89 protein-coding genes are annotated in these 101,672 nt (G+C 47.8%); 45 read left to right on the forward strand and 44 right to left on the reverse strand.

Annotation, left to right across the window (positions count from 1 at the left end; all coding sequences use genetic code 11):
* Positions 1-392: 392 nt before the first annotated feature.
* Complete coding sequence (locus tag QZ367_RS09695) at positions 393-1,112, forward strand: TerC family protein (RefSeq protein WP_291940155.1); 720 nt, start codon at positions 393-395, stop codon at positions 1,110-1,112.
* Between the two features lie 173 nt (positions 1,113-1,285).
* Positions 1,286-2,596, forward strand: coding sequence for a hypothetical protein (locus tag QZ367_RS09700; RefSeq protein WP_291940156.1), 1,311 nt, complete (start codon positions 1,286-1,288; stop codon positions 2,594-2,596).
* 395 nt (positions 2,597-2,991) lie between these two features.
* Here QZ367_RS09700 and QZ367_RS09705 read toward each other — a convergent pair whose 3' ends face one another.
* From QZ367_RS09705 to QZ367_RS09715, 3 genes are all read right to left on the reverse strand, one after another.
* Positions 2,992-4,020 (reverse strand): DUF3137 domain-containing protein, encoded by a 1,029-nt coding sequence (locus QZ367_RS09705; protein ID WP_291940158.1) that lies wholly within the window; start codon positions 4,018-4,020, stop codon positions 2,992-2,994.
* Positions 4,021-4,398: 378 nt separating this feature from the next.
* On the reverse strand, positions 4,399-4,959 hold the full coding sequence (locus QZ367_RS09710; protein WP_177389396.1) for a Fe-S-containing hydro-lyase: 561 nt from the start codon (positions 4,957-4,959) through the stop codon (positions 4,399-4,401).
* Between the two features lie 10 nt (positions 4,960-4,969).
* Positions 4,970-5,815 (reverse strand): fumarate hydratase, encoded by an 846-nt coding sequence (locus QZ367_RS09715; protein ID WP_291940162.1) that lies wholly within the window; start codon positions 5,813-5,815, stop codon positions 4,970-4,972.
* Positions 5,816-6,014: 199 nt separating this feature from the next.
* Here QZ367_RS09715 and QZ367_RS09720 point away from each other — a divergent pair, with 199 nt between their 5' ends.
* From QZ367_RS09720 to QZ367_RS09730, 3 genes are all read left to right on the forward strand, one after another.
* Complete coding sequence (locus QZ367_RS09720) at positions 6,015-6,572, forward strand: NapC/NirT family cytochrome c (RefSeq protein ID WP_291940163.1); 558 nt, start codon at positions 6,015-6,017, stop codon at positions 6,570-6,572.
* 10 nt (positions 6,573-6,582) lie between these two features.
* Positions 6,583-7,983, forward strand: coding sequence for a multiheme c-type cytochrome (locus tag QZ367_RS09725; protein WP_291940164.1), 1,401 nt, complete (start codon positions 6,583-6,585; stop codon positions 7,981-7,983).
* A 280-nt stretch (positions 7,984-8,263) separates the two neighbouring features.
* On the forward strand, positions 8,264-8,680 hold the full coding sequence (locus QZ367_RS09730; protein ID WP_291940165.1) for a hypothetical protein: 417 nt from the start codon (positions 8,264-8,266) through the stop codon (positions 8,678-8,680).
* Positions 8,681-9,929: 1,249 nt separating this feature from the next.
* On the opposite strand, the gene QZ367_RS09735 is transcribed toward QZ367_RS09730, so the two are convergent.
* Together QZ367_RS09735 and QZ367_RS09740 are read right to left on the reverse strand one after the other, a co-directional pair.
* Positions 9,930-10,148, reverse strand: a complete 219-nt coding sequence (locus QZ367_RS09735) for a hypothetical protein (RefSeq protein WP_291940167.1) — start codon at positions 10,146-10,148, stop codon at positions 9,930-9,932.
* 180 nt (positions 10,149-10,328) lie between these two features.
* On the reverse strand, positions 10,329-11,225 hold the full coding sequence (locus QZ367_RS09740) for a tetratricopeptide repeat protein (protein WP_291940168.1): 897 nt from the start codon (positions 11,223-11,225) through the stop codon (positions 10,329-10,331).
* A 398-nt stretch (positions 11,226-11,623) separates the two neighbouring features.
* On the opposite strand from QZ367_RS09740, the gene QZ367_RS09745 reads away from it, so the two are divergent.
* The 14 genes from QZ367_RS09745 (at position 11,624) to QZ367_RS09810 (ending at position 26,556) form a co-directional block, all read left to right on the forward strand.
* Positions 11,624-12,313, forward strand: coding sequence for a response regulator transcription factor (locus QZ367_RS09745; protein WP_291940170.1), 690 nt, complete (start codon positions 11,624-11,626; stop codon positions 12,311-12,313).
* Positions 12,303-13,721, forward strand: a complete 1,419-nt coding sequence (locus QZ367_RS09750) for a DUF3365 domain-containing protein (RefSeq protein ID WP_291940172.1) — start codon at positions 12,303-12,305, stop codon at positions 13,719-13,721. The genes QZ367_RS09745 and QZ367_RS09750 overlap by 11 nt, the downstream gene beginning before the upstream one ends.
* 104 nt (positions 13,722-13,825) lie before the next feature.
* Complete coding sequence (locus QZ367_RS09755; RefSeq protein ID WP_291940175.1) at positions 13,826-15,901, forward strand: cytochrome C; 2,076 nt, start codon at positions 13,826-13,828, stop codon at positions 15,899-15,901.
* A gap of 51 nt (positions 15,902-15,952) precedes the next feature.
* Positions 15,953-16,726: an FKBP-type peptidyl-prolyl cis-trans isomerase N-terminal domain-containing protein gene (locus QZ367_RS09760; protein ID WP_291940177.1), complete on the forward strand. Its 774-nt coding sequence runs from the start codon at positions 15,953-15,955 to the stop codon at positions 16,724-16,726.
* Between the two features lie 28 nt (positions 16,727-16,754).
* Positions 16,755-17,462 (forward strand): 4Fe-4S dicluster domain-containing protein, encoded by a 708-nt coding sequence (locus tag QZ367_RS09765; protein ID WP_291940179.1) that lies wholly within the window; start codon positions 16,755-16,757, stop codon positions 17,460-17,462.
* A gap of 1 nt (position 17,463) precedes the next feature.
* Complete coding sequence (gene nrfD, locus QZ367_RS09770) at positions 17,464-18,435, forward strand: NrfD/PsrC family molybdoenzyme membrane anchor subunit (RefSeq protein ID WP_291940181.1); 972 nt, start codon at positions 17,464-17,466, stop codon at positions 18,433-18,435.
* Positions 18,436-18,450: 15 nt separating this feature from the next.
* Positions 18,451-21,141, forward strand: a complete 2,691-nt coding sequence (gene ccsA, locus QZ367_RS09775; protein ID WP_291940183.1) for a cytochrome c biogenesis protein CcsA — start codon at positions 18,451-18,453, stop codon at positions 21,139-21,141.
* A gap of 10 nt (positions 21,142-21,151) precedes the next feature.
* A complete protein-coding gene (locus QZ367_RS09780; RefSeq protein ID WP_291940185.1) occupies positions 21,152-21,985 on the forward strand; it encodes a tetratricopeptide repeat protein in 834 nt (277 codons plus the stop codon).
* 32 nt (positions 21,986-22,017) lie between these two features.
* Positions 22,018-23,142 carry a nitrous oxide reductase accessory protein NosL gene (locus QZ367_RS09785; protein WP_291940187.1) on the forward strand — a complete coding sequence of 375 codons (1,125 nt, stop codon included), beginning with the start codon at positions 22,018-22,020 and terminating at the stop codon, positions 23,140-23,142.
* Positions 23,139-23,327 carry a hypothetical protein gene (locus tag QZ367_RS09790; protein ID WP_291940189.1) on the forward strand — a complete coding sequence of 63 codons (189 nt, stop codon included), beginning with the start codon at positions 23,139-23,141 and terminating at the stop codon, positions 23,325-23,327. The genes QZ367_RS09785 and QZ367_RS09790 overlap by 4 nt, the downstream gene beginning before the upstream one ends.
* Positions 23,317-24,426, forward strand: coding sequence for an FtsX-like permease family protein (locus QZ367_RS09795; protein WP_291940191.1), 1,110 nt, complete (start codon positions 23,317-23,319; stop codon positions 24,424-24,426). Before QZ367_RS09790 ends, QZ367_RS09795 begins: the two co-directional genes overlap by 11 nt.
* Positions 24,423-25,100, forward strand: a complete 678-nt coding sequence (locus tag QZ367_RS09800; RefSeq protein WP_291940193.1) for an ABC transporter ATP-binding protein — start codon at positions 24,423-24,425, stop codon at positions 25,098-25,100. The genes QZ367_RS09795 and QZ367_RS09800 overlap by 4 nt, the downstream gene beginning before the upstream one ends.
* The gene (locus tag QZ367_RS09805; protein WP_291940195.1) at positions 25,097-26,050 is read left to right on the forward strand and encodes a hypothetical protein; all 954 of its coding nucleotides are present in this window, start codon (positions 25,097-25,099) and stop codon (positions 26,048-26,050) included. Before QZ367_RS09800 ends, QZ367_RS09805 begins: the two co-directional genes overlap by 4 nt.
* The gene (locus QZ367_RS09810; RefSeq protein ID WP_005870878.1) at positions 26,047-26,556 is read left to right on the forward strand and encodes a hypothetical protein; all 510 of its coding nucleotides are present in this window, start codon (positions 26,047-26,049) and stop codon (positions 26,554-26,556) included. The genes QZ367_RS09805 and QZ367_RS09810 overlap by 4 nt, the downstream gene beginning before the upstream one ends.
* Positions 26,557-27,171: 615 nt before the next feature.
* Here QZ367_RS09810 and QZ367_RS09815 read toward each other — a convergent pair.
* Together QZ367_RS09815 and QZ367_RS09820 are read right to left on the reverse strand one after the other, a co-directional pair.
* Entirely contained in the window at positions 27,172-28,989 is a 1,818-nt protein-coding gene (locus tag QZ367_RS09815; protein ID WP_291940198.1) for an autotransporter outer membrane beta-barrel domain-containing protein, read from the reverse strand.
* A 50-nt stretch (positions 28,990-29,039) separates the two neighbouring features.
* Entirely contained in the window at positions 29,040-30,482 is a 1,443-nt protein-coding gene (locus QZ367_RS09820; protein ID WP_291940200.1) for a S8 family peptidase, read from the reverse strand.
* A gap of 241 nt (positions 30,483-30,723) precedes the next feature.
* Between QZ367_RS09820 and QZ367_RS09825 the strand changes: the two genes are divergently transcribed.
* On the forward strand, positions 30,724-31,545 hold the full coding sequence (locus QZ367_RS09825) for a DUF364 domain-containing protein (RefSeq protein WP_291940202.1): 822 nt from the start codon (positions 30,724-30,726) through the stop codon (positions 31,543-31,545).
* A 60-nt stretch (positions 31,546-31,605) separates the two neighbouring features.
* The gene (locus tag QZ367_RS09830; RefSeq protein WP_291940204.1) at positions 31,606-32,178 is read left to right on the forward strand and encodes an alpha/beta hydrolase; all 573 of its coding nucleotides are present in this window, start codon (positions 31,606-31,608) and stop codon (positions 32,176-32,178) included.
* A gap of 454 nt (positions 32,179-32,632) precedes the next feature.
* On the opposite strand, the gene QZ367_RS09835 is transcribed toward QZ367_RS09830, so the two are convergent.
* From QZ367_RS09835 to QZ367_RS09935, 21 genes are all read right to left on the reverse strand, one after another.
* The gene (locus tag QZ367_RS09835) at positions 32,633-32,971 is read right to left on the reverse strand and encodes a hypothetical protein (RefSeq protein ID WP_291940205.1); all 339 of its coding nucleotides are present in this window, start codon (positions 32,969-32,971) and stop codon (positions 32,633-32,635) included.
* 179 nt (positions 32,972-33,150) lie between these two features.
* A complete protein-coding gene (locus QZ367_RS09840) occupies positions 33,151-33,912 on the reverse strand; it encodes a hypothetical protein (protein ID WP_291940207.1) in 762 nt (253 codons plus the stop codon).
* On the reverse strand, positions 33,909-34,058 hold the full coding sequence (locus tag QZ367_RS09845; RefSeq protein ID WP_291940209.1) for a hypothetical protein: 150 nt from the start codon (positions 34,056-34,058) through the stop codon (positions 33,909-33,911). Before QZ367_RS09845 ends, QZ367_RS09840 begins: the two co-directional genes overlap by 4 nt.
* A 49-nt stretch (positions 34,059-34,107) precedes the next feature.
* Positions 34,108-34,935: a hypothetical protein gene (locus QZ367_RS09850; RefSeq protein ID WP_291940211.1), complete on the reverse strand. Its 828-nt coding sequence runs from the start codon at positions 34,933-34,935 to the stop codon at positions 34,108-34,110.
* A complete protein-coding gene (locus QZ367_RS09855; RefSeq protein ID WP_291940212.1) occupies positions 34,916-35,092 on the reverse strand; it encodes a hypothetical protein in 177 nt (58 codons plus the stop codon). The genes QZ367_RS09850 and QZ367_RS09855 overlap by 20 nt, the downstream gene beginning before the upstream one ends.
* A gap of 230 nt (positions 35,093-35,322) precedes the next feature.
* The gene (locus QZ367_RS09860) at positions 35,323-36,759 is read right to left on the reverse strand and encodes a DUF4139 domain-containing protein (RefSeq protein ID WP_291940214.1); all 1,437 of its coding nucleotides are present in this window, start codon (positions 36,757-36,759) and stop codon (positions 35,323-35,325) included.
* Positions 36,760-37,163: 404 nt separating this feature from the next.
* Entirely contained in the window at positions 37,164-37,940 is a 777-nt protein-coding gene (locus QZ367_RS09865; RefSeq protein WP_291940216.1) for an ABC transporter ATP-binding protein, read from the reverse strand.
* Positions 37,933-38,925 (reverse strand): iron ABC transporter permease, encoded by a 993-nt coding sequence (locus QZ367_RS09870; RefSeq protein ID WP_005870856.1) that lies wholly within the window; start codon positions 38,923-38,925, stop codon positions 37,933-37,935. The genes QZ367_RS09865 and QZ367_RS09870 overlap by 8 nt, the downstream gene beginning before the upstream one ends.
* A gap of 861 nt (positions 38,926-39,786) precedes the next feature.
* Positions 39,787-42,507, reverse strand: coding sequence for a carbon monoxide dehydrogenase (locus tag QZ367_RS09875; RefSeq protein WP_291940219.1), 2,721 nt, complete (start codon positions 42,505-42,507; stop codon positions 39,787-39,789).
* Positions 42,508-42,723: 216 nt separating this feature from the next.
* Positions 42,724-43,422, reverse strand: a complete 699-nt coding sequence (locus QZ367_RS09880; RefSeq protein ID WP_291940221.1) for a nitrous oxide reductase accessory protein NosL — start codon at positions 43,420-43,422, stop codon at positions 42,724-42,726.
* A complete protein-coding gene (locus QZ367_RS09885) occupies positions 43,419-44,246 on the reverse strand; it encodes an ABC transporter permease subunit (protein ID WP_291940222.1) in 828 nt (275 codons plus the stop codon). Before QZ367_RS09885 ends, QZ367_RS09880 begins: the two co-directional genes overlap by 4 nt.
* A gap of 666 nt (positions 44,247-44,912) precedes the next feature.
* Positions 44,913-45,593, reverse strand: a complete 681-nt coding sequence (locus QZ367_RS09890; protein WP_291940224.1) for a hypothetical protein — start codon at positions 45,591-45,593, stop codon at positions 44,913-44,915.
* On the reverse strand, positions 45,577-46,215 hold the full coding sequence (locus QZ367_RS09895) for an ABC transporter ATP-binding protein (protein ID WP_291940226.1): 639 nt from the start codon (positions 46,213-46,215) through the stop codon (positions 45,577-45,579). The genes QZ367_RS09890 and QZ367_RS09895 overlap by 17 nt, the downstream gene beginning before the upstream one ends.
* 8 nt (positions 46,216-46,223) lie before the next feature.
* Complete coding sequence (locus tag QZ367_RS09900) at positions 46,224-47,126, reverse strand: NapH/MauN family ferredoxin-type protein (protein WP_291940228.1); 903 nt, start codon at positions 47,124-47,126, stop codon at positions 46,224-46,226.
* 3 nt (positions 47,127-47,129) lie between these two features.
* The gene (locus tag QZ367_RS09905; RefSeq protein WP_291940230.1) at positions 47,130-47,576 is read right to left on the reverse strand and encodes a cytochrome C; all 447 of its coding nucleotides are present in this window, start codon (positions 47,574-47,576) and stop codon (positions 47,130-47,132) included.
* Positions 47,573-48,205 (reverse strand): hypothetical protein, encoded by a 633-nt coding sequence (locus QZ367_RS09910; protein ID WP_291940232.1) that lies wholly within the window; start codon positions 48,203-48,205, stop codon positions 47,573-47,575. Before QZ367_RS09910 ends, QZ367_RS09905 begins: the two co-directional genes overlap by 4 nt.
* Complete coding sequence (locus tag QZ367_RS09915) at positions 48,202-49,017, reverse strand: 4Fe-4S dicluster domain-containing protein (protein ID WP_291940234.1); 816 nt, start codon at positions 49,015-49,017, stop codon at positions 48,202-48,204. The genes QZ367_RS09910 and QZ367_RS09915 overlap by 4 nt, the downstream gene beginning before the upstream one ends.
* The gene (locus tag QZ367_RS09920; protein WP_291940235.1) at positions 49,014-50,219 is read right to left on the reverse strand and encodes a nitrous oxide reductase family maturation protein NosD; all 1,206 of its coding nucleotides are present in this window, start codon (positions 50,217-50,219) and stop codon (positions 49,014-49,016) included. The genes QZ367_RS09915 and QZ367_RS09920 overlap by 4 nt, the downstream gene beginning before the upstream one ends.
* Positions 50,216-50,992, reverse strand: a complete 777-nt coding sequence (locus tag QZ367_RS09925) for a cytochrome C (protein ID WP_291940237.1) — start codon at positions 50,990-50,992, stop codon at positions 50,216-50,218. The genes QZ367_RS09920 and QZ367_RS09925 overlap by 4 nt, the downstream gene beginning before the upstream one ends.
* Positions 50,993-51,034: 42 nt before the next feature.
* Positions 51,035-53,626: a Sec-dependent nitrous-oxide reductase gene (gene nosZ / locus QZ367_RS09930; protein WP_177389184.1), complete on the reverse strand. Its 2,592-nt coding sequence runs from the start codon at positions 53,624-53,626 to the stop codon at positions 51,035-51,037.
* A gap of 12 nt (positions 53,627-53,638) precedes the next feature.
* A complete protein-coding gene (locus tag QZ367_RS09935) occupies positions 53,639-54,796 on the reverse strand; it encodes a hypothetical protein (protein WP_291940240.1) in 1,158 nt (385 codons plus the stop codon).
* A gap of 298 nt (positions 54,797-55,094) precedes the next feature.
* On the opposite strand from QZ367_RS09935, the gene QZ367_RS09940 reads away from it, so the two are divergent.
* From QZ367_RS09940 to ttdB, 8 genes are all read left to right on the forward strand, one after another.
* Positions 55,095-56,762: an anaerobic C4-dicarboxylate transporter gene (locus QZ367_RS09940; RefSeq protein WP_291940242.1), complete on the forward strand. Its 1,668-nt coding sequence runs from the start codon at positions 55,095-55,097 to the stop codon at positions 56,760-56,762.
* A gap of 209 nt (positions 56,763-56,971) precedes the next feature.
* Complete coding sequence (larA, locus tag QZ367_RS09945; protein ID WP_291940244.1) at positions 56,972-58,222, forward strand: nickel-dependent lactate racemase; 1,251 nt, start codon at positions 56,972-56,974, stop codon at positions 58,220-58,222.
* Between the two features lie 2 nt (positions 58,223-58,224).
* Entirely contained in the window at positions 58,225-59,472 is a 1,248-nt protein-coding gene (gene larC / locus QZ367_RS09950; RefSeq protein WP_291940246.1) for a nickel pincer cofactor biosynthesis protein LarC, read from the forward strand.
* A complete protein-coding gene (gene larE / locus QZ367_RS09955) occupies positions 59,444-60,226 on the forward strand; it encodes an ATP-dependent sacrificial sulfur transferase LarE (RefSeq protein ID WP_291940248.1) in 783 nt (260 codons plus the stop codon). Before larC ends, larE begins: the two co-directional genes overlap by 29 nt.
* Positions 60,213-60,959, forward strand: coding sequence for a nickel pincer cofactor biosynthesis protein LarB (gene larB / locus QZ367_RS09960; protein ID WP_291940310.1), 747 nt, complete (start codon positions 60,213-60,215; stop codon positions 60,957-60,959). The genes larE and larB overlap by 14 nt, the downstream gene beginning before the upstream one ends.
* 53 nt (positions 60,960-61,012) lie before the next feature.
* Complete coding sequence (locus QZ367_RS09965; protein WP_291940250.1) at positions 61,013-61,450, forward strand: DUF2809 domain-containing protein; 438 nt, start codon at positions 61,013-61,015, stop codon at positions 61,448-61,450.
* Between the two features lie 13 nt (positions 61,451-61,463).
* Positions 61,464-62,363 carry a L(+)-tartrate dehydratase subunit alpha gene (gene ttdA / locus QZ367_RS09970; protein ID WP_291940252.1) on the forward strand — a complete coding sequence of 300 codons (900 nt, stop codon included), beginning with the start codon at positions 61,464-61,466 and terminating at the stop codon, positions 62,361-62,363.
* Complete coding sequence (gene ttdB / locus QZ367_RS09975) at positions 62,360-62,971, forward strand: L(+)-tartrate dehydratase subunit beta (RefSeq protein WP_291940253.1); 612 nt, start codon at positions 62,360-62,362, stop codon at positions 62,969-62,971. Before ttdA ends, ttdB begins: the two co-directional genes overlap by 4 nt.
* Positions 62,972-63,081: 110 nt before the next feature.
* Here the strand turns inward: ttdB and QZ367_RS09980 are convergent, their stop codons facing one another.
* Positions 63,082-64,356, reverse strand: a complete 1,275-nt coding sequence (locus tag QZ367_RS09980) for a citrate transporter (protein WP_291940255.1) — start codon at positions 64,354-64,356, stop codon at positions 63,082-63,084.
* Between the two features lie 137 nt (positions 64,357-64,493).
* Between QZ367_RS09980 and QZ367_RS09985 the strand changes: the two genes are divergently transcribed.
* Positions 64,494-65,471 (forward strand): asparaginase, encoded by a 978-nt coding sequence (locus QZ367_RS09985; protein WP_291940256.1) that lies wholly within the window; start codon positions 64,494-64,496, stop codon positions 65,469-65,471.
* 62 nt (positions 65,472-65,533) lie between these two features.
* Positions 65,534-66,193, forward strand: coding sequence for a GntR family transcriptional regulator (locus tag QZ367_RS09990; RefSeq protein ID WP_005870820.1), 660 nt, complete (start codon positions 65,534-65,536; stop codon positions 66,191-66,193).
* 415 nt (positions 66,194-66,608) lie between these two features.
* On the opposite strand, the gene QZ367_RS09995 is transcribed toward QZ367_RS09990, so the two are convergent.
* On the reverse strand, positions 66,609-67,778 hold the full coding sequence (locus QZ367_RS09995; protein ID WP_291940259.1) for a sugar transporter: 1,170 nt from the start codon (positions 67,776-67,778) through the stop codon (positions 66,609-66,611).
* 766 nt (positions 67,779-68,544) lie between these two features.
* Between QZ367_RS09995 and nifJ the strand changes: the two genes are divergently transcribed.
* From nifJ to QZ367_RS10025, 6 genes are all read left to right on the forward strand, one after another.
* Complete coding sequence (nifJ, locus tag QZ367_RS10000; RefSeq protein WP_291940261.1) at positions 68,545-72,126, forward strand: pyruvate:ferredoxin (flavodoxin) oxidoreductase; 3,582 nt, start codon at positions 68,545-68,547, stop codon at positions 72,124-72,126.
* 110 nt (positions 72,127-72,236) lie between these two features.
* Positions 72,237-72,929 carry an aspartate/glutamate racemase family protein gene (locus QZ367_RS10005; protein ID WP_291940263.1) on the forward strand — a complete coding sequence of 231 codons (693 nt, stop codon included), beginning with the start codon at positions 72,237-72,239 and terminating at the stop codon, positions 72,927-72,929.
* 118 nt (positions 72,930-73,047) lie between these two features.
* Positions 73,048-73,371 (forward strand): DUF2325 domain-containing protein, encoded by a 324-nt coding sequence (locus QZ367_RS10010; RefSeq protein WP_005870807.1) that lies wholly within the window; start codon positions 73,048-73,050, stop codon positions 73,369-73,371.
* Positions 73,358-74,599, forward strand: a complete 1,242-nt coding sequence (locus QZ367_RS10015; protein ID WP_291940265.1) for a hypothetical protein — start codon at positions 73,358-73,360, stop codon at positions 74,597-74,599. Before QZ367_RS10010 ends, QZ367_RS10015 begins: the two co-directional genes overlap by 14 nt.
* 11 nt (positions 74,600-74,610) lie before the next feature.
* Positions 74,611-75,102 carry a flavodoxin FldA gene (fldA, locus tag QZ367_RS10020; RefSeq protein WP_177389208.1) on the forward strand — a complete coding sequence of 164 codons (492 nt, stop codon included), beginning with the start codon at positions 74,611-74,613 and terminating at the stop codon, positions 75,100-75,102.
* Between the two features lie 299 nt (positions 75,103-75,401).
* A complete protein-coding gene (locus tag QZ367_RS10025) occupies positions 75,402-76,178 on the forward strand; it encodes a hypothetical protein (protein ID WP_291940268.1) in 777 nt (258 codons plus the stop codon).
* A 658-nt stretch (positions 76,179-76,836) separates the two neighbouring features.
* Here QZ367_RS10025 and QZ367_RS10030 read toward each other — a convergent pair.
* Positions 76,837-80,280, reverse strand: coding sequence for an acyl-[ACP]--phospholipid O-acyltransferase (locus tag QZ367_RS10030; protein ID WP_291940270.1), 3,444 nt, complete (start codon positions 80,278-80,280; stop codon positions 76,837-76,839).
* A 97-nt stretch (positions 80,281-80,377) separates the two neighbouring features.
* Here QZ367_RS10030 and QZ367_RS10035 point away from each other — a divergent pair, with 97 nt between their 5' ends.
* Entirely contained in the window at positions 80,378-80,905 is a 528-nt protein-coding gene (locus QZ367_RS10035; RefSeq protein ID WP_291940272.1) for a hypothetical protein, read from the forward strand.
* Positions 80,906-81,375: 470 nt separating this feature from the next.
* Here the strand turns inward: QZ367_RS10035 and QZ367_RS10040 are convergent, their stop codons facing one another.
* The 3 genes from QZ367_RS10040 to ciaB all read right to left on the reverse strand — a co-directional run bounded on the left by QZ367_RS10040 (position 81,376) and on the right by ciaB (position 85,862).
* Positions 81,376-82,026 carry a hypothetical protein gene (locus tag QZ367_RS10040; RefSeq protein WP_291940274.1) on the reverse strand — a complete coding sequence of 217 codons (651 nt, stop codon included), beginning with the start codon at positions 82,024-82,026 and terminating at the stop codon, positions 81,376-81,378.
* Positions 82,027-82,664: 638 nt separating this feature from the next.
* Positions 82,665-83,348 (reverse strand): hypothetical protein, encoded by a 684-nt coding sequence (locus QZ367_RS10045; RefSeq protein WP_291940276.1) that lies wholly within the window; start codon positions 83,346-83,348, stop codon positions 82,665-82,667.
* 699 nt (positions 83,349-84,047) lie between these two features.
* Entirely contained in the window at positions 84,048-85,862 is a 1,815-nt protein-coding gene (ciaB, locus tag QZ367_RS10050) for an invasion protein CiaB (protein WP_291940278.1), read from the reverse strand.
* Positions 85,863-86,046: 184 nt separating this feature from the next.
* Here ciaB and QZ367_RS10055 point away from each other — a divergent pair, with 184 nt between their 5' ends.
* On the forward strand, positions 86,047-86,466 hold the full coding sequence (locus tag QZ367_RS10055) for an acyl-CoA thioesterase (protein WP_291940280.1): 420 nt from the start codon (positions 86,047-86,049) through the stop codon (positions 86,464-86,466).
* Between the two features lie 253 nt (positions 86,467-86,719).
* Here QZ367_RS10055 and QZ367_RS10060 read toward each other — a convergent pair whose 3' ends face one another.
* The 3 genes from QZ367_RS10060 to QZ367_RS10070 all read right to left on the reverse strand — a co-directional run bounded on the left by QZ367_RS10060 (position 86,720) and on the right by QZ367_RS10070 (position 88,844).
* The gene (locus QZ367_RS10060) at positions 86,720-86,923 is read right to left on the reverse strand and encodes a hypothetical protein (RefSeq protein WP_005869903.1); all 204 of its coding nucleotides are present in this window, start codon (positions 86,921-86,923) and stop codon (positions 86,720-86,722) included.
* Between the two features lie 73 nt (positions 86,924-86,996).
* Positions 86,997-87,737: an EI24 domain-containing protein gene (locus QZ367_RS10065; protein WP_291940312.1), complete on the reverse strand. Its 741-nt coding sequence runs from the start codon at positions 87,735-87,737 to the stop codon at positions 86,997-86,999.
* 417 nt (positions 87,738-88,154) lie between these two features.
* Positions 88,155-88,844, reverse strand: a complete 690-nt coding sequence (locus QZ367_RS10070; RefSeq protein WP_291940283.1) for a dUTP diphosphatase — start codon at positions 88,842-88,844, stop codon at positions 88,155-88,157.
* An 80-nt stretch (positions 88,845-88,924) separates the two neighbouring features.
* Here QZ367_RS10070 and QZ367_RS10075 point away from each other — a divergent pair, with 80 nt between their 5' ends.
* Entirely contained in the window at positions 88,925-89,338 is a 414-nt protein-coding gene (locus QZ367_RS10075; protein ID WP_291940285.1) for a hypothetical protein, read from the forward strand.
* Positions 89,339-89,659: 321 nt separating this feature from the next.
* On the opposite strand, the gene QZ367_RS10080 is transcribed toward QZ367_RS10075, so the two are convergent.
* Entirely contained in the window at positions 89,660-89,869 is a 210-nt protein-coding gene (locus QZ367_RS10080; protein ID WP_050346352.1) for a 4-oxalocrotonate tautomerase family protein, read from the reverse strand.
* 106 nt (positions 89,870-89,975) lie between these two features.
* Between QZ367_RS10080 and luxS the strand changes: the two genes are divergently transcribed.
* The 3 genes from luxS (at position 89,976) to QZ367_RS10095 (ending at position 93,027) form a co-directional block, all read left to right on the forward strand.
* The gene (gene luxS / locus QZ367_RS10085; protein ID WP_291940289.1) at positions 89,976-90,479 is read left to right on the forward strand and encodes an S-ribosylhomocysteine lyase; all 504 of its coding nucleotides are present in this window, start codon (positions 89,976-89,978) and stop codon (positions 90,477-90,479) included.
* Between the two features lie 588 nt (positions 90,480-91,067).
* On the forward strand, positions 91,068-91,406 hold the full coding sequence (locus tag QZ367_RS10090; RefSeq protein ID WP_291940291.1) for a cupin domain-containing protein: 339 nt from the start codon (positions 91,068-91,070) through the stop codon (positions 91,404-91,406).
* 163 nt (positions 91,407-91,569) lie between these two features.
* The gene (locus tag QZ367_RS10095) at positions 91,570-93,027 is read left to right on the forward strand and encodes a DKNYY domain-containing protein (RefSeq protein WP_291940293.1); all 1,458 of its coding nucleotides are present in this window, start codon (positions 91,570-91,572) and stop codon (positions 93,025-93,027) included.
* A 1,181-nt stretch (positions 93,028-94,208) separates the two neighbouring features.
* Here the strand turns inward: QZ367_RS10095 and mnmA are convergent.
* The 6 genes from mnmA to aroQ form a co-directional block, all read right to left on the reverse strand.
* Entirely contained in the window at positions 94,209-95,240 is a 1,032-nt protein-coding gene (gene mnmA, locus QZ367_RS10100) for a tRNA 2-thiouridine(34) synthase MnmA (RefSeq protein ID WP_291940295.1), read from the reverse strand.
* On the reverse strand, positions 95,237-95,842 hold the full coding sequence (locus QZ367_RS10105) for a TIGR00730 family Rossman fold protein (protein ID WP_291940297.1): 606 nt from the start codon (positions 95,840-95,842) through the stop codon (positions 95,237-95,239). The genes mnmA and QZ367_RS10105 overlap by 4 nt, the downstream gene beginning before the upstream one ends.
* A 115-nt stretch (positions 95,843-95,957) precedes the next feature.
* Positions 95,958-97,157: a P-loop NTPase gene (locus tag QZ367_RS10110; RefSeq protein WP_291940299.1), complete on the reverse strand. Its 1,200-nt coding sequence runs from the start codon at positions 97,155-97,157 to the stop codon at positions 95,958-95,960.
* Positions 97,139-97,669, reverse strand: coding sequence for a 2-amino-4-hydroxy-6-hydroxymethyldihydropteridine diphosphokinase (gene folK, locus QZ367_RS10115; protein WP_291940301.1), 531 nt, complete (start codon positions 97,667-97,669; stop codon positions 97,139-97,141). Before folK ends, QZ367_RS10110 begins: the two co-directional genes overlap by 19 nt.
* A 17-nt stretch (positions 97,670-97,686) precedes the next feature.
* Entirely contained in the window at positions 97,687-98,712 is a 1,026-nt protein-coding gene (locus QZ367_RS10120) for a M24 family metallopeptidase (RefSeq protein WP_291940302.1), read from the reverse strand.
* A 13-nt stretch (positions 98,713-98,725) separates the two neighbouring features.
* On the reverse strand, positions 98,726-99,193 hold the full coding sequence (gene aroQ, locus QZ367_RS10125; protein WP_291940304.1) for a type II 3-dehydroquinate dehydratase: 468 nt from the start codon (positions 99,191-99,193) through the stop codon (positions 98,726-98,728).
* A gap of 172 nt (positions 99,194-99,365) precedes the next feature.
* Here aroQ and QZ367_RS10130 point away from each other — a divergent pair, with 172 nt between their 5' ends.
* Both QZ367_RS10130 and sppA read left to right on the forward strand, forming a co-directional pair.
* Positions 99,366-100,583, forward strand: coding sequence for a metal-dependent hydrolase (locus QZ367_RS10130; RefSeq protein WP_291940306.1), 1,218 nt, complete (start codon positions 99,366-99,368; stop codon positions 100,581-100,583).
* Entirely contained in the window at positions 100,571-101,443 is an 873-nt protein-coding gene (gene sppA / locus QZ367_RS10135) for a signal peptide peptidase SppA (RefSeq protein ID WP_291940308.1), read from the forward strand. Before QZ367_RS10130 ends, sppA begins: the two co-directional genes overlap by 13 nt.
* The last annotated feature ends 229 nt before the right edge of the window (positions 101,444-101,672 follow it).

The following is a 101,672-nucleotide window of genomic DNA, read 5'->3' on the forward strand; positions in this document are numbered from 1 at the left end:
CCCCCTCCCCCCAAAAACAACCCCCCCCCGGCGGACCCTAAGCACATTTTTCCCCTTTACCCCCTTAAAGTGAATTTTTTAAAAAAAAACCCCCCCCCCCCCCCCCCCCCCCCCGCTTAAAAACGGGTAAATTTATAGCCTAAATTTTAAAATTTCGCCGCAAAAATTTCGCTCTCTTAATCCACGAAATTCCGTGCGCCGCAATTTTGCCGCGCATGCGGCGCTTTGCGCCTTTTAGCGAAATAATCTTGCGGTAAAATTCCAAGATAGCCCGTCCGCATCGCATCGCCGAAATTCCCCGCGCAGTTTTTACGCGCAAAGGCGGTAAAATTTAGAAATTTTAACCAAACTTTCGCTATCATCACGGCTTAAATTTCACCCAAAGGAAACCGATGTTTGAATGGATCGCCTCACCTGAGGCATGGATCAGCCTGGCGACGCTCACGGGGCTTGAGATCGTGCTTGGCATCGACAATATCATCTTTATTGCGATTTTGTGCGGCCGCCTGCCTGAGGCGCAGCGCGGACGCGCCCGTATAATGGGGCTTGCGCTTGCGATGTTCACGCGCATACTGCTACTTCTTAGCTTAAGCTGGATCATGGGGCTAACTAAGCCGCTATTTAGCGTGCTTGCGCGCGATTTTAGCGGACGCGATCTCGTGCTGATCGGCGGTGGATTGTTTCTGCTCGTCAAATCCACGCTCGAGATCCACTCCAGCGCCACTGGCGAGGCACACGAGCATAGCGCTAGCGGCGGCAAGGCGAGCTTCGGCGGCACGCTCGTGCAGATCGCCGTTTTGGACATCATCTTTTCGCTCGACAGCGTCATCACCGCCGTGGGCATGGCGCAGCACCTGCCCGTGATGATCCTCGCAGTCGTCATCGCCGTGGGCGTGATGATGCTCGCTAGCGGCGCGATCGCGCGCTTCGTGGACGCAAACCCGACGATCAAAATTTTAGCACTTGCGTTTTTGATCCTAGTGGGCGTCTCGCTGATCGCCGACGGGCTGGGCTTTCACATACCTAAGGGCTACATCTACTTTTCGATGGCGTTTTCGCTGCTTGTTGAGCTCATCAATATCCAGATCCGCAAAAAATCCGCCGCGAAATAGGCGGAACGGAATTTTGCGAGATCTCAAAGGCGCGCATGGGCTTTGCTAAATTTCTTTCACCGTAGCAGATCAAACTTGCTCGCGGCACGGTCAGGGATTTCAAGCTAGAGCCCGCGGCTGCAGACACGACGAAATTTAGCTTTACGCTGGAGGGCTTGCGCTTTGCGGGAATTTTGGACTTAAGGCGCGACGGACTCTATCTGCCGATATGCGAGGACGACGAGCTGGCGGTGATATATGAGGCTTCGAGTTTAAATTCCAGCCGCGAGGCTTTGAGGGGCTTAAATTCCCGCCGCAGCGCTTTAAACGGCGCCGATTTAAGCGGTGAAAATTCCGCAGAGCGCCCTAACTGCGAAGTTTCAAGTAGCGGAAATTCCACCGCCGCAAATTCAAACCGCGACGCATATAGCGATACGGCGGCAAGTGCGCGCCAAAATTCTGTGGTATCTGATTTATCGGATAAAGATCGCAGCGGTATAAATTCCGCCGCTTTAGGTTTTATCCGCAAAGATTTAAGCGGCTCCCTCTCTTTAAATTCTACCCGCGAGGAGCACGGCGCTTTGGCAAACTCCGCCGCTTCCGTCCTTCCGCTAGATTTCGTTAATCTAAGCCTAGGCGCGCAGCGCTGGAAGGACGCCGGCAGCACGGCACTCGCCATGATATTCGCAGCCTTCGGCGTAACGCTAGCTGCGATGAGTATCTACTGCATAATCTTCATCTTTGATGCAAGGGCTCCTGTGGGGGCGATAGCCCTGCCCGTCCTTGTGCCTTTTGCGTATTGCAGCTTCAAGTTTATGCGAAGAGACTGGCGCGCCGCGAAGTTCGGACGCATATTTGCGGCTCTCGCGCACTCCAAAGAGCCCAAGCGAAGCGGCGAAGCGAGCGGCTACGCCAGCGGCATGCGCGTGCTGCAAAGCGGCGACGTTTATTATTTTGGCTTCGCGCTGGACGGAGTATATTTATCGGGCGATAGTAAGCTGCAGATCGTTTCCGGCGCGCTACGTTCGGATCAAAATTTAGCGGAGCTCGCAGATGGCGAAAATTCTGCGGAATTTAAGAATTTAAACGCAGAAAATTCTACGAGCGTTGAGAATTTTGCGAAATCAACGAATTCTGCAAGCTCTGTAAATTCTGCCAACGCAGCAAATTCTATAAATTCCGCCAGCTCCGCCGAAGCCGCGGCATCCGCCAAGGCGAAGGACGCTTCGCAGAGCTTTGAGCTGCAAAACGGCGATATTCTCCGCGCCCGCTACAAGGACTACCGCGTAAGCGGACTGTGGAACCAAAGCCGCGGCATGAAGCTCGGCGATACGCGCAGCGGACTTCGGCGCGTGATAGATTTTATCGCGAGCGTGGCGCTACAAATAGGTCTGCGTCTAGGCGGCGCGCTCGTGCTGACGTGGCTCGGCGATCACATCGGCGGCTCCTTCGGCAACGCCCTAAGCTTCATCGGATTTTTGCTGCTGCTTAGCCTTATGCTTTGAAAGGCGAATTTCAAACGGCAGCCTCGCGGAATTTTGCAACTTCAAGGAATTTCAAATTTCGCAATTTCGCAGAATTCTACAGCGAGCGGATTTGGATTTTAAATTTTAAGGCTTTTGGGTTGTAAATTTAAAAGCGTAGAATTTCAAGGCGCGGAATTTTAATTTCAGAATTTTAAATTTTGCGGCGCAGAATTCCGTAGCATGGATTAAAATTTTAAATTTCAAAACGCGCGGGATTTTAAGGCGCGTAAAATTCCAAAGCTCGAAATCCAAAAGCGGAAATTTAAAATTTTAAATTTCAAGGCGCGCAGAGCTGTAGCATGTGGAGCTGCGGCGCGGCGTGTGAAGTTATAGTGCGCGAGGCTGTGACACGCAAAGCTGCGGCGAGCCACCCGCTAGCTCCAAATTCTTTCGTTTAGTTTTAGGTTTTTTACGATCGCTAAAAAGTGCGAAAGCTCGCGCTTGAGCTGCGCGGCGGGGTCGCGGCGTAGCACGCTTTCGTCGATGTCCGGCTCGAAATTATCGCAGCCCGTATTTACGAAAATGTAAATTTTGCTATCTAAAAAGCTAAGACTGACGGGCGCGGCCACGGCGCCTGCGAAGTGCAAGAGTCTCCGCATAAAGGCGGGCGTTAGAATATACATCGCGCCCGCCGCGTCCGCGGAATACACGGCGAAGGCGGCGTTAAACTCCGCATCGTCCATATCGATCTTTTTTAGCCCGCCTGTGTTCGGCGCGCCGGCGCGAGCGGGAAAAACCAGGGTTTTGACGCTTATGCGTTTGTTAAATTCCGCGTAGAAAAAGGTGCCGAGGATTTCGCTTTCTGAAAATCTATTAAATAAGCTCACGTCACAAAATGCGAACTTCACGCCGTCATAAACGCCTGAGACCCTGTCGTTGCCGCCTTTGAATTTATCTAGTCGAAAAAAGAGCCCCGAGAGCTTAAGCTTGGCGGGATCGATACTGCCTCCAATATCGTATCGATAGCCGAACGCCTTGAAATAAGGCATTAGATAGTGCTCTTTAAAAGCGCACTGAAATTTTACCGAATAATCTTGTTTAAAGCCTCTAAACAATACGAATAAGCTCGAAGCAGCCAAGATTAAAGTTATAATCGCGAGTAAGATATATTTGGAAATCGTGGGGCGATTTTGTAAATCGTTTAGAAATAGGCTCATAACAAAAAGGCAGGCAGCGTAGATTATCTTAGCTTTTATGGAGCCTTCATCGCACAAAACGGCTACTATAAGAACAACCGCGAATAATCCGATAAGAGACAACAAATCTGCCATCTCTCCTCCGTCGCGTAGCTTGTATAACAAAAACGCGCCGTAAAATAGCATGCACGCCGCCGCGAAGATCGTATTTCTTTTCGCCTTATACAAAAGCCCCAGCCTGATCTGCTCCAGCTCGCTTGCGCTCATTTTGCCCCTTTTAAATTTAAGATGGATTATGACGCTTGCGGGCTTTAAATTTGCTTACGAACGGCGACGAAATTTTAAAATTTAGACTTGGATAAATTTGCGATTAAATTTTAGTGGCGGATTGTTAAATGGAGCAAAGACGGAATTCCGGTATAAATTTAAGCGGCGCAAAATTTTAAAATTCCGCGCCGTAAGAGAGATAAAATTTTACGGGCGCGCTTTAAATTCGCTATAAAATTTCACTGCGCCGAGCCGTAAAATTTCGCGAAATAGACGCCGCAGGTTATGCCGCAAAATTTACGAGCGCCTGAGCGAATGCCGCGAAATTTACGGACGCCCGCGCTGCAAAAAGCGCCGCGCGGACGCCGCTAGCAAAATTTAAATTTTTCTATAAGGCGCCTGTCCGACTTCGTAGAAGTTGTTGCCCTCGCTGTCGATCGCTACGATAGCCGGAAAATCCTCTACGGTAAGTCGCGCAACCGCCTCGGGGCCGAGCTCGGGATAGGCCAATACTTCATATTTTTTGATACTTTGGCTGATTAGCGCGCCCGCTCCGCCGATAGCGACCATATAGACGCAGCCTGATTTTTTCATCGCCTCGACGACGGCGTCGCTGCGGTAGCCCTTGCCGATCATGCCGTTGATGCCCACTTCGTTTATCATCGTCGGAGTATATTTATCCATTCGTCCGCTAGTCGTAGGTCCTGCAGCACCGATTGCCTGACCCGGTTTGGCGGGGGTCGGTCCCAGATAATATATAGTCTCGCCAGCTAAGCTTACGGGTAGTTTCTCGCCGCGAGCGAGAGTTTCGGTTAGAGCCTTGTGCGCGGCATCGCGGGCTGCGATGATGGTGCCGCTGATTAGGACGTTATCGCCCGCCTTTAGGCTTTTTACTACGCTTTTATCGAAAGGTGCGGTAATTCTTTTAACTTCTGACATGATTTCCTCCTTATAGTTCGGCGTCGGCATGGCGAGCCGCGTGGCAGTTGATATTAACGGCGACCGGAAGCCCTGCTATGTGGGTCGGATACCACTCTACATTTACTTTAACGGCGGTATTTATGCCGCCCAAACCCTGCGGACCGACGCCCGTAGCGCGCGCCATCTCCAGCAGCTCATCCTCTAGCTTGGCGTAGCGCTCGTCGGGATTTCTGCTGTCGATCGAGCGAACCGCGGCTTGCTTGGCTAAAAGCGCCGCCTTATCCATTGTGCCGCCGATACCGACGCCTACGACCATAGGAGGGCAAGCGTTAGGGCCTGCGTATTTGACCGCCTCTAAAAATACCTTTTTTACCCCCTCGATACCATCTGCGGGAACGAGCATTTTTAGTACCGATTTGTTTTCGCTGCCAAAGCCCTTAGGGGCTACTTTAATCTTAAGCTTGTCGCCGGGGACGATGCGGGTATTGATGACCGCGGGGGTATTGTTTGTGGTGTTTTTACGCTCAAAAAGCGGCTCTGCGACCACGGATTTGCGCAGATAGCCGCCTACGTATCCGTCCGCGACGCCTGCGTTGATAGCGTCCTCCAGATATCCGCCCTCGATATGTACGTCCTGACCGAGTTCGACAAAAACCACCGTCATACCGGTATCTTGGCAGATCGGCGCGACCTCTTTCGCCGCCAAATCGGCATTTTGCAAGAGCTTGCCTAAGATATCTTTGCCGATGGGCGAAGTCTCGTTCTCGCGCGCTTTCTCAAATGCTGCGCGCATGTCGGGCGTGACTTGATAACAGGCTTTTTTGCAAAGCTCGCTAACTACTTTTGTAATCTCAGCCGCTTGGATCGTTTTCATGATTTCTCCTTGTATTGAAATTTTAATGGATTATATTCCGTTAAACTAAAAACTTAGTTTAAAATTTTATCTTCATTTAATAAATTTTAACAAAAGGCTAGAAAATAAGCGGTTTTTAATCTTTTTATAATAAAATACCACTTTTCGAATTATCAAATACTAAAAATTTTGCGAAGAAATTTTAAAATCAAGGAAACCTATGAAAAAGAAAACTCTTGTGCTGCTCGTGGGCGCTTGTGTGCTTATAGGAATGATACTTTCTCTTGGGATTGCGGAGATGGTTCACCTTACGGGCACCGATAAATTCTGCGTATCCTGTCATACGATGCAGCCGATGGCAAACGCCTTTCACAACGATGTTCACGGCGGCAATAACCCGCAAGGTTTCAAAGCCGACTGCGTCGCCTGTCATGTCTCTCATGAAAATACCTTTATGTATCTTTGGACCAAGGCTCTAACCTCCGCAAATGATGTCTACAAGACGGTCTTTACCGATGCCGATAAGATCGACTGGCAAGAAAAACGCAAGGAGCGAAATCATTTCGTTTATGAAAGCGGTTGTCTAAGCTGCCATCGAAATTTAAAAGAGCAGAATAATCAAGTAAATAAAGCCTGGCTCGCGCATAGGGATTATTTCGCAGGCACTACTGGCAAAACCTGCGTGCAGTGCCACGAAAACGTCGGTCACAAAAATATGGGTATAGAGATTACCAAATATTGGGATAAATACAACCGAGAAAATAACAAAACCAAGTAAAGGAGAAGCAATGCTAAAAAAAGTCGCTATTTTAATAGCCTGTATCGCATCGTTTGCATTCGCAGAAATGCCCGCGCAGCATGCGAATATGTCCGCGTCGGACGCGAACGTAAGCAATTCCGTAAACGTTAGTCTTACGAAGAATTTAAAGGTAAATAGGCAGCTTACGCCGCTAGCTAGACGCTGTGTCGAGTGCCATGCCGAAAAAACTCCGGGCGTAGTTGCGGATTGGAAGATGAGCCGCCACGCTCACGTAGGCGTTAGCTGTACCGACTGCCACTCGCAGCCAGCAGATAGCCCTATGGCAGCTAAAGAGCCGCATCCGAAAGACACAGACAATCATATTTCGGTGCTAGTTAGCCCTAAAACCTGTGCCAAATGCCACAGTAACGAGGTTAAAGAGTTTGAAAACAGCGGTCACGCAAGAGGTGCTATGCAGATGCAAGCCAACAAAGGAATAGTTGATCTAATGTATCACTACGAAGGACGTGATATCCCTGATCTTAAACACGCGCCTGATATTACCGGCTGCTCTCAATGCCACGGTAGCGTCATTAAAATGGATGAGCATAACAAGCCTACCAAAGAGACCTGGCCCGTTTACGGCATCGGTACGGTTTATCCGGACGGTAGCGTAGGCGGATGCAAATCGTGCCACTCGAGTCATAAATTTTCGATTGCTGAAGCTCGTAAGCCTGCTGCTTGCGCATCTTGCCACTTAGGACCTGATCATCCGGATATCGAAATTTACAACAACTCAATGCACGGACACGTATTTAACGCTGAAGGCAATGAGTGGAAATTTGACAGCGCTCCTGGTACTTGGGCAGTTCCTGACTACCGCGCCCCTACATGCGCGACCTGCCATATTAGCGGCGGTGTGGGCGATCTAAACTCCACTCACAATGTATCTCAACGCTTGAAGTGGAATTTGTGGCAGCCTAAGAGCAATCTACGCACCGGCGGTAATGAGACCGCGGTAAGCGAGTTTTTAAATACCGGCAAGTTAAACATTGGTAATCCTTTGGCGGGTAACCTAAACGGTCCTGAGGCGGCGCGTGCCGAGATGAAGCAAGTCTGCAAAGAGTGCCACGCAAGCACCCACACGAATAATTTCTTTGAGGTGGGCGATAAGCAGGTACTTCTATATAACGTTTACAACGACGAAGCGACTAAGATGCTAAAAGAGCTTAAGGAAAAGAAACTTCTAAAAGACGATCCTTGGGCGGATGCGTTCCAGCGTATTTATTACACTTCGTGGCATCACGAGGGTCGCAGAATGCGCCAAGGCGCGCTAATGGGCGGACCTGATTATTCGCATTGGCACGGCGTATTCGAGCTCAAAAATGACATCAGAGAGATGCGCGAAATCTACGAGCGCCGCATCAAAACCGGCAAGATCGAGGAATAATCCTTCTTAGTCTGCTAAATTCTGCCAGACTAAACAGATCGAGCTTGTAAGCCCCTGCACTTCGCGGGGGCTTTTTTGTTTGGATAAAATTTTGGAATTTTATTTTGTAATCCGCGCAAAGCCCATCGAAAATCGCCCCTAAAAGCCACTACAAAATCACTATCTAATTATTTAAGATTATTGATAATTTATGACGGAAGTAGCTGATAAATTAGAGTAAATTTATCTCTTTGCAATCCAAAATTAGCTACAATCGCGCATATCATTTAAAAGGAATTTTATGGACAAGCAAACGGCATTAGACTTTTTGAGACTTCATCAGCCGATGCCTGCGCAGCTTTCGGATCAGCTTGTGGCAGAGTTTCGTGCGGTACGGGAGTTTTTGCGTGACAATCCATGTGATGAAGCGCTTGAGCCGCTTTTGCGCTCGCTAAATGAAGGCGACGGCGCAGGTGAATATCCACTCGTGGACGAGGTGCTAGGTGCGGCGGACGATGCTGCTGCGGTAGCTGCGATTAGAGCGGTCTTGGAAGATCCGAGCACGGGCAGCGGAGCGCGATTTTGGGCGACGCTTTTTAGCGTGAGCTTCGTCCGTAAGGAGCTCATCGCAAGCCTGGAGACATCGCTTAAATACGCAAACGATGATTTGATCGAGCTTACGAAGGAACAGATCGAAATGTTTAAGCAGCTGACGTAAAGCTAGCTGCGTAACTTATAGTTGCGCCTTGCTCACCAGATTGCGCTGCTACAAAGCAAATCCAAATTTATAAAAATCGGCTTAATCGAAGGCTGCTTTTAAATTTTAAAATTTTGCGGTCGCTTAAAATTTTTTAGAGGCGGCGATCGAGCAGGCGGCGCACTTTATTTTCTATGGGCTGTGGCAGGCGCCCTGTGCGAGGGTTGTTATCGGCAAAGATATAGCGTCGCCGCTAAGTGCGAGCGGCGCAGGCACCGCGAGATATGTATCTAGGAGGGTAGAAATTTCACGGCGTCGTTTGAAGTAAAATTTTAAATCTGCAGGCTTGTGATAGAATTTAAGTCGTAATAATGAAGCATAATTTAATATCGCTATGAGCTCACCGCTGAAATTTTAAGATTACGTCGCGCAGTGACGAGATTTCGCTCAGTGCGATCCGTACGAAATCTTAAGCCGTAAAGATAAGGCGGAATTTTTAATACGTGGCTTTTGAGACGAAATTTTAAGTAATGAGTTTGAGGGGGAATTCTAAAGCGCGAGTTAGACTATAAACTCGCACCGTCGGTAGAGGATGCCACGCCTTTTTGCGGGCTGAGAACTTCGACCGCGCAACAAAGAATTTCACGCTTTTAGCATTGCAGCTACGAACCTCGGCTACGCAACGAGTAAAACTGTGCTGCGGTTATACAACTAATGATGCCGCGCCATTTTGTAAGCGATCTTGTAGCGAGATTAGATTATTAGTCTCGGCGTGCGGCATAGGAATTTGGGCGGGTGTGATCCGTGCAGGATTAGATGGTGCAGATTTTGCGCCTCCATCTGCACCGCCAAAAATTCTACTGAGCGGAGTTACGATCTAGAAATTTTGCAACGGCACAAAATTGCCTAACGCGGATTTTGAGCTTGCGCGAAATTTCGCACCGGCTAGCATTTGAGAGGCGTAAAATTTAAAATCGCATATCGCTTTAAAATTTTAAACTTATGAAATTTGAGCCGCGCTTACTTTTAAATCCTAAATCACGCGCCGTGTTTGGTGATGAAATTTTAAAATTTTATCGCGCCAAGAGCAGCTCGATCAATCGGCGGACGCAGCTAAAAGTAAGATAGATAAAATGCATCAGCGCGTGAAGCGGGGCTAAATTTAAATTGCTGGCTAAATATTTTAAAGCGCGGCTTAGACCGCTACGCGGGCGTTCACTTTCGGTTCTAAAATAGTTAAATTTAGCGCTAGCGTCTGCGGGAGCTTCGGCTACCTGATTTTTGCGGTGCCGAAGCAAAGTCCGTTTTCGTTGCACTGCATATTTTCGATTTGCGGATCCTCGCTTTCGCCACAAATTTGAATCATCTGATGCGACGCCTCGTCCATTTTGGGCTCGCTGCAATGCGAAACTCCTGGCTTTGGCTGCTCTGGAGCGGAGCAAGCGCATATAAATAACGCTGCGCAGGCGAACAAGAGGGAGTTTTTCATTCTGAATCCTTTTAAAAAATTTTGTAATTTTATCTTTGTAAAACTGAAATTTTGCGGAATTTAAAGCGTTTCGGATAAATTTAACGCCCCTGCATGCCGAGCTGGGCGGCGAGCGCAGCGATGAAATTTTAAAATTTCATCGCGCCAATTCATATTCTTGCGTAAATTTTTAAAATCACCTCAGCGGGCAGCTTTTTCGCAAGATTTTTGCAGTATCTTGTTAGAATCAACACTTATGATTTTTTTGCCCAATTTGCACGCCTTGTCGTAGTATCTCATCGCCGCTCTTTGATCGTCGCTCTCTATATTAGAGGCGTATATCGCGCAAGATACCCAGTTCCCCTCAGAATCGCAAGATATTCTATACTCTTCGGCGATTTTTGCTTTAATTACGTCCTGCACAGCTCTTAAATTTTGCGCTTCAAGCTCAGCAGGTCTGCTGCAAAATTGCTTTATCCCATCGTTAAATGCGGGGTTATTTTGCAATGCGGGATCCGAGATATTTTTGCCAAGCTCGCAGGCCTTTTTATAGTATTTCGCCGCTTCTTTATTATCCTTTTCCTCCATAAATAAGGCAAATAACCCGCAAGCGAGTATATCGCCCTTGCTATCGCAATCTTTCTTGTGTTGCTCGGACGCCTTTGCTAAATTCGCGTTATCGCCGTCCATAACAGCCGCCAAAGTGCAGCTCTCTTTATCGCCCATATCGCATGCCTTTTTAAAGAACTCGAGAGCTTTTTTATCATCTTTTGTTACCTCTTTTCCTTCAAAATAAAACCCTCCTAATCCAAAGCAGCCACGAGCATAGCCGCCGTCGCACGCTTTTTTATAAAATTTAAAGGCTTTTGCCAAATCTTGCTTTACACCGAGATCGCCTAATACAGGGATATTTTCATATATCATACCGAGAGTAGCGCAGGCTTCCTCATACTTCACGGTTCCATTTTCATTCGTGAAATCTTTACCGCTTTCGCAGACCTTTACCAATGTATTTATTTGCTCATCCGTAAGCTCTTTTACCTCTTCGGCAAACATAAAATAGCTTAAAAAAGCCAAAGCTAAAATGATTTTTTTCATTTCTTCCTCCTTAAAATTTTTCGTATCATCTCATTTTTCGTTGCCAGATACTGTCATTTAATGATGTTAAAATTTTTATTACTTTCTTTAATTTTAAAAATTCCGCAGAAGTATACCCCCCCCCCCCCCCTTAATAATCACTAAAATTTAAACAAAGTATTGCTTATCCGCGACTCTTTTGCGCTCGCTGTCGTCTGCCGTAAATTTCACTCAAAAGCGGGGTTAAATTTTACGAAATTTCTAGGCATAAACAATATAAGCGCCATGTCATAGGTTTAAATTTAAAAACACAAGCCCTCTTTAACGTTGATTTAATGCTAAATTTATATAATTTAAGCGAGTTATATTTTAAGAGACGATTAAGAATGAAATGCGCTAAACTTGGAGGCGGATAGAGTATGCAAGATTACGAATTATTGGATGTTTTGTCCAATAAAAGGGTTCTTTGCCTAGAGGACGAGCCTGGGATTTTAAAAAATATAACCGAATCGCTACAGCTGTTTTTCGGCGAAGTAGTGGGGGTTAAGGACGGGCTGGAGGCGCTTGATGAGGCGATGAGCGGTTCGTACGACGCACTGGTTTTTGATATCGGCGTGCCGCATATGGACGGGCTAGAGGTCGTTAAAAAGATCCGTGCCGCGGGTATCAGCGTGCCGATCGTGATACTTTCGAGCCACACCGAGCAGGAGTATCTGTGGCGGGCGGTGGAGCTTAAGATCACTAGGTATCTGCCTAAGCCGTATGACAAAAACGCCTTTATAAAGGCGCTGCAAGACGTCGCTGCGGAGCTGATAAATCACGCGCCGATATTTAGCATAAGCAGTGAGCTGAAGTATGATTTTGCCAAAAAGATCATCTACGTCAAAGACAGCGCCTGTCATCTTTCCAAAAGCGAAAGCAAGCTTTTGGAGTACTTCTTAGCGCGCAAAAATCAAACCGTAACCTACGAGCAGCTATTCGACTACATGTGGGAGTTCGAGCAGCCCAGCAAGGAGGCGATCAAGGCGATCGTCAAAGAGCTACGCCGCAAGATCGGCAAGGACGTGATCAAAAATTTATATGCGGTGGGGTATCTCTTTGAAGTATAAATTTAAATTTATCGTAGCGGTTTTCGTGCTGCTATATATCGTAATTACGGCTTTGGTTTTTAACTTCTACCGCGAGCTTGCGCTAAAAGATACGAGGCGCGAGGCGTTTTATATCCTAGATACGATGAATGCGGTGCGCGATTACGTCTCGACCGTGCAGCGCCCGCTAATAAACGAACTTAAGGAAAAAAAGCTTCTGAGTGAGGATTTTTTCGATCCGAGGCTGATGTCCTCGACCTACATAACGCGCGAAATTTATAAAATTCAGCTCGCCAAAGAAAACATCAACTACGACTACAAGCTCGTCGCCACCGATCCGCTCAATCCCGAGCACGAAGGAAGCGAGTTTGAGAATGAAATTTTAGAGGGCTTTAAAGAAAACAAATATAAAGAATACTCCAGAATCGTCTATGATAAAGGTGGCGCCTCGTATCTTTTGAGCCTGCCGATAACAAACTCCCAGCCTTCGTGCACTGAGTGCCACAGCATCAACGCAGCACCTAAAAAGATGCAAGAGCTCTACGGCGATGTGGGAAATTTCAAAGGCGGCCTAGGCGATACGATCGCGATGATAAGCTTTAAAATTCCGATAAAAAGCATTCTGCTCTACCACACTAAAGAGTTTGTCGTTAGCGGCCTAAGCTTGCTTGCAGTGTTTTTGATCTGCATATTTTGTATCTATAAAATTCACAAAAAAAACGAGACCTTAAAGATGCAGACTCAGCTTTTACTGATAAATCAAAGCCGCCTCGCGCTCATGGGCGAGATGATCGGCAATATCTCGCACCAGTGGCGCCAGCCGCTATCGCAGATCAGCTCCACGCTCATAAATTTAGAGCTTTACAACGAGCGGGGCAAGCTCTCAAAAGAAAGGCTCGAGGGCGGCATAAAAGATGCGGGCGAGCAGGTGAAATTTATGAGCGATACGATCGAGGATTTTAAAAATTTCTTCAATCCAAACATGCCGAAGAGAGAATTTAGCGCCGGCGAAGCGATCGAGCAGGCGCGTAAAATTTTAAACGCCTCGCTTAAAAAACACGTCATCGATATAAGCGTGCGGATAGAGGAAAATTTCACCCTTTACGGCAACGTAAACGAGCTAATCCAGGTGATCATAAATATCATAAATAACGCAAAGGAGGCGTTTTTGGACGTACCGCTTAAACGGCGCGAGATTAAAATTCACTCATTTTTAAAGCAGGGCGAGCGAGTAATCATGATCGAAAATAACGCAAGCCGCATCGACGAAGCGCAGCTAGATAAAATTTTTGAGCCGCACTTTACGACAAAACAGCAGGGCAGCGGGCTAGGGCTATATATGAGCAAGATGATAATCGAAAAAAATGGAGGGAGCATAAGCGCTGCAAATTCCGACGAAGGCGCGATATTTACGATTGCTTTTCGTTAAATTTAGACTTCATTAAATTTCTCCCTTTTTCACCCTTTTTTGTTGATATTATTTTGAGCGTAGAACTTTGCTAATTTAAAATTTCGATTTTCAAAGGAGGAGCCATGAAAAAATGGAATAAGATGCTATTAGGCGCGCTAGCCTGTATTAGCATTTTTGCCGCAGGAGCCTGTGCTGATGAAGGCATGGGGCATGAGATGGAAATGTCGCAAAAATCGCGCGACGTCATCGCAAATCCTAAGGGCACGTTGCAAAGTAGAGGCGTCATATCCTTGCAGGACTACGTCGTAGAAGAGCGAGAGATGTATGACTGGCTATTTAAAAATCACCCGATTTTTACCAAATACGGCGGTAAGACGGTCGGTAAGATGGATGTACACGACCGAGGTTTGGAGTGGCTTGCGGAAGGGCATGGATTTGACTTTTCAAAGGCTAGCAAAAGAGACGACGGCAAGGGCTATAGCTCTATGATGTATAGAATCCCTGCGGGCTCTTCTTTGCAATTTCCGAATAAATTCATAGGTCCTGAAAAATGCGGCGAGTGCCACCCTGCACAGTATGAGACATGGAGCAGATCGCGCCACGCCACTACTATCCGCTTCCCGGGCGAGCACCCGGAGGTTAATAACAACCTAACCGATCCTGTATTTAGCCCGGATACGGCGTCGATCCTTCCAAAAGGTATTACCCCTGACGTAATTTATGCGACTGTTGGACACCTAAGAACAAAATTTGGCTACGTAGATGCATGGCTTCTACGCGGAACCTATCACGTAGAGGGCGGCTTGCTAAGAGATGGTACCGGTCAAATCGTAGCCGGCGGCAACCAATTCCAAAGGACTTGGGCGTTAAATTTAGACGATGAGACGGTCAAAAAGATTAAAAAGATTGTTCCGGAATTCCCAGGCACACTTGAGGAATACGGCGATAACGGCGGTTACGTAAGAGGTCTTGCGTCGTATGCTGCGAAATACAAAAAATCGATGTTTTTCCAAGCAAACAGCTCGTATTGCGAAGTCTGCCACCCATTTAAATTCGATTTTAAAACTAAAAAAGAATTCTATGCTGCTTTGGGTAACGCAAAAGAGCTTCAAAAGCACACTATCTCCAAAGGTATTACCTGTGAAGAGTGCCATGGAGCGGGCGGTCACCTTGACGGCGCTACAAATTTTAGAACCTCGAACTGCGAACGCTGCCACCAAAGATTTAACTATAGCCCTGATTTAGCTCGTGCCAATCCGCTAAACAACGGAAACCCCGACCTATCTCTTAGCTCTAAATTTAAATCCATGGGTCCAGGCTGTGGCTCTGAAGGCTCTCAATCATACTTCACGGCTCACTACGAGAAGGGTATGCGCTGCGTAACCTGCCACGATCCACACGATAACACTGGACCGGTAGTTGGCGATAAAACTGTCAAGGGCGTAAATTATAACTCTGAGCAGGGCTATTTGAGCGCGTTTTATACAAAGCCTAAGATCACAAAAGAGTGCAAGGATTGCCACCAAGAGCAAGCCTATATCGCCGCAAGAGCCGATACGCATAAAGACAATACCTGCGCATCTTGCCACATGCCGTTTATGATGAGCTGCGAGAACTTCTATGCTATTCAGTTCCAAGACAACGCGGGATTTGATACTCAAAGAAGATCGCACATCTGGAAGATCGACATCGATCCTGCTAGAAAATCTCTAGTCGCAGGCGATGCCGCCAAAGGTCCAAGAGATGCGAAAGACTGGCACTTCCAAAGAAATAAAGATGGACGAAATTTCGTCGATCTTATGTGGTCGTGCGCACGAACATCTTGGGCGGATAAAGATATGCAAGATACCAAAGGCTGCCACAGCCCTGTCGTTTCCGAGCTAAAAGAGACGCTTCACTTCAAGAACCAAAAGCAGGTTTACGATGAGGTTATGGGCTGGCAAACTCCGATTAAGAGCGACTTCTCGCAAGTTAAGATCGGTATTCAAGGAATTTACTCTATCCTTGAGACTAAAAAGCTTAACTCCAGTGATAAAACTCGCGTCTATGAGCTAATCGAAAAAGCTCAAGACACCGTCGATCTTATCGAAAAAGACGGCTCATGGGGTATGCATGGCTTTAAATATACTAAGCAAAGGCTAGAAGCCGCTAAAGAGTATATTAAAGAGGCTCAAAGAATTTTAAATAATAATTTATAATTCTTTCGGGGTCGCGTAAGCTCGCGGCCCCGAAATTTAAAAGGCAAATGTATGCAAAAAAAACTAAAAATTTTCTTGCCTATCGTTTTGGCAAGCTGCGCGTTGGGCGCGAATTTAACTACGCAAGAACAAAAAGAATCTTATAGCATCGGAGCTTCCACCGGAAGCTATGTTTCAAACCAGCTGCATTCACAAGCCGCGTTAGGTGTCAAATACGACTTAGATGCGGTAATAGAGGGGTTTTTGGACGCTCTTAAAAAGCAGCAGAAGCTAAAAGATGAAGAAATTATTGCACTTTTGAATCAAAGAGCCGATAAGCTAAATAAGATCGTAGAAACAAATTCCAAAGCGGAGCTTGATAAAAATTTAAAAGCGGGCAAGGAATTTATGGCGAAAAATGCCAAAAATCCGGACGTTAAAACCACAAAATCCGGTCTTCAATATGAAATTCTAAAGCTAGGTATGGGCGAAAAGCCAAAGCCTGAGAGCGTAGTAGTGATGAACTACAAGGCGTATTTGACGAACGGTAGTGTATTTGACGATACTTTCGCGTCTAAAATTCCGGCGCATCTTTCTATGATAGGCTTAATCGACGGATTGCGCGAGGGGTTGCTTTTGATGAATACGGGCTCGAAATATAAATTTACAATCCCTAGTAATTTAGCCTACGGCAACGTGGACGTAGATAGAATTCCTGCGGGTTCTGTGGTGATTTTTGAAGCCGAACTACTAAAAGTTTTAAAGCCCGGCGAGCTTGCCGATGCAGCCAAAAAGCTTAGCGAGAGCGAGGCTAAAAGTTTTCACGACGCGAATAAAACAAAGTAGTTTTGCTTAAATTTAGTCGGAGGAGAATATGCAAAAGCAAAGAAGAAATTTTATAAAATCCGCCGCACTAGGCTCTTTAGGGCTTGGCGCAATCGCCTCAAGCTTACTCGCACAAAACAGCGCGGATAAAAGCGCGCAAGACGCAAATACGAGCGCCAAAAAGCAAGAGCCGAAAAAGCCGCACTACGGCATGATATTCGATCAAAATAAATGTGTGGGCTGCACCGACTGCGAGATCGCCTGTAAAAAGGTAAATTTGGTACCAAAAGGCCAAATGAGGCTTTTTATCCAGGATAAAACCGATCCGCTAAATTTGAAAGAAAAGCGCTATGTTAGGGTTTCTTGTCAGCAGTGCGAGGACGCGCCGTGCGTAAAAGTTTGCCCGACGAAAGCCTGCCACAAGGACGAAAAAACCGGCATTACGACAATGAACACCGATGATTGCATCGCCTGTAAATACTGCATCGTCGCCTGTCCTTACGACGTGCGCTTTATAAATCACGAAACCAAAGCCGCAGAGAGCTGCAACTTCTGCTTGGATACGAATTTAAAAGACGGCCACGAGCCTGCCTGCATCGAGGCGTGCAGATACGAGGCGATCGTGTTTGGCGATCTAAACGACGAAAGCTCGCACATCAGCAAGCTACTTCGCGTAAAAGATAGCCTGCGCATGCATCCTGAGTGCGGCACGAAGCCGAGCCTACGCTATATTCCTGCGGTTAAATTGGGGGTGTGATATGAACGGAGCTATAAATTTCACTGCGACCTTCTCGCACGGCGTGGAGTGGGGCTGGCCGATAGCGGTTTATCTTTTGCTAGCAGGTATGAGCGGCGGCGCTTTGATCGTCGCGATCCTCGTCAAATTTTACAAAAAACAGACCGAAAGTACGCCGCTATTTAAGGCTGCGTCGCTGCTATCTTTAGTTACGATTTTACTCGGTATGGTCTGCCTGGTAGCCGATTTAGAGCGACCGCTTCTTTTTTGGAAAATTTTGATTAATTATAACTTTACATCAGTTATGTCTGTGGGCGTGGCGGCGCTTTGCGTCTATATCCCGCTTACCTTCGTAGCCTGCCTTTATGCGTTTGAAGCTGATCTTAGCGGATTTTTATCGCGCAGACTTACTTTTTTAAAAGGGCTTTTCACGCTCGTAATGAAAATTTTAAACGCGCTTCGCCCGCTACTTCTTGCGCTTACGCTCGTTTTTGCGGTCGCGATCTGCGCTTATACGGGCTTTTTGATCTCGGTTTTAGTTAGATTTCCTATCCTTAATACCGCTGTTTTACCTGCGCTTTTCGTGGCGTCTGGCTTATCGGCGGGTATTGCGGGCTCAAGTCTAATAGCCGCGCTTTTCTTTAAAGCGGACCCACACGGAGGCGATCTAAAAACCTTGCACGCGGTCGAGTGGCCGGTTTTAGCGATGGAAATTTTACTAATCGGCATGATTTTCGTCTCGCTAGTAACGGGCAGCGACGTGCAAAAAGCCGCCAGCGTCGCATTTAGCGAGGGATTTTATGCGAAGATGTTTTGGCTAGGTGTCGTTGGCATAGGCTTTTGCGTACCGCTCGTTTTAAATTTCGCACTGGGCAAAAAGATCGCTCACACCGCATTTGCGTTCTACGTTAGCGCGCTTGCTAGCGTGGTCGGAGTATTACTTCTTAGAATGTTTATACTATACGCAGGTCAAACTTACGATATAATAATGTAAAACTGCGGAGGGTTAATGAGCGCACTAAAAATATTAAAATTTTTTATCTCTTACAAGTTTGCGCTCTGCCTCCTTTTTATCCTAGCCGCAGGTGCCGGCGTCGCGACCTTTTTAGAGAGCATTTACGACATGCAAACGGCTAAAATTTTAGTCTATGAGGCGCGCTGGTACGAGTGCGTCATGGGCGCTGCGACGCTGAGCCTGCTCGGCATAATCATAAAAACCAAAATGTGGCGCCGCTTCGGCTCCTTCGTTCTGCACGCGGCATTTATCGTCATCTTTATCGGCGCGGCGCTGACGCGCTATTTCGGCACCGAGGGCGTGCTGCACGTAAGAGCGGGCGAGAGCGAAAACGAGATGGTAAGCGTCAAGCCATACTTGCAAATCCGCACGCAAGACGCGCTGTTTGAGCACCCGCTAAATCTATCTCAGATCGGCGATAACGATTTTAGCTTCACGCAAAGTATAAATTCCAAAAGCTTCACCGTCAAATTTAGCTCCTACAAACCCGCGCCCAAAGGCGAGCAGGGCACGCTTGCGGTAAAAGCGGGCTTTGAGGGCGGAAGCGAGCAAGAAGCGCAGCTGCGTGGCGGCGCTGGCTGGCTGGGTGAACCCAAAATTTTAAACTTTGACGGCGAGGAGATAATGCTAAGCTGGGGCTCGAAACTCATAGAGCTTCCGTTTGCGGTAAAGCTTTTGAAATTTAAGCTCGAACGCTACCCGGGCTCGCAAAGCCCGTCATCCTACGCCAGCGACGTTGAAATTTTAAAAGATGGCAAGAGCGTAGGGGAGCATGAAATTTATATGAACCACCCGCTAAGCTTTGACGGCTTTAAGCTCTTTCAATCCTCCTACGACACCGACGAGCTGGGCACGGTGCTGGAGCTTAATCGCGATCCTGGTAAAATCCCCACTTATTTCGGCTATTTCTTGCTTTGCGTCGGATTTATCGGCAATCTTTTTACCGCGGGTAGCAGGTTTAAAAAGCTAGCTAAATTTATCAAAAATAACGCGCCCGCCGCGCTTCTTCTAATCGCGCCGCTTTTTTTCGGCATTGAGCTTCGCGCCGCGGATGAAAACTATCTGGCAAACCTTAAAGCCAACTCGCGCGTTCACGCAAACGGCGCGTTCGCAGAGCTTTTGGTACAAGATTACATGGGCAGGATCAAGCCGCTTAGCACCGAAGCAAGCGAGATCGTAAATAAAATTTCAGGCACGGATTCGCTTTACGGCTTAAGCGCCGAGCAGATGATTCTAGGAATGAGCCTAAATCCCGCGTTCTGGCGCGATCAAAAGATCATCAAGATCAAAAACGACGAGATCAAAAAGATGCTGGGCTTGGCGCCGCAGGAGCGATATGCGAGCTTTAATTCGGTCTTTGATGAAAACGGCAACTACAAGCTCGCCCACGCCCTGGACGAGGCGAATGAAAAAAGCGCCTCGCGCCGCGGCGTGCTCGATAACGAGCTGATTAAATTCGACGAGCGGCTAAACATCGCGTATCTGACTTTCAGAGGGGTATTTTTTAAATTTATCCCCGTGCCGAACGACCCGCAAAACGCGTGGCTCTCGCCGAACGACGCCTTCGCGGATTATAGTATCGCTCCGCAGATCAAAGGCGTGCTAAACGACTATCTAAACGGCTTGCAAGACGGAATTTCGGATAATGATTGGGCTAAAGCGGATGCAGCACTTGCGGAGCTGAAAAACTACCAAAGAGCCACCTCGGCGGCTATTCTTCCAAGCGTTAGCCGCGTCAAGGCCGAGGTGTTTTATAACAAAGCTTCGGTTTTTAAAAAGCTCGTTTATTGCTATATGATCCTAGGCGGCGTAGCTCTTGTTTTGGCGCTTTTGGGCGCGCTTTTCGGCAAACGCTTTGCGCTAGCGCAAAAAATTTTATTCGCAGCCTTTGCCGCAAGCTTTGCGGCACATACCCTCGCGCTTGCGCTGCGCTGGTACGTCGCGGCTCACGCGCCGTGGAGCGATAGCTATGAGTCGATGATCTACATCGGCTGGTCGGCGGTGCTTGCGGGGATCATATTTTTTAGAAAGTCCCTACTTACGCTAAGCGCGAGCTGCTTGCTGGCTAGCATCGTGATGCTGGTAGCGCATATGAGCTTCGTAAATCCACAGATTACCAACCTCGTGCCGGTGCTAAAGTCCTATTGGCTTAGCATCCACGTCTCGGTTATCACGGCTAGCTACGGATTTTTAGGACTTAGCTGTCTGCTCGGTCTTTTGGCTCTTGTTTTGATGGCGCTTAAAAACAGCGCCAATTGCGAGCGGCTTAACGCTCAGATCAGATATATAACGGCGATAAATGAGATCAGCCTCATCGTGGGGCTTTCGATGCTGACGCTCGGAAATTTCTTCGGCGGCGTGTGGGCGAATGAGAGCTGGGGGCGATACTGGGGCTGGGATAGCAAAGAGACCTGGTCGTATGTCTCGATCATCGTCTATGCGATCGTGCTGCATCTAAAGCTTATCCCGAAGCTCGGTTCGATCTATGTTTATTGCGTGAGCTCGACGCTCGCGTATAGCTCGATCATAATGACCTATTTCGGCGTAAATTTCTACCTCACCGGCATGCACTCTTACGCCGCGGGAGATGCGCCGCAGATACCCGCGCCGTTTTATTGTATAATAGCGGCGGTATTTTTAATAATCGCTCTTGCTTTCAGGGGCAGGGACGTAAAAACGATATGAAGGAGTAAATTTGAAAAAATTTCTAATAGCGTTAGCCTTGGCTGCCGCGGCAAATGCGGGCTTTATCAGCGAGGGCATTCAGGCACAGCAAAGCGGCGATCATAAAAAACTCGCAGAAATTTACGAGCGAGCGTGCGGTTTGGAAAATAAAGCTTCGGGATGCTATAATCTAGCCGTTTTGTATTTTGAGGGTACCGGCAACGTAGAGAAAAATTTCGAAAAAGCGATCAGCCTCTACGAGAAGGCGTGCAGCGCCAAATTTGCGCTTGCGTGCAACAATCTAGGCTATATCTACGAAAGCGGCAACGGCGCGGATCAAAATTTCACCAAAGCCGCGGCTTATTATGAAAAAGCCTGCAAAGATAACGAAGGCTGCACCTCGCTCGGGCTTTTATACGCAAACGGCGCCGGGCTTGCAAAGGACGTCGTCAAGGCGGCGAGCCTTTATGAAAAAGCCTGCACCTACGGCGATATGATGGGCTGCAACAACCTGGGCTATCTGTATCTAAAGGGCGAAGGCGTGGAGCAAAGCTTCGCAAAGGCTAAAATTTTTTACGAAAAGGCTTGCGGCGGCGACATCGGCATCGGCTGCAACAACCTAGGCTATCTATACGCCTTCGGGCAGGGGGTGGGCCAGGATTATAAGCAAGCAAAGCAGCAGTATGAAAAGGCGTGCAATCTCGGCTACTTCGACGGCTGCAATAACCTAGCCATAATGTATGCCGAAGGTAAGGGCGTGAAGTCCGATAACGCCAAAGCAAAAGAGTTTTTCAAAAAAAGCTGCGACGGCGGCATCAAGATGGGATGCGAGAATTTGGAATTTTTAAATTCGATTAGTAAGTAAATTTGAAATATTAAAATTTTTAAGGAGATAGTATGATTTTACGTTCGTTTTTAGCTTCGGCTGCGCTCGTTGCGTTCGTTTTCGGTGCCTCGATGGACGGGGCCAATAAACCGGCAAAGCCTATGTTTCAAAGCGTGGATCCAAGCAAGGCTACGCTTGTAGGAAGCGGCGAGGGCAAAGAATACTGCGCCGTTTGCGGAATGAATTTGGTTAAATTCTATAAAACTAATCACGTTTGGAACGGCAAGCAAGTAGCTTCTCTGCACTGCTTGTACGAGCTAACGGAGGGAAAAATTCCAAGCGATGCGCAGGTCGTCGATACAAAAAATCTAAATTTGATCGACGTAAATAAAGCCTTTTACGTCGTGGGCAGCAAGGTCAAAGGCACGATGACTCGCAACAGCAAATATGCCTTTTCAACCGAAGCCGACGCGAAGGAATTTCAAGCCGAAAACGGCGGCGAGATAATGAGCTTCGCCAAAGCCTACGAGATTGCAGGGCAGGATTTCGAGGGCGATAACAAGATGATTAAAGCCAAGCGCGAGGGCGGCGTTTACGCGCACGGTAAAGAATTTTACGAAACAAACTGCGCTAAAACGGACGCCAAAAGCTTCAAAGCCATCTCCGAGCTCAAAGCTCATCTCAAAAAGACTTGCGACGTAAAGGGCGCTAGCAAGGCCCCTGAATACGACAAACACCTACAAGCCGCAGCGCTATATTTGTGGGATGCGCCGGCAAATTTAGGCAGCAGCGGTAAAGATACAAAAGCGAAAAAGCCTGAAAAGATCGTCGTGCCGCAAGGCGCTAAATGCCCGGTATGCGGCATGCTAGTGGGTAAAAACCCTAACTGGGCGGCGATGATAGAGGTTCAGGGCGGCGAGAACCTATATTTTGACGGCGTGAAAGACCTGATGAAATACTACTTCCAAAAGGGCAAGAGCTTTGATAAAATTTACGTAACCGACTACTACAAGTTACACAAGATCGATGCTAAAAGTGCATTTTTCGTGCTCGGCTCAAACGTCCTAGGGCCGATGGGCGACGAGCTCATTGCGTTTGATAGCGAGAGCGCGGCTAAGACCTTCGCTAAAGATCACGGAGGCAAGAGCGTGCTTAAATTTGACGAAATTCAAGAGAGCGTAATAGAAGGGCTATGAGGCTCATTTGCGCTTTAATTATCTTTTTTGCCGCCCTTTACGCGCTCATTGCGGTGCATTATGTAAGCTTTGATCGCGCAAAGAGCGAGCAGTGCCTGCAAAAGCTCGCGCGCGAGATAAAGGACGTACGGCTCTCAAGCAGCTTTAAGAGCAAGGCCTACGCGGAGTTCGTCTATGATAAGTAAAAGCTTTATCGACTACTCCGTAACTCTGCTGCGAAAAGACAGAGCCGATCACGCCTTTAGCTTCGCGATCTTTGCATTTATCGTTTTTGTTTTAAGCTCGGTGCTTTTTATCTCGGGCTCCATTCAAAACGATCTTGAAAAGGTCATCAAGCTCAGGCCCGACATCGTCGTAGAGGCTCTGCGCGCGGGCAAGCGCGATTTGATGCACGACGGCTATATCTACGATATCTCCAAAATCGCGGGCGTCAGCGAAGTGCAGGGCGCTGTGGACGGGATGTATTACTTTGCTCAAAAGCGCGTTTGGTTTCATATCGTAGGCGACGAAAGCCTGAGCGAAAATGAAATGATCGTAGGCGAGGGGGTAAAGGCGGCGATGGGCGAGTGGTACTACGAGGACGAGTTTCACTTCTTGACCGAACAGCGCCTAATCGCGATTAAGATTAATAAAATTTCGCCGCACGAAAGCAGCATCGTCTCAAACGACGTGATCTATCTAAACCCCGTTACCGCGCGCGAGGTGCTAAGCCTCAAAGAGGGCGAATACACCAAACTCTACGTAAGCGTGCCCAACCCCAACGAAGTAAGCGAAGTAGCGCTTAAGATCGTAAATTTATACCCCAACACGCAAGCTCTCAGCGCCGAGGACGCGGTAGCCGAAGTGAGGCATCTGTATTATTACAAGGGTGGAATTTTTATGGTGCTTTACGCCGTGGCGATGATCTCGTTTTTCATCTTGCTGAAAAATCAAATTTCGCTCGCATACGGCGAGAAGAAAAAGGAGATCGCGATCTTGCGCAGCATCGGCTTTTGTATAAAGGACATCATCGCGATGAAATTTATTCAAAATTTCATCGTCTCGCTAAGTGCGTATCTGCTCGGCGTCGCGGGCGCTTATGCTTATGTTTTTATCCTGGATGCGCCGCTTCTGCGCGATATATTCTTAGGCGGCGAGCTGCGAAATTTCATCACCTTCACGCCTGCGATAAATTTTAATATGCTCTTTTTGATCTTCGTCTTTAGCGTGATCCCGTTTTTAGCCTTCGTCATCATCCCATCCTGGCGCATCGCTATAGGTGATATGAGCGAGGCGGTCAAATGAGTAAGATAGAGATTAAGCAGCTTTGTAAAATTTACAACGAGGGCAGGGCGAATGAATTTAGCGCTTTGAAAAATATAAGCTTAAACGTCGAGGAAGGGCAGATCGTAATCTTAAAAGGGGTCAGCGGCAGCGGCAAAAGTACGCTTCTATCTATCATAGGCGCGCTTTCTAAGCCGAGCAGCGGCGAGGTTTTGGTGGACGGCGCAAACGTCTCTAAGCTCGCCGATATTGAAAGCTCCGCGTATCGCCATAAAAAAATCGGCTTTATCTTTCAGTCTTTCAATCTGCTTGAGGCGCTTAGCGTCTATAAAAACGTCCTTGCGCCGCTTAGCCTTGAGCGGCTGAGCAGAGATGAGCTTAGCGCGCGCATAGACGAAGCGATGCAGATCGCTAATATCGCGCATAAAAAAGATCAGATCGTCTCCAGCCTTAGCGGCGGCGAGAAGCAGCGCTGCGCTATCGCAAGGGCGCTCGTGATGAATCCGCAGATTATCTTGGCCGACGAGCCGACGGCAAATTTAGACAAACAAAACTCGCTCGGTTTTATCGAGATGCTCTCAAAGCTCAAAGAGCTTAAAAAGACCGTTTTGATCGCGACGCACGACATACTCTTCGACGAGCTAAGCTTCGTGGATCGATACGTCTTTTTAAAAGACGGAGAAATTTCAGCATGAGCGTATTTTTATCGGGTAGCGTGATCGCGTTTTTGGCCGTGGAGCTGATCGTAATAGCGCTGATGGCGATCTCGCAGTTTCACATCGTGCGGATCATACGCTACTGGGACTTTAATGCCACGTCAAATTTACAATACGCCCTGGAGAAAAGAAACTATCTCATCAACACCATTTTGTTCTTCACGATAGCGTGCAAGATCATTTTGTTTATATTTTTCGCGCTCTGCCTAAACGAGCTCTCTTCGATCGTGCCCGGCGCGATGTGTTCCGCGGGCGTCGTGGGCTCGAACCGCTACGGCAACATCCTGCTACTTTTAAAAATTTTACTGATCTTCGGCTTTGGGCTCTGGCTTATTTTAAACAGCCTCGATCTTAAAGCGGGCAAATTTCCCTATCTAAAGCGCAAATACCTGATCTTTACCATCCTTTTTGCGGGCGTTTTGGCGGAGTTTATTTTAGAAATTCTATTTTTTACCAATATCCCGTTGCGCGTGCCGGTGTTTTGCTGCTCGGTCGTATTTCGCGCACCGAAGCTCCCGTTTGGATACACGCAGGCGCTTTTGGCAACCTTTTTCTACGCGATATTGGGCGCCATTTTGATCTTAAATTTCTTAAAGCAGTCGATGGCGAGCTTTGCTCTGAATTTGCTCTTTTTGTTCGTCGCATACTACGCGATCACCTATTTTTTCGGGCTTTACGTTTACGAGCAGCCCAATCATAAATGCCCGTACTGCATGCTTTTGAAGGATTACTATTTCGTCGGCTATGCGATTTGGGGCTCGCTGTTTTTGGGTATATTTTTCGGAATCGTGCCGTTTTTAACGGAGCTCATCACCAAGCGCGCCTACACCCACCTGCTTAAATACTCCTCGTTCTGGCTCATTCTAAACGCGCTTATCTGCAGCGCCTACGTCGTCAAATACTACTTCGTGCGGGGTGCGCTGCTATGATTAAGAAAATTTTTGCCGCGGTTTTGCTCGCCTGCGTGATGGGGCTACTCATATCGTCGATGGATATAGCCGAATCCAAAATCTCCGTCCGCCACGGCAACACCGATAAGCAGCCGCTGCAGATCGAATTCGGAAAATACCTATGCCACGAGAGTGGCACGGTGATAAACGATCTGTACAACACCGCCCAGGCCGTTATGCCAAACGGCGATACATATTTTTTCAACGACATCGCAAACGTCTTTATGTGGCTGATGCGGCAAAAAAATAAGGACGAGATCGTGGTGTGGGTTTATTCGCAAGACACCGAGAAATACATCATCGCCAAGGACGCCTGGTACTCGCGCGTCGAGATCACGCCGATGGGCTACGGCTTTGGCGCGTATGAGTTTCACAACTACGGCAGGAGCGACTACTACTACGACGAGATCGTGCTGTGCGCCGCGCGCGGCGAGACGCTGCTAAATCCGCTCATCAACATCCTGCTATCTGAAAATAAAATTTAGCCTCGCGGAGGATCGGGAAATGAAATTTAATCCTGCGATGGATCGGAAATAAAATTTAACCCTTCGGCAGGTAGAAATAAAATTTAACTCCGCAGCAGGCGTGACTTGTCGCAGATACGGCTCGTCGTTTGAATTTTATTCGCGTGCGGCTTGAATTTTACCCGCGCCCGCACCTTTTATTAAATTTTGCCCGCTGCTGCTTTCGTTAAATTTGGTTCGCGTCCGAGTTTACGTTCGCTCGCAATTATTAAATTTGCTCGTATTTGCCAGAGCTCGCGTCCATTCGTCTTAATTGAAATTTAGCCCGCATTAGCTCATTAAGCTAGCCTAAAATTCAGCCTGTATCGGCTTACTCGTTAAATTTGACCCACCCGCGCCGCTTTGCTTGTATCGGTCGCTTCGTCTGCACCGCCGATCAGTTTAAAATTTTAAACCGCACTCGCTCGTTAATTTTATACGGCTTTCGGCGTGAGGCGCGAAAATTATCGCCTTTAAAATGCGAAATTCACACCCCCTACGCCGTCTTGCCATAGAATTAAAAAATATCTAATTCGATCCAAATTAAAACGCTTGGCTCAAAATTCGGTGCCACCGAAATTCATCGTTACCTTTCTACTAAAATTCCAGTCTAAATCTTAGTCCTATGCCGTTAGATTTAACATCGCTTCCATATGCTCCGACGTAGGAGAGCTTAAGCGTAGCGCGGCTTGAAAGAGATGCCTCGATTCCTGCTTCGGCAGTCGTTAGGTTTTGTAACTTCTCACCTTTTAGCTGCGTACCACCTAGCCCGTTTACGTATAAATAAGACTGCGGCTGCTTATCCGAAAAGAAGCGATTATATGCCACATCTGCGCTTGCTCTTAAACCTACTCCGCCGATTCTAAACGGAACGCTAGGTTTTATACCAATGCTTACGGCTTGTAAATTTCGCGTTTTGTTTTCAATGCGAATCAAAGAGTTGCTGACATCGTCTATTTTCGTGCGAGTATGCGAAACACCAGCATAGGGTTCTACACTAAAGCTGTCCGCGTTGCTAAAACCCATATAAGAAACCTGTGCGAATGCACTTAAACTAGAGGCATTTGAGCCTACATATTCGTAAGCTATAGGCGAAACCGATGAGATTAGCTTTCTATCTCGATCATATTTCGAATATATCGCACCGAAGCTAAATTTAACGGGTTCAAAACCGATGTCGGAATAAATTCCGCTATGGAAATCCTTGCTTTTGACTTCCTTGGTGCCGCTTATTTTATCGTCCGTACGCCCTGCGCCTACAAATACACCGACGCTTGAACTATCGCCGATTAAAGAGTCAATACCGATTAAATTTACGAATGAATCGGAATGCAATTTGCCAATACCGGTATCTTTATCAGATTTAATTCGATTTGTGCCTGAAAAGATCCAAAATCTAGTGTCTTTATCAATATTTACAGCATTCGCGCCACCTCGGTTTTTAACGATGCTTGCCATCATTATGGAATTTATCGCGGAATTATTTGCCGCAGCAAATTCAGCATCATTTGCGAACGCGCTATAATACTCTCGCGCTTGAGCATGGTTTGAGCCTAAAATTTGCGTATAAATTCCGCTGCCGCGATTGGCGACGAGTAGATCTGCGAACGCTCTTTGCGAAGAGCTTAATGCGAAATCTTGCATACTCGTTCCACTTTGGATCGAAAGGCGTAAATTTGAGCCACTCGCCTCTTCTTTGCTCGTTTTGAAAAACGCATAGCTATCCTGAGTGCTCGCTAAATTTGCACCGCTAAATGTGCCCGTGGCGGTTAAAATTTTCTTAGAGCCGGGGTTATCGACGAGGTTTTGAAGATCGCTAGTATTAACTTGCCCTGCTCTTAGTAATGAGCCTTGCTTAAAGCTCAAATTTAAATTATTCACGCCATCATTTACTACGAATGCACCACCGCTATTGATTGTCGCTTTTACCGTAGTTGCATCGCTTGCCTTGCTCACGCTTCGCCAGCCGTTCCTTTCAGGTATCCTATATACTGCAGAGTGCAAAATTTCAAGTTCGCCGCCATTTTGTACATCGATATGTTTGCTTTTACCGATTGATTGATTGAGCGCCGAAATTTTGCCACCATAGATAGTGGTAACCCCGGTGAAAGTGTTGTCGCCCGTAAGTGTTAAGGTGCCGCTGCCTCTTTTGATGAGCGCACCCTCATAGCCCTGTGCGGCCCGCTCGGCTCTCGCCTTCTCTCTTGCGGTCTCAAAAGTAAGCTCGGCTTTTTCCTCTGGGCTTAAATTTTGTTTTGAAGCAAGGATGGCTTTTCTTGCTGCCCAAACGGCTGCTTCGTTTTGATCCTCGATTTTTCTAAATTTGATAGCTTTATCAGATATATCGTTGCTCCATATATCGTCTTGATCCATAGTAATGTCGAAATTTCCTAAAAATTGCCCAGGACCAAACATTGCTTTGCCAAGGTCTAAGATGCCCCAGCCCCAGACTTTGCTTGGTACGCCTAGCCCGTCACTGCCCAGCGCTCCAAGGGTTGCCCTTCGTGACCTGCTCTAAGCGTCGTTTGTCTTGCGGTAGTAAGCATCGTATCGCGGACCTGTGCCGCATTCATATATGGATAGCGCTGGAATATGACACCTAACGCACCGCTTACGTGTGGGGCCGCCATAGAGGTACCACCCGAGGACTTATAAATCGCATTGCCATAGGTAGCATCATTCGTAAGCTCGACATAGGCGGAATATATCTCCTCGGCAGGGGCGGCGATTGTCCACCATTTGGAGTGTCCAGCGTAGTTAAACTCTTGTATATCGGATGCGGAAGCGTAGCCTCTGATATATTCACTTGAATCGTTTGGATAGCCTTCTCCACCGGCTTGTCCCGTGACATTTACCCAGTATTTTTCTGCATCGGGCCTGAAATACGGTAGGGCTGCACGTGTAAAAGACTCCGCCATAAGACTTCTATTTCCCGCCGTAAAAACCTGAATGACCTGCCTTTTGACCGCTACTTCGTAAGCGGCGTCTATGAAGCTTTTCTCGTCTTTAGTAACAAATTGATAATAGGCTTTTTTGGCTTCTTCGATATCTTTTAAATTTATATGATCTTTGGCCTCAGTAGTTTGATTAGCTACCGTTACATCGTAAAATTCTACGCCATATTCAGGTACAGCGCGCCAGCCGTAGGTAGATTTATAGCCTAGAGCACCAGAAAATGATGAATTCACGCGCCTATTTGAACCCCAACTATTATTTATAACTCTAGCTCCTGCATCAGATAGGACGGTGTATGCTTTTAGGAAGTAGTTATAGTCCTGATTTGGACCGTAGGTCATATTATCGTTGCCACCCGTGTTGGCGGAGTAGAGCTGCGCTCCGTAAGCTACGCCATGCATACCACTACCGTCTCTATTTGCTGCCATAGTGCCACCCACGTGTGTGCCGTGGGCGTCGTTTACACCCCTTATCCATGCACCATCTATATCAAAGGCTTCTCCTTTTTTAAATGCGCCGTTATCCGTAGTATCAAAATTCTTTTTGCCGTTTTTTACAGGCTGATTTTTATTTATCGGTCCATTGCCGTAAGCGGCATCAGGGTATCTCATCCCGTCTTTGTCATAGTTTCCGATCGTTTTTACGATGTGAATTCTACCGCCTCCAAATTCTGGGTGGCTAAGCAGTACGCCCGAGTCCATAACGCCGATTTTTACGCCGCTACCGTCAAAGCCTAGTGCATAAGCCGTAGAAGCGTTCATTGAGGTTAAACCCCAATCTTTTTTATATTCGTCACTCTCCCAACTACTCGTATTACCGAGCATTCCCGTTTCGGTATAGGCGCCTAGACAAGTACCCGACAGCAACAAACATGCCGCTATGGATAGCGTAGGTAGGTTTAAGCGCTCTTTGCAGCGCAAATTCGGAAATTTCGATGTTAGATCGTAATTCATAGGTATCCTTTCGTAAAAAATTTATTTAATTATACATTGCTTAAAATTAAATATTAATTATTATAAATAAGAAATTTCAATTACAAATTTTAGATAATACCAGAAGGAATGAGCTTGCGTAAGTTAAACTTTTTATATATTATGGCATATAAAACAAATGCTCAACAAATAAATTTATATCAATACGGGCGCCGAAATTTTAAGCTATAATGGCGCCAAATTCCACATTAAAGGAGCGAAAATGAGCGAAATTTTAGATCAGACGCTGGAGTGCGCGAAAGAAATTTTAGGCGCCCAGGCGCTGGATCTTAAGATAGAGCGCGCGGTCGTGGGGCTGTTTTTTAGCGGCGTGAAGCTGCAAGGCGGCGCGTGCGGGCTTAGCTATACGCCGCTAAAGTCCCTATCGGGCGCCGTTTGCTGCCCCTCGCAAGCAAGCGCGATGCCCGATTCGGGCAATATCGAGGGCAAGAGCGTGCGCTATCTGCTGCGCGATCTAAACTCCGCCGCGCCGCTTAAAAAGACGCTCGCGCTCGCCGCGCTAAATGCGCTTGGAAGGGCGTGTTTCGATAAAATCCGCGCAGATTACGACGTGAAATTCGGCGCCGATCCCTTTGAGCAGCTGCAGATTGAGCGCGGCAGCTTTAGCGTCGTCGTGGGCGCACTGGTGCCCTACATCAAGACGCTGATGAAAAAGGGCGCGGATTTTAAAATTTTAGAGCTTGACAAAAGCACGCTCAAGCAGGCCGAGCTGCCGTTTTACCTGCCTGCAAGCGAGGCTAGCAGCGTCGTGCCGCACGCCGATAACGTGATAATCACGGCTACGACGCTCATCAACGATACGCTGCAGGGGCTTTTGCGCCTGAAAAAAAGCGGCGCCAAGCTCGTGCTCGTGGGGCCTACCACGCCGTTACTGCCGCAGGCGCTGTTTGAGCGCGGCGTGGACTTTGCGGGCGGCACGCTCGTGCGGGATGCGGACGCGGTGCTCGATATCATCGCGCAGGCGGGCTCGGGGTATCATTTTTTAGGTAAATTTGCCGATAAAATCACGATTTGCAAGGGCTAGGGCGCGGATTGAAATTTTAAAATTTTGCGCGTAAAGAACTTAAATTTAAAGGAGAAAAATATGCAAAAGTGCGTCTATATCGTGCACGGCTACGACGCTTCGCCTAAGAAGCATTGGTTTGCCTGGCTTAAAGGTGAGATCGAAAAATCGGGCGCGAGGGCGGAAATTTTAACGATGCCCACGCCTGCGCACCCGAGGCTTGATGAGTGGCTGAAAACTCTGCGCGAAAGCGTAAAATTTGAAGGCGAAGTTTATCTGGTCGGACACAGCCTCGGCTGCCCTACGATCTTAAATTTTTTGCAAAGCAGTGCCGCAAGCGGCGCAGTAGAGGGCGTCGTGCTGGTCTCGGGGCTTGCAAAGCCGCTTAGTGATCCGCAATTTAAAATTTTAGACGAGTTTATGGATAAAGGCTTTGATTTTGAGCGCATAAAAGCCGCCGCAAAACAGCGCGCGGTGGTTGCCGCAAAGGACGATTATATCGTGCCGTTTAGCTTCAGCCGTGATCTAGCGGGGCAGATCGATGCTAAGTTTTACGAGGTGGAGAAGGGCGGGCATTTTTTGGATAGAGACGGCTTTACGAAGTTTGATCTAGTCTATGAAATTTTAGAAAAAATGATGAAGCTAAAGGGCTAGATTTAGAGCAAACGCGCCCGCTCGGTTTTTGCTTTTGTATTCGCGCCGCTCGCATTTTTCTCTGCCGAAGCTCGGATTTGCTTTACGGCTAAGATAAGGGTCTAGCCTTTAGCCCGCCGAAGGCTCTGCTATCCGCATAAATAAATAGATAAGCCCGCGGTGCAATCGCCGTTTGTAAAGGCAAGTTCCGCGCCGTTTTTTGAAATTTTGCAAACGCCACAGCGGCATAAATGCGTTTTACATAAATGTTAAAGCGCGGCGACAAGTAGGTTTCGTACGGCGAGATAAAATTTAGCGAGCGCGGCGGAGCTTTTGTGACGATAGGATTTTAAAATTTTAAGGCAAGCGGGATGAGCTAAATTTTAAATCTCGCCCAACTCGCGCGGGCTAAATCCGTGCCTAAGCCCGTGCTGCACGAGAGATAAAATTTAGTGGGCGCGAAAGGCGCATAGGCTTAGCTTTTATTTTCGTTAAACACATACGAGATCACAAAAACGATCAAGCAAACGGGCGCAAACGCAAATGCAAATGCCACGCTCCAGCCGGCGGCACGCTCGCCCCAAAAATACCCCGCCGCGAGGCATGCCAAAAACCCGCCGTAAAAAGCGCCGAGCGATAAATTTTCTACCGCAAAAAGCAGCAAACTGAGATTTGGATTTTTTATAAACAGCTTGCTTGGCTTAAAGTTTTTATACTTTTTGAACAAATACCGAAGCAGCACGCAAGCCAAAATCGCAAATATTGCCGCAAAAACGGCAATCCTTAGCGCGCCATCAAAAGGCAAAACCGCCAAAATCAAAGCCGCTGCCCACCTACAAAACTGAGCCGATCAGACCGCCGCCCGCCAAACAAGCAAGAAGACCACCCACTAAGCTAGCAAATATCTCGCTGCCCTGTGAAATTTATACCTTTGCTCCGCGTCCATCGGTCTTAAGTCCCATAAATTTTTTAATGAAATTAATATTAGAGAATTTAGCGCCTCTCTATATCTCTACCACCCAAATAATATTCTTCCAGCGGATAATTTAAATTCCCGCAGTTATCAAATTTAAAACCTTTTCCGATACCGACTACGGCATTTTTTCTCTCTTTATAGTATTTCTTCTCGATAATAAAATTTCCTATCGTGTCATAAATATACTCCGAATGGTTAAATTGCATATAATTACCGTTAAATATAGCGAATTTATCAAGAAACAAAGTGCCTGTGACCTCTTCCTCACCACCGTCAACCATAACTATCGGTCTGTCAAATCCAACGCTCGTATCTTTCAAATTTATTTTTAGATATTTCTTTGGATCGGTTTTTTTAGCCTTTAGCTCTTTCATCAGTATCTCCTCAGTCGTTTTTCCCTCTTGGTAATATTTTTCTAATACATCAAAACAATTTGATAAGTTTATATTTTCTAGTTCATAGTATGCAACCTCATATCTACTGGACCAAAGACTACCGAAGGTTTTCAACCTATAAGCATCAATCATCCAATATAGCTTTACATCATAGTCCAAATATGCCCCTGCTACTCTTTTATACAGCTCTTCCTTCGGCAAAATTCTATTTTCTTTGAGGCAGTATCCTTGCTTGTATTTGTCGTAGTCGGAAAGGGAAACTATCACAAAGCCTCGTGAAGTGGAATAATCGGGAATTATTCGAATAAATATGGCGCAGAGTATCGCCGCCAGAAGCAGCGTGCCGGCTAGGGCTTTAAATTTAATAGACCTGTAGAATTTCATATCAGTCCTTTTCTATCCATCCATTCGTTAGAGGCTAATTCTTTCGGACCAGGAGGAGTTTTCTTCCCCCACAAATAATAACTCAATATATCGGCTCCGTAATTACCCTCTAAGTCTAATCTTAGATCAGTTTCTTTTTTACTCATCTCTTATCCTTTTTCGGTTACATTCGTTAAGATAAAATTTTAACTAACTTTATCCGCCGTGAATCCACATATCCAGTTCCTGTTCCGCCGGAGCTTTGATATCAAAATTTATATTTCCACAATTATCGTATGAGAATTTACGTCTATAATGTTTCATATGAGTATAAGCCAAGACTTTGTTAAAGTTTTCTAAACTCTCATATCCGTTTTTTATTCGTATTAAATTTTCTTTGCTTTTGATTTTTGTTAAATCTTCTTTATTGTTAAGCTCGATATACCAACTTATATAACCAGGTCTGGCATAATTCACAAAAAATTTATCCTCTTTTATTAAAAATGATTTTTCTAAAAACATTTTTCCACCATGAAGCGGATTTTTCTCTTCCGATAAGATAATAGGCTGTCTAAAGCCTAAAATTTCATCCTTATATACAAAATATTTTGATAGATCGGAGATATCTATTTGTGTCTTATCTTTTATCTCATAATCAAAACTCTTTCTGTCGGTATTTTCGACCAAAAAATCAAACCAGTTTTCTTCATTGAAATCGCCGATTAGATAGAGCTTGGAGACGCTCGCCGTATAAAAACTATGGCCGAAAATTTTTATATCGTGCTCATCGATAATGGTATTTCGCAAAATTTCATAGTCGTAATATCTTTTAAAATAATTTATAGCGGCATTTCGAAGTAACTCTTCGTTGCTCAGAATTCTATTCTCTTTTAGACAATATCCCTTTTGATATTTGTAATAGCTAAAAATAGTAACTATGCAGGAGCCTTGCGAAGTGGAGTAATCCGGCACGATGCGGATAAACAGGGCGCAGAAAAGTAGCGCTGCGGCTAGGATTTTAAATTTAAGTTTGCGAAATTTCATTACGATCCTTTAGCGCGGCAAATGAAGCAAACGCATATCTAGCCGCCGCGTTAAATTTATACCTTCGCTCCGCATTCATCGTCCCGACCTTTTTAAATTTGAGATAAATTTTAGCGACACTCAAAGTTTTCTGCCTAGCGCCAAAACCCCTTTGCATCGCTAAATTTCATATCTCGCGCTAGCCAATTTTAAATCGCCGCAACATTTAAATTTTTGGTTCTCGCGACGCTCAAATTTTACTCGGCGAGGCGCGTAAAATTCAGCGGTGCGGCGCCAAAAATTTCAGATAAGCTTTAAAGCCGCGCCTTAGTTTTAAGCTCGCAAAATTTAACCGCACCGCAAAAGCTACTTCGCTGCGCAAAATTTAACCGCGAGCGCCAAAGCTCTTTACTTCTTCGGCTTGCTTAGCTCGTAGCCGAAGCGGATCTTTTTACTCTCGCCCGGCTTTAGCTCAAAGTCCCAGCTAAGTAGTCCGTCCTTGCCGAGGCTGCTCTGCTCGGGCGAGTTTTTCAGCGCGACCTTTACGTCTTCATGCGTCGAAACGGGCGCTCGCTCTTGCAAAACCACGTTCCACGCGCGCTTGGAGCCGTTTTTGATCTCGTATTCCCAAGCCATGGAATTTTTGCTTTCGCCGCCGAAAAAGGAATTTTTCGTGAAGTTATTTGCCTGCTCTTTTTTGACTTCGATCAGACTATTTTTACCCAGATACGCCGTAGCCTCGGAGTTTGCGGCAAAGCCTAGATGCACGAGCCCGATCTGCACGCCGTCGAGCTTTATTAGCGTTTCGCTCTCCTCTATGCTTCTTTCGGGGCTAAATTTAGCCCGCACGTAGGCCGCCTCGCTGCCATAGCCGTCGATGAGCAGATCAAATTTTGCATTCAGGCTCTGCTTGTCGAAGCTAAACTCGCCCGCTTCGCCCGCCTTGAGGTTTACGCCGCTAATTTTCCACACCTTTGAGAGCGAGCTTTCGATATTCGAGCCCGTCCTTGCATACGACGATCTAGCCTCCGCCGCAGGCGCCCTCTGCATATCTGCCACCTCTAGCATCATATCCTTTTTATACGCCGCCGCGGGCGCCGGCTTTGCAGGTTCGCCCTCGTACCACGGATAAAAGGGCTGCGGCGCGGTCTGTGAGGAGTATTCGTAAGGATACAGCGCGATCGTCAAATTCGCTAGCTCCGCGTTTAGCGGATTTTGCACCGAGATCTTTTGCGTAACCTCGATCTTGCCGCCTGCAAGATCTGCCGAGAGCTCGTTGTGCGTGTAGGCGCTTACGTCAACGGGGTAGCTTATTTTTACAAAGCTCGGATCGCAGCCAAAGTTCGCGTTTAAGCGGCGCTCGTTTTTGATCCGGTATTTTGAAATTTTCTCTTTGAGCTTTCCGATCTGCTCGTCCGTCTTTGAAATTTCGCCCGCTACGAGCAGGACTTCGTCGTAAACTTTTTGCGAATCCGTCTTTAGGCTCGCCAAACTTCTATCTTTTAAGCTCGCAAAGTCGCTTAAAAAGCGCTGCTGCGCCTTAAGCGCGACCAGGCGGTCGTTTAGCTCGCGCAGGCTCTTTTCGTCCGCCTCTTTTTTGGCGAATTCCGCGTTTTTCACGGGCTCGATCTCTCCCAAAGACAATTCGCGCACTTCGCAAGAGCCCGCGATCTCGATGCTGCGGATATCCAAGTACTCCGGCACGTTCACGCTGAAGTTTGATTTTTGCGCGCCGAAGTTTTGGTACAAGAAGGCGGAGTTCGCGTAGATCTCAAGGCTATTTTCCTGCGCGCTTAAATTTACGGCAAGCGCCGCAGCTGCGCTTAAAAGCACTATTTTTTTCATTTTCGCTCCTTAAAAATTTTATGTATATTGTAACGATAAATTTTGATTTTTATGCTTAAAATTTAGAGCGAATTTTAAAATTCCGGCCTCGCCGCCCGCTTTGAAATTTTAAAATTTCGCCGCCGCAAAATCCCCGTCGCGGACGTTAAAATTTTACCGCCAATAGCGTTCATTAAGTCCTCTCACTCGCGCAGCCTAAGCGATAAAATTTTAAAATTTCGAAGCCTCTATTACAAGGACGAGCTTCGCTCATCCGCGAAGTCAAACCGATAAAAATGCAGGCGCTAGCCTGCCGTAACTTTAGCGGGGCGTGGGGCAGAGCCCCACTCGCAGGCTCGGACCTTCAAGGAAACATCAGCAGCGCCTTGCGCTTCGCTTGTTTTGTTCGAGCCGAGAAGTCAAGATCAAAACGGATACGTCAAGCAGCAGACGCGACCGACCTTTTCGTTGTAGCTGACGTCGAGCTTCAGATCGTATAGTTTGCTTAAAATTTCGCTTTTTATGATCTGCTCGGCCTTGCCGTATGCGACCTCGCCGCCGCCTTTTACGAGCGCGACGTATCCGCCCAAAAGCAGCGCGAAGTCCGGATTGTGCGTGGCCAAAACGACGGTGTAGCCGTTTTTGAGAAGCTCTTTTGTGGCGCGGAGAAATTTGTATTGGTTGGCAAAGTCTAACGCCGAGGTCGGCTCGTCGAAGATCACGATCTTCGGCTCGCTGCAAAGTGCGCGCGCGATGGATGCCATCTGCCTCTGGCCGCCGCTTAGGCGCGTGATGATCTTGTCTTTTAGGTGCCAAATTTCAAGCATTTTCATGTAGCGCTGCGCAAGCTTGTAGTCGTTTTCGCTCGGCTGCGAAAAGATCCCGATATGCGCCGTGCGCCCCATCAGGACGTATTCGAAGACGCTATAGTCGTACTCGCAGACCTCGCTTTGCGAGACGTAGCCGATGATTTCGGCGCGCCCTTTGGCGCTGAGGCTCGCCATATCCTTGCCGTCGATTGAAATTTTACCGCGCAGGGGCTCAAGCGTGCCGCTGATTAAATTTAAAAGCGTCGATTTTCCCGCGCCGTTTTGCCCCAAAATCGTCAGCATCGCGCCCGCTTCGAGGTTTAAGTTCACGTCGCGCAGCGTCAGAGGGGCGGATTTTGCGTAGCCGAAGTCTAAGCTCTCGATCTTAACCATTTAGCTTCCTTTTGTTTTTAAGTAGGATGAATATAAAAAATAGCGTGCCGATGAAGCCCGTAAGCACCCCCAGCGGGATCTCGCTTTGATTTATGCTGCGCGCTACGTCGTCTACGATGAGCACGAAGATCGCGCTTAAAAATATGCTCGCCGGGATCGCCTTGGTGTTGCTAACGCCCACGATCATGCGCGTTAGATGCGGCATCAAAAGCCCCACCCACGCGACTATGCCGCTGATACACACGCTACTTGCGGTTAGCAGCGTCGCGCAGACGATGATGATGCCCCGCTCCAGCACGACGTTTACGCCGAGCTTCGCTGCCGTCGCATCGCCCATGGATAGGACGTTTATGCGGTAGCTCATCAGCACCAAGATAGCGATACAAACCCCCATCACCGGCGCTATCATCGCCAGCACGGAGGGATCGACCTTCGCGAGGCTTCCTAGCTGCCAATACACGATGTCTGCAAGCTTCGTCTCGGGATCCGCCATAAATTTTAAAAACCCAATCAACGCGCCCATCAGACCGCTTACGATGATGCCGGCAAGCACAAGCATTATGGTGGCGCTCGAACGCAGCGCGCGCGTAATCAGAAGCGTAATGCAAACCGCCGCAAGCCCAAAAACGAAGGCGAAAAGCTGGATCAAAAGGATATTTAGATCAAGCAGGATCGCGATCGCCGCGCCTACGCAGGCTCCGGCGCTGACGCCTAAGAGATCTGGCGAGACGAGTTGGTTTTTAAAGACACCCTGATACGCCGTGCCGCTGATGCCCAGCGCCGCGCCCACGAGCACCGCGGCGATGATGCGCGGCAAGCGCACATCCATAACGACGTTGTGGACGTTTTGCGCTACTTCGCCGCCGCTAAGCGCTTTTAAAACCTCGGCGATGCTTAGGCCGAAGCGCCCTATACAAAGCGATATCGCAATCGTTGCAATCGTCGCCAGTATCAGCAGCAGGAGCATAAATTTAAAATTTTTCATACCTTCCCTTGCTTTAAATTTTATCTTTTGCCTTAAATTTAATCTTTGAAATTTCGCCTCGTTGAAACCTGTTTAAAATTCCGCCCTTCGGCTCGTAGGCGAAAGGCTTGCAGTAAAATTCCTTCGTGATGGCTCCAAGATCAATATTTCAGAAAAGATCCGGATGAAAATTTTAGCCGCCTACAAGATTTGTAGTGACGTCCTCGCGCCCGTGCAGTCCCAGCCGAAAATGTTTGCAGGCGCAGCATAGACGCGCTTTTGTCGCACCGCCTCAAGCTGCGAAACGCAGGACTTGACAGCAGCGCCTCCGCCTCGCACGACATTTTCTATCGATGATGACGCAGAGACTGCAGCGACTTTGATTTATACATCTAAATCCTTAAACAGATGTGGCATTTTAGCATATATCATATTAAATTTTTATGATTTTAGCTTTCATATACGCGAGCGAAATTTAATGGCGTGCAGCTCCGTGTAATAAGGCTTTTAGCAAAATTTAGCTTGCGGATTTCAGATGAGCGTCTACGAAATTTATGCTGAGATGGAATTTTAAAATTTCATCCGTTCGCGAAAGATAGACTTAAACCTGATGGCAGAATTTTGCCTGGCTAAATTTCGCCTATTTAGCAGCAGACAGCGCGCGGCGAAATTTTACGTAGGATTTTAAGATTTGATTTAGAATTCCGTAAACGGATACTGCGCGAAAATTTTCTCTTTATTAGGCCCCGGTTTTGCTAGCCACTTAGTCTTAGAATTTTATTAGCCGTTTGGATGCGGGATTTTATTTGCCCGCAAGAGGTTAAATTTTATCATGAAATTTCGCATCGTTTAAAATGCGATGCGAAATGAATCCGTCCGTTGCTACTGCCAGCCTAGGGATTTGCGTTTTAAGCGCATGTCGCTTACCATTTTTAGCGCAAGCGCGACCGGATCGGTATCTACGTGCATCACAGAGCCAAGCGCTCGCCTGGTGCCCTCTTTGAAAAAGTGTATGACATTTGCGGAGCCGTGGATTTGATACTCGACGCAGTGATATGAGTCGATGCCCATTAGACGGAATCCGAGCGAGGCATCGACGCCCTTTTCGTTCGCCCACTCGGGAGAAGTGAAGGCAAGCGGCAGCTCGTAGAGATTTTTGTCTAGCACCCCTGCGATACCTGCGAAAATTCCGCTGGAGCGAGTATTATCGATACACTCACCCACGTGCCAAACCGGCGGAAGCTCATCTTTTTCTAAAAATGCCCGCAGCGACGCGCCTGCTTTTTTATACGCGCTTTTTTGGCAAAAGCCCAGCTTCATTAGTGGGAACGACGCGCAGCCGTTGGTTAGGATTAGGACGTTATTTTCGATTAGGGTTTGTGCGACATCTATGATAGCGCGCTCATAAGGCACTTTAGGATTGGTGCAGCCGACCATATTTACGATGCCTAAAATTTCACCGCTTTTTAGCGCGTGCGCTAACGGCTCCATGCCGCCGTAGTGCTTATGGACGAATTCTACCGAAAAGCCAACTTCGGCCTCGACTTCATACGGCGGGATATATACCGGCAGTCCCTTGCGCTTTTCGTGAGATTGCAATGCGCGGTCTAGAATTTTACGCGCTAAATTCCTAGTCTCGGCGATATTGCTATGGTGATGATCGTAGCCTATATGCTCGGCTCCGGGAAGCCTAGCTGATGAGCTTGTGGTAACGACCTTGGTCTGGAAGCAGTTAGCCACGTCCATAATCGCAGGATAGACATCTTGGACATCGGCGACCCACAGATCAAGCGCGCCCGTGCCTATGACGAGTTCGGCAGTTACGGCGTTTGAGAGCGGCACAACGCCCCAGTTGCGATACATCGCCGATAGCCCAGAACAGCACACGCCGTAAAATGCGATCCCATGCGCGCCTATTGCGCGAGCCTTGTCTTGGTACTCCTTAGAATTTCCGATCTCCACTATTAGGCTTACTAATGTCGGCAGATGTCCGTGCACGGCGATATTGACCCAGCCTTTTTTGAGTGCGCCCATATTGCTTTTGGAAGTTACGCGATCTCCTACGCCAAATAGCGCATCCGTAGCGATATTCGCAGCTACTACGCCGGTGAATGTAAAAGCAAGCCCGCAGCGCAAAAGATGCTGCATCACGCTGCGCCAGTCTCCGTCCGTGCCTACACCCGTTCGGTGATACGCCTCAAAGACTTCGTTATACGCACTAATCGGCAAGATATCCAGCTTGCGCCATACCTCTTGACGCTCCTTGGGTGCGAGCGCAGTGATGGTTTTATACTCGCCGCTACTTTGCGAAAGATCTGTCAAAAGCGTATCGGCAAGCTCGATCGCTACCTCTTTTAACTCTCTGCCCTCAGTTGGAATTCCAAAGGCTTTGGCGGTATTGATGATTTTGTATTCGCCTATTATGGGCAGATCTAGCTTGCCCTGTGCCGCCCATTTTAGCGACAGCAGAAGCTCTCTGGCGTGCGCGCCGTGTTGAGCTACGCCGGCAGCTACTTGGCGCAGTAGGTTGCGCGATACGATGAGATCGGCGTCCGCACCGCAAGTGCCGCGATCGGCCTTTTTAGTAATTTTGCAAGGTCCCATATTGCAGATCCTACAGCATACTCCGGTAAGCCCATAGCTACACATAGGCATCTGTTTGTCGAAACGATCAAACGCCGTATCTACGCCGATCTGCTCCATCCTAAGCATCATTTCGCGCACGGCGGGATCAGGGGTTTTCTCAAGTACTTCTTGTTTTGTGGGGAAGGTCTTTTTGTATTCAAGCACCGCCTTCATATAATCCGCCGTAAATTCCGCCTCGTGAAAATGCTCGAAAAGATTGCCCTGCGCGTCTTTATGTGTGTGCGGACTAGCCTCTGCGGGCACTAAAACTTTTGGGATGCCGTGTTCGTCAAATCCGATAATCGCGCGATGAGAGTGGGGTTTGTGATCATGGTTATGTTTGTTGTGCTCGTGCGAGCTGATGGCGGAATCCTCGTCGTGCTCATGCGAAGACGCCGCAGAATTTGCGCCGTATTCGTGTAAATAGGCTGCGAGATTCTCTTCTTGATCGTGCGAGTGGGTCGCAAGATCTTCGTAGTGTAGATGCGAATGGATTGCGGAGCTATCGCTATGCTCGTGCGAGCAAGAGAAATGGTCTTTGCTGCTTGGGCTCTTCGCAGGATTTGAGATGGAATTTGTCAAAGAATCAGCCATGGAATTTGTTGTAGAGTTTATTGCGGATTTTTTAGCGTTGCCTGCGCTTTGAGTGCTTGAGTGCGCCGCAAAGTTCGTGCCTGAAGCAGAGCGTGTGCTATCATCGTAACTCGGTGCGGAATTTTTGGCTTCGCAATCGCACTCGTCGCAGGAATTCTCACCTGCGGCGCGATTTTTAGAAATTTTGTCGCGAGTAAGCGAGGCGGAAGTCGTAGAATTTGCGGTGGAATTTTTAGCAGTGCTTACACTTTTGTTGAAAACGGACGTGGAGGAGCTTTTGAGCGCATTTGCGGCGGAATTTTCTCCCGTATTCGCAGCAAAATTTTCATCCGTCGCAGCCTTTTTGCGTGAGTCTTTTTGTTTTGAGATTTTGTCGTTTGCCATGACGTCTCCTTAAAATTTATTTTAAAAATAAGCGAGAATGTAGAGCTCAATAAATATACTGAAAAACTACACTATTTAATTCTTATAGATAAAATTTAACGTGATTGTATTTTTTAATTGCTTTAAATTCCCTTAATAGCGCACTAAAATAAAAGATAAAATTTTATGAATAAAATATACTAAATAACTTAGTTTAAATTTTGCCGAGCGGCACGATCATCTTAGATAATCGATTAGCTTAGCGGAGATTTCGCGAAACTGCAAAATTTTATGCCCCTTTTTCTCGCGCATGAAGTCTTGCGCGTCGCGCAATCTTGCAAACGTGATAAGATCGTCGCCTCTGGCGCTTTGCAGCACGCTGCCGAAGACATAAAACGCGTCCTGCGCCCGCAAAATTTCGCCGCTTGCGTAATCGGTAACGTAAAGCTCCGCACTGCCGAAATTCGCGTCCGTAGAATTTGCCTCGCGGGAATTTGCGCTAGCGGAATTTGCCTCGCCTAAATTGCCGCTAACTGGATTTTTGCTCTCAGAATTCGCCCCCAAAGAATTTTCATTCTCAGAATTCATCTTTGCGGAAGCTCCGTTAAAATTTGCGCCCGAGCTCTCACCCTCGAAAAAATACGCAAACATCGCCTTGGGCGAAGCAAACGCGAGCGCGCTGCCGTCTTTAAGCCTTGCATAAGCGCGAAATTCGGGATGCGCGCTAGTATCGATGCCGTATTTGGCGCAGGTGAGATTTACGTCTTTTAGCCACGCAAGATCGCGCGCGGGTTTGGAATTTTGCGCCGAACCGAGACCAGTATTATCAGGCGCGCTTAAATTCTGCGCCGAGCTAGAGCTTTGCGTCGTGGAATTTTGTATCTCCGCTGCGCCGCAAAGCGCTATAAATGTCGCCAAAATGAGTGGAAATTTCACGCCAAATCCTTCGATCTAAAGATAAAATAGCCCAAAACGAGGCTCGCCGCGCCCAGCGCGATCGGATAGAGCAGCGAAAAGGCGATGAAAAGCCCGCGCCCGAAGTGATCTAGGATAAAATACGCCGTCGTGCCGATGACTGCAAGATCGGGATCAAATAGGCTGATAGCGGCGATGCGGAAGTCCTCCATCGGGTTTGCGAGAGCGATCGCAAAGATCAAATTTTCGTTCACGCCCGTTTTTGCGAGCAGTCCGATCAGCACGAGATCCAAAAACGCAAGGCAGAAAAGCCAGACGAAAAACGCAAGCCCAAGCCCCATCTCTTGGCTTTTTGAGACGGCGCAGATCAAAAAAGCGATCCCTAAAAACGCCGCACACAAGCTAAAAAGCAGCCCCGTATAAAGCAGGCAGATCGCCCACGGAATGCCCGTGCCTTTGATCGCGCCCCAAACGATCGCAAGCAGCAGCGACAAAAATATCGGCACGAACACTCCAAATAGCCTTCCCAGCGCCTTTCCGTAATAATACTGTGCCTGCGAGATCGGAAAGCTTAGCAGGTATTCTAAGATATTTAGGTCGCGATCTGCTAGGATCGCCTTGCTGGTGGTGACGAGCACGAAGACGGGCAGGATGATGATGCAGATCTGAATAAACAGCAGCAGCAGTCGCGAAAGCCCGCTGAAACCGAGCACGCGCGAATCGGTCACCCCCGTGATGAAAAACGCCGCCACGAGCCCGCTAAAGATCAGCAGATAGAGCAAAAACCAGCGCGAGCGGAAGGATTCTTTGATATCCAAAGCGGCGATGGTGAGTAAATTTTTCATTCTTTTCCTTTTATTTTATTGCGCCTCGGTGCGCTTTTAAATTTATATTTCTCGCGCGGCTTAAATGCACCGCCCGTCTTTAAATTTTAGCCTCGTTTTGCAGCGCGGATTTCGCGGCCTTAAATTTTGCCCGTCTAGCGTTTAAACAGGCGGCGAAATTTTATCCGCCGCCTGCGACTGCGGATCGCGCATAAATTTTAAATTTACGGCTTGCTTGTGGCGCTTGCAAACAGCGCGTCGTTCGCAGTCCGCTATCCGTCGTCCGCCGCAGTTTTAAAATTTAGCCGTTTGACGGGCCGCTTAAATTTCAATTCCGCAAAATTTCAAAGCCGGGCGTATCCCGCGGCATAAATTTTAAAATTCTAAAAATCCCGCATCGGCGAATTCTGCGCCGGATAAATTTTAAATTTACGGCGAAATTTTAAGCTAGCGCGTCCATGTAAATTTTAATTCGGCAGAACGAAATCTCGCGCCGTGCGTTAAATTTAGCTACGTTACAAGATAAAATTTTGCAGCCGTTTCCTAAGCCTAGCTTTGCCTCGTGCCGAAGTTGCAAAGTAAAATTTTATCTCGTCTGCTCTCGTTTACGGCGGCGCGATAAAATTTTACGCTTTAAATTTAGCGTAAAACGAAGCCGCTTAAAATTTCGTCTTAGCCAAAGCGTCCTTAATGCGCGTGCCCCGAATGCATATCGTGCGCCGTGCCGTTGCCCTCGTGCATCTGCCCCATATCGTGCGGTGAGCCTTGAGGATGTGCCGTGCTACCCGCATCGCCGCCGCCCATATCATGCTTAGGTTCGCTCATGCCGTGCTCTGCGGAGTGAGGGTCCTTCATGCCGCCCATATCGCCATGATCGTGCATACTTCCCATATTGCCGTGCGCATCGCGACCCATATCGCCCATTCCCATGCCGTGCGAGCCGCCGCCTGCCTTAAGTGCCGCGACTACTTGATCGAAGCTGAAGTCTTGCTTGCCCTCTTGTTTGTTTTTAAACGCGCCCCAGCCGAACGACATAGGGGTTTTAAAGCCCTTGTAAAAATGCGCCGTGCGTGCGTCGATAAACTCGCCGTTGCCGCTAGCGTCATTGATGTAAATTTTGGCGTCCTTTAGCCAGTTTAGTTTGTCGTTGGTAACCATAAAATCCACCAAGCAGCCGATGTCGTCAAAGTAGTGGTTTTTGCCGTCCACGCGCACATCGACGCTGAAGCGGTTGTCGCTGATCGCCATCTGGCAGTGCTCGCATACGTCTCTGTCGTAATGGACGTTGCCGTAGTCTTTCTCGTCGCCGCAGCCTAAAAACGTAAGCGCAACAAGTGCGCAAAGTAAAGCTTTAAACATTTTTGTCATCTACGATCCTCCCTAGATCCATTGAAATCATTCTTTTTACCAGCCCTCCCACTTCCTCGAGCCTATGCGAGATAAAGATCAAGCTTTTGTCTTTTGCGTGGTTGTGCAAAAGCGTCTTAAAACGCTCACGCGCGCTCGGATCGAGATTGGCGGTCGGTTCGTCGAAAATCATCGCCTTGCTAGCTCTGCCGAATGCTAGCGCAATTAAAAATTTTTGCTTCATACCGCCGGATAGCTTATGAAAAGGTTTGTTTAAATTTGAACTCAGATCAAGCTCCATTTCACTGCAGAATTTTACTATATCCGCTCTGCTTGCGTCTGCCGTACGCTCGGCGAAGTAGATGAGCTCATTTAGGCTCAGCTTAAGCGGCGGCGGAGTTTGCGGCACGAAGCTGATACCGCGTAGAGCGCGGCTGCGCTGCTTAAACGAATCAAATCCGTCGATAGCGACGCTGCCGCTTGTGGGTATGTATTCGCCCAAAATCGTCCGCATCAGTGAGCTTTTGCCCGCGCCGTTTTGCCCGACGAAAAGCACCTGCTCGCCATCATCGATATTTAGATTGATATCTTTTAAAACGAATTGATCTGCGAATTTCTTGCTTACGTTTTTAATCTCTATCATAGACTTCCTTAGATCATATCTTTTAGTTTATTGCCGATACTCAGTGCGTCTTGGTGACACACGTCGATACAGCGTCCGCATAGCGTGCAGTCGATCCCTTTTAGCATAAATTTGCTCTTATCGCCCAGGTTTTCGGATGCCTTTTTTTTGGTGATGTCTAGCACGTGCGAGACGAAGCAGACGTCTTGGCAAACGCCGCAGTGATCGCACCTGCTTTTATCCCAAGTAATCTTGCTAAGGCTAGCTTTCGCCGCAATCGAATAGGTGCTGCCTAGTGGGCATAGGTGCGTGCACCACATCCGTCTGCTAAAAAATACTTCGAGCAAAAACACAAAAACTATCCAAAGCCCCGCCAGCGAGAAGCCGTAGATGATGAGGCGCGATAAAATTCCAACTACGTTAAAAATTTCAAAAACGAGCAGATCGGTAATCGCGCTTAGCACCAAAAATACCGCCCAGATCGCATATCGCATACCGCGAGGCAGGGCGCGCTCCTTGATGACGTGCTTAGCGATTAGCGTATTATGCAGCTTCTCGCCGATCTCGCTAAGCGCTCCGTAAGGACAGATCCACGAGCAAAACGCCTTGCCGCCCGCGATGAAATAAAACAGCAAGATCGTGCCCGAGCCGATGAGCAAATTTATCGGCAGATCCTTGTGCGCGGCGATCACCTCAAGAGTGGCAAAGGGATCGGCTAGGTGAAAGCCAAGTATCCGCGAGCCGCTGATGTCGCCCTCTAAAATTTGAATATCGGCGCGAAAGGAAAGCACGAAAAGCAGATGCACCAAAAATACCGTGGCGTAGCGCAGCGCCCGAATACTGGGGCGCAGTTTGCCGCTTTTATTTTTAAGCGCGAAGGTCGAGAAAAAGCTCGTATTTTTGATCGTGCATCGCGAATTATATTTATCCAAGACTTACTCTTTAAATTTTGAAATTTCATCCGCGAGCTTATCTAGGCTCTCGTCGCTTACGTTGGTTAGCAGTCCGCTCATCAGGCTGTTTTTGATCTTACCCGCTTTATAATCTTTGAGGCTTGCTAAAATTTGTTCCTTGCTCTTGCCGCCGATCGGCGGAGCGATCTTGCCGCGTCCGTCATCGCCGTGGCAGGGCGCGCAGCTTACCAGATAGGAGCTACTAACCTTAAAATCGCGCTCTTTGACGCTCTGCTGCAAAATTTTAATATTTTTCACATCCTTATCGTCGATGAGATCGACGCTTTTGCTCTGCGGTGCGGGCTTTGCTTGCGCTTGCGGCTTGACTTCCTGCTGCGGCGCGCTAGAATCGTCCGAACTAGCCATAAAGATCATCAGCGCGATCAGTGCTACACCCAAAATCAAAGCTAAAATTTTGCCCGGTTTCATTTCTGCTCCTTAAATTGTTTGTTGAACTCGTAAATTTCTTTCGCCATCGTCTCTATCTGCTGCTCGCTCATGCCGTTTACGAGCTGCACCATAAGAGGATTAGGCTTTTCTTTGAATTTATACTTTTTAATCATATCCACGATCTGCGCGTCGGTTTTATCCAGAAGCGACGGACCTATGATGCCGTTGGCGTAGTCGTCGTGGCACGCTGAACAGCGCAGGATAAAATCGTGCCCAAGGCGCTTTTTCATCAGATCGAAATTTAGCTTTTCATATTGATTTTTGATGCTCGAATATGCCACGATATTTTTGGTCGTCTCGTTCACGTCGCCGTTTAGATTAAAATTTACCTTTCGCTCGCCGTAAAAATCGTAGCTTACGAACTTATCGTCCTTCTTGGGCGCCTCGCCGCTTTTGACGCTTATGCGAGGCTTGGCGGTAGAATTTTGATCCGCTTTCTGCGATGCGGAATTTGAACTCGCAGAGCCTTGCCTTGCAGAGCCTTGCGAAACGGAATTTTGCCCTGCGGAGCTTGTCGCGGCAGAGCCTGAATCGCCGTCATCTCCGCAGCCGCATAGCAAAAGCGCCGCAGCTAGCGAGCAGAGGTAGAATTTAATGGAGCTTTTCATTGTTTTCCTTCATAGACTGATTTATAATCCGCCCGCGGGATTATCTCGATGATACGCGCGGGGCAGAGCTCTGCGCACGCGCCGCAGCCGACGCAAGCGCTGCGGATCTGCGGAGCGAAATGCGCGCCTGCTTCTATCATCGCGATGGCGTCAAGCGGCTGCGGGTAAGGGCACAGCGACGCGCATAGATCGCAGGGCTTGCCCTCTTTCGCCGCCAGCGCGGAGTTTAGCTCGCGCTCCTGCTCGGTCTTGGCGGGCTTTGGGCGCAGATCGCTAGATTTTAAAACCTGCCCGCGATACGCCAAACAGGCGTCTAAATTTTTAATCACGGCGATACCCATTTTGACCTTTTTAGGCTCGTTCGTCTCGTGGCTGAGCGCGCCGCTTGGACAGGCGAGCACGCAAGGAAGCGCGCCGCAAAGATAGCAGCCTCGCTCTTTGGCGTCGATGACCGGGGTGCCGATGTCAAAAAGATGGGTAATATCCAGCAGATAGATGCTGTGATAGGGGCAGACCTGCACGCATTGGCCGCACTTGATACAGCTACTGCGGAAGCCGCGCTCCGCCAGCGCTCCGGGCGGGCGCAGATATAAAGAGGTGGAATCCTCGCTAGAATTTTTTGCGGAATTTTGTTTTATGGAATTCGGCACGGAATTTTGCCCTGCAGAATTTACGGAATTTTGCTCGTTTAAATTTTGCACTTCACTGCCCGCGGAATTGGTAGAATTCTCATCCGCAAACAAGCTCGCTGCCCCAAGTGTCCCGAGCGCTCCGCCGAGTAGTTTTATCGCTTCGCGTCTATTCTTTATCATTGCCTCATCCTAGGTTTTGGATCTTTTAGCAGTAGCTCAGGCTCTGAAAACGGAGCGAGCTTGGAGATGAAATTTAAAAGCGCGATCCCGCTGGAGCCGTAAAAAAACCGCACGCTTGGCTTATGCGCCCAAAGTCTGTCGGCATAAGCATATGAGCTGTAGCTAACGTCACCGTAGCCGTCGCCATCGCGATCAAATCCGTCGTAATCGTCGAAATAGTTGCCACTCCATTCGTTTTGCAAGAGCTTGGATTGAGGCGTATCGTTTAGCACGATCTCCATATTTCCTTTAAATTTATTGTTTTTAAATACGCTTTTTAGCTGCGTGGCGTGGAATTGCACGCCGATGCTGTTGTATTCGATATCGTTGTTTTCAAAAACGTTAAGCGAGCCCGGCTGATAGGGGGATTGATCCAGATAAAATCCGCGGGCATTGTAAACGACTTTATTATCTGTAACCCTGAAATTTGAGCTATCCTTCATACCGATGCCTACGCCGTAGGCGCCGTCCGCGTTGCGCACGACGTTGCGTCTGGCGATATTGTCGCTTGAAAACATAAAAAATAATCCCACGCTATTGCCGTCGTAGTAGTTATCCTCCACGACGTTATGTCCGGAGTTCATAAAGTGCAGAGAATAACGACAGCTATGGCCTTTATTGCCTGCGACAAGATTGCCATTAGAGAAGTAAAAAACGGTGTCGCGGACGTTATGGACGTCGTTATTTAAAATTTTATTGGCATTGGAGTACCAAAGCTTGATGCCGTCGCCTTTGAAACTCGTGCGGTAGGTATTGCTTGAAATTTCGTTGCCCTCGATCGTTACGTCGTTTGCCTTGCTTAGCACGACGCCGTAGAGCACGTCTTTGATGAGATTATTTTTTATGATTACGCTGTTTACGTCGCTTACGTTGATCCCAGCATCTTCGCTAAGATGCTCGAAGCCTCCGTTTTGAATCGTTAAATTTTTGATCGTAACATGCGAAGCGCGGACGCGGATCACCGTTGCGTTGCGATCGCCTATGATCACGGCGGAGCGGTCTAGTCCGTCGATAGTAAGGGGCTTATCGATTAAAACGTTGCCGTGGTACTCGCCCGCGGCTAGTTCGATAATATCGCCCGCTTTTGCGCTATCGATCGCGTCTTGAAGCTCGCCCGCGCCTAGAATTAGGGCGAGCGAGAATGCAAGAAAGAAGAGCTTCATCTATACTCTCGTAGAAATTTTTTCTTAGAAAATAGCGCTAGTGCCGATAGCAGCGACAGGGCCAGCATCAGCCAAAAGCCAAGAGCCGGATATGAATGGGTAGTAAAATGCGCCACGCTACCGTCGCCAAACGCCGTAGGCATAAAAGGCTTTATTTTAAACGCGCCCCAGTCTTGCAGGTTGTGCCCGAACCAATACAGCCAGCCCACGTAGCAGCCGATGAAAATAAGCGGCGCAATGATCGGCAGGATCATAAGCAGAGTCTGCCCCTTGCCATCATAGTACAAAAACGCAAGCATTCCTATCGTCGCGATTATGAGATAATACGGCGATAGCGAGTGCTCGAGCGTGCCGCCGCGCCATACGGGATACATGCCGATATAGTGATTTAGGGTATTCATCTCGCCAACGTCGCCGCTAAAGCCGTCAACGTGGACGTAAAGTGGAATTCCATCGGGGAAAGCCTCTTTTGGATAGTTCGGCGCTTCGAGTGAAATTTTCCACACTGGTATGCTAGGGACCCCCACTTCAAATTTATGCTCCAGCATCGCGCCTAGATCATTTTTAACATCACTAGGAATTAGGTGATTTTTATACGATGCTTTTGTATAAAAATTCCATATCGGTGCGGAGTATGCGGGTAGCTGCGAGACGCTGCTAACCTGCCCCGATACGATTTTACCTTGGACTTTGAAAAATCCGAGCGTAGGGATGGTAAAAGCGACCGTCATAATAAGCAGCGCTAAAATCGCGTAAATTTTATATTTTGGCATTTCATCTCCTTTAAATTCTCCCCCTTGCGGGGGAGAGTGGGGTTAGTTAAGACCCGCGTTCTCATCGACCCATTTTAGGTATTCGATGATATCTTTGATCTCTTCGTCTTTCATATGCTGATTTGGCATGCGAAGGTTGAAGTAATTTATCATTGCCTTAACGTAGTCGTCTTCGTAGAATTTAGCAGGGTCTTTGATAAAATCGGCTACCCATTTCTCGCCGTTTTCGTGGCGGAGTAGGACGCCTGTTAGATCAGGACCCGAGCTTACTTGGCCGATGACGTGGCAGCCGTTGCAGCCTCCGCGTAGGTAGGCCTTCTCGCCGTTAGATGCAGCCTCGCTCATAGGAGTGGAGAGCTCGCGGATCAGATTATTTTTAGCGCGAAGTCCGACATCCGCGGTTTTTACTAGGTACTGCCAAACTTGACCTTCCCAAAGTATCGCGCCGTTCATATCGCCGGCTTTTACCGCGGCGTCTGCCTTGGCTTTGGTTTCAGGAATTTTGCCGTATTGATCCAGCGCGTCATCGACTAAAGCCTTGACCTTAGGATATTTCTCGTAGTTTTTCTCTTTTAAGAATTTAACGACTGATTGGATAACGTCGTCGGTGGCTTTATTCGTAGCTACTACCTTGTCGTATTCGGCTTTTAGAGCTTCTGGGCTAAGAGCTTTTAGCATAGACGCTTTAGCTGAAGTGTATTTTTTATTCGGATCTTTTACATATAGATATCCAAACATCTCAAGGTGCAGCGCAGAGCAGAATTCCGTGCAGTAGAAAGGAAATACGCCTTCTTTATCTGCGATGAAATTTACGCTAGCAGTCTTACCCGGCTCAAGCGACATATGCAGATCGTAATCATCAACCGTAAAGCCGTGAGTTTCGTCCTCGGCACGCTCTAAATTTGTCATATAGATCGTTACGTTATCGTCCTTATTAACCTCGATGTGCTCAGGATTAATATGGCTGCGGATCGCTGTAGCATAGACTTTTACGTTTTTGCCGTCGCGCTCGATGCGCTCCTGACCTGCTAGCGTCATAGCAGGGTGTTGCTTGCCGGTACGAGAGTTTGTTCCCATAGTATAGGTAGGTTTCGTATGAAGCTTGCTAGCTGCGATAGAAACTACGTCGTGCGGCTCGCCTAGACCGATAGGAAGATCGTAAAGCATCTCCATTTTAGGCCCTGTAATGTCGATCAGCTGGTGATTTTGCGGATGAAGCGGTCCGATAGGATTAAATCTATCGATCGAAAGCTTATCCAGCGCGATTACGTATTTACCGACAGGCTTAGAGGATTTACCCTCCATAGAATCAAGGTGACCGATATTGTAGTGGACGTTGATCCTATCTAAAACCTTTAGCGTTTTGTAGTTCCATTTTACGATCTGGCTATCAACGTAAAGCGATGTATAGATTACGCCATCTTGCGAATCGAAGGTGTTATGCAAAGGTCCAAGACCAAGCTCTGCTTGTCCGTGAAGCGTCTTTTGCATATCTAGGATCGGAATTCCGTATGGATCCTTGCCTGCATATTCTTTCTTATCAATTAGCTCTTTGATCTTTTTGAAATCATAAACGCTAGCGTGAGTATCTAGTTTACCGCCGATAATGATATAGCGGCCATCAGGGCTAACGTCAACGCCGTGAGGAGATTTAGCCTCAGGGATCAAAAATAGCGCTCCCGCTTTTACGGCGGCGTCTATCGTAACGATTCTGTGTCCGTTTACGACCTTATAGTTTTTGCTGTCTTGAGCAAGCTTTTCTAGAATTTGCCAGTTATAAACGTGCAAGTAGTCAGTATCGTTGCGGCTCATACCGGCTTCCATCGGAGGCAGACCCTTTTCGATGCCGCCCGTGTACATTTCGGAGTTAAAGCTGTTGGTAAACGCCCAGCCAAAGCTCTCGCCCTTACCTGCGTCACTTAGATCTTGCATATATGGAGGAAGCTCTAGAGAAAAGGATTTATTTACGTCGATTTTGCCTTTATCGTAGTCAAATTTCCATAGCGTTACCGCGCCGCGATAGACTGCTTGATACTCCTCGATCGGGTGCCAGTCGTTATCAAAAGGGGCCGCGTATTGGCTGGTTTCGATGACGTATTCGGTATTAGGCGTTACGAAAGAGCCGCCGTGATCGCTTTTGATTACGGGATTTACGACTATTTGAGTAGTCTCGAAATCGGATAAATTTATAACCGCGATTCTTGGGTTCGCCTTATCGTTGATAAAGAGATAATCGCCCACATACTCGCCGTTTTTTTCGCTGAAATTTGGATGGTGAGTATCGCCCCAGTTGATCTCTTTGCCGTTAATAGAGCCCGATCTTAAGACCGCCTTGCTCTCCTCGTCAAAGCCGTATCCCTGCCAAGGCTCCGGGGTAAATACGCCGATATATTTGTAGATCCTCATCGACGGCACGCCGTAAACGAGCACCTGTCCGCTTTGACCACCGGAAGAGAAGACCATATAATCGTCCTTCCGACCGGTCGGCTGATAAGTCTTAGCCGCCGCCAAAACGTCTTTTTCGCTTAAATTTCGTTCTTTCATCACGCGCTCTAGGTCACTATCTGCGGCACACAGGGCGCTTGCGGCGAACAAAACCGAGCCCAAAAGCACGGGTTTGAAACTTTTTAACATACTAATCCTTTCTTAGAATTTTAAAATTTTGCCTGATTTGCTGACTACGAGGATCGCTTCCCCGTCTGCGTACATCGCTAAAAATTCGCTTTTTAAATCCACAACCTCCTTTAATCCTGCTTTTTGATTTTCGTAAATTTTATCTTTAGTAGCGATAAACTGCGTGCTGCGGGCGCACACGATGGATTTGATCCAAGAGCCCACGCTTTTGCGCTCGCCGCTTTTTAAATTTATAAAATTCCCCTCTATATCGCCCGCAAACAGCGTCCCGTCGCAGTCTGCAAGAGCAGTGGCGATAGAGCCGCTTAAATTTTTATCGCCAGCTTCGGCTGAAATTTCGCTTTGAGTTTTAAGCTCCTCGTCTTGAAATTTTGCGCCTTTAAATTCTGAGCTTTGAAATTCCGCGTTCTTTGCGCCGCTAGCTTTCGTTTCGTTTTGCTCGGAGCCTTGCACGATTCTCGTGCTATTAAATTCTGCATCTTTAAATTTCACGCCACCAAGCTCTCCCTGCGCGGCGCGATTAGGCGCTGCATCGATGCCGCTAAATTTAGTCGCGACAATATCTGCGCTAAAACAGGCTACGCCGTTCCAGCTTGCGACGCAAAGTCCGTTAGCGCCCAGACTAACGGCATTGATCCTGCCGTAATGAAACGAAATTCCGCGCAGCCCATCTGGGGCGGAATTTCTATTTAAAGATTGCCCGTTTGCGGTGGAATTCTCACCTGGGGCGTAGCCGCCATCCGCGCTGTTATCAGGGTCTTCGTCTAATCTTATTAGTTGATTCTTATCTACTACCGCGTAAATTGCGTATTTTTCGGCATAGATCGCATCTATTTGGGCTGTGCCGCTACGCCCCGTCTTAAGCGCGCCTAAAAACTTTAATCTGTCGTTTAGTACCGCGATTTCGGCTCCGCCCCAAGCTAGATAAATTTTGCCGTTTTTAAAATTTAGAGCCGTGATTTCGTTATCGCTGTATTTTTGCGCGAACTCCACATCCCATTTAGCAGTATCAAACATCCTAAGCTCGCCGCCACTGCCGCATAAAAGCAGTCGGTGCGAGCTTGCGTCGAATGCGCCCAGACGCAGCGTGGCATTTAGATCAAAGCTGCCGGCTGCTGCTATCTGCGATAAACAAATCAAAAAGGCAATACAAAATTTTTTAAAATTCATCTTAATCCACTCTTTGCGAAATGATACTCTCCCAAGGCTTAAAAATCGGTTTAAAGCTTGAGCTATAATGAAATTCTAAGATTTCTTAAAAGTTACGAAATTCTATGATATAAAAACAGCTCTAAGTGAAATTTTATTTTTCACATTTTTGCTATATAAATTCCGCTTTAAAATTATAATTTTAGTAAATTTTTATTTTGACAGATTTTTACAATTCGTAACGCTCCTTTAATTTTGTTTAAATAAAAAGTTAGTATAATCGCCAAAGTTTGTTTTAAATTTTACTGAAGGAGAAACTATGGAGTTTCTGACAAGTTTGTCTGAAAGCACTCAATTCTTTTTGCAGCTCATTATAGTCTTGGGCTGTTTGTTTTACGGTGCTAAAAAAGGCGGTATGGCGCTGGGAATTCTAGGCGGTATAGGCTTAGTGATCTTAGTGTTTGGATTTAGATTAGAGCCGGGTAAGCCGGCAGTGGACGTTATTTTAACTATCCTCGCAGTTGTCGTAGCAAGTGCAACGCTACAGGCTACGGGAGGGCTTGATGTAATGCTTCAAATAGCGGAGAAATTGCTTCGTAAGCATCCGAAGATGGTTTGTATCATCGCTCCAACTGTTGCGTGGACGCTTACGATTTTGTGCGGAACGGGACACACCGTTTATACGCTGCTTCCGATCATTTATGACGTAGCTATTAAAAATGGAATTCGCCCTGAGCGCCCGATGGCTGCTTCTACGATCTCCTCGCAACTTGCTATCATCGCTAGCCCCGTTTCGGTTGCCGGCGTTTCGATGGTCGCGATCTTACTAGGTCAAGGCGTGCATATCGAGGGCTTTAGTACGTATTTGGATCTGCTAAAACTCACTATCCCTTCTACTTTCATCGGTATGCTTGCGATCGGAACGTGGTCGATTTTTAGAGGTAAAGATCTAGATAAAGATCCGGAATTCCAAGAAAAGATCAAAGACCCAGAGCAGAAAAAATATATCTACGGCGAAAGCACGACCTTGCTAGGTCAAAAGCTTCCTAGGATTAAGTGGATCTGCATGTGGATTTTCTTAGCCACTATTGCGCTAGTTGCGGTTTTGGGTTACGAAAAAAGCTTACGCCCTGCGTGGACTAAAAATGTTCCGGGCAAATCCGTAGAGATCATCGTCGATAAAAAAACGGTCAAAAATATCACGATCAAAGATGGTCAGGTCATTTCTATGGTGGATGGCGGTAAGGTCGTCTCAAACGTCAAAGAGTCTAAGGCTAAGGATGCGACGAAATTTAATAGCGTCGAAATTTACGACAAAGATAAAAAGCTTGCTCAAAGCATCGTCTCTCAAGACGGAAATGTCGTCATCACGACAGGCGATAAGAGCGAAAGTATCGCAAATGCAAGCATTGTCGTAAAAGATACTATGAAAAAGACCACAAATTTAAATATGGTCTTAACCATTCAAATTTTCATGCTTCTTGCAGCATCCATCATGATGATCGCTTCGGGCATAAAAGCGGGCAATATCGCTAAAAACGAAATTTTTCATAGCGGTATGATCGCGCTCGTAGCCATTTATGGAATTTCATGGATGGCAGAGACTATGTTTACTGCTCATATCGAAATGCTAAAAGCGTCGCTAGGTAAGGTCGTTATGGCGTATCCGTGGACATATGTCATCGTTTCCCTTTTGATTAGTAAATTCCTTAACTCTCAAGCAGCAGCGGTTGCTACTTTCGTACCGCTAGCGGTTAGCATCGGTATCGATCCGGGTCTTATTATTGCGTTTGCACCTGCTTGCTACGGATACTATATCCTACCTACCTATCCGAGCGATCTTGCGGCGATCCAGTTCGACCGCTCGGGCACTACGCACATTGGTAAATTCGTCATCAACCACAGCTTCATTTTCCCTGGGCTAATAGGCGTTCTTACTTCATGCGCGATGGGCTTTATCTTCGCTCATATTTACGGCTATTTATAATAGCTATACGCTCGCGAGTTCGATACTCGCGAGCTTTAAATTTCAAATCCCAGTGGCTTTATAAAATTTTATAAAATTTTGAAATTTTAAATGCTCTAAATTTTTAAATTCTAAAGCTTTCTAAATTCTATTCATAACCCGCTCTAGGCTAATCCGTTTTAAATAAAATTTACGTTATAATCCCGCCAAATTCCACATAGGAGGCAGATATGCAAATCCCTATCGCATACGGCAAAGATGATCATCTAAGCTTAGAGGTAAACGAGAAAAATTTACTAGGCGTTTTTAACCCCAACCCCGTGGCTAAATTTGACGAAACGGCGCTCATCGCAAAGGCTCTGGCAAATCCGATAAATCAAAAAAGCTTTGACGAGTTTATAGCAGGCGAGCAAAAGATCGTCATCATCGTAAATGATGGCACTCGACCGACGCCGACGGCAAAAATTTTAAAGCAAATTTACCCGAAAATCCGCGAGAAAAATAAAATTTTCATCATCGCCACCGGCTGCCATAGAGAGGGCACGCAGGAAGAATACGAGATGATCTTCGGCAAAGAAATTTACGCGGAGATCAGAGCCAAAAACGAAGTTCACGATCACGACTCCAAGCACGACGAGATGGTGTTTTTAGGCGAGTCAAAAAACGGCACGCAGATGTATCTAAACAAAATCGTAGCAGAAGCCAAAAAGGTAATCGTCATAGGCTCGGTCGAGCCGCACTATTTTGCAGGCTACACCGGCGGCAGAAAGGCCTTTTTGCCGGGCACCGCGTCATACGAGAGCATCACGCAAAATCACAAGCTAGCTCTTAGCGCCGACGCGCAGGCGCTGCGCCTAGAGGGCAACCCAGTGCACGAAGATATGATCGACGCGATGAAAGTTCTTGCGCATATCGACGTTTTTTCGATCCAGACGGTGCTTGATAGCGAGCACGGCGTTTATTACGCAAGTGCTGGCGATCTAAACGATAGCTTTTACGATTGCGTGAAAAAGGCAGACGAGGTCTTTTGCGTAGACATCCCGCGCAAGGCCGACATCGTGATCTCGGTCGCGCCCTATCCGATGGACGTCGATCTCTATCAGGCGCAAAAAGCCCTAGATAACGGCAAACTAGCGCTCGCGCAGGACGGAATTTTAATCATGGTCGCAAAGTGCCGCACCGGCATCGGACCAAAGCCGTTTTTTGATCTGATGGCTTCCGCCGACACGCCTAAAAAGGTGCTAGAAAAGATCAGTGCGGGTTTTAAGCTCGGCTATCATAAGGCCGCTAAAATGGCCGAAATCTCGCTCTGGGCGCAGACCTGGGCGGTAAGCGATCTGAGCGACGATGAGATGCGAGCCGTACACCTAAAGCCGTACCACGACATCCAAAAGGCCGTGGACGACGCACTCGCGCAAAAGGGCGCGGACGCAAAAATCATCATCCTGCCGTTTGGCTCGATGATGGTGCCTAAGGCGTAAGTTTGGCTAAAATTTTATATTACGACGCGAGCGCGGGCATTAGCGGCGATATGAACTTAGCCGCGCTGGTGGAGCTCGGAGTGGATTTTGACTATCTTTGCGCCGAGCTTGAGAAGTTAAATTTAGCCGGCGAATTTAAGCTGGAGCGCAAAAGCGTGCTAAAAAACGGCATCGCTGCGACTAAAATCGACGTCGTGCCGCTAAAATCGCAGCCCCACGCCAGAAGCTACGCCGATATCAAGCAAATTTTAGAGAGTTCAAATTTAAGCCAGAGCTGCAAACAAAGAGCGGGCGCGATATTTCGCACCATTGCAGAGGCGGAGGCCAAAGTCCACGGCACGGACGTCGATCGGGTGCATTTCCACGAGCTCGGGGCGATAGATAGCATCGTGGATGTCGCGGGCGCGGCGATCTGCTTTGAGTATCTTTTTGAAAATTTGGGTGTCTCGCGCGTGCTAAGCTCCAAAATCGAGCTTGGCGGCGGCATAACGATCTGCGATCACGGCGCGCTTAGCGTGCCGGCACCCGCCGTTTGCGAAATTTTAAAAGGCGTACCGATAAGTTTAGGGCGCGCAAATTTCGAGATGACCACGCCAACGGGAGCGGCGATTTTAAAGGCCTGCGCGGACGAGTTTGTAGACGGCGCGAGCTTTAAGATAGAAAAGATCGGCTACGGTGCAGGCAGCAAGGACGCAGCGGGCTTTGCAGACGTGCTTCGCGCGATAATCTGCGAGGCGGATGAAAATTTGAACGATGAAAGCGGCGAGCCAAATTTAGGCGCACGCTCAGGCTACGGCGAGGTTTGCAAGCAAATTTTAATCTCCACGAACATCGACGATATGGACGCCGAGAGCTTCGCCTTTGCGTGCGAAATTTTACGCGAAAACGGCGCGCTAGACGTGTTTAGCCGCTCTATTTTTATGAAAAAAGGGCGCGCAGGCTTTGAGCTAAACGCGCTGTGCCGCAAGCAGGACGCGCAAAATTTAAAGGATCTGATTTTTACGCACACGACGGCGATCGGCGTCCGCGAGGTAGAGGTTGCTAAAACCGAGCTAAAGCGCGAGTTTGTGCGGGTGCAGACGAAATTCGGCGAGATAGGGCTTAAAATTTCAGGCAGCAGCCAAACGCAAAAAATAAAGCCCGAATTTGACGAGTGCAAGACTGCGGCGCTCACGCACGGCACGACGATCGAGCGGGTGCGGAGAGAGGCGCTAGAAATCTATGACGAAACTAGAAAAACTAAAGGCTGATCTGCGCGGGCTGGGCGAACTCGCGGTCGCATTTAGCGGCGGTACGGACAGCTCGCTACTATTGCGCGCCGCGCACGACGCGCTGGGTGAGCGCGCGATGGGCATAACGATCAGATCGCCCTACATGTCCTCGCGCGAGATCGCCGAAGCCGTAGAATTTGCCCGCATCTACGGCATCAGGCACGAAATTTTAGAGCTAGGCGCCGCGGAGGAGATCAAAGACAACCCCGAAAACCGCTGCTATCTGTGCAAAAAGGCAGTATTTTCGAGCCTGATCGAGCGCGCCCGTGAGCTTGGCTTTAGCCGCGTCGCAGACGGCACGAACCGCGATGATCTGGGCGAATACCGCCCGGGGCTCAAAGCAAAAGAGGAGCTCGGCGTACTCTCGCCGCTGATAAATTTAACCAAATCAGATATCCGCGAGCTATCGCGCGAGTTAAATTTACCCACCGCCGAAAAACCCGGCTACGCGTGCTTGCTAACGCGCCTGCCGCACGGGCGTGAGATCGATGAGAGCGAGCTAAATTTGATCGAAGCGGCGGAAAATCTACTCATCGCAAGCGGCTACGCAAACGTCCGCGCGCGGTGCGACCGCAAAAATATAAAGCTGCAAATGCCCTTTGCTAGCATGCAAAGCTTTCTAAACGATGCGAAATTTAAAGATATCGTTAGGCAGCTCGTGATGCTGGGCGCAGCGGATGTGACGCTCGATCTAAAGGGGCTTAGAGAGGATGTTTTGCATGAGAGAGGATGAAATTTTAGAGCTTTTCGCGGGGATAAAAAGCGGCCGCGTGAGCGAGCAAGAGGCGCTAAAGTACCTGAAAAACTACCCCTACGAGGACGTGGGCTGCGCCAAAATCGACGTTCAGCGCGCCCTGCGAAACGGCGCGGGCGAGGTGATCTACGGCGAGGGCAAGACGGATGATGAAATTTTACGCATCGCAGAGGCGATCGGCGCGAGGCGGCAAAATATCCTAATCACGCGCACGAACGAGCGGGTTTTTAAGCGCGTGCGCGAGACGCTGCCGCAGGCGGAGTTTAACGCTCGCGGCCGCGTGATCAGCGTCAAATTTAAAGAGCCCGCGCTCACGCAAAGCTATATCGCGATAGTATCTGCCGGCACCGCCGACGGCGCGGTAGTGGAGGAGGCGTACGAGACGGCGCGCTTTTTAGGCAACGACGCGCGTAAATTTAGCGACGCGGGCGTGGCTGGGCTGCACAGGCTGATCGCAAATTTAGAGCAGATACGCGGCGCAAAGGTCGTGATCGCGGTGGCGGGCATGGAGGGCGCGCTAGCTAGCGTGCTGGCAGGCCTCGTGAGAGTGCCCGTGATCGCAGTGCCCACCAGCGTGGGATACGGGGCGAGTTTCGGCGGACTGGCGGCGCTACTATCGATGCTAAATAGCTGCGCAAACGGCGTCAGCGTCGTAAATATCGACAACGGTTTCGGCGCCGCGTACAACGCGAGCCTGATAAATCATCTCTAAATTTACGCCCGCCGCGCGGGTCAAATTTAACGGCTAAATTTAAAAGGAAAGCGTTGCGAGGGGAAAATTTAAACGAGCAAAAAAGTGCCGCAAAGCTCGCGCAAAAGCCGCAAACAAGGCAAAGCGCGAGAACGAGGCTAGCGTTTTTAGCCGCGGCTGGCGTGATTTTGGCGGCTGAAATTTACATCGCGATCTGCGTAAAGGGCGGCTTCGTGCGGCACTACCTGGGCGACGTTTTGGCCGTCATCTTGCTTTATGCTTTGACGCGGGCTATTTTTAGCGCGCCGCCTTTAAATTTGCCGCTTAAAATTTTCGCGTTTGCGGCGGCTTTGGAGCTAGCGCAGTATTTGGGCGCGGTGCAAATTTTAGGCGTAGAAAATAAAATTTTAAAAGTAATGATCGGCGGGACGTTTGATTTCGCCGATCTGCTCTGCTACGCGGTTGGCTGCGTCCTGGCGGGCGCTTATGAAAAATTTGAAAGTAAAATTTAGCAAAGGAGAAGCGATGGATAAAGAAAAAGCCGTAGAAAAAATGACCGAGGTCATGGCAAAATTCGTCGGCTACACGGGCAAAGTGCTGCCTGATGATGTGACGGCGAAGCTATGGGAGCTTAGTGAGCGCGAGACGCAGCCGTTAGCGAAGGAGATCTACAAAACGATGTTTGAAAACCAGCGCCTAGCTAAGCAACTAGACCGTCCGTCCTGTCAGGATACGGGCGTGATCCAGTTTTTCGTGCGCTGCGGAGCGAACTTCCCGCTCATCGGCGAGCTTGAGGAGCTGCTGCGAGAGGCCGTACTGCGAGCGACGCGCGAGGCTCCGCTGCGTCACAACAGCGTCGAGACCTTCGACGAGTATAACACCGGTAAAAACGTCGGAAAGGGCACGCCGAGCGTATTTTGGGAGATCGTGCCGGGTAGCAGCGAGTGCGAGATACACACCTATATGGCTGGCGGCGGCTGTAGCCTGCCCGGCAAAGCGACCGTACTGATGCCGGGCATGGGCTACGAGGGGGTCGTGAAATTTGTGATGGACATAATGACGAACTACGGCATAAACGCCTGTCCGCCGCTACTAGTCGGCGTGGGCGTGGGTACCTCGATCGACGTGGCGTCCTTGCTATCCAAAAAAGCGCTGATGAGACCTCTTGGCTCGGCAAATCCAAACGAACGCGCCGCGCTAACCGAAAAGCTGCTCGAAGAGGGCATAAACAAAATCGGCCTGGGCCCGCAAGGCATGAGCGGCGCAAGCTCGGTGATGGGCGTAAATATCGAGAACTGCGCCCGCCACCCAAGCGTCATCGCCGTCGCCGTAAACGTGGGCTGCTGGTCGCACCGCAAAGGCCATATCGTCTGGGACGAGCAGCTAAATTTTGCCGTAAAATCGCACAAGGAGTTCGCGCTATGAGTAAGAAAATTTTAACCACGCCGATCGCGCCCGAGGATCTGGCAGATATCAAGATCGGCGACGTGATCTATCTAACCGGACACATCGTCACCTGCCGCGACGTGCCGCACAGACGCATCGTGCAGGAGGGCTGCGAGCTGCCGCTAGATATAGCAGGCGGCGCGATCCTGCACGCAGGGCCGATCATCAGAAAAACGGGCGAAAAAAGCTTTGAGATGGTCTCCGTGGGGCCGACGACTAGCATGAGGATGGAGAAATTCGAGCGCGAATTTATCGCTAAAACGGGCGTGCGCCTGATAGTGGGCAAAGGGGGAATGGGCGAAGGCACGATGAGCGGCTGCAAGCAGTTTGGCGCGATACACTGCGTATTTCCCGCGGGCTGCGCGGTGGTGGCCGCGACGCAGGTCGAGCAGATCGAGAGCGCGGACTGGACGGAGCTTGGGATGCCCGAGACGCTGTGGAAGTGCCGCGTGAAGGAGTTTGGTCCACTCATCGTCTCCATAGACGTGCACGGAAATAATCTTTTCGAGCAAAACAAGGTCAAATTTAACGAGAAAAAGGACGCGGCGCTAGCTGAAATTTTACCGCAGGTCGGGTTTATAAAATAAAATTTAAACAGTATAAATTTACCACACTGCCAAATTTTATAAAATATTTAGGTTTAATAATAGGTCAAAGCTAAACCGTCGGCTAGATTTAGCCGACGGCTTATGCAAATTTAAAATATCGAAAACATAAATGACAAAACGAATAATACTAATAATCCGAATAGCATATTTGGACGTTGAAATTTATTCGCCGCTTTTAATTCCGATCCCGGGATTACCGGAATTACGGTTGCCAGTGCTGCGACCGGACCTCCCGTGAGATAGTATTGCATCATAGCGCTACCGCCGGCAGCCATAACGGCTAATGATAATGGTGTCGCCGTGCCTAGCGAAAGAGCGGCTTGCAAAAATGGTATGGTTATGGCTACTGATGCAGCATTACTTTGAGTTACAAAACCTGCTAACGCCGATACTATTAGCATACTTTGTATAGGCGCATGAGTTAGCATCGGGGTAAAAATTTGACCGATAAGATCGGCTAATCCAATTTGCTTTATAACGCCGCTCATAAATAAAAAACCTATCGTAGCTACAAGTGGAGTAGCTATCTTGCCGACGCCTTCAAGCATATTTTTTTCGCCTTCTTGAAAATTTAAGACGGAAAGCAAAATTGTGATAATCGCACTTGCAATACCTACTACAAAGACTGGAAATCCTGCAATAAAGCCGATGAAAAGCACAATAAAAGGCAAAAACGCTTTCCAAACCGGAGCTTCGTCAGCCTTTGCCTCAAATTCTTTTGAAATGCGCTCGATATCCTCTTTGCTAAGCGTTGTGCCGCTTCGCATTCTTTTTAATCTAAAAAAGGCACAAGCAAAAACACAAAGTCCGACAAACGTACCTATAACGTTAATTAGTCCGAATCCGATATTTGACACCGCTACGACGGCTACTTGCGTAGGATGAGTAAAACCGCCGTAGTTGCCTAAAATACCGGCATGTCCGTGAATACCAGCGGATTTATTAGGATCTACTCCAAGCTTCACGGATGCCGTACCGGTTATGACCGCAGTAATAGCCGGTTGCGTAAAACCGGTAAGCATACCTATTACCGCAGCCGCTATACCGCCGGCAGTCGCTACGCCTACGCCACCGCCCAGCCTATTTCCTAGTCTTACAATACTTCGAATAATTACATCCATGAAACCACTTGCTTGCATAACGCCGATAAACATTAAAATTCCTGTCATATCGGCAATAACCGGATTTAAACCTCCGATAATAAGAGAGGCCAAAGATACAACATTCTTTGGTCCTGTTACTGGAAATCCTGCTACTAGCGCGCTAATTGCCGAACCGACTATAGCCGTAGTATATAACGGCGTCTTACCGCTTATCATTAAGATAAGCGTAAAAATCATGACGCATTGAGCTGCGACTAACATTGTTAACTCCTTTTTAAAAATTTCGTTGAGCATTATAACATTTTTTTAAAAAATTATATATAATATTTAGTATTTTGTATTGAAAAATTTTAAAATATGGTATAATTTCCCAAACTAAAAAAGCAAAGGAGCAAAAAATGTCAAAGCCAAAAATTGCAGTCGGCGCATTGGGCGGTACGATTTGTATGAGCGCGAACGGTGGACAAGGCGGAGTTAAACCTAGCTTTAGTGCAGAACAGTTAGTAGGCGCAGTACCTGCTTTAAGGGAGATGGTGCAAATAGAGGCTAAAACCTTGCTGGCTCTTCCTAGCGGTAGTTTAAAGGTACAAGATCTCGTAGAAGTTTATAAATGGGCGAAAGAGCAGATTGCTAAAGGAGCAGTAGGCGTAGTCATTACGCAAGGAACCGATACGCTAGAAGAAAGCGCGTTCTTTTTAAATTTAGTTTGGGATGAGTATGCTCCGTTGGTTATTACCGGCGCTATGCGAAATGCCGATTCTATTAGCTCGGATGGTGCCGGCAATATATATGCTAGCGTGTTAACCGCTATTAGTCCGCAAAGTAGAGATCGGGGTGTGCTGGTAGTACTAAACGATACGATTCATAGTGCACTATGGGTTCATAAGAGCAACACCTTTTCTCTGCAAACTTTTGTATCTATAAATGCCGGTATTCAGGGACTTGTGATAGAGAATGAAGTAAAATTTATAACTCCTGCCGTATCGCGTAAAATTTATCCTTTGCCTGACGTCAAATTTCCTAAAGTAGAGATTATACAAAGCTATTTAGGTTGCGAGGGTGAAATGATTGAGCTCGCCTTACGTGCTAATTATAGCGGTATCATAATTAGTGGCGTAGGTGCCGGACATGTATCATATGATATGGTGGATAAACTAAGAGGTGCTCAAATTCCGGTCGTCGTCGCTTCTCGCACCGGTAGTGGGATTTGTGCTACTAAGACATACGGTTATAAAGGCTCAGAGATGGATTTACAAAGTATTGGTTGTATAATGTCTGGCTGGTTATCGCCGATTAAATCAAGGCTTTTACTGATGCTTTTGCTGGCAAATAATATGAATTTGGAACAGATAAAAAAAGAATTTGGGAATTTCTAAGGCGCCGATCTGGATTGTTTTTATATTATTTTTGTATAATACTCCTAAAAAACGGAGAATAAATGATACATCTCAATTCGGATCGTCCCATCACTACGACGGAATTTATAGTCCATAGCCTTAGCCAAGATATTTTAAACGGGAATATAAAATCCGGCTCCAAGCTGAAACAAAATGAAATTTCAAAGAGGTTTAACGTTAGCGCTACGCCGGTAAGAGAAGCGTTAAAAATTCTAACGGCAAAAGGACTGATCAGTTTCGATCCGTTTAAAGGCGCAATTGTAAAAGGGCTTTGCTATAAGGAAGCAAAAGAAATTTATGAACTCAGAATTTTATTGGAAAGCAAACTTATAACGGATGCGTTTGAAAAATATGATACTGAGTATCTACAAAAAGCAATTAATATCCAAGAGCAGATCGAAACTTGCACAGATTTAAACGAATGGGCTTTGTTAAATGCCAATTTTCATCGATGCTTTTGGCAGAGCGAAAGCGGCAGTAGGACGTTTAATATCGTCGAAACCCTTATAATGGCGGCAATCCCATATGTTTCACTGTCTTTGTTTTATAAAAAAACTCATATAAAATCCTCAAATGAGGAGCACAAGGCGATAATAGAAGCGTATCAGAAAAAAGACTTAAAAAAATTAGTTCATCTCAACACAGCACATACTAATAAGACCAAAAATATTTTGGAAGATGCGATAAAAAACAGTCTTTAAGTATTTTTTAAAAAAGTATGAAATCCGCGCTGCGGCAAACTTGTTAAATTCTTATCGAGATTAAATTTATGTCCACTTCTACATCAACCAAAACATTTCCCGATCAAATAGCTTCTAAAATTGCTTTTTAAAATCACATAAATTATATCAAGGGAGAATTGATAAAAAATTTTAAGGCTTTATCGATCGCAGTGATACTGACGCTAAATTTAAGCACTTCGGATATTACGCTTGATGGCAAGGACATGGCGCCGTAAGAAATAGCGCAGATTATAAACGGTGCAACTAGGCGCGAGATTAAATTTATCTGCAAAATTTAGCTAGTCGCATGGATAAATTTTAAAAATTTAAACCCGCAAAGCCGCTGTTTTAAAGTGCCAACTAAAAGCGCGCTAAGCTCTTTCGCAAATTTAACCTACGCGCTATTTTTCTGTGCGAATTTTACGCTTGCATAGAGGTAGCTTGCAAGCCCTAGCGCGCCCAGTATAGCGCCCGCCTCGCCTATGTGCTCAAGCCCGAATCTCGTTGCGACTTGATGTCCCAAAAGCGCTCCGCCGCCGATGCCTACGTTATAAATCGCCGAGTAGATCGATATCGCGACGTCGGTAGCATCGGGAGCCAGCGCCAAAACCCTAATCTGCAAACAAAGCCCGAAGCCGAAAATCCCCACTCCCCAGACGAAAGCTGCAAGCAGCAGCGCTACGTCATTTGCGACAAAAGCTTTTAACGTCAGCACCGAGGCTAGGATAAAAAGGATCGAGCAGATCAAAAAGGCGTTTGGAAAAGAGCGGTAAAGCTTTGAAAAAAGCACGCTTGCGGCGATTCCCGAAGCGCCGAATGCAAGCAGGACGTAGGTCACGAAGTGATCGCCTGCGGGGTTAAATTTCGCCACGAAGGGCTCGACGTAGCTGTAGGTCGTAAAATGCGCGCCTACGATCAAAAGCGTCAGCAGATACAAAGCAAGCAGCATCGGGCGCCTTGCAAGCATCGGCAAGCTCGCAAGAGAGCCCGCGCGGCGACTCGGTAAAAACGGTAAAATTTTCCAAAGAAACAGCGCCTCCGCCGCCGCAAGCGCGCCGATTGCGAAAAACGTGATGCGCCAACCGAAAAGCTCGCCGACCACGCGCCCCAAAGGAAGTCCCAAAACCATCGCAAGCGAGGTGCCCAAAGCCAGCATGCCGATAGCCTGCGAGCCTTTATTTATCGGCGCTACGCGCACGACGAGCGATGAGGTGATCGACCAAAAGATCGCATGCGAAATCGCGATGCCAAGTCGCGCGATTACCAAAATGGTAAAATTCCACGCAATAGCGGCCAGGATGTGGCTTAGCGTAAATAGCACGAAAAGTCGCAAAAGCAGCCTCTTGCGCTCGAGCTTTGAGGTTAGCAGCATCAGCGGCAGCGAGAGTATGCTCACCGCCCACGCGTAGATTGTGATGATTAGCCCCGTACTCGTAACGTCCATGCTAAAATCCGCTGCGATGTCGCTTAGCAGCGCTACGGGGATAAATTCAGTCGTGTTAAAAATAAAGGCGGCAAATGCTAACGCGATAACTCTAGCGTAAGCTATTTTATGGACGTTCATCGGTTTTCTCTTTTCAGCTTTTAAATTCAGACTTTAAATTTAGCGCATTTAGCGGTTTTTAGCTTTTCGAGTTCTGCTCGGAATTTTAAAATTTTAAATTCTGCGCCGTATATACGTGCCGCGTTTCGTGCTAAATCTAAGCGGAGGATTATAGCTAAATTTATCCTCCTCGCAGCTTGCGGAAATAGAATTTACGCTCAAAACGCAAAGTCGCGTGTGGTAAAATTCACACAGCGAGCGATCGATGAAAATTTAAAATGAAATTTGCGCTGCGCTCGGCAGGAGGCAGTAAAATTCCTTATATTTAGCAGAATGTGCTGAAATTTTATATGCCGCGATATAGCAAGCCATAAATACAATTTCGCTACGTCGAGCTTGGATGCGTATAGCGGTTGAGGTTTTGTAGTGGCTAAATTTTATTATCCAGTCTTGTTGCGATATGAGGTCTTTTTATCTTGTGGCAAGTGCATTTTTAAATTTCTTAATTTTCGCGCATTCCCGTCATTTGATATTTAGGTTAGAATTTCGAGTCAGACGGCTAAATTTACATTAATTTCTACCTGTTGCTAGCGAGCTGCGCTTAAAGTACGCAAAATTTTATTTTCAAAGCGGCGAAAGAGCTCGTTCTCAAACCGCCCGTATATAGTGCTTATCGCTCGCCGCTGTGATAAAGCTTTAGGATTTTATTCGGTTTGCGAAGCATTTAAATTTTTAAGCAATAAATATGTAAAATTAGCGAAATTTGATAATTCCAAAGGAACTAAAAATGGCAAAAGTTATGAAAACGATGGACGGAAACGAGGCGGCGGCTTACGTCTCATACGCCTTTACCGAGGTCGCGGGCATCTATCCGATCACGCCTAGCTCGCCTATGGCGGATTACACCGATATCTGGGCGTCGCAGGGCAAGAAAAACCTCTTCGGCATGCCCGTTAAAGTAGTCGAGATGCAAAGCGAGGGCGGCGCGGCGGGCACCGTGCACGGATCCTTACAAGCGGGTGCGCTTACGACGACGTACACCGCATCGCAGGGGCTTTTGCTAAAAATTCCAAATATGTACAAGATCGCGGGCCAGATGCTTCCGGGCGTCATTCACGTCGCGGCGCGCGCGCTTGCGGCGCAGGCGCTATCCATCTTCGGCGATCATCAAGACGTCTACGCCTGTCGCCAAAGCGGCTTTGCGATGCTTGCAAGCGACAGCGTGCAGGAGGTGATGGATTTAGGCGGCATTGCGCATCTTGCGGCGATTAAGGGGCGAGTGCCATTTTTGCACTTTTTCGACGGATTTCGCACGAGCCATGAAATTCAAAAGATCGAGGTGATGGACTATGCCGAGTTTGATCGCTTGCTCGATCGCGAGGCCGTGCGTAAATTTAGAGCTGACGCGCTAAACCCCGAGCATCCTAAAACTCGCGGCACGGCGCAAAACGACGACGTATATTTTCAGACGCGCGAGCTAACCAATAAATTTTACGATGCGCTTCCGGACATCGTCGCGGAGTATATGAGCGAAATTTCAAAGATCACGGGGCGGTCGTACGCACCTTTCGTCTATTACGGCGCAAGTGAGCCGCAGCGCGTGATCGTAGCGATGGGCTCGGTCAATCAAGCCCTTGAGGAGGTGGTCGATCATCTAAACGCGAAAGGCGAGAAGGTAGGTGTGCTAAAAGTGCATCTCTACAGGCCTTTCAGCCTCAAATATCTCTTCGCCGCGATGCCTAAAAGCGTTAAAAAGATCGCCGTGCTTGACCGCACGAAGGAGCCAGGCAGCCTCGGCGAGCCGCTGTATCTGGACATAAAAGCCGCATTTTACGGGCGTGCGGACGCCCCGCTCATCGTGGGCGGCAGGTATGGTCTAAGCTCCAAAGACGTTGATCCCGCGCAGCTAATCGCCGTGTATGAAAATTTAAAGGCGGACGAGCCTAAAAACGGCTTTACGATCGGCATCGACGACGATGTGACGCATCTATCCCTGCCCGTGGGAGATAAAATTTCGCTCGGCTACGAGGATGAGACCGAGTGTTTATTTTACGGTCTGGGCGCAGACGGCACCGTGGGCGCGAATAAAAATTCCGTTAAAATCATCGGTGATAAAACCGATCTTTACGCGCAGGCGTATTTCGCCTACGACAGTAAAAAATCGGGCGGCTACACGCGCTCGCACCTGCGCTTCGGCAAAAGACCGATCCGCTCGACCTACCTCGTCTCAAATCCGCATTTCGTCGCCTGCTCGGTCGCTGCGTATCTGGACATCTACGACGTCATCGGCGGCATCCGCGAGGGAGGAACCTTTCTTTTAAATTCCATCTGGGATGCCGAACAGACGGCGGCAAAGCTTCCGAACAAGGTCAAAAAAATTCTAGCTGCCAGACGGGTAAAATTTTACATTCTAAACGCCACTAAGCTAGCACGCGATATAGGGCTCGGAGGCCGCACTAATACGATCATGCAATCGGCGTTTTTCAAGCTCAGCGGCATCATTCCGTTCGAGCAGGCGCAGAGCTATATGAAGGAATACGCCAAGAAAACTTATGCCAAAAAGGGCGAAGCGGTCGTGGCGATGAACTGCGACGCGATCGATAGGGGAGCGGACGCTTTAGTGCAGGTAGCGATCGACCCCGCGTGGGCAAATTTAAAAGATGATGCAGCGGGCGCGGACGACAAATACAAGGGCGACGAATTTATAGAAAAGATCGTAAAACCGATGAACGCGGCGCGCGGCGATAGCTTGCCGGTGTCGGCGTTTTTAGGACACGAGGACGGCGGGTTTGACGCAGGTAGCACGCGATTTGAAAAGCGCGGCGTAGGCGTCACGGTGCCTAAATGGATCGAGCAAAACTGCATCCAGTGCAACCAGTGTACCTTCGTCTGCCCGCACGCCGTAATCAGAGCGTTTTTGCTAGACGAAAAGGACGAGGCCGCCGCGCCTTTAAATTTAAAAGATCACCTGCTAGAAGCCAAGGGCAAGGAGCTGAAGGGGCTAAAATATAAGATCCAAGTAAGCCCGTTAGATTGCACGGGCTGCGCGCTTTGCGCCGAAAACTGCCCGAGCAAGGAAAAATCGCTCGTCATGGTGCCGCTTGAAGAAGAACTCGCAAAAGGCGAGCAAGAAAGCGCGGACTTTTTATTCGAGCACGTAAGATACAAAGACGATTTGATGGACAGATCAAGCGTCAAGGGCGTGGGATTTGCGCGCCCGTATTTTGAATTTCACGGCGCGTGCCCTGGATGCGGCGAGACGCCGTATATCACGCTGATCACGCGACTTTTCGGCGATCATATGATCGTAGCCAACGCCACGGGCTGTAGCTCGATCTACGGCGGATCGGCGCCTTCGATGCCGTACCGCAAGGACGAGAACGGCCGCGGCGTCGCGTGGGCAAACTCGCTTTTTGAGGACAACGCCGAGTTCGGGCTGGGAATGAAGATCGCAAGCGAGACGCTGCGCCATAAGATAGAGGATCTGATGCTGGGCTCGCTCCCAAGCGTGCCAAACGCGCTAAAGGCGCTTTATCACGACTGGATCGAAAACAGAAACGATACGCTAAAATCCGCTCAGATCAGAGATAGGCTGGTGCCGCTGCTAGAACAAAATTTAGACGCGCCGGGGGTTCGTGAAATTTTAGAACTGAAGCAGTATCTAAACAAAAAATCGCAATGGATCATCGGCGGCGACGGCTGGGCCTATGACATCGGCTACGGCGGACTTGATCACGTGCTGGCTACTGGCGAGGACGTAAACGTGCTGGTGCTAGATACGGAGGTTTATTCAAACACCGGCGGACAGAGCTCCAAGGCTAGCCGCCGCGGCTCGATCGCGCAGTTTACCGCAGGCGGCAAGGCGGTGCAGAAAAAAGACCTCGGCCAGATCGCGATGACCTACGGCAACATCTTCGTCGCGCAGGTAAATTCCAACGCAAACCAAGCCGCGACGCTAAAGGCGATCATGGCGGCGGAGGCCTACCCGGGACCTAGTCTCATCATCGCGTACTCGCCGTGTATCGCGCATGGCATCAAAGGCGGCATGGGCAGCTCCGGCGATCAAGCCGAGCTTGCGAGCAAATGCGGCTATTGGCCGACCTATACCTTCGATCCGCGGCTTGCGGAGGAGGGTAAAAATCCGCTTAAAATTTCATCCAAAGAGCCCGACTGGAGCCTTTATGAGGAATTTTTACTAAACGAGGTCCGCTACAACGCGCTTAAAAAAATCGATCCGGAGCACGCGGGCAAGCTTTATGAAGCCAACAAAGCCGACGCGATGAGGCGTTACCGCCAGCTAAAACGCCTCGCAAATGCCGATTTCGGCGATGAGGTTGTCTCTACGGACGCCGCAAGCGAGAATACTTAAGCTTTGCGGCTATTTGTTGAAATTCCGGCTCTGCGAATTTTGCAATCCGGAATTTTATTAAATTTCGCGGGACTGCATAAAATTCCGTATAAATTTTAAAAGGAAAATCCATGAAAAAAATCGGACTAATCGGCGGCATGAGTTACGAATCTACGATTACCTATTATGATGGGATCAATCGCAAAATTAACGAACGTCTAGGTGGGCTAAGTAGCGGCGAAATCCTGCTAAGTAGCTTAAATTTCGACGAGATCGAGCGGTGTCAAAGAGATAATGAGTGGGGCAGGGCGGGCGAAATTTTAGCTCGTCACGCGCGGGTTTTGCAAGGTGGCGGCGCGGATTATATTTTTCTTTGCACCAATACGATGCATAAGTGCTACGAGGCGATAAAAGCCGCTATATCCGTGCCTTTCGTGCATATCGCGGACGCCACGTTAAGTGAGCTGCGAAAACGTGGCGTGCAAAAAGTAGGGCTGCTCGGTACGATCTACACGATGACGCAGGATTTTTACAAACAGCGCCTAATAGAGGGCGGCGTAGAGGTGCTCGTGCCGAACGTGGACGAAATGGAAGCGGTAAACGAAGTAATTTTTGATGAGCTTTGCTTTGGTAAAATCTTACCGCACTCCAAAGAGAAATTTTTGCAGATCATTGAAGGGCTTAGAGCTCGCGGCGCGCAGGGCGTGATACTGGGCTGCACGGAGATCGGGCTGCTCGTATCTCAAGCAGATACCGCCGCGCAGCTATTCGATACTACGCAGATCCACATCGATGCGGCAGTAAGTCTAGCTTTAAGCGAGTAAATATCAAATATGAGCCGGTAAAATTCCAGCTTATAATTTCAAATTTTTATATATATTATCAGTTAAATTTAATCTTTCTCTGTTATAATAACGACTATCAATCATATAAGGGGATGAAATGAACGTTTTAGTTATAGGAGCAGATGAGATTACGCCCATTAAGGCGGTTTTAAAAGACCTTGGCGCGAGCAATATCGAGCACTGGGATGCACGAAATGAAAATCGCGTAAATCGTAAGCCGATCCCGCAAGATACCGAGTGTGTCGTGATGCTTACGAGCTTTTTAAACCACAACACGATGAAAAAAATCAAAGGCGAAGTAAAAAAGCGCAAAATCCCGCTTGTATGCGCTAAAAGAAGCGTTAGCTGCGTATTTTGCGAATACTGTAAGGTTTTCAATTTAAATCAAGAATTTGGTTGCAGACCTTGTGAAGATGATTAAAATTCCAAGGAATTTAAATAATGCCGGCAAGTCCAGGCAAGCGGTTAAAAAATCGCGCACTACGCCACAATTAAATGCTTATGACGATGAAACAGGCGAGCTAAATTCCAAGGATTTTTTAAATTATAGCAAATTTAACGCTACTTGCCTTGCGCATGTCGAAAGTAAAAAATTTAGCGGCAAATCTAAAAAGTTTTCAAGCGGCAAATCGGACGCACTTAATCATAATGCCTCTAAGCCGCATGCTGCAAAGAGCGCGCAAAAAGACGGCGCGAATAGGAATTTAACGGCAAGGGCTTTTTACGACACTGGCTCAGCGCAAAAGAATTTTTTCTGCGCTAAGCGTTCGGACGAGAAATCAGCTTTATTACAAGATACTACCGCGTCAAAACGAGATATCGCGGCGCGCGAAAAACGCCAAAAAACGGATCTGCGGCGCGATAATGAGCTTATTGATGATGAAATTTTAAATGCCGAAGCTTTTAATAAAAAATTCTTTAGCGGCGAAATTTTTGGCTTTGATGCGAACGGGAGCGAGATTGCGCCAGAGGCGCTGCGGGATTATAATGCGGCTTCGCGAGCGCGAGCGATGCTAGCTCTATATAATTTTAACGTTAATGCGGATTATAGAATTCCGCCCACAAATTTAAAGGGCGCTTCGCAGTTTCGTACCGCATTTTTAAATTTTATCGCTTCCGAGCTTAGGCGCGGGGCTCGTAAAATTTACCGCTTCAAGCCCGCCGTGAAATTTTGCGTGGCGGATAACGCGATAATCTTTTCTTATCTGCGCGGCATGCCACTGCCCGTATTTGTCGCCAAGCCCGCTTATAAGCTAACTCGCGCGATCGTGAGTCTGCGTAGCGGATTGCTGCTAAATGGAGACGATGCGTTTCGCAACTTCGTATTTTGCAAAATCACGCTTCGCAATGCAGGCGCACAGCTGCAGCTTGTGGGCAAATCAGGCGAGCTCATCGTAGTTCGCAAGAGCGGTTTTAGCCTAGGCGTGGTTACGAGCTTTAAAAAAATTTTACCTCAAAATCCAGCCATTTATGATAATGATATAAAAAAAGCGCTAGAGCTTTGTCGCGGAGCAAACCTCGATGCCGTGTATCTTGTATATCCAAAAAATGAAAATTTTAACCGCCACGTCGAGATAAAAAGCGAATGCTTTAAGGGAAATTTCATTATGAAATTAGTACCATACAAGCTTACCGACAAAATTTATTAAAAGGATACCAAATGGTTGGAATTATTTTTGGAAGCTCGATGGGCAATACTGAGGACGCCGCGAAGCTGATCTCAGAAAAGCTAGGCATAGAAAACGAGCTAAAAAACGTTGCGGACATCGCGCCTGCAGATCTAAATAAATACACTGCGCTCATCATCGGCAGCTCTACATGGAACGACGGAGAGTTGCAGGACGACTGGGCGGGCTTTGATTTCTCAGCCCTTGATGTCGCGGGCAAGACCGTCGCGATTTTTGGTATGGGCGATAGCTCGAGCTACAGCGATGCGTATTGCAACGCAATGCGCGAGCTATACGACAACTTCAAAAAAGCGGGTGCAAATATCGTAGGTGCAGTGCCTACCGACGGATATGAATTTGACGAGAGCAAGGCCGTAGTGGACGGCAAATTCGTAGGTCTCGCGCTAGACAATGACAATCAAAGCGATCTCACCGAGAGCCGCATCGAGGCGTGGGTAGCGCAGATCGCTCCATCTTTTAAATAGTCCTCCTTTAAATTTGCCGTGGAGCGTGCGCTTCGCGGCAAATTAGAATTATCATTAAAGCTCTAGCTAAATTACAAAGCTATAAAATTTTAAAACTTCTTTCTGCTTGTAATTTTTTGCATCACACTGGCAAATAAAATTTAGCCTATTTTATCACATAAAATTTTGTTGCCGATAAATTTAGTGAGATTTTAAAATATTCCGCTAATGCTTAACAATTAATCTCAAAATTTACCTCAAATTTAATTAAATTTTAAGCGGGGGGCTAGTATTCCTTACTTTAATCTTAAGGAGTAAGTATGAAGCTCAGATATATGATGGGTGCCGTAGCGGCGGCTTTGGTGTTAGCAGGATGCGGTGAGGACGAGATAGAACTCGTCAAAAACTATACTTTGCCCGATTTTAAATCTATGAGTATAGGCACGGCGATCGAGGGGTCGAAAAGATGTAAAAATATCACGTGGTCGAAGGCTGATCGCGGTGGGTTAAAATCCGTCACGATGGTGTGCGACATAGATGTGGAGGCAATAAATGCCGAACGCGAGAAAGCGACTAAAAAACGTCTTGAGGAATATAGTAAAGATGCTATAAATAGCAATATGGATAGTACTATGGAGTTTTATAGGGGTAAAGCTTATGATAGGAATAGCTTGCTTCAGCTAGCTAACAAGCTTTGCAAACTAAACGACACGAAATTCCAAGAGACTATAAAAGCAAAAGGTAAGATAGAATACAAAGATCAGAAGGAATTGATCGATTGCGATAAGTCGCTAGAGGATGAAATTCTAAAAGACCAAGACCCCAAAAAAGATAAGACATATCTATCGGGCGTATTAGATTTCTTGAAAAGCGCGGTGTATTATTCGCAATTGACGCCCGAGCAATTAAAAGCTAGTTATGGCGCATCTAATAAAAAAGCGCCGTCTAGCGCAACAATAGAGCTTAATTTCGTCGCCAATAACGATAAAAGCGTAGATTTGGCGCCGGGATTTAAGATAATGTCCGATGGCAAAGAGGAGCCTGCCGGCAAAAATGATACATCTAAAGACGCACTAGCAGTATTTTATGCAAGATAATATGCTGCGGAATTCTTGAGTAGCGGAGCGGGATTTAAAAATTCGCTCCGTTACGAAATTTAAAGAATTTCATTCTCGGTAAAATTTCATAGAATTTCGATAGAATTTTGTGGAATTTCGTCTGTGGTTTCGACGTAAAATTTTAATGCGGAATTTCATGGCTGAGTCGATATATCGCGCTTGTTTGCCACGATTAAAATTCCTTTTTATGTCGCGGCGTGGAATTTTAAGCACGGGATTTCATATTTTACTAAGACGCCTTATGCGCGTAATTTTACAAACTAAATTAATAGAAATTTAGCAGTTAGATTTTTCTCGACTTTGAATTTTGCAGCCTGAAATTTAATGCCTTAGACCCCCCCAGCTTCACAAATCCACATCGCGAAATTTTGCCGTCACGCTCTTGTTTTATAGCCAATAACGACGAGTAGCGTCAGTAGCCCCGTCATCTTGCACTCGCAGCGTATTTTTATCGCACGGGCTTTTCAATTCCTAGAGTTTTAAATTTCATACCATACAATTTCAATCAATTAAAATTTTGCACCGCAAAATTTCGCCACGCTACGATACAACCAAAATTCTACCACTCTGCGATATAGCCGGAATTTCGTGGTTTTAAAGCCTCGCACTAACCAAATCCTTTTACTTAGATTTTGCCCTAAAGCCCGAGCTCTATCGCCAGATCCTTTACCGCTTTGAGATTTACCTTGCCGCTGCCTAGCACCGGGATTTGCTCGACCTTTTTTACGACGCTTGGCTGCATTATCGGCGCCAGCGCGGAGTCCTTCAGGCGGCGCGAAATTTCATCCTCGCTCACCTCGCCCACGTAAAGCAGAGCGATCTTTTCGCCCTTTTTCTCGTCTTTTAGGTTCACGCACGAATAGATCGCGCTTTCGCCTAAAATTTCGCCCACGGCGCTCTCTACCGCGCCCAGGCTGATCATCTCGCCACCGATTTTGGCAAAGCGCGAAAGGCGGTCGGTGATAAACAAAAACCCATCGTCGTCGATATAGCCGATGTCGCCGCTCTTGTAGTAGCGCACGCCGTTTATTTGCGCGATCGCCTCCGCGGTTTTTGCCGGCTCATCGTAGTACTCCTTCATAACCTGATGTCCGCCGATTAAGATAAGCCCCTCCTGCCCGTTTGGCAGCGGCTGTAGCGAGGTGGGATCGGTGATCTTTATGACCGTGCCCGCAAGCGGCAAGCCGACGCTCTTTTCGCGGTTGAAGTGAAGCTCTTTGAAAAAATCGGGCTCGAGGACGTTCGGCGTATTTACGCTCACCACCGGTGCAGTCTCGGTCGTGCCGTAGCCCTCGTAAATTTCGATGCCGAATTTTATCTTAAATTCCTTGCGGACGTTTTCGTTTAGCTTCTCCGCGCCCGCAATCGCCAGGCGAATGCTTGCTAGCATAAGCGGATTGAGCCTTTTATTTTTGGTGTAGAGCCTAAAAAACGTCGACGTGCCGAACATTATCGTAGCGCCGTATTTTGCGCTCATCTTGCCGACGCTAAAGGCGTCCGTAGGATCGGGCACGTGGATGCTTAAGATTCCGTCGTTTAGCGGAAAGAGCGTCGTTACGGTAAGTCCGAAGCAGTGAAAGATCGGTAGCGACGCTAAAATCGCATCGTGCTCGTTGGCGTTTATGAGCTCTGAAATTTGACGGACATTCGCCATTATATTTTTATGCGTCAGAACCACGCCTTTGGGCTTTCCCTCGCTGCCGCTGCTAAATAAAATGGTTGCTACGTCATCTATCGCGTGCGGCTTAAAATACAGCGCGCGAAATAAAATTTTAGGCATTAGCAGCGATTTTAGCGCGCAGGCTATGCGCTCGTTTTTAGAAACGCCCTCGCTTAGATCCTCAAGGTATACGAGCCGATCGCCGATCGAACTATCCAGCTCAAAGCCCTTTGATTTGAGCTTTTCTACGAATTTGCGCGAGCTGATGATCGTGCGGATGTTTGCTTTATCCGCGCAGTAGATTAAATTTTCCTCGCTTAGCGTGTAGTTTAAATTTACGCTCGTTTTGCCCATCGCAAAAAGCGTTAAATTTACGGCGCTTGCGATGACCGAGCTAGGCAAAATGATACCGACGTTTTCCTCGCTGCTTATGCGACTCTTTAGCCTTTTGCGAAGTATCAAAACGGCGCTCATCATCGCTAAATTTGTGAAGCTCACTCCAGTGCTATCGACCGCCACGCGCTTAAAAGGCGATCTTTTGGCTTGATTTAGCCAGTTGTAGGCAAGCGGCTTTAGGCTTGCGAGGTATTTGCCCCAGCTGAAAAACGACAGCTCCGTTACTGCGCGCTTTACCTCGTGCGCTTTGGAATTTGCCTCAATTGGCGCGCCGAAGCTTACGCGAAGTGCGTTTTTGCCGCTTTGCGAGATCGTTCTTTTATAATGCTCGCTGGCGCGCGAAAATGTCGACCCCCAAAGCCCTCTGATATAAAAAGGCACGATTACGGAGTTCGTATCGTGCGCGGCGAGCTCAAATCCGCCCTGAAACTCGTCTATGCGGCCGTTGTAGCTGATGTGTCCTTCGGGGAAGAGCCCCACTACTTCGCCTGCATTTAGCGCCTCGCGGATGCTTTCGATCGCGCTTTTGCTCACGCCCGCTCCGATCGGAATGACGCGGAAAATTTTAAAAAACCACTTCAAATACCACAGATCGTAGTAGCTGCGATGCATCACGAAGCGCACTCCGCGCGGGCACGCAAGCTGCACCACCGCCCAATCGATCCAGCTGATGTGGTTTCCTAAAAGCAGTACGCCGCCTTTTTGTGGGATGTTTTCGACGCCGTCTACGTGGACCTGGTAGCCGAATTTCATAAACGGAATGAGTAAAATTCTAACGAAAAGCTGCGGCAGATATTTTGCGCCGAAGATCCCGCAGATAAGAACGTAAAGAGCAGCCATAACGAAAATTTCGCCGCTGGCGACTGCAAAATGCACCAAGATGATGGCGATGAGCAAAAATAGCACCATAAAGATATTTTGGATAAAATTTGAGCCTGCAAGCACCCGCCCCATGCGCTCGTCGGCGGTAAAAAACTGAATTACGGCGTTGAGCGGTACGATGAAAATTCCGCCGCTAAATCCGAAGAAAAACGATGCCGCACCGAGCCAAAATACCGAGTGCGTGTTGGCTAGCACCATTAGCGCGAGCGCAAGCCCGAATGCGCCGAACGGCACGATACCGAGCTCGATATGTTTTTTGCAGTAGCTGCCCGCAAAGATCGAGCCTAGCGCGATTCCGATCGCACTAAGCGCCAAGATCACCTGGATCACCATTACGTTGTCGCTGCCGCTAAGGCTCTTGTAGTGAGCGGGAAAGGTCGCGATCACGAGCTGTGAGACTGCCCAAAACATCGCAAGTCCCAGCGTACAGAGCAGGACGTTTTTGTCTTTTAGCACAAAATTTAAATTTTGCCTTAGATAGCGAAGTTTAAGATAGTCGTCTTTATTAAATTCCGCCTGTGGCTGCGCGGCGTCGAAGAATGGAATTTTATACGAGTAGTATGTTTCAAGCACGGAGCCCGCGACCAAAAGCACGCCGATGAACCAAACCGAGCTCATCAGCTCGCCCGCGTCGCTGCTGCGAGCTGCAAACAGCTCGAAAATTACCGAAAAAACAAGCGATGAAAGCAGAATCGCGATGATGGTAAGCGCCTGCACGAGGCCGTTTGCCGCGCCTAAATTTTTCGCGCCGACGATTTTTTTAATCAAGCCGTATTTAGCGGGCGAGTAGATCGCACTTTGCGCCGCAAGCAGGATCGTCATAAAAAATGCGAAATAAAACCATCCGCACAGATAACCTAGCGTAATGAGCGCGGTAAGCGCGACGCCGAGTTTCGCGCAGACCCGCGTAATGCGGGTGCGCGAGAATTTATCGTTGAGATAGCCGCTGGCGCTAAAAAGAAATATGTAAGGCAGCAAAATCAGCAAATTTACAAGCGATGTTAGAGCGATGAGAGCGCCTGAATCGGCGCTTTTGACAAGGACGTTTTGAATCGTGATCTTATGGCCCAGATCAACGCTTGCGTTGATAAACATAATCGCCAAAAACGGCAAAAATCCGTTGATTTTTAATAAAGATTTCACGGGCGCTCCTTTAAAAACGGGATTTTATCTCACGGAAGTTAACGGACGCAAATTTAAGGCGGCTTCGCTACAATTACGCAAAAATTAAAGGAAAAATATGAAAGTGCAAATCACAAATCGCGACGTCGATAATCTCAATAAATTTATGCTGCTTTACAGCAAAAAGGCGCGCAAGCAGCGCCTAGTCAGCACCTATGCCATACCATTTGAGTTTTTGCTCGTTGGCATCATCATCGACGGGCTTTTAAAAACGGCGCCGATTGCGAGTATATCGTCGGTTATTTTGGGTGCGGCGTGGCTTATTTTTTATCCGAAATTTTACCGCAGCATGCTAAGAAAGCATCTGGCTTCCGTCAAGCTCGCGCAAAACTCGAACATAGAGATGGAATTTATCGCGGGCGAGGATGAAATTTCATTTTCGAAGGGCGAGCCGCGCGCAAGCGAGAAATTTGCCGCGCGCTCACTAAATCGAATCGCTGCGGGCGGGGAGAATTTTTTCTTGGCGTTTGATCGCGGCTTTCATATCGTGCTTCCAAAAAACGCCGAAACGAACGCAGCGGTGCAGCATCTCGCAGATCTGCGCGGTTTGCAGATCGAGCCCGTGGATATGGACGTTGAAATTTAACTCAGGCGTAGCCTGCACCGCTAGCGTCGTCGGGGGATGGGTGGGGTTTTGGGGCGAGCAGAGCAATGCGGTGCTGCGGAGCAGCGCCACCCTCTGCGAGAGGTGTGACCTCGCAATTGGGGGCCCCTTCCCGCCCCAAGAAAAACATATCGCGGGCTAAAATTTAAACGGAATTTCATTTTGTAATAAATTTAAAATTTCTCTATGTAGAATTTGCCTCTAGAATTTGGGGCGTGGCAGCGTTTTCTCTTAAGGGGGAAGGGGCGCTACTAGCTCTGCTTCGCTGCGCTCGCAAGAAACGCCGCCAGGCTAAGCCTTGCGTCGCTACGCTCGTTTTGCGAGAGTGCTCCCCTTCCCCCTTAAAATCCCCCAACCTCTGGCACGCTCAAGGGGCGAGCTACGCTCGCGCTAATTTTAAACTGCGGCTGGCGGCGTAAAATTTTGGCTAAAATTTTGCGTTCAGCTCGCCGTTACGCCTCGCACATCTCCTCTGCTAGGCGCTTTTTATAGGCGTATCTAAAATAAGATGACAAAGCTGGCGGCCATATTAGCGCTAAACCTATCGCTAACACCACGCTAGCCCAGCGCAAGAGTACCGAAAATATTTCTGCATAGTTTGCCGTATTGATATCAAACCATGCCACTGGCATGAAGTTTTGGATTGCGATTAAATATATAAGAGCACTTGTTAGCATGGCGGGTAGAAAATAATTCAAGACATTTAATTTTTGGTAGTTTATATCCGCGGTAAGATAGCCTACCACACACGCAATAAAAATAAATGAGTATAAAGTAGCGCGCAATATTGCTAGGCGTTGTAACCCGAGAGCTTGATTGCTGGCGTTGTCATCGTTTGTGTTTTGATTATTTTTGTTTGAGTACCCTGCAGCAAAAGCAAAATGTGCGCCTGTCGCCACAAAGCAAACACATTGCGTAAAATCGTAAAGTAGACAAATAGAAAACCATTCCAATATATCTAAATCATGGTAGTCTTGAAGCTTCTCACTTACCAGATAAAGCCCTGATATTCTTACTACACAAAACATTGCCGCGAGTAAAATCGGATGCAGCGCGAGCCTGCCGCTCCTTAAATCAGAGAGTAAATTTTTAAAATATCCCATGCTTTCCCCTTAAAATTCCGCGGAATTCTAAAATCCCGAAAGAACTCCGCGCATAGTCTGTGAGTAGAATTTTATAATTATTCTAATGCGGAATTCTACTACTAAATTTAGAATTTTGCGGCGAGGAATTTTGAAATCAAAGTATGTAACGTAAGCCGTTAAATAAAAATGCTCGGGCGCAGTCCGCATCGCTAGCGTCGTCGGGGGTTGGGTGGGGTTTGTGGGCGAGCAGAGCAATGTGGTGCTGCGGGGCAGCGCCACCCTCTGCGAGAGGTGTGACCTCGCAATTCAAGCCTCCTTCCCGCCCCAAGAGAAACATATCGCGGGCTAAAATTTAAACGGAATTTCATTTTGTAATAAATTTAAAATTTCTCTATGTAGAATTTGCCTCTAGAATTTGGGGCGTGGCAGCGTTTTCTCTTAAGGGGGAAGGGGTGCTACTTACTCTGCTTCGCTGCGCTCGCAAGAAACGCCGCCAGGCTTAAGCCTTGCGTCGCTACGCTCGTTTTGCGAGGCGCTCCCCTTCCCCCTTAAAATCCCCCAACCCCTGGCACGCTCAAAGGGAGAGCTACGCTCGCGCTAATTTTAAGCTGCGGTTGGCGGCAAAATTTTGGCTAATTTCTGCGTTCAGCTCGCCATTACGCCTCGTGTATCTCCTCTGCTAGGCGCTTTTTGTAGGTGCGCTTGAAATAAAACGCCCAAATTAGCGGAAATATTATCTCCAGCCCTTTCCAGAAAATAAACGGAAAATCAAAATAGGTAGTATACCTATGCCCAATCCCAAAACCTATCCAAACTGCATAGTAAGCAGCCACATAGCTTATCACGAAGATAACGCCCCAAATTAGTACTTCGGAGCCGGTCGTAACAATCCAGATCGCAATCAAATAGATTAAAGCGCTTGCTAGCGCGGTCAGGAAAAACCAATTTAGAACGCCTAATTTTTGATGGTCTATATCCGCGCTAAGATATCCCGCCACGCACGCGATGATGCACAGAGCGCATAAGATAGTGCGCAGCGCTGCTAGAAAGCGTAGCCCGCGGGGTCGTATCGCGCCTTCGTAGCCGCTGTTTTCGCAGCTACTACTTTGGCTGTTTTTGCCGCCCCGCCCCGCGACATAGACAAAATGCGCGCCTAACCCTACGAAGCAGGCGCATTGAATAAAGTCCATAAATATGAAACTGCCGAGCGTCTCTCCGTACTTACCTATTAGCCTAGGCCACGAAAACTTCACTATGCAAAACGTCGCCGCGAGCAAAACCGGGTGCAGCGCGACCCTGCCGCTCCTTAAATCAGAGAGTAAATTTTTAAAATATCCCATGCTTTCCCCTTAAAATTCCGCGGAATTCTAAAATCCCGAAAGAACTCCGCGCATAGTCTGTGAGTAGAATTTTATAATTCCCCAATGCGGAATTCTACTACTAAATTTAGAATTTTGCGGCGAGGAATTTTAAAATCAAAGTATGTAGCGCGAGCCGTTAAATAAAAATGCTCGGACACAGTCCGCACCTCTGGCATCGTCGGGGGATGGGTGGGGTTTGTGGGCGAGCAGAGCAATGCGGTGCTGCGGGGCAGCGCCACCTCTGCTAGAGGTGCAACCTCGCACTTCAAGCCCCCTTCCCGCCCCAAGAATAACAGAGATCACGGTATAAATTTCACTGGCTGTGAATTTGGCGATAAAATTTTATTTTATAAGTTTCTATAAAATTTCATAGATATAACTTAGCGTCTGGGTGCATTATGCGCGATATTCGTAAGAGGGCAGCGCTCGGAGTTAGCGGGGCGCCCCACGACTTTTTAAAATTTTGCCCCCACCCGCGCGACGCTACTGATACGGACTGCGTCCGCGTTAAATTTAAATTACGGCTTTCATCACATAAATTTGAGTTAAATTTCTACGCTTTATTTTAACGTCGTATTCTAAAGCTCCGATAAAATTTTAAAGCAGAATTTTAAGAAAATTTAACGGCAAAATTTTACTAGCTTCTTATGTTTCAAGGCGCGGTTCGGAGCTGAAATTTTAAAGCCACTTTGCTCGTTCATTACTAGAATCCGTTTCGTTGCCGATCGCTTCGTAGCGCGAGTAGTAAAACTCCACAAACTCCCGCACCTGCGCCTCGCGCGGCAGATACACGCCGCCACTAAGCTCCGCAAAGCGCGATAAAAATTCCGCCGCGTCCTTTTTGTCGCAATAAAGCCGCGCTAGCTCCTCGTAGTTTTGCAGGCACGCGGCTTTGAAGCTCTCATAGCCTGCGCGGTCAAATTTAACCGACAGCCGCCCGCGCTCAAATTTCAAAACGCCCGATGCGAAAAGCAAGCTCATATGTATCAGAGCCTCGCAGTAGTAGGGTTTGAGCTCCTCCACCCGTTGCCACGCGATGAGCCCCACGGCGCGGCGGATCAGCTCATCCAGCACCGGCAGGCAAAACTCCTCCTCTTCGTGGAAAAAGAAGCTCACGAGCCCGTCGGTGGTCGCCTTGTACTCCTCGATGAGCTTAAAAAGCCCCGAGCGGTTCATGCGCGCCTCGGTGTCCGCGTCGATGAAAAATATATGCCCGAACTCGTGTCCGATCGTCGATATTTCATAGACGCGGCGCCAAATTTGCGGCTTTTTAAATAAAATTTCGCGCCCGAAATTTAGATAGTGGAGGTCGAAAATTTCGCTGCTTAACCGCATAAAAGGTCTAGCCTTGGCGCTTTCATAGACGAAATTTACGAAGGCGAAAATTTTCTTGCCGCAGTTGGTGCTTACGAACTCGTCGTTGGGTACGACCTGCGCCGAAAAGAGCCCGTTCAGATCGGCTCCGTAGTAGATCAGCGGCGCGCAGACGTAAAGCTGAGTTTTGGCGATGTTTGAAAGCACGAGCGAGTGCATGACGGCGTTGTTCGCGCCGATTTTTTCATACGCACGCTCAAAACTCTCGCTTACGCGCGCTTTAAATTCCTCCGCGCTAAACTCATACGCGCCTGCAAGCCTGACGTCCCATTCTAGCGCAACTGCGTGCGTGTAGGCATCCTCATAGTACTCAAGCGGATGACCGATCTGAAGCGGCGTTTTTATATCCATCCACGCGATCTCCGCATCCCGCCACGCGCCGATCACCGCGCTAGCGTCCTTTTCGCAAAAGGCCTGTTTGAGCTTGCCTAGATACGCGACGTAAGCTAGCTCGCTCTCATCCTCTGCAAGCGTCACCAGGCGCTCCAAAAGATCGCTAAATTCGCTCTGCAGCTTCGCCGTCTCATCCGCAAAGGCCACGGCGTAGGGCACCATTTGGGATTTACCCTCGCGCTGCACTACTGCGCCGTAGCAGCGCTCGCAAATTTCGCCGTGGGGCGTGCGCATAAACAGCTCCTCTTGCAGTAAAAATTCCTTCGCTTGCGCAAGCGAGCTAAATTCCTTCTGCAAGCGCTTGTTCGTACCTTCGATGATTAGGGCTTGCCAGCTTTTTTGCATATCGCTTAACACGAGCCCGATGCGGTGCACGCCCTTTAAAAGCTCCAGATAAAACGGCTGCAAAATCCCTTGCGCGCCTGCCTCGGCTATGAGCGCTTCGTGCATGCCCTCGTGTATTTCGCGCGTGAAATCATACATTTTGCTCTTTAGCTCGTGCTGTCGCGCCTCATCGTAGCCTAAACGGCGGAATTCTTGCAGCAGCGGATCCTCTTTGAGATCGACTATGCGTCGCAACACGGCGATGCGCGCAGTATCGCCAGACTCAAAGCCGCAAATTTCTAGCCCGCGCGCGATCAGCTCGGCGTGCGGCTCGTCGTAGAGGGCGTTTAGTCGCGCTTTGGCGGCGGCTGCCATCTCGCTAAGTTTTACAAAATCGTTCATCGCGTATCCTTTTTGCCGTTTTATCGTCTTTTTACGAGCGGAATGTGTCTGCTTCGAGAGCAAAATTCCATCCTCGCATCCGCTTAAAATTTTAAAATTTCGGCATAGATTTTTGCCGATTGTATCGAAAAAGTGTTAAATTTGCGCGGTTAAAATGCGAGATTTTTAAATTTAAGGAGTAAAAATGAGCGATTTAAACTTAGACGATTTCGGCGAGCCGCGCATAAAGGTCGTAGCGCTGCCTAAGGATACGAATAGCTCGGGCAATATTTTCGGCGGCTGGATACTAGCGCAGATCGATTTAGCGGGCGCGACGGCGGCGCGCGAGATAGCGCCCGAGCGAGTGGTAACTATCTCGATGCAGGAGGTAACTTTCAAGCAGCCCGTATTTATCGGAGATGTCATCAGCTGCTACGCAAAAGTCCTAAGCGTGGGAAATACCTCTATCCGCGTGCAGATCGAGGTCGCAGCGCTACGGCTGGGCGAGGATGGATTTCGCGAGTGTCTGCACGTAACCAGCGCGATCGCAACCTACGTAAGCGTGACCAAATTGGGTCAAAAAAAGCCGATCAGCGCAGAGATTAAGCGGCTGCATGGATTTTAAAATTTCTCAGATTTTAGTTTTAGCTCAAGGAATTTTAGCGTCAAGCTTATAACGCGAAAATTCTTATGTAGGATAGGCTTAGTGTGCAGAATTTATTGCGTAAAATTTTATAATTTTAAGCGCGGAATTTTGCTGTACAGTATTTTGGTAGAAAACCTCGCAGACAAAATTTTAGAATTTTATAATTTTAGAATTTTGCGGCGCGCAGATTAATAAGCAAATTAAAACGCACCGCAGCAAGTGGTGCTAGCAGCTAGTTTGCAGCGTCTTGAAGCTCTTCTTCGATCTCAGAGTTGCTTTTTACGACCATGCCTGAGCCGTGGATGACGCTAGGCATGCAGGATGTGCAGATATGCACCGTCTCGCCGTTTTTATGCGCCTTGATAAAGACCGCATTTTCATCGTCGCTACTTTTTAGCGAACAAATATTGCAAATGTAAATATCACCTGATTTCATAGAAATCCTTTCTTAAAAAATTTTGCACTATTTTATGAAAATTTCAAAATTTTTCATTGATTTTAGTTAATCTTTAGCGATTTTTATTGCGGGCGCTTTCGTCTATCAGCACTATGTGCGTCAAAAAGATGATGAAAAATAGCTGGAAAAATAATCCTACCAGTGGGATCAAACACAGCAGGTAAAAAATAAAAGCGCTTAGGGCAAATTTATATCCTCCACCCATTTTATAAGAGCGCTCGAAGCTTTTCGCGCTTAACGCGTTTGAAGCAACGTCGATTAGAATCAGCTTGTAATAGATATAAAAAAACGGCACGTTTATGATAAATAAATTTATTACCGGCACAAACAAAAGCACCGAACAGATAAATAAGATCGCTAAAAATTTTAAAATTTCAAGACTCATCAGCTTTAGCACTCGCGCCGTGCTCGCTTCATCCGCGCGGATTAGGCGGTAGTGGCGGGCGTTGATCTCTTTAGTGACTGCGGGCGTCAGAAATCCTGCTATGATAAGCGCACAAAACACGCTAAGCATCAGTACCGCAAAGCTGGCAAACACCGAAAAAATCGCGCCGATAATCCACTTTGTAGCAGCAAAGCTTAGAATTTTTGCAATTATTGGGAAGCGCTGCTCGTCCAAGAAGCTAAAATCGCCGCTTTGCGCGCCCTGCGAAAGTGCGTCAAAAAGCTCTTTGCCACCGAAAAATGCGAGCGTGCCCAAGATTATAAGCGAGCACATAAGCGGCAATAGTGAGAGCAGAATGAACTTGCGCGTAAAAAAATCCTGCTTTGCCAAATTAAAAATTCTACCCATGTATGCTCCTATTTGCGTTATTTTAGCGACTTTTGCGACGGAATTTGAGCTGAGTAGTTTGGCTGCCGCACCGCGCCTCATTGATCCGCCCACTTGGCTCATTCGCTTGCTTTAGCCGGCTCATCCCGCTTTATAATACGAAATTTATGCTTTGATCGCTCGCCATCCCCGCGTTTAATTTGCTCATTTATAGTGTGTAAAAAGAGGCCAGATCTAGCTATGTTTTTGCCTGCTGCGAATATTTATTTGCTTGCTACGCGGAATTTTGCCTCTTATAAATAAGCTGGCATTGCGTAAATTTCAGGCACAAAACTGCAGAATTTCAAATCAAATCTCTTTTTTAAAATTCGCATGCTGAAATTTTATAGATGAAATTTCAAAATTTCAAAGGTAAATTTCGCGCGCAAACCCACGATTTCACTTTGTCGCGTCGTAGATCTTTTGCAATTGCTCGTAAATTTCGTTTGCGCTTACTGCGCCTTTTGATAGCACCTCGATTAGCACCTCGTTATCTTCAAGGTCTCCCCAGATTTTGCGGTAGCTGCCCTCTTTGTAGCCGTTATTTTGGCGGAATTTATTTAGCACGTTTTTACCGATATATTTGGCAAAAAGTATGTCTAAGCTCACTCCGCATTTAATCGCCACGCGAAAAAAATCGGTCAGTAGCTCGCCGATTTGCAGCTCAAAGCCGCTCGTTTCGTGGATTATGAGCTCGATGTCGTTTACGATCTCGTAGATGCTGTATTCGCGCACGTCGTAGGCGTAGGAGCTAAACTCCGCAAATCCGCTTACTGCCGTGACATCGCTTACGATGTGATCGATGTCTTTGCTGCCGTAATATTGCTCTAAAATATAGCTCATTACGAAGTGCCAAATATCAGCGACCTCGATGACGATATTATTCACATCCGGCGCTGCAGAGATATTTTTCCAATGCTTCCACGCAAAGCTATCGATGAGCTCTGCGCATTCCATGTAAATGCAGCGCTTCCAGTTGATAAGTTTGCCGTTTTTTGTATAGCCGTCCTCCCAGCCCACGCCATTTGTTTCGTCGTTTAGGGCTTGCTGCATCAAAAACATCTCTTTTACTTTTTTATAATTTTCCATAAAAATTCTCCTAATTTTGGCTCACGATTATAGCTAATAAAAGAAAATCATTGTATAATTTAGCAAAAAGGAGGCTTAAAATGTGTGCCGCTCAGGATAAATTCGACGAGTTTTTAGGCAGGATGAAGCTCCTGTCTCTCGGAGTTTTGCGCAATAATCTGCCATATTGCTGCAGTGCATTTTACGCCTACGATCCGCAAAATAAGGAGCTCATCATCGCAAGCGCGAGCGACTCCGAGCATATCAAAGCAGTCTTTGCCAACCGCGGAGTTGCGGCTACGGTCGCGCTGGATACGAAATTTGTAGGCAGGATCAAAGGCGTGCAGATTTGCGGCCATATCCGTAGCGCGGATGAGCGCGAAACCTCGCTATATCTTAAGCGCTTCCCGTTTGCGCGCGCGATGGAGACCGATTTTTTTACGATCAGAATTGATTGGATGAAAATGACCGATAATACTCTAACTTTCGGTAAAAAAATAATTTGGGAACGCTAGTTCGCTAAGAAATCGTCTATTTATTTTTACGAAATTTTAAACTTTGCGAGGATTAAATTTTATCTAGTAAGATTTTGAAATTTGCATAAATTCTATCTTGTCGATTTTTCAAAGAATTTCACTATTAGACCCGCTTTAAAATTTCCGCTCGGTTGGTTTTTTTGAATTTTACAGCATGGAATTTAGCGTAAAATTTCATCTTGCAAGCGGGGATTATCGCAAATTTTATTCCCTTAGAAGTGGAACCTGCCGCGTAGAATTTCGCTTGAAAATTTTAAAATTCTAAAATTTAACTTTTCAAACTTAATCTGACGCGCGAGCTTAGCTCTGCCGCTTTCTGATTTCGCTTACTAGTCGTCCGCCGATCGCGTAGTCGTCAGTGGATATTTCATCTATCGTCACGACCGTGGTTTTCTCGCCCCTGCCTAGCACGGCTACGAGGGCGTCGGTGAGGTTCTTGACGAGCCTTGCTTTTTGTTCGCGACTTAAGCCGCCACGTTCTTTGGTGATTTTGACGTTTATGTAGGGCATTAATTCTCCTTAAAATAAACGTAATTGTAGCCAAAATTTCGTCTGTGCGCCTAAAAGTGCGGAATTTTATGTTAAAATCGCCACAATCTAAATTTAAGGAGAAAATATGCCATTGTTAGATAGTTTTAAGGTCGATCATACCCGCATGAATGCCCCTGGCGTGCGGCTCGCAAAGAGTATGCGCACCAAAAGCGGCGATAAGATCAGCGTCTATGATCTGCGGTTTTGCCGCCCGAATTTAGAGATTATGAGCGAGCGCGGCACCCACACGCTGGAGCATCTTTTCGCGGGCTTCATGCGCGAGCACCTAAATAGCGCGGACATCGAGATCATCGACATCTCGCCGATGGGGTGCCGCACGGGCTTTTATATGAGCGTGATCGGCGCGCCTAGCGAGAGCGCCGTTGCGGCGGCGTGGAACGCGAGTATGAAGGACATTTTGGGCGTGGGCTCTCAAGCAGAGATCCCCGAGCTGAATAAATTTCAGTGCGGCACCTTCGCGATGCACTCGCTAGCAGAAGCTAAACAGATCGCGCAAAATGTGCTAAATAAGGGAATCGGCGTGATCAAAAACGACGAGATCGCGCTGGATCCAAGCAAGATAAAATAGTTTTGAAATTTAAGAGATAGCGCAAAATTCTAACGCTATCTCTTTGAACGCCCGCTTGTTCCGCGATTAGTGTATAACGCGCCATAAAATATTATCGTAAAATATACAAAAATTCGAGACGCAAAAATGCGTATCTGCTAAAACAAGCCAGAGGTAGTAGCGTCTATTTATAAGCCGATTTAGTTTTATAAACCGACTTGGAGCTTGCCGTAAAGTCTGCGCCATGTGAGGCTCTTGATAAAAGCTACGATTTGGCTTTAAGCTGGGTGGCAAAAGCGCGTAAGCAAAGCTCATATCAAATTTAATAAATTTATCTCGTAGACCGGCTTTAAATTTATAAGAATTTTTAAAATTTCGTCTTAAATTAAAGCCGAAATTCTATCCGCAAATACCCTGCTTATGCACATTATTACTTTCAGATGCGATCTTCAATTCTTCATAAAAATCGCATAACAAAACGAGAATTTAAAATTTTTATTTAAGGTTTCGTTGTGAGTTTGACGCTTGAAATTTCACTTTCGCTGCACGAAAAGAATGCTAAAATTCCGCCGAAACAGCACCGGATGCGGTGAACTTAAAGGAGCGAAAATGCAAAGAATTTTTCATATAAAAGATGCTATTTGTAGCGACGAGCGAGCCGTAAAAACGACATTTTTTACTACGGAGGCCACTTGCGGCGCGGTTTGGATCGTCAAACGCGGCCAGGTCGTAGCGCCTCATATCCACCCAGACGGCGATGACGTGTGGATTTGCTTAAGCGGACGCGGCGTGTTTTATCCGAGCAAGGGCGAGGAGGTACCGATCTGTGCGGGCGATCTAATCATTTCCAAAAGCGGAGAGTGCCACGGTATGAAAAATACGGGCGATGAGGATTTTGTGTTTGCAAGCGTTACGGCGCCGATTCCGTGCGGTTACGAAGCGCTTTGAATTAAAATTTGCCAGAGATTTTGTGGCATTCGTAAAATAAATTAGCGTCGCAAAGAGTTGAATTAGAATTTGTCCGTAGCGTTAAATTTCATAAATTTAGCCGCGCTTTTGTACAATTTCAAGTGCCGCGCAATCTGCGGCGAGATTAAATTTGAGGCAAAAGATGTATGAAGATTTTACGCAAGAGCCAAAGGATGAGCGCGCGCAAAAGAAGCGCAAAGCTAGGGCGCGCAAGGTAGAAGCAGATCGTAAGTCGGCGCGAGACGCGCCTCGGGGCATGCCGCTTTGGCGCAAGATCGTGCTTGGCGCGATATTTGTATTCGCGGCTTTTAGCGTGCTTATTCTGGCGGCTGTTATAAATTCCAGCGACGACTACTCGCCGCGGGACGATGAGCAGATCAAATACAGCGATTTTTATAAAAAAGGAGATGAAATTTACGCCCTCGTGGTGGGCGCGGGCTATTTTGCGATACCGAGCGCGGATGCGGCGAGCTTTCGGGTTTTGGATTTCGGCTCCGGCTACCGCTCCAACGTTGCGGCGGATAAAAACGCCGTATATTGCGGAAATATCGCGATGAGCGAGCTAGAGCCCGCGCGCACGAAAGCTGTAGCGTTCGGATACGTAAGCGACGGACGGATCAGTTATTTTTGCGACGGCGAGGCGGTGCCCAACGACGCGCTGGGGGCGTTTAAGCTCACTTATGAAACCTTGGCGCATATTTTTTGGGATGCGCCCAAACCGCAAAGCTACCTCTATAAATTTAAACGCATGGACGCCACGGATCTGCGCCAAATCGCGGGCGTATATTACGCTACAGAAGGCTCTCGCGCGTTTTATAAGGGAGAGGTTTTGCCGGACGCCGATGCCGCGAGCCTGCGCCAGATAGAGGGAAGCGATGGGCGTGCTAGCGACGTTTACGCCGCGGACGGCGCGAGCGTGTATTTTAAAAACCTGCGCCTTGACGCGCGCGATAACGGCGGGCATTACGATCTTTTTAAGCAGCGGTTGAGCTATTTTTTGTGGGATGCGAAAAGCGGCGATGTTTTTGCGAACGATTTAAAATTTGACCCAGCCACCGCGCCCTATGCTCCGCTAAATAGGCAGCTTGCGCACTCAAACCATCTACTTTTTGCCTCCCCTGGCGGCATCTACTATTTCGACGAGAACGACGGAAAGCAAAAGCGCGCGGGAGGCAACCCCTTCGCAGGCGAGGTTCGCGCGCTTAGCGGCAGCGTATTTCAAAGCGGCGAGCGGATATATTTTTTAGAGCGCGCGGATGTTTGGGGCGGCGGTCGCAGCACTCGCAGGCTGGTCGCTCGCAAAAGTGGACTTTTCGCGCTCGAGCTGCCGCACGAGTGGCGCAGGGTCGGCGGCGTGCACGGCGGGCTATACGGCTGGGTCTATTCAAACGGCGGGCGATTTTTCTACTTCGACGATCTGGGCTCTTCGCAGCTGATAGATCGGTGCATTTATGAGATCAGGGATCTAGACTTGGTTGAAATTTTGCTTCAAAAAAGCAGCTTTGGCACGAGTAAAATTCGCGAGATGATAAAGAGCGGCGGGCTTGAGGCGGTGGACGGCGAGCTGCTTTTTGAGGTAAAGACGCGGGTGGAATTTTAGCCGCGATTTGGGTGCAGACGACGATTTCGTGCAGATCGGGTCGCTTCGGTTTTTGATTTTAGCTGCGATTTGGATGTAGAGTGCGTCGCTAAGCTTTAAAATTTGCCTTTATTCGGCATAAACTTTATGAAATTTAAAGCTACGGCACAAACTTTGGCGTAAGTTTAAAATTTCATCGCAAATCGCTTTAGGGCGGTCGTACAAAATTTATTTCACCGCACCGAGGCAGCTCGCGGAATATTTTGTATGTGATAAGCTCGGTGCAGCTCGGACGATAATTTTATACATCGCGACGAGCAGAGTTTAAATTGGTGCGCGTAGCTATGAGATTTGCATATTGTGGTGAGGCCGTACTAGAAATAGAGTGTGGGCGCGGCATTAAATTTTATGTATCTAAGCAAGTGGCGCGCGATGTGCGGAACGGGGGCGTGCGCACGATAATTTCGGCACGGCCAGGCGACAAATTCTAAATTCTAAGCGCTTTGAAATGCGGGCTCGAACCGCGCGGATAATGTGCGCTAAGCGACAGGTCATCGAATTTGGTGCACAGAAATTTAATCTATGATGACTTAAACTGCAGCTCTGTGGCGGCGACACGTCACGCGCATGGTGGAAATAATTTTATGAACGATTTGGGCTTATGATCGAGCAAGGCTCTAAAATCTTGCTGCAAAATTTAGTTCTATGAGCGATTCAACTTTCTAAAGGTTGGTTTCTTTACTGGGCTTCGCATGGCAAAATTTTAGTTCTATGAGAGATTTAACCGAGCTAGGCGAAAGAATTTTGCGTTGCAAGCGCCTTTGCCTCTAGTCGGACGCTCGTCGCCGTTTATTGAGCACATTCACCGCTTCGCGCTCGCAAGTATGTTGTTTTATATCGCAGATGCGGCACCTATCGTTTAAATCACATCGCTTGAAATTTTATCCGCGAGTTCTATTTGCGCGGCGTTATTTTTAAAATTTTTTGCATATTTCGTTTGTGCTGTGTTATAGTAAATCTATCACGGCATATTTGCACGCATCGCGTCGTTTGCGTGTGCGCCTTTCACGTTTTGCGCGACATTTGGTTTTTTATGTCGCAGCGCGATAGTGCCGCATAAATTTATATTTTGCGGCGCCACCTTCTCTGTATAGCGCGCCGTTTTGCAAACTCGCGAGCTTTAAGTGAAGCAAAATAAAGCGCTATTTTATAAATCCGCTTGCCACTACGCGGTCGCGCTCGTCGTAAAAAACCGCGAGCTGAGCCGGAGCGATGCCCGCTGCGGGCATGGACAGCACGGCATGTACGCCGCCGTCCTCACGCGGCGAAATTTTAACGGGGAGCTTGGCGCTGCGGTAGCGGATCTTAACGCCGAGACCAGGCATATTTAAAATTTCATCCCTGCTTAAAAAGGCGTTGAAATTTTCGGTGTCGAACTCGTAGGTCGCCAGCTCGTCCTTGCCGCCCACGACGATCTCGTTTTTGTGTGGGTCGATGCTTAGCACGAAGTGCGGCTCATGCGCGCCGTGCACCGTAAAACCGCGGCGCTTGCCGATCGTGTAGTGCATATAGCCCTCGTGAGTACCGATAGCGTTGCCCGCACGGTCGCGCACGATGCCGGGCATTTTGGTGCCCGTATGACGGTTCAAAACGTCGATGTAGGTGGTGTCCACAAAGCAGATCTCGCTGCTTTCGCTCGCAGAAGCGATCTGCGAAAGCTCCGCATATGCGCGCGCGGCCTCTTTGACGTCCTTTTTATACATCCCTCCAAGCGGAAAGAGCATAAACTCAAGCGCGGCAGGATCGATGTTTGCTAAAAAATAGCTCTGATCTTTGCTAAGATCTACAGCGGCTTTTAAAAGCCCGTCCTCGATACGGACGTAATGCCCCGTAGCTAGGCGCTCAAAGCCCTGCTCGCGCGCAAATTCCAAGAGCTTGCCGAGCTTTATGCGGCGGTTACACAGCGCGCACGGATTCGGCGTAAGACCGCCGATATAGGCCTGCACGAAGGGCTCGTAAACGTCGCGATTAAAATCCTCCTGCAGATCCAAAATGTGGATTTTTATACCCAAAAACTCGCCAACCTTGCGGACTTTGGCGATGTTTGCCTCGTGATAGCCGGGCTTTGCGTGCAACTTCATATAGCAGCCCTGCACCTCGTGGCCCGCGTCCTGCAGCAGCTTCGCGCACATCGAGCTATCCACGCCGCCGCTCATCGCGACTAAAATTTTCATTCGTTCTCCTTACGTCGCACATCCGTCAAAATTTCATCCACGCTGTCGCAGAGTTTGAAATTTTGCAGATCGCTTTCGTTTATCGCGCCCGATTTTAGCAGCGAAGTGCGGAAAAACTCCATTAGCGGTGCGTAGAATTCCTCGTCGTAAAGATAGATCCGTGCGCGTTTAAAGCCCGTCTGCACCAGCACTAAAATTTCAAAAAACTCATCCAGCGTCCCAAAGCCGCCCGGAAAGATGACGAAAATTTCGCTGTTTTCGATGAGAGCGCCTTTGCGTGGTGCAAATGCTGAAAATTTCGCGCCCTGCGTCAAAAAGCCGTTGCTTTTTTGCTCAAACGGCAGCATGATGTTAAAGCCCACGCTGTGCGTCCTTGCCCTCGCAAATGCGCCTCGGTTGGCGCCTTGCATAATGCCGCCACCACCTCCGGTGATGATCGAATATCCTAAATCGGCGAGCCCTTCGCAGAGCTTTTGCGCGTCTTTTACGTAGCGATTATCTTCGCTAAAACGTGCCGAACCGAAGATTGTGGCGCTTTTGCCCACGTTTTTGAGATTGTCGCGGGCGATTTTGATGTCTTTTAAAATTTCTTTTAATTGCATGATTAATCTATCTTTTATGTATATTATTTAAAATTTTAGTTTTAAGAATAGCATTAAATTTTTAAAATTCCGTTTAAAATAGTAGAATTTACGTGATTTAAAATCTTATCGTAAATCATACTAGGTTGCTAAGTTTTCGTAAGAATCCGCCGACGCCGCGGTAAGCACTCATATCGATCGGCCCGCAGCCCTGCTTGCTTAAAAATCGCGAGACACTCTGTCTAAGCGCGATGGTAGCGGGCGAAAACGGATAGTGTGAGTTAAAAAGCGCGCGATTTTGTGAGCAGACGGCTACTTGTTTGCAAAACGGCACAAAGCCTAGCAATTTAAAGCCCAGTTCGCTTATATTGCGGTGCGCGACCGACTTTAGATTTTCGTAAATCATCACGGCATCATCCTCGCTCGCGGTGAAATTTAGCAAAAACAAAACCTCTTTTTTGCTCGCTCCAAGCGTCTTTAAAAGCGCGTAGGTGTTGTTGATCGAGCAGGGTTCGTTCGCGCACAGCACGATATTTTCGTCGCCGATGCTCAAAAAATCTCCAAGATACTCAAGCCCCGCATCGATCAAAATAAAATCGAAGATTCCCGCCTCTTTTAGCTCGCTTGCGAAGCGAGCGGGGCTTTCGTGAGCCTTTGCGTTTGCGAAATTTCCGGCTTCTTCGGGATTTGATGAACGGGCGGAATTTTTCATTTCATCTTTACTTGCGGAATTTTGAGAATTCTCGTCAGGGATTGAATTTTGCTTGGTGAAATCATCGCTTTTAAAATTCTCTAGGCTTTCTGATTCTGTAAAATTCCATCCATCTTCGCAATTTTGCGGCTTTTTGGCTGCACAATTCGTAGAATTTTTTGCAGCGTTTGCTATTGAATTTGAAGCGGCGAAATTTTCTGAGTTGTTTTTGCCATCAAAGCTCGTGAGTTTTTTCGCGTAATTGTACGAGCCGCCACTTTCATCGCCTCCCCGATTTTGTGTGCTATCCGTAGAATTTTGCATGACGCAATAGTCCGCGCTAGAGCTTGCGTTTTTGATAGAATTTTGCGCCGCAGAATTCGCGCTATTTACAGAATTTTGTGAAGCAACCGCGGGCGAGACGAGCGTTAAATTTTGAGAAATTTTTACTGCGACAGCGCTTGGTAGCGAAATCCTCTTTCTTTGCAAAGCGTTTAAAATGATCTCTTGATTGTTTAAATTCGGCGCTTCTATGATCGCCGTGCGGTAGCCCTGCTCGCTTAGAATTTCGGCGAAATTTGCTGCAATCACGCTCTTGCCGACTCCGCCCTTGGCGCTTAAAAAATTTACGATTTTAGTTTGCATATCAGTCCTCTTTTAAATTTCATCTCTCCAAGCGGCAAAATCACGCTTATGCGCTCGTTTGCTCCCGGATGCGGCAGAGCCAGCCTGCTGCTGGACCTTACTTTTGCGCTTGCGTATAAAATATCCACGTCCAGCGTGCGCGGCGCGTTTTTAAAGCTTCGTTTGCGCCCAAATTTCAGCTCCGCGCGCTGCATAATCTTAAGCAGCGCAATCGGCGCTAGGGAGCTTTGCACTAGCATCACGGCGTTTAAAAAATTTTCCTGCCGCAAAAAGCCGAACGGCCTGTTTTTTAAGATCAAGGAATTTTGCGCTACAAAAAAGCGCGTGTCGCTTTGTAAAGTGCGATAAAATCGCTCGAAGCGTCGCCTGACATCCCCTAAATTCCCGCCGAGCCCGAGCAGGTATAAATTTTTAAAATTTCCGCGCTCGCGACGCCTTATCGGAAAAACGGCGCTTTTTACGACGCATAGCGCGTCCGCGCACTCGTAAAATCCATTTTTCTTAAGTCGCATGTTCACCCGAGCTACTCTCATAAAATTTCAGCCCCGTTTTCGCGCACGACCACGACGTCCTCAATGCGCACGCCAAACTCGCCGGGCAAATAAATTCCAGGCTCCACGCTAAAGACCATGCCCTCTTTTAGCACGGTATCTCCGCGCTTTGAGATAAAGGGAAGCTCGTGGATATCGACTCCGACGCCGTGTCCCGTGCTGTGAAAAAACGCTTCGCCTAGACCCTGAGCGGCGATAAAATCCCTAGCCGCCGCGTCGATCTCGCGCGCCTTTTTGCCGGGCATAACCGCAGCGATCGCCAGAGCTTGCGCCTCTTTTACTATCTCGTAAATTTCTTGCCGCTTGGCGTTTTTAAAATTTTGCTCTTTGCCGAAGTTAAAATTTTCGTCAAAGCACGCCGTACGCGTCCTATCGGAGCAGTAGCGGTTAAATTTAACCCCCGCGTCAAGCAGGAGCAAATCGCCCTGCCGTAGCCGCTTTTTACTCGGCAAAGCATGCGCCTTTGCGGCGTTTTCGTTGATCGCGACGATAGGCGAAAAGCTAAGCGCGAGCTCGCCCTTTTTCTTAAAGATGAGCTCGGCGTTAAAAAACAGCTCCTCTTCGCTCATCCCTTCGCCGCTAGAGCGCACGAACGCGGCAAATTCGTCAAATCTTTCAGCGCCAAGCTGCGCCGCGCGTTTTAAAATTTTTATCTCATCCTCTGATTTTATTATGCGCGAAATTTGCGAAAAATTCGCCCGCGCCTTAAATTTTATCCCAAGGCCCTTGCTCAGCGCTTCCCACTCGCCCGCGCTAAAATCGTACGGGTTATAGCCAAGCTCAGCAACGCCTGCCTTTCGTAAAAACAGCCGCGCGTCTTTTATCAAATTTCGCTCGACCTCGATCACCTCGGTGTCTTTGCAAAGCTCGCGCGCCTCGATGCTATAACGCGCATCGGTAAGGAAAAATTTGCGCCCCGCGAGACTTAAAAATATCGCGTTGTCGCAACTGTATCCGCACTCGTGGTAAACAGCGTTTTCGTCCTTTAGGATAAAATTTTTCAAATTTAACCTAGTCCTACTCGGCTTTCTGCTCGGCTCTGGCTGCCTTGATCTGCTCAAAAATTTGAATCATTCCGATCATCGCCAGATGGTATCCCACGGGGCCGAAACCGATGATCTGACCCGCTGTTACGGGCGCTATTAGACTTTTTTGTCTAAGCTCCTCTCTGCGAGCGATGTTTGAGATATGCACCTCGATCACAGGTAGGCTGACTGCGGCAAGCGCATCTCGGATGGCAAGCGAAGTGTGCGTGTAGGCGGCGGGATTGATGATGATGCCGTCGCAGGTGCCGAAGCACTCTTGGATCTTATCGATGATCTCGCCTTCGAAATTGCTCTGAAAAAACTCGATCTCGTTGCCGCTCTGATCGGCGACCGCCTTCATCTGCTTATGGATATCCTCCATCTTCATAACCCCGTAAATAGCGGGCTCGCGCATACCGAGCATATTGATATTCGGTCCTTGAATCACCATAATTTTCATTTTTGCGTCCTTGTTTTGAAATTTAAGCGAAAATTATAACCAAAGCGAGCTTATTTTTTACTATGGCACTAAATTTGCCCGCTCAAGCCCGGTCGCTAAAATTTTATCTCTAAATTTAGCACGGAAGAGAATTTTATGCTAAAATCACGCGCTGTTTTAGATAAGGAAAACGATGAGAATTTTAAGGGCGAAGTGGATTCTTGTCTGCGATGAGAATTTTAAAATTTTAAAAGATGGCGCGATCGTCTTTGACGAGAAAATAATCGAGGTCTGCGCTTTTGAAAGCGCGGCGCGCAAATACCAGCAGGTCGAAATTTTGGACTTTAGCGGCGACATAGCGATGCCTGCGTTTATAAATCCGCACGTGCATTTGGAATTTAGCGCAAACAAAGGCACGCTGCGCTACGGCGATTTTTTGGAGTGGCTAGGTAGCGTCATCGCCTCAAGGCAGGAGCTGGACGCCGCAGCGCGCGGACGATTGATCTTGGAGCAGATCGCCGCGATGATGCGAAGCGGCGTGGGTACGATCGGCGAAATTTCAAGCTTCGGCGGCGAGGCTGAAGCTTGCGCGAAAAGCGGCATTAGAACCGTGTTTTTCAATGAAATTTTAGGCGCGAGCAAGGACGCTGCGGCGGAGAATATTTTGAAATTTAAGCAGCGTTTTGAGCACTCAAAGGCGTTTGCGAGCTCGCTTTTCATCCCTGCCGTATCGGTACACTCGCCGTATTCGACGCACCCGCAGATTACAGAGTTTGCGACGAAGCTTGCCCGCGAAAACGGGCTTGCTATAAGCACGCATTTTATGGAGAGTGCTTACGAGCGGCAGTGGCTACGCGCGGGTCGCGGCAAATTTAAAGCCTGGCTTGCTAAATTTAATCCTGCGCCCGCGCCTTTTTACTCGCCGCAGAGCTTCGTGGCGCATTTTAGCGGGCTTCGCACGCTTTTTACGCATTGCGTTTGGGTGGATGATTTTAGCATCTTTGATCCGAAGCTTCACTCGATCACGCACTGCGCGCGCTCCAACCGTCTGCTTAGCAAAAAGCGGCTGAGCTTTAAAAAGTTGCTCGCAAGCGGGCTTAATTACAACATCGCTACCGACGGGCTTAGCTCAAATTTTAGCCTAAGCTTTTTAGACGAGCTACGTGCAAATTTAATGATGCACGACGAGCTGGGTTTGGCAGAACTGGCGCGAGCGCTAATTTTAGGCGCTACGAGAAATGCGGCAGCCGCACTGGGATTAAGCTTAGGCGAGCTGAGAGCCGGTAAACTCGCCGACATCGCCGTTTTTGAAGGCATTGAGTGCGAGCAAAGCCAGCTGGCGCTACAGCTCATTTTACAGAGCAAAAACGCAAAATCACTTTTTATCGAAGGAATGAAATGCAATTTCTAAAAAACATCTTTGCGCCGATCGGCGCCGTGCTTGGGTTTATCAACAAATACTTTAAATCCCTGATTTTCCTGCTTATTTTGTTTTTGATTTTTGCAGGCGGCGAAAGCGCGCAACAAAAGGGCGCGAATCTCGCTCAACTTTCGCTAAACGGCGCGATAATGGACGATAGCGAAATTTTAGAAAAGATCGAAACCCTGAAAAACGACGAGGCGATCAAAGGAGTGCTCCTGCTGATCGACAGTCCCGGCGGTGCGCTAAGCCCGAGCGTGGAAATTTCGCTGGCTATCAAGTCTCTAAACTCGCGCAAGCCGGTCGTCGCCTACGCCAAGGGCACGATGGCGAGCGGCAGCTACCTAGGCGGCGTGTGGGCGAGTAAAATTTACGCAAATCCGGGCAGCTTCATCGGCTCCATTGGCGTGATCATGCAGGGCTTAGATGTGAGCGAAGCGGCAGCTAAATTAGGCTTTGCCGAACAGATCGTCAAAGCGGGCGAGCTCAAAGAAGCGGGAACGATGATGCGAAAATGGAGCGACGCGGAGCGCGCAAGCCTACAAGCTCTGGTGGATGAGAGCTATGAGCTATTTACGCGCGAGGTGGCGCAGGCGCGCTCGCTGGATCTTAGGAAGCGCGATACGTGGGCGAATGCGCGAGTATTTTTAGCTAGCGGCGCCAAAGGCGTCGGGCTTATCGACGAGGTGGGCTCTTTAGAGGACGCTAAAAGCGCGCTCGTAAAGGCTAGCGGCATAGCAGATCCGATCTGGCAGGAGCCTTCGGCGTATGAAAAGATGATGGATAGGCTGGCAAATAAAAGCGAGAGCTTAGTGCGCGGGGCATTCGGCGCGAAGCTGATGGCGTATTAGAATTTTAGAAATTTTAAATTACGAGGGAATTTTAAGAGTAGAATTTTGTATGTAGAAGCATACCGGCTTTAATTGCTTTTAAATTTCCTCGCTTTTCATTTGGCGTTTTTCCTTAAAATTTTACCTTTTTTGTGAATTTTTCTTTGCTTAAGAACTCCTCATTTTTCTACCAATTATTCAGCCCCCTTTAAGCATCGCTCTTGTATAATCACAATTCTGTTTCGCACCG

Origin of the sequence: Campylobacter sp., assembly GCF_019423325.1 — a bacterium.
GTDB lineage: Bacteria > Campylobacterota > Campylobacteria > Campylobacterales > Campylobacteraceae > Campylobacter_B.

Coding starts and splice junctions, on each gene's coding strand:
- QZ367_RS09785 (WP_291940187.1), top strand. CDS start 22,018: ATGATTTTACGTTCGTTTTTAGCTTCGGCTGCGCTCGTTGCGTTCGTT.
- QZ367_RS09925 (WP_291940237.1), bottom strand. CDS start 50,992: ATGCCAAAATATAAAATTTACGCGATTTTAGCGCTGCTTATTATGACG.
- QZ367_RS10070 (WP_291940283.1), bottom strand. CDS start 88,844: ATGGAAAATTATAAAAAAGTAAAAGAGATGTTTTTGATGCAGCAAGCC.
- QZ367_RS09710 (WP_177389396.1), bottom strand. CDS start 4,959: ATGTCAGAAGTTAAAAGAATTACCGCACCTTTCGATAAAAGCGTAGTA.
- QZ367_RS09980 (WP_291940255.1), bottom strand. CDS start 64,356: ATGTTAGTCGCAGCTCAATGCGTCATGATTTTTACGCTTATCTTAATG.
- ttdA (WP_291940252.1), top strand. CDS start 61,464: ATGGATAAAGAAAAAGCCGTAGAAAAAATGACCGAGGTCATGGCAAAA.
- QZ367_RS09730 (WP_291940165.1), top strand. CDS start 8,264: ATGGACAAGCAAACGGCATTAGACTTTTTGAGACTTCATCAGCCGATG.
- QZ367_RS09800 (WP_291940193.1), top strand. CDS start 24,423: ATGAGTAAGATAGAGATTAAGCAGCTTTGTAAAATTTACAACGAGGGC.
- mnmA (WP_291940295.1), bottom strand. CDS start 95,240: ATGAAAATTTTAGTCGCGATGAGCGGCGGCGTGGATAGCTCGATGTGC.
- QZ367_RS09875 (WP_291940219.1), bottom strand. CDS start 42,507: ATGGCAAACGACAAAATCTCAAAACAAAAAGACTCACGCAAAAAGGCT.
- QZ367_RS09720 (WP_291940163.1), top strand. CDS start 6,015: ATGAAAAAGAAAACTCTTGTGCTGCTCGTGGGCGCTTGTGTGCTTATA.
- QZ367_RS09860 (WP_291940214.1), bottom strand. CDS start 36,759: ATGAAAAAAATAGTGCTTTTAAGCGCAGCTGCGGCGCTTGCCGTAAAT.
- nrfD (WP_291940181.1), top strand. CDS start 17,464: ATGAACGGAGCTATAAATTTCACTGCGACCTTCTCGCACGGCGTGGAG.
- QZ367_RS09815 (WP_291940198.1), bottom strand. CDS start 28,989: ATGTTTGGTCCTGGGCAATTTTTAGGAAATTTCGACATTACTATGGAT.
- QZ367_RS09795 (WP_291940191.1), top strand. CDS start 23,317: ATGATAAGTAAAAGCTTTATCGACTACTCCGTAACTCTGCTGCGAAAA.
- QZ367_RS10110 (WP_291940299.1), bottom strand. CDS start 97,157: ATGCAAACTAAAATCGTAAATTTTTTAAGCGCCAAGGGCGGAGTCGGC.
- QZ367_RS09790 (WP_291940189.1), top strand. CDS start 23,139: ATGAGGCTCATTTGCGCTTTAATTATCTTTTTTGCCGCCCTTTACGCG.
- QZ367_RS09695 (WP_291940155.1), top strand. CDS start 393: ATGTTTGAATGGATCGCCTCACCTGAGGCATGGATCAGCCTGGCGACG.
- nifJ (WP_291940261.1), top strand. CDS start 68,545: ATGGCAAAAGTTATGAAAACGATGGACGGAAACGAGGCGGCGGCTTAC.
- QZ367_RS09725 (WP_291940164.1), top strand. CDS start 6,583: ATGCTAAAAAAAGTCGCTATTTTAATAGCCTGTATCGCATCGTTTGCA.
- QZ367_RS09740 (WP_291940168.1), bottom strand. CDS start 11,225: ATGAAAAAAATCATTTTAGCTTTGGCTTTTTTAAGCTATTTTATGTTT.
- QZ367_RS09995 (WP_291940259.1), bottom strand. CDS start 67,778: ATGAACGTCCATAAAATAGCTTACGCTAGAGTTATCGCGTTAGCATTT.
- QZ367_RS09985 (WP_291940256.1), top strand. CDS start 64,494: ATGTCAAAGCCAAAAATTGCAGTCGGCGCATTGGGCGGTACGATTTGT.
- QZ367_RS09830 (WP_291940204.1), top strand. CDS start 31,606: ATGCAAAAGTGCGTCTATATCGTGCACGGCTACGACGCTTCGCCTAAG.
- QZ367_RS10055 (WP_291940280.1), top strand. CDS start 86,047: ATGAGCGATTTAAACTTAGACGATTTCGGCGAGCCGCGCATAAAGGTC.
- QZ367_RS10105 (WP_291940297.1), bottom strand. CDS start 95,842: ATGCAATTAAAAGAAATTTTAAAAGACATCAAAATCGCCCGCGACAAT.
- QZ367_RS09915 (WP_291940234.1), bottom strand. CDS start 49,017: ATGATAAAGAATAGACGCGAAGCGATAAAACTACTCGGCGGAGCGCTC.
- QZ367_RS10025 (WP_291940268.1), top strand. CDS start 75,402: ATGAAGCTCAGATATATGATGGGTGCCGTAGCGGCGGCTTTGGTGTTA.
- QZ367_RS10005 (WP_291940263.1), top strand. CDS start 72,237: ATGAAAAAAATCGGACTAATCGGCGGCATGAGTTACGAATCTACGATT.
- QZ367_RS10010 (WP_005870807.1), top strand. CDS start 73,048: ATGAACGTTTTAGTTATAGGAGCAGATGAGATTACGCCCATTAAGGCG.
- larB (WP_291940310.1), top strand. CDS start 60,213: ATGAGAGAGGATGAAATTTTAGAGCTTTTCGCGGGGATAAAAAGCGGC.
- luxS (WP_291940289.1), top strand. CDS start 89,976: ATGCCATTGTTAGATAGTTTTAAGGTCGATCATACCCGCATGAATGCC.
- nosZ (WP_177389184.1), bottom strand. CDS start 53,626: ATGTTAAAAAGTTTCAAACCCGTGCTTTTGGGCTCGGTTTTGTTCGCC.
- ttdB (WP_291940253.1), top strand. CDS start 62,360: ATGAGTAAGAAAATTTTAACCACGCCGATCGCGCCCGAGGATCTGGCA.
- QZ367_RS09760 (WP_291940177.1), top strand. CDS start 15,953: ATGCAAAAAAAACTAAAAATTTTCTTGCCTATCGTTTTGGCAAGCTGC.
- QZ367_RS09990 (WP_005870820.1), top strand. CDS start 65,534: ATGATACATCTCAATTCGGATCGTCCCATCACTACGACGGAATTTATA.
- QZ367_RS10045 (WP_291940276.1), bottom strand. CDS start 83,348: ATGGGATATTTTAAAAATTTACTCTCTGATTTAAGGAGCGGCAGGGTC.
- QZ367_RS09850 (WP_291940211.1), bottom strand. CDS start 34,935: ATGAAATTTCGCAAACTTAAATTTAAAATCCTAGCCGCAGCGCTACTT.
- QZ367_RS09940 (WP_291940242.1), top strand. CDS start 55,095: ATGGAGTTTCTGACAAGTTTGTCTGAAAGCACTCAATTCTTTTTGCAG.
- QZ367_RS09735 (WP_291940167.1), bottom strand. CDS start 10,148: ATGAAAAACTCCCTCTTGTTCGCCTGCGCAGCGTTATTTATATGCGCT.
- QZ367_RS09910 (WP_291940232.1), bottom strand. CDS start 48,205: ATGAAAAGCTCCATTAAATTCTACCTCTGCTCGCTAGCTGCGGCGCTT.
- QZ367_RS09840 (WP_291940207.1), bottom strand. CDS start 33,912: ATGAAATTCTACAGGTCTATTAAATTTAAAGCCCTAGCCGGCACGCTG.
- ciaB (WP_291940278.1), bottom strand. CDS start 85,862: ATGAACGATTTTGTAAAACTTAGCGAGATGGCAGCCGCCGCCAAAGCG.
- QZ367_RS10065 (WP_291940312.1), bottom strand. CDS start 87,737: ATGGGTAGAATTTTTAATTTGGCAAAGCAGGATTTTTTTACGCGCAAG.
- ccsA (WP_291940183.1), top strand. CDS start 18,451: ATGAGCGCACTAAAAATATTAAAATTTTTTATCTCTTACAAGTTTGCG.
- QZ367_RS10075 (WP_291940285.1), top strand. CDS start 88,925: ATGTGTGCCGCTCAGGATAAATTCGACGAGTTTTTAGGCAGGATGAAG.
- aroQ (WP_291940304.1), bottom strand. CDS start 99,193: ATGAAAATTATGGTGATTCAAGGACCGAATATCAATATGCTCGGTATG.
- QZ367_RS09755 (WP_291940175.1), top strand. CDS start 13,826: ATGAAAAAATGGAATAAGATGCTATTAGGCGCGCTAGCCTGTATTAGC.
- QZ367_RS09890 (WP_291940224.1), bottom strand. CDS start 45,593: ATGACAAAAATGTTTAAAGCTTTACTTTGCGCACTTGTTGCGCTTACG.
- QZ367_RS09895 (WP_291940226.1), bottom strand. CDS start 46,215: ATGATAGAGATTAAAAACGTAAGCAAGAAATTCGCAGATCAATTCGTT.
- QZ367_RS10130 (WP_291940306.1), top strand. CDS start 99,366: ATGAGAATTTTAAGGGCGAAGTGGATTCTTGTCTGCGATGAGAATTTT.
- QZ367_RS10090 (WP_291940291.1), top strand. CDS start 91,068: ATGCAAAGAATTTTTCATATAAAAGATGCTATTTGTAGCGACGAGCGA.
- QZ367_RS09745 (WP_291940170.1), top strand. CDS start 11,624: ATGCAAGATTACGAATTATTGGATGTTTTGTCCAATAAAAGGGTTCTT.
- fldA (WP_177389208.1), top strand. CDS start 74,611: ATGGTTGGAATTATTTTTGGAAGCTCGATGGGCAATACTGAGGACGCC.
- QZ367_RS09805 (WP_291940195.1), top strand. CDS start 25,097: ATGAGCGTATTTTTATCGGGTAGCGTGATCGCGTTTTTGGCCGTGGAG.
- QZ367_RS09825 (WP_291940202.1), top strand. CDS start 30,724: ATGAGCGAAATTTTAGATCAGACGCTGGAGTGCGCGAAAGAAATTTTA.
- QZ367_RS09810 (WP_005870878.1), top strand. CDS start 26,047: ATGATTAAGAAAATTTTTGCCGCGGTTTTGCTCGCCTGCGTGATGGGG.
- QZ367_RS09845 (WP_291940209.1), bottom strand. CDS start 34,058: ATGAGTAAAAAAGAAACTGATCTAAGATTAGACTTAGAGGGTAATTAC.
- sppA (WP_291940308.1), top strand. CDS start 100,571: ATGCAATTTCTAAAAAACATCTTTGCGCCGATCGGCGCCGTGCTTGGG.
- larE (WP_291940248.1), top strand. CDS start 59,444: ATGACGAAACTAGAAAAACTAAAGGCTGATCTGCGCGGGCTGGGCGAA.
- QZ367_RS09705 (WP_291940158.1), bottom strand. CDS start 4,020: ATGAGCGCAAGCGAGCTGGAGCAGATCAGGCTGGGGCTTTTGTATAAG.
- QZ367_RS09865 (WP_291940216.1), bottom strand. CDS start 37,940: ATGGTTAAGATCGAGAGCTTAGACTTCGGCTACGCAAAATCCGCCCCT.
- QZ367_RS09885 (WP_291940222.1), bottom strand. CDS start 44,246: ATGAAAAATTTACTCACCATCGCCGCTTTGGATATCAAAGAATCCTTC.
- folK (WP_291940301.1), bottom strand. CDS start 97,669: ATGCGACTTAAGAAAAATGGATTTTACGAGTGCGCGGACGCGCTATGC.
- QZ367_RS09870 (WP_005870856.1), bottom strand. CDS start 38,925: ATGAAAAATTTTAAATTTATGCTCCTGCTGCTGATACTGGCGACGATT.
- QZ367_RS09905 (WP_291940230.1), bottom strand. CDS start 47,576: ATGAAACCGGGCAAAATTTTAGCTTTGATTTTGGGTGTAGCACTGATC.
- larA (WP_291940244.1), top strand. CDS start 56,972: ATGCAAATCCCTATCGCATACGGCAAAGATGATCATCTAAGCTTAGAG.
- QZ367_RS09920 (WP_291940235.1), bottom strand. CDS start 50,219: ATGAAGCTCTTCTTTCTTGCATTCTCGCTCGCCCTAATTCTAGGCGCG.
- QZ367_RS09855 (WP_291940212.1), bottom strand. CDS start 35,092: ATGCAAAGGGGTTTTGGCGCTAGGCAGAAAACTTTGAGTGTCGCTAAA.
- QZ367_RS10095 (WP_291940293.1), top strand. CDS start 91,570: ATGTATGAAGATTTTACGCAAGAGCCAAAGGATGAGCGCGCGCAAAAG.
- QZ367_RS09765 (WP_291940179.1), top strand. CDS start 16,755: ATGCAAAAGCAAAGAAGAAATTTTATAAAATCCGCCGCACTAGGCTCT.
- QZ367_RS09715 (WP_291940162.1), bottom strand. CDS start 5,815: ATGAAAACGATCCAAGCGGCTGAGATTACAAAAGTAGTTAGCGAGCTT.
- QZ367_RS10080 (WP_050346352.1), bottom strand. CDS start 89,869: ATGCCCTACATAAACGTCAAAATCACCAAAGAACGTGGCGGCTTAAGT.
- QZ367_RS09935 (WP_291940240.1), bottom strand. CDS start 54,796: ATGAATTTTAAAAAATTTTGTATTGCCTTTTTGATTTGTTTATCGCAG.
- QZ367_RS10035 (WP_291940272.1), top strand. CDS start 80,378: ATGAAAGTGCAAATCACAAATCGCGACGTCGATAATCTCAATAAATTT.
- QZ367_RS09820 (WP_291940200.1), bottom strand. CDS start 30,482: ATGAATTACGATCTAACATCGAAATTTCCGAATTTGCGCTGCAAAGAG.
- QZ367_RS10040 (WP_291940274.1), bottom strand. CDS start 82,026: ATGGGATATTTTAAAAATTTACTCTCTGATTTAAGGAGCGGCAGGCTC.
- QZ367_RS10060 (WP_005869903.1), bottom strand. CDS start 86,923: ATGAAATCAGGTGATATTTACATTTGCAATATTTGTTCGCTAAAAAGT.